This window comes from Deinococcus psychrotolerans (assembly GCF_003860465.1).
In the GTDB taxonomy this organism is placed as follows: domain Bacteria; phylum Deinococcota; class Deinococci; order Deinococcales; family Deinococcaceae; genus Deinococcus; species Deinococcus psychrotolerans.
This window is the reverse complement of sequence record NZ_CP034184.1, coordinates 230,687-341,350: the sequence shown is the minus strand read 5'-3', so window position 1 is coordinate 341,350 and position 110,664 is coordinate 230,687. Positions and strand designations below refer to the sequence as shown.

Sequence of the window (110,664 nt, the reverse complement as noted above, 5' to 3'; positions counted from 1 at the left end):
AGCGCCCAGCACTTTCCTCGGCGGCAATGGCGACGACGACGATTTCGTGAACGCCGGGGCTGCCGGTAGGGGCGGCCTGCTCCACCACGCTCGCCACTTGCCGCAGAGCGATTTCGCGCAGCGCCATCAAGTTGGGTGAGGTAAAGAAATTGCCCAGCGCTTGATCCACTTTTTCGGGGCCGTAGACGTGACCAGCCTTCATCCGGGCGCGGAGATCGTGCGGCGTCAAATCGACCAGCACCAGTTCGGTGGCTTCACTCAGCACGGCGTCGGGAATCCGCTCGCGTACCCGCACGCCGGTCAGCCGGGCCACGGTATCGTTGAGCGATTCCAGATGCTGCACGTTGACGGTAGACAGCACGGTGATGCCCGCCGCCAGCAGCACTTCGACGTCTTGCCAGCGTTTCTGGCGCTCGCTGCCGGGGGCGTTGGTGTGGGCCAGCTCGTCGACCAGCACCACTTCGGGGCGGCGGGCCAGCAGACCCGGCACGTCCAGCTCGCTCAGTTCGGTGCCGCCGTGAAGGATCACCCGGCGGGGAAACAGCGGCAGCCCCTCGGCAGCGCGGATAGTCTCGGGGCGTCCGTGGGTTTCCACGATACCGATCAGGGCGTCCTCGCCCCTGCCCAGCCGCTCGCGCAGTTCGCTGAGGGCGCGGTAAGTCTTACCGACGCCCGCCGCCATGCCGATAAAGACCTTGTGGACGCCGCGCACAGGAGCGGCTGACCCGCCCGACTGACCGGGAAGGGTCAGCGGCTGTGGGGAGCGCTCAGAAGGAGACTCGGCATCCGGCACCGCCTTACCGCCCGGCTGTGGGGGCCGCCGCATCCAGCGCCAGATTGAGTTTCAGCACGTTGACGCCGGATTCGCCCAGCCCCAGCACGCCCTTCTCGGTGGCGGCACTGACCAGTTCGCGCACTTTTTCTTCACCCAAGTTACGGACCCGCGCCACCCGAGCCACCTGAATCGCAGCTCCGGCGGGGCTGATGTGTGGGTCCAGGCCGCTGCCCGAGGCCGTGACCAGATCAGCGGGGATTTGGGCAGCGCTCACGCCCTCACGTTTGGCAATTGCCGCCGAGTCGGCCTGTACCCGCGTCCGGAGCGCCGGGTTGCTGCTGGCCAAGTTACTGCCGCTGGCGCTGGTGGGGTCGTAGCCGTTGCCTGCCGCACTGGGCCGCCCAATGAAGTACTGATCGCCGCTGAAGGTCTGCCCAACTAGGGCGCTGCCGACCACCTTGCCGTTCACGGTGATCAGGCTGCCGTTGGCCTGCGCGGGAAAGATGGCCCCGGCGATCAGGGTAGTCACTGCCGGGTAGAGCAGCCCAGCCAGCAGAAAGGTCAGGATGGCGAAGCTGATCCAGGTGAGCGGGTTGCCGCCGCGCGAGTCGAGGTCTGGGGCGAGCTGGTCGGGTTCGGGGATGGGGGGAGTGGTCATCAGCAATAGTCCTTTGTTCAGCTCAGGTGCGCCAGAGTCAGCAGCACGTCGATGATTTTAATGCCGATAAACGGCAGTACGATGCCGCCCAAGCCGTAAATCAGCAGGTTGCGGCCCAACATGGCGTCGGCGCTGCCAGGGGTGTACTTGACGCCGCGCAGGGCCAGCGGGATCAGCGCCGGAATCACGAGCGCGTTGAAGATCACGGCGCTGAGGATGGCGCTGCGGCTGCTGGTGAGCTGCATCACGTTGAGCACGCCTAGGGCCGGGAAGGCCGCCACGAACAGGGCGGGCAGAATGGCGAAGTACTTGGCCACATCGTTGGCGATACTAAAAGTGGTGAGCGCCCCGCGCGTGATCAACAACTGCTTACCGATCTCGACGACTTCCAGCAGCTTAGTGGGATCGGAATCAAGGTCGACCATGTTGCCGGCTTCCTTGGCGGCCTGCGTGCCGGAGTTCATGGCCAGGCCCACGTCGGCTTGAGCCAGCGCCGGGGCGTCGTTGGTGCCGTCGCCCATCATAGCTACCAGTTTGCCGCTGCGCTGCTCATCTTTGATCATCTGGAGCTTGTCTTCGGGGGTGGCCTCGGCCAGAAAGCTGTCCACGCCCGCCTCGGCAGCAATCGCGGCGGCGGTCAGCGGATTGTCGCCGGTGATCATCACGGTCCGCAGGCCCATTCGGCGCAATTGATCGAAGCGTTCGCGGATACCGGGCTTGATGATGTCGGACAGCGCCACCACGCCCAGTACCTGGTTGCCCTGAATGACCGACAGCGGGGTTGCGCCGGAGCGGGCCACCTCGTCCACGCGGGCCTGCAACTCGGCTGGGGCGCTGCCGCCGCGTTCCTGGGCCAGCGAGGCGATGCGGCTGGACGCGCCCTTACGGATGCTGATCAGCCCATTACTGTCCTGAAAATCCACGCCGCTCATCCGGGTCTGGGCGGTGAACTCAATGAACTCAGCGCTCTCGGGAGCCTCGACGTCTACGCCGAGCTGCCGGGCCAACACCACGATGCTGCGGCCTTCCGGGGTGGGGTCAGCCAACGAGGAGAGCATGGCGGCGCGGGCCAGCGTCTTTTCATCCACGCCCGGCAGCGGCAGAAAGCGGGTCGCCTGCCTATCGCCGATGGTGATGGTGCCGGTCTTGTCGAGCAGCAGGATGTCCACGTCCCCGGCGACTTCCACTGCCTTGCCGCTCTTGGCGATCACGTTGGCTTGCAGTGCCCGGTCCATTCCTGCGATGCCGATGGCGGGCAGGAGGCCGCCGATCGTCGTGGGAATCAGACAGACCAGCAGCGCCACCAGCGTAGTAATGGAAACTGTCGTGCCGACGAAAGCGCTCAGGGCGGGCAGGGTCGCCACCACGAAGACGAACACCAGCGTCAAAGCGCTCAGCAACAGACTCAGGGCGATCTCGTTGGGGGTCTTCTGGCGGCTGGCCCCTTCCACCAGCGCGATCATCCGATCAAGAAAGCTCTCCCCGGGTTGAGAGGTGATTTCCACCACGATGCGGTCAGACAGCACCTTGGTGCCGCCGGTCACGCCGCTATGATCGGTTCCGGCCTCGCGGATGACTGGGGCGCTCTCGCCGGTGATGGCGCTCTCGTCCACCGTGGCGATACCCTCGACGATCTCGCCGTCGCCGGGAATGAACTCGCCGGTTTCCACTACCACCCGGTCGCCGCGCTTGAGGTCGGCGCTGCTGACCTGATTACCGCCGACCAAACGGGCGATAGTGCCCTCGCGGGCGGCCCGTAGCGAGGCGGCCTGGGCTTTGCCCCGCGCCTCGGCCAGCCCTTCGGCGAAGTTGGCGAACAGTACGGTGAGCAGCAGCAGCAGGGCCACTGCCAGCTCATAGCCGAACGTCTTGCCGGTGACGGCGTTGGCCACCGCGATGTAGAGGGTCAGGAAAGCCCCGAGTTCGACCACGAACATCACCGGATTGCGGATGACGCTGCGCGGATCGAGTTTGGTGAACGAGGCGGCGATGGCCGGACGCACGAACTCGGGAGCGAAGATGTTCCTGGGCCGGTTCTTGCTGGAGCTGTCGGGTGTGGGGCTGGAAGGCAAGACGGTCATTTCGTTCCTCTAGAAAGCTGAGCTTGTAAATCGTTCGGTAGAACGGGAGAGCTGGCCGTCGGTTTACGAGCAGCTGCCTGCCCCACCAGCTGCTCGCTGACGCCGCCCAGCACCAGAGCCGGGCCAAAGTTGAGCAGTTGCAGCAGCAGCATCACGGTCAGCAGGGTGGTGGCAAAGATCGGGGTGTCGACCCGCAGCGTGCCGCTGGTTTCGGGAGCGACCTTCTTGACGCTGAGCAGTCCGGCAATCGCCAGCGGCCCAAAGATCGGAAGGAAGCGGGCCAGAATCAGCTCGCAGGCTCCCGAAACGTTGTACCAGACGCTGTTTCCAGTGCCCAGTCCGGCGAAGGCCGAGCCGTTGTTGGCGTACATCGAGTTAAAGGCGTAGAGGACTTCAGATAAACCGTGAAAGCCGGGGTTGAGGTTAGCAGTGATACTTGGCACGCTCAGGCTGATAGCGGTCAGGCCCAAGATCAGCAGCGGCTGGAGCAAGATCACCAGTGCGGCGATTTTCATCTCGCGCACCTCGATCTTGCGCCCGAACAGCTCGGGGGTACGCCCCACCATCAGTCCGGCGATAAAGACGGTCAGCACCACGAACACGAACATATTGAGGAAGCCCACACCGATGCCGCCGTAGATGTCGTTCAGGAACATGTTGATCTGGGGAACGATGCCGCCCAGTGGGGTGAAGCTGTCGTGCATCCCGTTGACCGAGCCGTTGGAGGTGCTGGTGGTCAGCGACGACCACAGCGCGGTGGCGTCTGCGCCTAGGCGCACTTCCTTGCCTTCCAAATTGGGGCCGGAAGCGGCCAGCCCGGCGAGCGCCGTGTTGGGAGCACGCTCGGCCATGATCACGCTGAAGGTCAGCACAGCGGAGAGCAAGCTCATGACGCCTAGAACCATCACGCCGAAGCGCGGGCGGCGTAAGAAGGTGCCGAGCGCAAAGACCAGCGCCACTGGAATCAGGATCAGCGAGATGGTTTCGATCAGGTTGCTCAGCGGGGTGGGATTTTCCAGCGGCACCGTGCTGTTGGGGCCGTACCAGCCGCCGCCGTTGGTGCCGAGCTGCTTGATAGCTACCATCGCTGCCACCGGGCCGACCGGAATGGTCTGGGTGGTGATGGTCTGGGCCTTGTTGTCTACCGTGATGGTCTGAGACTGCACCAGTTGGGCCGTCTTCGCACCGCTGAAGGTGCTGGGCACGCCCTGAGAAGTCAGGAGCAGCGCCGAGATAAAGCAGAGCGGCACCAGCAGCCGGGTGGTGATGCGGGTGATGTCCACGTAGTAGTTGCCGAGGTTGCCGGGCTGGTTCTTGTCGCCGCCCATCAACCCGCGCAGCAGAGCGAACATCACGGCCCCACCCGCTGCGGGCGTCATGAACTGGAGGGCGGTGATGCCTACCGTCTGTGAGAGATAGCTCAGTTGCGACTGGCCCGAATAATTTTGCCAGTTGGTATTGGTGATGAAGCTGGCCGCTGTGTTGAGCGCCAGATACCAGGGCATGTTGGCGATCTTGTCAGGGTTGAGCGGCAGCCCGGCCTGCAAGGTGTAGATCAGGTACGCCACCAGCCCGACCACCAGGTTGGAAAACAGCATCGCGCGGGCGTAACCGCGCCAGTCCATGCCCTGCGCCTGGCCCTGCTTGTTGAGGCGCACACCCATCAGGCGGTAAAAAGCCCCCTCTATTGGGTTTAGGAAATCGAGGAAGGTGCGCTCGCCGCGCATGAAGCGGGAGATATAGAGGCCCATCGGCCAGGCCAGCAGAAAAACGAGAACGAATGTCAGGAAGATGTCCATAAAGATCCTTAGAGCCGGTCCAAGGCCAGAATGACTAGGCCACACAATAGAAAAAGGCCCAGCAGAATAGCCAGGCCCGCCATCACGGCCAGCATCAGAACTTGTCCGGGCGGATCAGCGAGTAGAGCAGGTAGCCGCACAGCAGCACCACCATCACGAGCAAGAAGACATTCATACCCGCCCACGCTAAGCTAGCGCCTCCCCGCTGACTATCCGTCTGATGGCCAGTCGGATTGGCCACTTGGCTAACCGCCGGATCGCTGATTTCAGGTAGCCTCAAAAGGAAATGAGAGAATCGCTGCGGCTTCTGTTTGTACCGCCTAAGCTGCCGTTACTAAGCGGAACGCTATGGGCGATGTGCCTAACGGCGCTAGCCCTGTTGCAGGGGGTGCTAGAAGAATTGCGCCCCGGCATAGAGGAGCGCCACTTGATCGTGGAGCGTGATTTGGAGGCTGTGAGGTTGTGGGGACGGGCCCACAACCTCAAACGCGCCGTGCAGAATCTGCTGGACAATGCGGTGAAACTTAGCCCGACTAGCAGCACCCTACACGTTTCGCTGGCCAAAGACGACGAGGCCAGCCTGAGTGTGCAGGACGAGGGGCCGGGCGTGTCGACGTTCCGTCAGCCGCAACTTTTTCAGCGCTTCTTGGGTGGCGGCGCGGGCAGCGGCACCGGGCTGGAACTCTATCTGACCCGCCGCATCGCCGAGGCCCAGGGCGGCCAGATCCGTTACACCCGCACCAGCAAGGACCGCAGCCCCTTCACGCTGATGATGCCCGTCGCTGGCGAGCCTGTTGCTGGAGGAAAGGGCCATGCCTGAGAGAGTGATCCGGATTCTGCTGGTGGAAGACCACGCCTTCACCCGAGACGGCCTGCGGGCCACCCTCAACTTGGAAGCCGATCTGCACGTGGTCACCGAGGCCCACAGCGGCGAGGAAGCCTTAGAGCGCCTGGCCCAGGTCGAAGTGGACGTGGCAGTGGTGGACATTGGCCTGCCCGGCATAGACGGCATCCAAACCGCCGCCGAGATCAAGCGCGGCTGGCCGGAGGTGCAAATCGTGATACTGACCGCCCACGACCTGCGCCAGGAGGTCTTTGCAGCCTTGGCGTCTGGGGCGGCGGCTTACTGTCTCAAGAGCGCCAAACCCGAACTGCTGCTGCTGGCGGTGCGGGCGGCGGCGGCGGGCAGTGCCTACCTCGACCCGCAGGTAGCCCATCACGTGTTGGGCGGCATGCGTGCGCCGGGCGCGGCCCCCGTGCTGCCCCCCCTTGAGCTGGAAGTGCTGCGCTTGATTGCTGATGGCCTGCCCAACAAGGAGATCGCTGCTCAGCTCGGGGTCGGCGTCAGTACCGTTAAACTGTGCGTGCAGAAGTTGCTGGTCAAGTTGCAGGCAGCAGACCGCACCCAGGCAGCGGTCAAGGCGCTTCGCCAAGGCTGGCTGTGAGGAAGCAGCTTTGCTGGAACAAGCCTGTTTCCGTCTCCAGCGCCTATTCTCCTGATCCGCCGTGCCGTCACTGATCTCAGTGTAATGGGGGTTGTTTGATGAAACTGTCACGAAATGTAAAGTAGCGTTTCCCTTGTTATGTATGCACTGCAAAGTAAGCGGCAATTGACTGTGGGAGTGCCAATGCCCCCACTCAAAAGCTGATTTTCGAGTCTCTTCCCAGCGTTCCAACGTGTTTCGCCCTCATCTGATCTCCCTCCACTCATCCTTGTGGGCCAAGTTGCATCGCCGCCCAAAGTTGCTTCGCATGCAGTTTAAGCAACTGCTCAAAGAGAAACACCATGTCCCCACTCAGCTCATCTTTGCGGATCAGTTGTCGCCACTCTTGGCCGTAGCGGAACAGCACCTGCGGCGACTGCGGCGTCGGCCAGGTGCGCAGTGTCGCTAGCGTCCGCACGCTCGCCTCGCCACTCGGGGCCACCAGCACCTTGAGCCGCAGCGGAGCCGTGATGATCGTCCGTTCCCCGTAGAGGATCTGGACTGGCTCGGCTCCCACGACGAGCAGTTGTGTTGCCTTAACTTCAATGCCGGTAAGTTAAGGGGTCGAGGCGGGGTGTTGACACTGTCAAGCTGAAGGATGAACCTTGGCACCGCACTGTTCACAACGGCCCGCGACCAGATGCTTGACCACCTCGACACCTTTGCCTCGAGCCTGACTGGTCGCTTGCCACACGATCTGGAGCACCTTGCCGATGACATTGCCTCGCTTGTGCTCTTTAGACGACGACCGCGCTCTTACACCGAGCCGTCAAAATCAAGATGACGCACTCCCCAAGGAAAGGACGTGCCAGCACGTCTTCGTCTTCTTGACGTACCGGCATTGAAGTTAAGGCAACACAACCACCCCAAGGCCTGTTCATACTTTGATGCTGTCATCCCCGCCAGCCTACAGCCCTACTTTCGCAGGAGGTCTCTGAGTAAAGCAGGCTGGGCCGCACACTAAATTGGTGCGGCCCAGTCCTGGTTGAATCAGCAAGTTTTCTGTTGATTCGTCAAGCAAAGGCAGCTCGTCACTGAATCGGCCCGGCAGCAGGCGGCGTCGGCTGAAGCCGGAACGAAACTCCCCGCGCCGAGGCCAGGCAGGTGAAGACTGGCAGACGCTCGCGGCCACCTGCCACCAAGTTGGCTGGCACGCTGGCCTTCCACACCTTCGAGCCGTCCTGACCAGTGCTGGCCCGCACGGTGCTGGGCAGCACTTTGAAACTGCCCTCCATGATTGGCAGGCCCAGCAGCTGGGAAGCCGCCGCGAACTGATGGGCTGAAAAAGCCGTCGTGCAGCGCTCCACCACGTTGGAGTTCTGGGCTTCCAATCGGTCAGCCGGAACCCGCCAGGCCAAACCGAGTAGACCACCCAACAGGATCAGCACGGCCAGGATCAGCCAGAATCTGGCAGAAAATGGCCCGCGCTGAGGTCGGTCAAAGGGCGAGGGGCGGCTGCTTAACATGGCTCAAGCCTGCGCCGCCGCCGCCCATTTGTGTACTGGCCAATTGGCTATCCGCTTAGTCAATGAGGCAAAGTTGCTTCTGGACAGTGAGACTGGTTTAAGGCCATGTCAGATTGCTGCCTGCCACCGCGTCCCCGCTTTGCCGCGCTCCACTTCGCGTCAGCCACCGCTGAGCCTCACCTTCCAATTTTCGCTGGAAGGTGAGGTGATTTTGCCCCGCGCCGATAAGGCAACATAACCGTTTTTTGTTGTCCAGGACAGACTCGGGCCGCACAGGGACGACACACCAACCCTTCGCCCACGGAAGCTAGAACAACGTTATGAACGAAATTATCCAGGCCGCCCTGGCCACCGCCGTCACCGCCGCCACTGAAGCCCTCGAAGCTGCTCAGCAAGACCGCTTGACCGAAGCCCGTCAGCTGCTGACCATCGTGGATGAACAGCTCGCCCTCGGCGAAGGTGGGAACGCCGCTGCCACCGCCCGCCGCAAGAAGATTCTGCGGCTCCAGACCGAAACGCAGGTGCTGCTGGATACCCAAGCGCCGGGCGAAACACCCAGCTCAAGTCCTCACGCCAGTCCGCACCTCCCCAGTGCCTCGGTGCGGACGCTTGGAGTCGGGTACGTATCGCGCTGGTGGCACTAGGCATTGACGCGGCAGAACGTGACGCGGTGGCCGCCAATCAGGAACAGGTTGCACAGGACGCTGCCGTGGCACGTGACCGCTACGCTATCAAAGTCGCCCAGCGCCTGGCACTGATCACCCGCGTCGAGGCGGCGCTGCGCGGTGAGGTGGAGGCCGCCAACGATGCTTGGGACAAGCTCTTCGATATTGTGACGGCCCTGCGAATCAGCGAACTGAACGCCCGACGCAAGGGAGCAGGGGAGACCGAGCAGGCTGAGAAGCTGGCCAACTACACGGCTGCCCGTGAGGACAGCCTGCGCATCCGGCAGTGGGCACGCGCGGTCGCCTTGATCTGAATCAAAGGAGGAGGGCTGCGACCAGCCTGTTTGCTGCAAATGGTTCTCCTGATCTGACCTGACCTCGCGCCCGATTCCTTTAACGTGATTCCGCAAAGCTGCAATTCCCCTGAACGCCAAAGCAACTGAATACCTCACCTGCCAGGAACACCACCTCAATCTGTTGGAAACCCGCGTGAAAGATCTGGTCAGCCTCGGCGTCAGGGTAGATCACGTCATATGCCCAGACTGGCCGTGTGCAGCATGCTTTGACCCATACAACACTTTTTACGCCTCAGCTTTCAATGCTCAACAGGACGGCAGGGAGAGCCTGGACGTCGCGCCACAAGTCAGTGGGGGCACGTTTCATGTCTCGGTACGCTTTCAGGATGTGGATACCGAGCGTGGGTTCGACGTGGTGGTCACACCCCTCCCGAGCGAGTACCGCAGCGCTGAGCAGCTCGGACAGGAGGTGGCGGAGGGGGTGAAGCGTGAACGGATGTATGGCCAGCTTCCGGCGACACATGAGCAGGGCGGCTTCCGCCGGATCGTCGTGTGACGCCGCTTTCAGGCGCTCAAGCGAGGGACCCCAGCAGTTGAATGACGAGCGTTAGAACAGAAAGGTCGTCCTTAGTATTCGGATCACTCACTTGATCGCCCGCCTGGCTTCAATCACCCACTCAGCTCGGCTGAACGAAAAGCCGGATTGCACCGGAAGCGATGTAGGATTTCCCGTCCGGTGCCGTGTTGACCTCGTCGACAACATACAGCAGGCCGTCTTCGCGGATACTGCGCGGGAAGCGCATGTTCCAGTCGGGATGGTAGCCGTCCTGAACGACGCGGGCACGCAGTTTGCTGCCCTCCTTGACGCATTGCAGCAAGACGCCGTCTTTCACAGAGTCGGTGGTGTCCAGATCAGCAGCTGTCTTGGCCGCTTTGGTCGCGGCCACTGCGCGTGCGCCGCCGCCACTGGACCGGCTGCTGCCCGAGTGCTGGGTCAGCGGATCGGCTTCCCCGTCGCGCACGATGCGGCGCACCGCGCCATCAACCCGGTAAAAACTGCCGTCTGCGCTGTGAACCAGATTATCCACGGCGTAGTGTGCGCCCTCAGCCCGCAGCGCACGGGGAAACTGCACATTCATGTCTGGATCAAAGCCGTCAGACACCGCTTTGATTCTCAGCTTGCCGCCGCTGCGGACACACACCAGTTCCACGCTCTGATCAAGCTGCTGAACCACCGGCAAATTGAAGACGGCAGTGTCCAGAGCCACCCCGCGCCCCAGCAGATCCTGGCGGCCCCGGCCCCGCCCCTGAAACGACTGGTCACGCAGTTCCTTGCGCGAGGCGTTGTCCAGCCGACGCGCCGAGATGCGTGAGGCGTAGTGCTCGAGCTGCTCGAGCTCCTCGGCAATCTCAAAGTGTTCATTGAGTCCAGCGGCGCTGAGTTGCCCGGCCAGGTCCCGCAGCGCGGACACGGCCTCGGCGGCCTGGCCCTTGTCGGCCAATTCCACCGCTTGCTCCTTAGCGCGGGCAATCCGGAGCCGTGCCAGATCAAGCGTGACGCTGAGGTCGCTCACCACATGTTCGGCCCCCAGGGGCGCAGCCGTGGCCTGGACATTCCACTCACCAAGCAGTGTTTCCAGATTGCCGTCATGGACGACCTCGGCGCGGTAGCTGACCCTGAGCAGCGAATGCAGGCCAGCCGTGAGTGCAGGCAAGGTCAGTTGTAAACCCAGCAGCTTATCCTCATCCTCGTAGATGTCGCCCAGCTCCAGCGTCCAGGCGGATCCAGGGGCAGTCTGGCGGCGGTGCAGGCTCAGGACATCACGGATCTCGACGCCAGCGGCAGGCTCGAGCGTGAGTGTCAGGTTCTGCGCCGCCACCGCTTTGAGCGTCTGCAACTCGATGCCGAAGACCTCGGCGGCGTCGTCAATGGACTGAATGAAGTAAAAATTCCCGCCAGCAGCGCGGGCCATCCCGATCAGCAGATCCTCGTTGAAGCCCTGTCCAAAGCCCAGCGCGGTGGTGCTGATACCCGCCTCAGCCTTTTGCGCTGCCGTTCTGGTCAGCACCTTGATGTCCGTGACGCCGACATTGGCCTGCCCGTCAGTGAGCAGCAGCACGCGGTTGACCATGTCCGGTGCGCGGCCCTGCTCGACGAGTTCGATGCCCCGCAGCCAGCCGCCCGACAGATTGGTGAGGCCACCCGCACGGATACGGTCAAGCTGGCCCTTGAGCCTGGCCTTATCGGTGACGTGGGTCGGGGCAATCAGTGTTTCTACCGTGTCGTCGTAGATCACCACGCTGAGTAGGTCGTGTTCATCGAGGTCGTCCACTACACGCTTGGCGGCCAGGATGGCCTGTTTCAGTTGCTGACCGGCCATACTGCCGCTGCGGTCGATGACCAGTGAGAGATTGAGCGGACGGCGGCGCTGGGCGGATGGCGGCAGCCGGAAACGCAACAGCAGATCGGCGGAACTGGCGAGGCCATCGACAAGGGCGGCGGGAGAGAAAGCGGACTGGACCTGCATGCTGGGCTGGCTCATCAGAACTCCTGGGGCGACCATGAAAAGGAACTCAGGACCATAAAACAGGGCCATGAGATGAAGTGGTGGTGAAATGCAGTGTTGCGGCTGACGGCGGCGGGTGTCAAGCTTCGCGCAGCGGTCGGTAATCGGTGACGTTCAGGTTGGCGGTCCAGGCCACGGCCTCGGCGCAGGTGCGCACAAAGGGCGGAACCCGCAGGGTGTAGCGCCCCCCGGTCGACGGACAGCGCACCAGTACGGCGACTAGCGGTTCATCATCCTCGAAGGGCACCTGCACCAGCTGCCGTTCACCGCCCGCATCACGGTCGCGGTCGAGCACCAGCCCGCCGACGTCCGCGAGGAACTTCTCGACGCCTAGTCGGTCCAGCAGAATGCGGCGGCGCTGCACGTTGCGGGTCAGCAGCACCTCACGTCCGGTCAGGGCCTCGGGCTGTAACACGAAGCGGGCGTCGACCGGCACGCCGCTCCAGCGCAGACCTGCTCTGAGGCCAGGCGGAAGTGACGCGAGCGAAGTGCCCGCCAGTTCGAGCGTCTGGATCACATGGAGTGCGGCGCCCAGATGCAGCAGCGAGGAGCAGCCGCTCAGATCAAGCGTGTTGACGCTGATCTGCCCCTCCAACTGGGTCAGGGCGCGGCAACCGGCGAAGCTCAGCCGACTGGCCCGCAGTTCTGCCTGCACCCGCTTCAGGCCGCTGCCACTGAAATCGGCCCGCTCACGCACGCTGATCCGGCCATCCAGTTCGGTGAGCGCGGGCGTGCGCCGGGCACTCAGGCGATCACACTGAAGGTCTTGCGGCAGCGCACTGAGCTGCGGGCAGTCATCCAGGATCAGGGCGCTGCACCGCAGCCAGAGGGGCAGTTCGCGCAGCCACGCCGCGCCGCTGAGGTCAAGCGGGCCAGTGACATGCAGGGCGTCCGGGGCCGTTCGGTGTTTGAGAAGGCGCACGGCCTCGGCGGGTGTGACTTGCACGGGCGGTGAACCGCCAACAGGAAGCGCCGCACGCTCTTGTGCTGGGCGGGCAGACGGTTGAAACCGCCCTGCTCCCTGAATGCGGAACACTAGTCCAGTACCGTTCGGACGCTTCCGGGAATGTATTCGCGCTGCTGCCAGACCCGGTACCATCCCTGGGGCAGATCGATGGGCGCGTGTTCCTCGTGAATGAGCGTGGCCTGTGCGCTCTGAACATGCAGGTACTGATCCGGCCCGGAGGAAGCGTACAGGACAGCGGAGTCCGGCGCACTGAGGCGGTGCGAATGCCCGGTCACCTCGCCCAGGGCCAGGGTCAGATGACCGGTGGGACGCAGTGAGCGGGTATTCGGAAGCTGCACTGCTTGAAGGAAAACGTCGCCGTGTCGGTAGAGGGGCTGGGACATATGAACTCCTTGTCTGGAAAAGAAATCAAACGCTCTATTACGTTATAAGCGTAACGGAGCGAGCCGGGTCTGTCAAGGCTGGCGTGGTGCTTCGGCTCAGTTACATGCGGCGGGAGCGCACTCCTTGAAGCGGCGGAGGCCTGAGTAGTTGTCACCTGAAGCGGTCCTTCCTCAAAGTTGGAGGATTGTCGTTGCGCAACCTGCGTCAATTCGCGCGGGCCGGTCTCCTGGCAGCCGCAGGGGCGCGGAGCCGAGCAGGCAGATTGTGGTCAGGGAAGCCCCATCCTCCGGGAGAGGCCAGGAACCGAGTTGCCAAGCGCTGGTACAACAGTTAGGTCAGCCCGAACGGTGCGTGCTGGGAGAGCTGCCGCGCTGAGCAAAGCTGAAGAAACGCCCCGAGGAGCATCTGGACGCCTATGCTGCTCGCTGATCCGCATCAGGTGAAAGAGGACTTCCCTCTGTTCTGCTCCATATACTCCTCGCTATGCAGATCAACCCCAGCAACCCCAGCACATCAAGCTCTTTGGGAACTGGGAATCAGTGGCAGCTGGGTGACACGCATGAGCTATAAGCCTCAACGGCTGGCCGCCCTGGCGCTGCTGCTCTTCGCTGTGGGTCTGGGTGTCTTTCTTCTGCTGACTCCACACATTCCAGCTCCAGCCTTTGACAGCCCCGAAGTGACGTTTACGCGTGGCATGATCGCCCACCACACCCAGGCCATCACAATGGCGATGCTGATCCGGCAGCGCAGCACCGACCGCACCATCCGCTCGGCAGCGCTCGACATTCAGCTCTCGCAGGAAGAGCAGATTCGCCAGATGCGCGGCTTTCTGAGACTCTGGAAGCAGCCTGATACCTTCGTGGTGTCCGCCGATCACGCCCGAATGATGGGCATGGCCTCGGGCGCCGAGTTGCAGTCGCTCAAGACCCTGTCCGTGCCTCGGGCCGAGGTCGAGTTCCTGCGACTGATGACCCGCCACCATCAGGGGGCGCTGCAAATGATTCCGCCTGCCCTAGAGCCGGGGGTGCTGCCCCAGGTGCGTCACCTGGCCCGTCAGATGCAGGTCGTTCAGGGCGGCGAGATCCGATTTATGACCTCGCTACTGCGGGCACGTGGGGCAAAGGTGTTACCGTTTCCAGAAATGAACATGCCGGGGATGGAGCACTGAAGGAAGGGCTGAAATGGTTTTTTGCTGCGTTTCTCAGTCTTCCAGGGCTGCCGCAGGCAAAGCGGGCGGCAAGACCAGTGCCGACAGCGCCAGCCCGCCCAGTCCAGTCATGACTGCCACGCCCAGCCACAGCTCTAGGCTCAGGTTGCTCAGGCCCAGCCGCACTGCGCCGCCCAGGTAAGGCACCCACACCGCTAACGGCAGCAGGAACGCAAACGCCCGGAAGGCCCAGACACGCTTCGGTGAGGGTTGCAACAGCACGCATAGCACGTCCGCCAGCAGGCCGCAGACCAATGCCACGCCGGGCACGCGCCAGTCGCCGGGAGCAAGCATCAGGGCCATCGCGGTATTGGTGAGGGTATACATCACGGTGATTGCGCCAAACGGCAGCCCAAAGCGGCGCAGCAGCAGCAACACCGGCGCGGCCAGCATCAGAGCGGTCAGCAGTACGGCGCTGAGTTCGCCGCGCGTCTGAACCCAGCCCAGCCCCTGCGGCACGCTCAGCAGGCCCCACATGTACATGTGGATAAAAGCGGTGATCGCCAGCACCGAAGTGGCCGACAGCACCGCCACCCAGCGCAAAACACGCGGCGCACGGCGGGGAGTGGGGGACTGCCAGGCAGCGTTCAGCGGCGAGGCCAGGATCAGCGAGCCGCCCGCGAACAGCAGCAGGTGGGTGGGCGAGAGCAGCGCCTCGATGCCTACCTCAATCCCGAAGACCGTATGCCAGGTCAAATCGCCGATCCCTCCCACACCGAACAGCGGCACGCCAATGGCCGCCAGGCTGTAGCCGTCGGGAAAGGCGGCCAGACCGCGCCGACCCATCTTCCAGCCCCGTGAGGCCAGGTACAGACACCAACCTGCCACTGCCACGAAGCCGCTGTAGAAGACCGCGTGCCAGGGCGTGAAAACGGTTTCCAGCGACTCGCCGAGGTGGTTGTGCGCCCAGCCGTCGAGAAAGAGACCGCCCAGCAGCCACCAGGCCAGCACGATGGTGATCAGGTGCTGCGCGGTGGTGGCGCGGTAAGCCGCAGACGCCGTTGGGGCGACTTGAAGGGACTGGGGCGCGGTGGTCATGGAAAGAGTTTAGTGGATGCTGGCTGGTCTGGCCTGTGCGCCCGGCAGGCAAATGACAGCCAGCGCGTTGGGCGTTGCTTGACGCTGGCGCTCCATACAGAATGGGGATACCTCGCCCTGCTCGTCAAAGTTTCCTGGCCTGCGGCCCCTGGAATTTGGAAGGTCGTTCTCACGCCTCAAATCACCCCTCTCCTTGTGAGCTACATCTCAGCATTTTATGTTGGAGACCTAACTAAGGAACTGATTCGAAGAGGAACTGACGCTTTGCCGTCACAGCGATGTTCTCGTGAGACGTGTTGACCACCTGCTCACTTGAAGAGCACTAACTTGGCGCAGCAGGTTTACTGGGATTTACTTTTGACCCGTTTCTTCTTTGCCCGCTCGGTTAGTTGTACGGCCAGCACCTCAGCCAGTTCCAGCACCCGTTTGGGATCGAGCACGCCCTTGAACGAAATCACCTGCTCACCGAAGGAATCCAGCTTGATCCCCGCTTTCTCCAGGTTCAGCCGCTCGCTGGCCGCTTGGTCAGGTAATCAGGCCGCCAGTAGCCCACGATCTCCAGCAGCACGCTGCGCCCGTCTTCGTGCAGTAAGCGGAAATCTGGAATGATCACGCCGCCGGGAATCGGCACCAGATCCACCTCACGTTCCAGTGTCCAAGGTGACTTGAGTTTGGCAAAGCGGTCAGCAAAGCCCGACTCCAGAGCTGAATCGAACTCTTTAGGCGGCGGGTAGTGGCTGACGTAACCGTCCTCGCTGGTGAGCTGAAACGACCACTCGGTATCGGTGGGATCCACCCAGGCCAAGTCTTTACGGGGTTTGAGAGCGGCAGATAAATCCCACTCGGTCACGTGAAGCAGCGCCGGTAGAAACTTAGCCAGGCTCAGCCCGTAGCGGGTCGTGCCGCCGAACAAAGACGTCGGGCCGTCGAGGGTCAGGGTGAAGCCGTAATCCGAATCTCCTTCCACTGTGACCATCATGCCGAAGAACTTGACGTAGGAGATCAACTGCCGGTACCTGGCTGGTTCGTTGCGGCGGGCGGTGATGATCAGGCTGTAAGCACGGTAGAGGAGACCCTTCGCCTGTGCCAGGTTGTAGCGGTCGAGCAGCATCTGAGGGTCAGGGGGTTCGAAGCTCATGATCCTGCAACGCACTGAGCCGCATAGCCGCATCTCAAGACTTACCTCCTTCACACCCTCCATGTATTGGTCAGCTAGATCTATCCCGGCCTGATTTTCAAATATTTTCGTGCCGACGCACTGGCAACGATAAGACGTGGCAGGTCAGAAAAGTGCAGCGAACACTCCTCGGTACTGAAGGAGGTCTGGGCGCAACACCTGAATATTCAGACACCCTATTTACCGAACATAGGACGCACCGTTGATGTCCAAAGTTGCGCCCGTCATGTGCGGCACCATACCTGAAGCCAAGAAGACCACCGTGTTGGCGACGTCTTCTGGTGGCGCGGCCTGCCCCATAGGCAATTCCCGGCGCAATTCCTCTGCGTGCTCTGCCAGATACGCTTCGGCCATCTCAGTTTTGACCCAGCCGGGTGCGACCGAATACGCCAGGACACCCTGGCCAGCAAAGCCCCGCGCAATCGATTTGGTCAGGGTGATGACGGCTCCTTTGGAGGCGGCGTAGTGCATTGCGTCAGGGTTGTCGCCCCGAAAGGCTGACCGGCTGGCGATGTTGATGATGATCCCGCCGCCGTGCTCGCCGTAATGTAGGAGAGCGGCGCGGCAGCTCTCCGCGACGCTAAGCAGGTTGACGTGCAGAGTTTCAGCCCAAACCTCAGACCACTTGTCCAGCGGCGCATCGATGTTTAGTGGGGGCGCGATCCCGGCATTATTCACCAGTACATCCACCCGACCTTTCCAGGCCACGGCTTCTTGGAAGAGCCGGGTTGCCTCACCCACACGGGCTAGATCTCCATGCACGGGATGCATCCGGTCTGGGCCGAAGGTCTCCAGTAGCATCTCAGTGCCCTGACCGGTACGTCCAAAATGGGCCACCACCGATGCACCCGCTTCGAGGAGGATTCTGGTCGTTACTGCTCCAATACCACGGGACGCGCCCGTCACGAACACCACTTTGCCAGCCAAGGTTGTCATCTTTAATCAGTGAAGCATGCCTGGGCAGTGTTTGTCACTCAAATTATCTCGATCAATTCACTCGGAGGCAGTGCCCTCAGAAGGAATAAGAATGGGACTGAGCTGCAGCGCCAGCTCTGCTGCTTGGTCTGGAAAGGCTTGGCCCTGGCGTTCTTGGCGGGGGCGTGTACAAGGGACGCAACAAGACCCTAGGCACCATTCAGGTTGGTGACCTGCGGCAGCGTGTGGAGAAGGGCGAGTCGAAAGCCAGCCTCAACAGGGATTTTGGCATCGGCCGGGAGACGGTCTATCCGTACCTCAACGCTGCCGCCCGAACACAAACGTTAGGGCCAGTGATGTTTGCTTGTATCACTGACCCTCAATCCAGTCCACCTCGAGCGCGAACTGTTCGGCGCGGCTGTTGGCGATCATGAACCCGAAGAAAACGACATTGCTGGGATCAAGCGCGGGTTCTGCCAGTCGCTGACCGAAACGGGTGGGCCGCAGAGAAGCGAGTGGAATAGTCACAATGGTCCATTGTCCAGCAACCGTGTCAAATTCGGCGCGGTACGTCACGCCGTTGCGGGCGTTGGTCCCGAGCTGGAACAGATACCGCTTTCCGTCGCCCTTGACCCGTAGTCTCAAGGCCGAGAATCCACTCAGGTCAAACCGGCCCGGACTGGACCGAACGCCTGCAAATCCGCCGTTGTTTTCCAAACGCACCTGACCCGTGAACTCAAGAACCCCGTCTTTAATCTGCACCTGGCTGCTGGAGACTCCGCCCATCACGGTGTCGTTTAGGACGGACCAGGACGGCGTGTTGGCGTTAAAGTCCAGTATGGGAGCGGAGAGGGCCATGCTTGAACATAGCGCGGCAGCCAGAGCAAGACCTTTCATGGTTCAAGCGTAGTGGAGCGTGACTTGTTCAATCATAGGTGGGCGGACATTCAGAAAGGATCAACGGCCAGACCACTTCTTTCTGATCAGCCGCTGAGCTGGCCACAGCGTGAAGGAGCATCCATGCCAGGACGCAATCACAGCCGTGAATTCAAGCTTCAGGTCGTCAACCAAGTCAATTTCGGGCGGCAAACGACTGCTCAATCTGGTCGGAAACATAGTTGGTGCCCAGCCTGATCCAACGTTGGCGCGAAAAGGTTGAGGCGTGTGGAGAAGCCGCCTTCACCGATGGCGTTGCCACAGATCTCAGCACCAAGCTGCGGATTGCTGAGCCGGAGCGGTATTGCGGCCAGCTTGCTTTGGATTCAAAAAATCACTAGCAACGTAGCGCTTGGACGAAAGCAGCCTACGCGCCGCCTGAGGATGTCAGCGGTATCAAATCAGTTGAAGAACCGTAAAACTGGGTCAACTCCAGTATTTGCTCAGCTCACTTCCTTCCGGCGGGTGCCTCAAGCAGTCTCACCATCGTGGTGTAGCCGAGCTGATGGGCATGTTGAAGCGGTGTCACGCCGTTCTTGTCGCCCAAGCTGCGGTCTGCGCCGTGCGGAAGGAGTTCGCGCACGATTTCGGTGTGGGTGGAACCACCGTCGCCCAAAATCACGGCTTCCAGCAAGGCCGTCCAGCCCAGATTGTTGACATGGTTCACATTGATCTTGGTGGTGGCCAGCAACTCGTGCACGTACGGCAGGTGGCCCCGGTCGGCAGCGGGGATCAGGGCGATGCCGCCGTAGCGGTTGGTGCGGGTCAGATCGGGCTTGGCCCTGAGCACCTCACGCAGCATGGCCACGCTACCCGTCTCGCCCGTGATGAGCAGGACATTGTTGCGCTATGATTTGATCAGTACTCAGCGGCACCGTCGGTTCCCTGTCAGTGGACGCTCGGCCTTTACACTGAAGTGATGGACGATAAAGCGCAACCCGAACAGGTGGGTGATCAGCCTTCTAAGAGCGTTGCCCGGACGCTGATTACTCAGACGATGCTGCGCGACCGTGGTTGGAACGAGAAGATGGCCCGCGAGTTGCTCGGCAAACCTGACGAGCAGCCGCCGCCGGCGTATCACCTTCAGCGCGCTCCATTACGGCTGTACCTGCTTGAGCGCGTCGAAGCCGCAGAACGAACGGCAGACTTTGCCCAAATGCAGGCTCGGCGGCAAAGGCACCAGGCGGCGAGTGGCCAGATCATGCCGGAACTTGCCGTGCCCGCGCCAAGTCAAGTCATGCAAGAGGTCGAAGCGTTCACCACCCATCTTCAGCGTCTCACGCTGCCGGAACTCATCGAACGAGCCTGCGAACACCACAGTGTCTGGGCAATGGCGCAGAAGCGCCCGGTCAAGCCAGTCAGGGTAGACAGCCCAGCAAACGATCTCGACCGAGTGAGCGTCCATTACCTCCTTTCCAGCCAGCAGACGCCTGAATATCAAGATTTGCACGCGCGTCTTGTGCAACTCCCGGAGACCCGGGAAGCCCGGCAGCGACTCAAGGAGCGGGTCTATCAGGCCATTGCTCAGCGCTACCCGCATCTGGCGCTGGAATGTGAACAACAGAATGGACGTTCCCTGACGCTGCAGGCTCCCAGCAACAGGAAAGCGGTCTCGAATCGATCTTCTTGAAATAAATCTCAGCGCCGCTGAAGGTGCTTTGGAGGGATGAGAGAGGCGGCGTCTGCGCCGAAATGTCCACTCAGCCGCCATGCGCACCACCGACGTCGCGCAAGCAGCCCCGCAAGCAGCGCCGTCCCTCGTCTGGCTGTGGCTGCGACCATAGCCCCCACCCAGGCTGACCGAGAGATTCTGTCCCTGCACGCGTGACCCCTATTACAGGTCGGCTTTGATGTTGAAAACGCAGTGGGCGTGGTAGCGCTGACTGGGCAAGACCATCATGTTATCCCTGGTGTTGTTGGTGGAGTCGCCATCACGGTGATGGACGATCTCACCGAGTTCCAGCGGAGGTTCAAGGTATAAGGACGCGAGCTGACGGTGGTAGAGCAGTTTGCGCCCAGCCTTCTGTCTCAGACCTGCAGAAACTGTTCGCGCTCCACCTTCCTCTCCCCCGGTGCTGGCCTAGGTGCGCTGGCCGCCCTGATGACCCACGCGCGGCTAGTTGTAACCCGCGAGGAAGACCCCGAGACTGCACAGGCCGCAAAAGACCATCTAAGCTAGACGCCCGTTAGCCGGTACGGCGACCAATTGCCGTGCAGGTTCGTCCCAGCATTGCATTTAGAGGTGTGCCGCCGCCGCGCGGATCACTGCCACGCTGCGCTCAAGCGCTTCTTGCTCTGGCGCGTCCAGTTTGGGCATCAAGGTCTCCAGCACTCCCGCGCCGCCCACCACTCTGGGCAAGCTGTAGGCCACGTCGCCGGATGCCGCAGCGCTCACCGTCAGAACGCTGCGGCGGTCACGCAACACCGCCTCGGTAATCCGCGCCAGCGCCGCGCCGATGCCGTAATAGGTCGCCTGCTTGCCTCCAATGATCTTCGCCGCCGCGCCGCGCACCGCCGCGTCGATCTCCGAGCGGAACACGTCATCAAAGAGGATGCCGCGTCCCTCCAGAAATTCTCCGAGGGGTTGTCCGGCCACACTCACGCCCGACCAAGCCAGCACTTCCGAGTCACCGTGCTCACCGATGACGTAGCCGTGAACGTTCTGCGGATCTAGCCTTGATCGCCCAGCCAGCAGACTGCGGAAGCGGGCGCTGTCGAGCACCGTGCCCGAGCCGATCACTGGCTGCGCGGACGAGTGGGCGAGCAGCCGGGCCGTCAGGGTCGTCAGGACGTCCACCGGATTGGTCGCCACCAGCAAGACAGCGTCCGGAGCGGCCCGCGCCACCTGCGGCACCACCTCGCGGAACACGGCGGCGTTACGGGCCAACAGATCGAGCCGTGACTCGCCCGGTTTTTGGTTGACGCCCGCTGCCAGCACCACCACACGGGCACCGCTGAGCTGTTCGTAGCCGCCGCTCGACACCCGGACGGCGTGCGACATCGGCGCGGCGTGGGCGATGTCAGCGGCCTCAGCCTCGGCGCGCTGTTCGTTCTTGTCCACCATCACCAGCTCTGAGCAGCTGCCGCGCAGCACCATTGCAAAGGCCGCTGTCGCTCCGACGAGTCCTGCACCAACCACACCGACCTTCACGGGCGTTCCCTGTTCATTTCATCAACCTGACACACCTGTCCTCTAGGAACAAGGCCGCTTTCTGGCAACGGTCTCGTCATGATCCTGCTTGATAGGGCCGCTTACAACGGTTCGGTCTGCCTGAATCTTAAATCTCCTCAGCTCCCTGCATAGTCCCCGAGGTGACGCCAAGTTGGGCGGCGCGACTGAAATTTGTGAAAATGAGCAGCATCAGAAAAGTATGCTTGCGTTTCCAGTTGTTCCCGAAACGTGGAGGTTGCACAGCAACTCCGGCAGGTGCTTAAAGGCCTGCTGAGTCTCAAGCTCGAGCACGACGCTGAAGAGCCAGTACAGCTCATGATGGGCTGAGAAGGAGAGATCTTCTCAGCCCATCACCTGCCCGAACAGGCGGCGCTTGACCAATTCCACCAGGCCCAGGTAGGTCAACGTAGCTCCAATCAGGAAGACGAAATACAGAGGTGGCAGCGGCACGAAGCCCAGCAGTCCCGAGAGAGGAGTGAACGGCAGCAGCGCCCCGACCAGCACCACCAGGGTGGCCGCCAGCGCCAGAGGACGGCTGGGCCTCGATTTCAGCGGGTTGCCGAAGGTGCGAATCACGAAGATCACCAGCGTCTGGGTCGCCAGCGACTCGATAAACCAGCCGGTATGAAACTCAGCTTCGCGGGCATGAAAAATCCGCAGCAGCACGTAAAAGGTCAGGAAGTCGTAAACCGAGCTGATGGGCCCGATCCAGAACATGAAGCGCCGGATCAGACCGATATCCCAGTGGTGCGGCTTCTGGATGAAAGCGTCGTCCACATTGTCACTGGGAATGGTGATCTGCGCCAGGTCATACAGGAAATTGTTGACCAGAATCTGCGTCGGCAGCATCGGCAAAAACGGCAGGAAGACCGAGGCCCCAGCCATGCTGAACATGTTGCCGAAGTTGGAACTGGTGCCCATCAGCAGGTACTTCATGACGTTGCCGTAGGCCCGGCGGCCTTCCAGAATGCCGCTGAGCAGCACCCGCAGTCCCGGCTCCAGCAAGATGATGTCGGCGGCGTCTCTGGCGATGTCAGTGGCCCCGGCCACGCTGACGCCCACGTCGGCGGTGTGCAGGCTGGGCGCGTCGTTGATCCCGTCACCCATGTACCCGACCACGTGCTTGCGGGCCTTGAGCGCCAAGATGATGCGGTTTTTCTGGGCCGGGGCCACGCGGGCAAACACCGTGTTGGCCTCGGCGACCTGAAGCAGCGCGGTGTCGGTCATGGCCGCCAGTTCGCTGCCCAGCACCACCCGGCCCACGTCCAGCCCCACCGCCTCACAGACGTGCCGGGCGACCAGTTCGTTGTCGCCGGTCAGAATCTTGACGGCCACGCCTTTGGCCCGCAGTTCGTCCAGCACCTCACGGGCGTCGGGCAGCGGCGGGTCGAGAAAGGTCACGAAGCCCACCAGGGTCAGATCATGCTCGTCGCTGGCCTGGTAGGCGGGCTGCTGATCTGCTTCCAGGATGTCCCGCCGCGCCACCGCGATGACCCGCAAGCCCTGGGCGGAGAAGCCCTGATAGACCACCGAGATACGGGCCTGGGCGGCGGCGTCCAGCGGCAGCGCACCTGCATTCTGTTCATCCTCACTGCTGTGCTCACCCTCACCACTGTGTTCATAAGTGGTACAGACCGCCAGCACGCTCTCCGGTGCCCCCTTGGTCAGCATCAGGTGGCCGCTTTCGCCTGCCTTGGTGACCACCACCGAAGCCCGCCGCCGCTCAAAATCGAACGGCATTTCGTCCTGCTTGCGGTACAGCTGCACGTCCGGGTGATCGGCGTTCAAAATAGCCTGATCCAGCGGATCGGCTCCCTTGATACCGGAAACAGTGGTGTCGAGGATGGCGGTGTTGAGCGGATTGGTGATGCCGGTCTCGAACAAGCTGTTGAGGTAAGCGAGCATAAAGACGCGCTCGGAAGGCGCGCCCGCCGGGTTCAGGCGGCCCGCCAGCGTCATCACGCCGCCGGTCAGCGTGCCGGTCTTGTCGCTGCACAGCGTATCCATCTGCCCGAAGTTCTGGATGCTCGACAAGTTCTTGACGATCACCTTTTTCTTCGCCATGCGGCTCGCCCCATTTGACAGTGTGATGGTGGTGATCATCGGCAGAAACTCCGGCGTCAGGCCCACCGCCAGCGCCACGGCGAACAGCAGCGACTGGAGCGGGTCGCGTTTATGGAGCGTATTGACCGCGAACACGAACAGCGTCAGAAACAGCACGATCTGCACGATGAACAAGCTGAACGACTTCATGCCGCGCTCGAACTCGGTCTCCGGGGCGCGGCGGGCCAAGCTGGTCACGATGCCGCCGAAGGTGGTGCGTGCGCCAGTGGCGCTCACCAGCGCCTCGGCCCGACCACTGACCACGCTCGACCCCATGAACACCAGATTGCTGGCGTCGGCTGGATTTTCTGGAGTGGAGTTGTCCAGCGCCGCTGAACTGCTCAGACTGGCCGTCTTCTCCACCGGCATCGATTCACCGGTCAGGGCCGATTGCTGGACGTGCAAGTCAGCGGCCGTCAGGAGCTGCGCGTCGGCGGGAACCAGCATGCCTGCTGTCAGGCGAATCAGGTCGCCCGGCACCAGCGCTGACCTTGGCAGTTCGCTCCAGACGCCGTCCCGTTTGGCCGTGGCCGTGGGCGCGACTTGAGAGCGCAGCGACTCGGCGGCCACCTGCGAGCGCCGGGTCTGGTAGAAGTCCAGCCCGATGCTGCCCAGCACGATCACAATGATGATGGCGGCGTTGAGCCAGTCGCCCGAGACGCCCGAAATGACCGCCGCGATCAGCAAAATGGCGATCAGCGGCTGAACGAAGTAAGCCAGGAGCTGGAAGATCAGCGGTTTTGGTTTCGAGGTCGAAATCTCGTTCGGGCCAATCTGGGCCAGGAGTTCAGCCGCCGCCTGACTGCTGAGGCCGGGACTTTTGGTAAAAAGGGTCACACCAGCTTCCTTGGCAACTGCGTCAGCCGTCATGTCCCTCCAGACCTTTCGTCCTGTTGATCATTGCGCTTTGATTCGTCGTGCTTCCCACCATGCCCCGGCTCTGCTGATGACCAGAATCCAGCCGGAGCCCAGAAGGCCGCCATGTCAACCACCCGCCCGATATACAGCGACGCCGCAACCGTAGCTCATCAGCGTCGTCTCCATGCAGCGACTCTGATGCGCGGATGTTACGAGACCGTTACTAAGCTGGACTGCTTTTCCCGGCGCGGTGGTGGGCAGCTTGGAAGCCGGGGCGAACCGTGACTGTACATGTTTACCCACAGGTTTCACCCACTGAACAGCGTGGTCTTGGTCAAAACCATATCTAACACCAGTCAGTGCGCACTATCCTAGGTTCAGAACGGCGTGGAAACCGCTGTGCACGTTCTCTTCTACTCATTAAGGGGACGCTATGCCTACACTCAAGATCGTGACGTTCGGACACACCCGTGTCACCATAGATGGTCAGGACATCGTCTGGCACGCTTCCAGCGCCCGCGACCTGTTCTTCTACCTGCTCTCGTTTCCAGACGGACGCAGCCAGCGTGACGTGGCTCAGGCCCTGTGGCCTGACGAAGAAAACGAAAACGCAGCCAGCAGCAACCGCTTCCGGGTCGCGCTTCACCGGGTGCGCACAGCGTTGGGAAAGACCGAGTCGGTTTTCAAGGATTACGAGCGCTACCGGTTGAGTCCAGAGGTGCTGGCCACCAGTGACGTGTTTGCCATGCAGGTCGCGCTGCATGAAGCTCAGCTTGCTGGCACTGGCCTTCCTTCCGGAACCCAGGCCACCCGCGAAGCTCTCCAGCGGGCCGCAGACCTCTACGGCGGCGAGTACCTGACCGAGGTGCGCACCGACTGGGCAGACACCGTCCGTGAGGAATACAAGGCCAGCTATGTGCGGGCCACCCTGGAGCTGTCGATGCTGCACTGCGAGGCCGCTGAATGCGAATTGGCGATCCGGCATCTGGCGCAGGCGCTGCGGGCCGACCCGCTGATCGGCGAGAACTACCATCAGGACTTGATGGCCTGCCTGGCGAGCGTCGAGAGCAAGTACGCCGCCGTCGAGCACTACCGGCGCTTCATCAAGTATCTGCGCAGCGACCTTGCCGACACGCCGATGCTGGAAACGACCGCGCTGGCCGAGCGCCTCAAGGAAAGCGATTTCACCTGCCCCCACCAGATCGGGAGCCACGCCCCCTGCGCCCGGCACCTGGCCCAGCGGGCGGTCGGGGCCACGCTGCTCAGCTTCGAGCCGGACGGCAGTGAGGTGCATGATTCACTGGAACGCGCCCAGCTGGGACTCAAGCTGGCCGACGCCCTTCAGCCCGCTGGAACACTCGACGAAGTGGCGCACCTGACCCTTGAGGCTTTGGGCGCGGCGCTGAAGCTGGAGTCACTGTTCATCTTCCTGGTGGACTTCGGCGTGCTGCGGATCAACAGGGTCTGGGGCGAAATCCCCCCTGAACTTCATCCGCTTCTGGAACTCGGCGCTCTGCCGCTGGACGCCGTTGCGCTTTGCCGTCAGGTCGTGCAGACCGGTGAAGCGCAGTACGCCGAGAATATCTCGCTCCTTCTGACCGCCGAACCTGAAACGAAGCCAACTGCCGCAGGTGCGGTGCCGATCGTCGGCCAGTCCGGCACGCTGGAGGCGGTGCTGGCCGTCTCGCGTCCGCCACACGTGGGAACCTGGACGGTGCATGAGCAAGCACTTCTTACGCAGGCCGCCCGAACACTGGGCTTTACCCTCAGACAAGACGCGCTGTACATCGGCGTGCCCAATTCAGGCCGCCGCGAAAGTCTTCCGGTAACGGGACGGTAAGGCGCGTAGACCAAGCTGGTGACAGAGAACCGAGGAGGTCACGCCTGTGTTGCGCCAGATGCTTGTTGCGGTGGATTTCAGTGTGTGGAGTCGCGATGCGGCCCAGCATGCCTGTGATGTGGCGCGTGCCACCGGCGGGAGCTGAGACGATGCTTTAGTGCAGACAGCAGCACCCGGAGTAGACATAGCCCTGCGCTGGACTGCTGAGAGGGGACAGCAACTTGGGTCAGGCGAAACCGGACGTTCCAGATTTTCTCTTGGCAAAGCCGAGCAGGACAATCCTGAAATCACCTCTGTTTCTAGCAGAACCTCAAGTTTTACTCTTTTTCGTAAGAGAAATTTTTGAGTAGCAGGGTCATTTAGGTTTATTTTTGAAATGCTGCCGTTTCTTAAATATTAACACAGAAATTTATTTTTTGGTCTCCAATTTGATCAGGCATCTTTACGATAAATAAGGTAGAATGATTTCAGCGGGAAGCATGTCTCCTCTAACAACAAGAGCATAAAATGGGTGTTTCCTGCCAGAGGAAGTGTGATGATTTATGCAAGCCAAACCCGCATCGACCATTGCTCCAGACGCCCCAGCTCCGTTGAGTCCAGCCAAGAAGCTGGCCCTGTCCGTCTGGGCTGACGATGGAGGCCCTGTCCTTCCAAGGCCCGGCAGCGAGATCGTGTTTTCCATCGCGCAATTACCGGAATGGTTTGCAAGGGCCACTTCGGAGCAGCGTACAGAACGGGTGACCGAATCAGAGCGCCGCCGACTGAGCTGACCCTCACCGATCTGGACTGAGCGACCAATAAATCTGACCGCGACGCCCCTCTGGGCTCTCGGCGTCAGACGCCCTACCTCAAACACCCAACAACACAGGAGAACCTATTATGTTCAATCTCGCTACCGTTAAGCACCTGCAAGGCTTGAGCGCCCGGCCCAGCATCACTATCACGCTTCCCACCTACCGCACCTCGCCAGACAACCAGAAAGACCCGATTCGCCTCAAGAATCTGGTGACGGAGACCACGAACCGCCTGGAAGCCGAGTACGGCAAGCGCGAGACGCTGAAGCTCAGAGAACAGATTCAAGAGTTGGCCGACAGCGTGAACCACGAGCACAACCTGGACGGGCTGGCCCTGTTTGTCAGCGCCGCCTATCAGGAGGTCTTCAAGCTGCCTTACCGTTTGCCGGAACGCGTGGTGCTGGACGACACCTTCCTGACCCGTGATCTGGTCTTCGCCATGAACCGCACGCCGCAGTACCTGGCGCTGATGCTCACGGAAAAACCCACCCGGCTGTATCTGGGGCGAGGCCCTGATCTGCACGAGGTTCGGGATTACGGCTTCCCACGTGAATACAATGGCCCCGGCACCGGCGTGACTGTTCAGATGGGCATCGGGGCCTCGCCCAGCCGCGAGATCGAGCGGGCGCTGGAAGAGTTCATGCGGCAGGTAGACACCGGCCTGCGCGGGGCGGTGCAGGCGCTGCCCTTCCCGGTGGTGCTGGTGGGCGTGTCCGAGAACCTGGGGATGTTCAAACGGGTCAGCCGTAACACGGAGCTGATCGTCACGGATGTCGAGGGCGGCCATGATCACCTGAGTGCCCATGATCTGGGCGAACTCATCTGGCCCCAGATGCAGGCGGCTCTGCGCGAACGCCGCCAGGGCATCTTCGAGCAGATTGAGCAGGCCAGCGGCCACAACCGGACGGTCTCGGATCTGGATGAAGCCTGGCAAGCCGCGCTGGACGGAAAGGTGGACACCATGGTGGTCGAGCAAAACCTGCACTTCCCCGCGCAGATCAGCGAGGATGGCCGCCGCCTGACCCGGCTGCCCAGCGGTGGAGATGGCCCGGACGACGCCGCCGACGCCGTGGACGAGATGATCGAACACGTCATGCAACGCGGCGGGCGGGCGGTCTTCGTGGACGACGGCGAGCTGGCGGCAACTGGCGGCATGGTGATGCTCACCCGCTACTGAGAGAGAACAGAAGGAGCGTGGGAACCGCATGTTTCACACTCCCCTCGTCGCTTGTGCGTTGTCTCACCTCACTGCACCAAGGAGGAAAACATGAAAAAACAGAGCAAAGCACGCGCCCCAGTGGTCACGCTGACTGCGGGCACCCTGAACGGCAAGCGCACCCTCAACCTCCACCTCAAAGAAAAATGGGGGCGCGGCAAACGGGCACAAGTCCGCGTCGAACGCCTGAACACCAAGGAGCAGGCCATCGACCTGCTCGTCGAACGCGCCAAGGATTGGAGTGATCAAGACCTCAGGACCATCAGAGGCAAGGCCTTCAAACTGATGTGGAACGCTCCCTGGCCGTTGAACGAGAAGTGGCTGTCCGGGAACGGGGGCGATCACCGCGCGTAATTCCTGATCCGTCCAGGTCAACTCGCCAACCATCCATCTCAGAAAAAAGCCGATGCAGAGGCCGGTGTCCAACGGTCTATGCATTCAAGGAGTTCCCCGTGTTTGACCATATCCTTGTCCCCATTGACGGCAGTCCACTCAGCGCACTCGCCCTGCCGGTGGCCGCCGAAATGGCGCGTTGCCACCACAGTACCTTGACCGTGCTGTACGTCGTGCTCCCGCTCCCCATGATTTACGGCGATTCGGCTTTTGCCCCCAGCAATCTGGGGGCCAGTGCACGCGCCAAGGCTCAAGGTGAGCGCCTGCTGGAAGACGCCCACATCGCGATGGGTTCCCCTAACATCCGCCTGCTGTGTCTGGAGGACGGCGATTCAGACATCGCTCAGGCGATTGCCGATGTGGCCGAGCAGCAACAATGCTCGCTGGTGGTGATGGGCACCCGCGGTCGCAGCGAGCCGCAGCATTCCGTTCTGGACAGTGTCGCCGAGGAAGTGATGTGTCTGGTCGAGATGCCCGTGCTGCTGATCCGCGCCCCAAAAACCGCCCCCTCCCAGTCAAGCGAGACTGAGGAATCGCAGCGGGCGGCCATGCTGGAAGTCAGCGCATAACGGCTCAGTCCCTTCAGCCATCCACCCCCGGCCTACTCCAGGAGAACCGACCATGCCCCATATCGTTAGCGCACGCTCCGACAGCCACGCCGACGCCATGCAGGCCGTCTGGATCCTTTACCGTGCGGGCCTGCCACTCCGAGACATTGCCATGGTGTCCCTGAGTTTGCAGCCGCAACCCACCCTTTCGCGTCACCCACTGAGCCCCTCACCGCGCGCGGACGCCGCACCCTTCGACGCCCAGACCTGGTGGGAAGGCTTCCTCGAAGCGGTGCTGTCTCGGTGCCTCACCCCAGAGACGTTGCAGGCCTACACCGCCGTGATCCGCTCCGGCACCTCTCTGATACTTGTTCACGGCACGGCAGAATTGGCGAGGACGGCCAGGCAAGTACTTGAACAGAGTGGTGCCCGCAACATAGAGGTGCGGGTGTCAGCAGACGTTGACGGCTGCGTCACACCTGCTTCCTTCCCAGTACCGGTTTCTCCTCCGGCGGGCGGACTGGAAATGTTCTCATCATGAACCGATTGATCTTCACTACCCTCCAGAATTGCTGGAGCAGCTGACGCACGTGCAGCCCGGATTTTTCAGCCTGGAGCACCGCAGTAGACCTTGGAATCTCGAAATATCTGGGCCGGTGAACACGGTCTAAGCGGCAAGACGATCACCACTCTCGCTTACAGCGCATCCTCGAGGCAGACCCGTCGTTCCCTGAGGCCGCGAATCTTCTGTCATTGCTTAAGGACTAATCTGTCGTATGCTTCCTCTCTTCCAGCCCGGCAGTGTGCACCCGTTCGACTGGGTAGAAGACGTCATCTTCATCCTCGACGCCCATGAACGCTTGACCTTCGTGAACGCCTTCGCCCTGAACGCTTGGGAAAAGGAATCTCACGAATTGCTCGGGCGGGGCTATCAGGACGCCCTTCCGACGAAAGCCCAACCTGAAGTCATGGCCGCTTTCAGGCACGTTCTGTCGACTCAGCAGCGGACGGAACTGGAAGTGTTGGGTGATCGCCATCAGGGATGGATCGGTCTGATCATCTACCCAAATCAGGGCGGTCTGATCGTACACGTCCGGCCACTTCCCAGAAGCACCGGAACGACCACGCATACCGACTTCGACGCGCTGACCGGCTGCCTCACGCGAATTGCCTTCGTGCGAGCGCAACGCACCCTGATCTTCCCGCACGTTCTGGCCATCCTCGACCTGAACTTGCTGAAGAGCGTCAACACCCTGCGCGGACACAGCGGCGGAGACGCTCACATCCGTACCGTCGCCTTCGCCCTGCGAGAAGCGTTGCCTGCGGAAGCCTTGATTTGCCGGTGGGGCGGAGATGAGTTCGTGATCCTCATGCCCGGCCATGATCAAACGGCGCTCCAGGAGCTGCTGGATGAGACGAACAGTGCGTTGCCGGGTCCGATACCGGACATCCTGGCGTTCACCGTCGGTCTGACCATCTGGGAAGCCGATACGGCTTACGAGCGTGCGTTCGCTATCGCTGACGAACAACTCCAACTCCGCAAAGAACTACTCCGGGAAGCCGTCCCAGGCCAGCGCGAAGCCGACTCCTTCGTGACGTTCTCTCAGGAACTCGAGGCCCTTCAGGATCCTGGAGACCTGATTCAGCACAGCCTGAACCGACTGCTGAACCTGCTCAACTTCGATCAGGCCGCCTACGCCATCATCGATGGCGACGAAGCCTTCTTCTCCCATCAGGCCCTCCGCGAGGGTGTTCCGGCTCCACAACCGGCCCTGAATGTCCGGGTACCTCTCGCCGAGACTGGACTGGTCGATACGGTGCACCGCACGCGGACGACGGCGTGGAGTACCGATTACCCGAGCATTTTGGACAGCATGCCGAGTGTGATCGCGCAGGGTGTCAAGAGTGGCCTCGTCACACCGGTCTTCAGTCATGGGCAGGTAGTCGCCGCCATCATCCTGCGCACCGTGAACCGCTGGCAGACCATCACGCCGCAGATGCGAAAGATCGTGGAACTCACCGCGCTACGCCTAGAGCATGCTCTCGAACTGCGCCGCGCGGTGAGTGAAGTCCGCTCGATTCTGGAAGCGGGCATGCTGACGCTCGGCCTCGTCCTCGAAACCAGGGACTTCGGGAACAGTGGCCACACTCACCGCGCCGCCATGATGGCGGCGCGGCTCGGCGAACATCTCGGTCTGAACACCACTGATCTCCACTACCTGCGCAAGGGGGCCTACCTGCATGACCTGGGAAAACTCTACGTTCCGGACGAGCTGCTCAGAAAACCCGGACGCCTGACCCAGGAGGAGTGGGCCGTCATGCAGAGCCACGTCGTCCAGGGGCACGACCTGGCTACCCGGATCGCTGGACTCTCTGCACAAACACTGGACGTCATCCGCTCGCACCATGAGCGCTGGGACGGCAGCGGTTACCCGGATGGCCTCACTGGAACAGACATTCCGCTGAATGCGCGGATCTTCGCGGTCTGCGATGTGTACGACGCCCTAATCAGCGAACGGCCTTACAAGGACGCTTGGAGTCACGAGAGCACTGTTTTAGAGATCGAACGGCAGTCTGGTCAGCATTTTGATCCGGACGTCGTTCGTGCCTTTCTGAGCCTGATGGAGGAGAACGAATAGCATTCCAGTCCCTGAATGGGAATTCTGGGGGATGACAACGCTGGGTTGTGTTGCCTCAACCGGATTGGGGTAGGCTGCCCACCGTGACCGAAGGAACGCCCTACCCCCACCGCTTCCCGATGACTATCATCCAGCAGGCCGTGTGGCTGTATCACCGCTTTCCCCTGGTCTACAGGGACGTTCAGGAATTGCTGCATCAGCGCAGCATTGAGGTCAGTATCGTCGTGAACGGACGCCCTTGAGGACGCCACTCCTCCATGAAACCCTCCGCGAATGGTGCATTAAATTCGGACCTCTCTTCGCGGAAGACCTGCGCTACCGGGAACCCCGCCGGGGTTCCCGATGGTACCTGCATGAGGTCTGTACAAGCGTTGATGGTGTTCGCCACTGGCTCTGAGAGCGGTGGACGAGAACGGCTTCGTGCTTGACATTCTTCTTCAGAGACACCGGGATACTGAAGCTGCGAAGACCTTCCTGACCAGCCTCCTGGGTGAATATGACGGGCAGTCGCAGTAGCGTGTAGCCCAGTCCCAGCTCACACCCGAACTGCCCATGGACACTCGCCGCCTCGACTGGCTGGTTCAGGGATCCCGGCCACACCAGACCCAGAACCTTGAGGATCTAACGGCGGCTCGGGTTCGGTGAAGAACGGTTCACGGGGTCATGGCGACCTGTTCCGGAAGCCCTTCCTCTACCGGTGCCTGGGCAGGGCTGTCACGGGTCACGATCACCTTCACATGGGTCGCCAGGGCGGCCAGGGCACCCACGGCAGCCAGCGCAGGAACCGAGAGGGCCACCAGCCCGCCCGCCACCGCGCCGAGGGTCAGCGAAATACTAATCAGCTCATCGCCGTGTTCATTCAGCACTGTCACGCGGCGGGCATTGCCTTCCTTCATCAATTCATGAAGCTGCCCGACGAGATCTGCGCCGCTCATCTGGAGCTCTTCCACAAAGGTGGAGTCTGTAGGGATGGCCGCAGCCTCTGAGACCGTCGTCTTGTTCTGAACGTTCATGACACCTTCCTCCCGAGCAGTTGTCCGCTCAATATTCTTGACAACTACAAGCCTAGAAGAAGGCCATTACCACTGAATTACCGTTCTGATGCGCCCTGAATTCTCCTAAAAGCTGCCGGGCCATGATTGCTGCGTCAAGTGAAGGGGCACGGACAAACCGGAGACACCGCCGGTATGGGACGCCTTCACTTCATCACCCGGTCCAGAAAATGCGTCAGGGTCTGAACCAATTCGGTGTTGAGTGGCAACTCCGGCTGGGCGTAGGTCGCCAAGTTCTCAGGCAGCGCGGCGGGCGCGTCCACCAGAATATGGTTCATGCCCGCGATGACGCTCAGCTGGGCCTTCGGCTGGGCCGCTGCCAGGTTCTGGGCGTCCTGCACCGAAACCTGCACGTCCCGGTCGCCCTGCACGATCAGCGCAGGCACGTTCAGGCGACTCAGCATAGCTGGAGGGTCAAGTCTCATCCAGGAGATCATGTAGGGCTGCACGCTGGGCCGGAACAAGCCCATCAGCTCCGGGCTGACGGCGGCTACCGTTTGACCTGCCCGCAGCGAGACCATAATCCGTTCAGCTTCCTGAAGCAGCAGAACCGGGGTCGCGGTGTTCGCGTGAAGCTGACGGGTAACAAGACTAAAGACGTTCTCTCCGGCCCCAGCCAGGCTCACGTAAGCGCCCACCGGCGTGTCGAGGGCAGCTCCCAAACCGATCAGGGCCCCCTCGCTGTGGCCAATGACGCCCACCTGCGCCAGATCGGTCCGTTCATCCAGCCAGCGGAGCCAGGCTTCAGCATCCTGAATGTAGGTGCCAAAGGTCAGAACATCTTCTCGCGGATCGCTGACGGTGCTCTCACCGATTAAGCGCTTGTCCGGGCGCAGGACGGCGTATCCAGCTCCTGCAAGTGCCCGGGCCAGCTTACGGTAGACGTTGCTGTGGACACCGATTGGACTGTTGCCGTCGCGGTCGGTTGGGCCACTGCCTGCCAGGATCATCAGCACCGGCGGACAGCCCACGCTGTCCGGGATGGTCAGGGTCGCGTGCAATTCTGCGCCGGGCACGCTCAGTGAGACCTCTTCGCTCCTGGCCTGGACTGTGCCCAGACATCGCGCCACAGTGGGTGTCAAACAACGAGTCGTCATAAATCTCTCCCCTTGGATCGAAAAAATGTTCTGCAAAGTGTGATGCATGTCTGGCTCCTCATCTTCACCAGCCGCACCCGATGGCCTGCGTTCACGCCACGGCCTCCCCCTCCCCATGCTCGAGATGCTCCCAGACCCCGCCCGCCCATTCGTGGATGGCTTCCCAGTCGCGCTAGTCGCCCTTCACGGCTTTGACCAGCATTCGTTCGAGAAGGGGCAGCCTGGACGCGTCGAGTCTGCCCGCGAACAGCCCGATCTCCAGTGGTTCGAGGATCGCCCGCACCGGGTTCAGATACGCCAGGACTTCACGGTGATGCTCGGCCGTATCTTCGCGGAGGGTGGCGCAGAAGAAGTAGATCAGACGAGGCAACTGCTCAAGTTCAGTTGTGTGCCGCTTGATAAACTCGGCGGCCTCCGGCAACCACTTCAGGGCGTGAATAGCGCTACCCACCAACACGGCACGACTTGAGGGCGGTGACGTCTTGAACCGGATGCATGTCCACCCGCGCACTATGTTCCTGAAGGGCTGTTGCGATAGCTTCAGCGACTTCTTCGGTGCTCACGGTATGAGAGGCGTAGGCGACCAGAATGGGTTGATCGGGCATGATGAACACGCCTCGGATTGAAGCTGGGGTCATCGAGAGTCAACGCGCTTCGGGGAAGCTACCATCGTCAGAAACTTCGGGCCTACAGCCACCAACAGGGTCAGCCCGAGCAGCATCAGGCCCATGACCTTCGGGTCGTAATGGGAACTGCTCACGGGAAAAGCATCAATGCTGGTGTTGATGGCGGCGTGGAACAGGATGGAGGTCAGGACGCTGCGCCCAGCGTGGTTGTAAATCCAAACCATGATGATACGAAACATCACTGTGGCCAGACCCTGCCAGAGAATCCAATCCGTTGAGCGTCCAGTGACATGGTAAGGGATGACGTGCCACAGCCACCACAGCGTGCCCAGGCCCACACTGGCCACCAGACAACCGTACCGGTGTTGCAGTGGGTCGAGCGCGTAACCCGTCCAGCCCAGCTCCTCGCTTATTGCCCCAAAAAAGTACACGGCAAAGCTGAACACCAGCGTGAGTGACCAAACAGCCTGCGGCAAGGACGGATCAAGCAGTAGCTGCACAGCGTAAGAGAACAGCATAGCGGCAGGCATGATGCCCACGGAAAGCAGCAGCCAGGTTTTGTTCGGGATAACTCGGTAATCGAACACTCGACCCAGCAAGCGCCGTACACCTGCCTGACCTTCGTAACGGTAGGTCAAACTGATGGCAACACCCGCCGGACAAAAAATCATCAGGGTACTGATGGGTAAGCCAAAAGGGATCAAGCGCTTGAGTTGCGGTGCGAGGATTCCGAGGGCATAGAAGGGAAGCGAGGCGGCAAAGACCCAGCCGAAGTACCTCGATGGTGATTGGAGAAAGGCGCAGTGGACTTGGAGGGGGTGGCTGGTCATGGCGGCTCCAATTCACTTGAGCTGTACAGCAACTCGGTTAGGGTATTTATCAGGGGAGCGTCCGTCGCCAGGCGCAAGCAGGCTGCGAAGCCCAAGAGATAAATCAGACCAGGTAGGGCGAGGATGATCCCTGCGCCCCAGTGAAGGAAACTTTTCATGTCATAGCCCCTTGGCCCGCACAGACTGGCGCACGTCCGTGTTCAGGCCGATGCTCTCGGTGGTGAAGACGGCCCAGGGTCGACCGTCATCAGCCCAGGCAGCAGTGCCGACACTGGGCAGCGTGATCCCGCCGAAGCTGGCCCAGCGGAGAAGCCCGTTTGACCACAGCGTCTTGTGCGTGTCCGTTTCGCCCTTGAACCGCATCGACTCCAGCAGCGTCGGGAGACCCGTGGTGGGATCAAAACGCACCACAAAGGTTTCATGCGCCTGTTCGAACGGGACGACCAGCAGTGCAGTGGCGTCGTTCACGGCCTGCCAGCGCACCCTTGGGTCGGTCAGAAACACGGCGGGCATCGAGGTGGTCTCGGCCCACAGGCCCAAGTTGGCTGCCTGCGCGGTCTGGGGATTGCCCTCGCTCTTTTGCCAGGGCAGTTCAATGCGGCTCACTCCGTCCAGGTACGATTCGTTGACGCGCAGAATCGGCAGGCCGAACCAGGTGGCCTCAATGTAGTGGCGGTAGTTGCGGCCCGCCTCGTGAATGAAGCGGAAGCGGGCAGGCAGGGTGGGGCCGCCGGGAATGGGGCGGATGGCGGCCCGGCCCGTGATGATGGCCGAGGTGATCACCGGAATGCACTCGCCGTAGGTCAGGCGGTAAAACCGCTCAACCGGTGCAGGCAGATTGGGTAGCAGTGGGATGGACGATGGTGTCGCCGCCGTCCCTGGAATGGCTGGGAATGGCGCGGGGGTGACCTGAAGACCCAGCCAGCCCAGGATCAGCAGGCCTGCCAGGCTGGCAACGCTCCACAAGCTAGCGCGTTGCCAGCGCTCCCAGTGCCGGTTTACAGAAGGCAAAGACGGTTCTGCGAGGCGCGGGGGTGAAGCGGGCGTGCCGTGTCGGGATCTTGTGTTCATCGGTTCTCCAGGGCAGCAGTAGGAGCGCCGAGCATTCTGACTGGCCTGCCAGACTGTCCTTGCCAGCTCACCAGCAGGGCTGCCGCCACCGTGAGCAGGGTGATCAGGATGTAAGGCCGCAGCGTGCCTCCGGCGGTGGGGAGAACACGCAAGGGGCCAGCCAAGGTGTTGACCACGCCGTGCAACAACACGACCAGCAGCAGACTGCCTCCAGTGCGCCGATAGACCCAGGCCAGCAGCACGCTGAAGGCCACGGTCTGAAGCACGAACCAGACGAGGGGCAGTTGCGCCTGTGGTGTCCCCGGCAGCAGGAACAGCGGCAGGTGCCAGGCGGCCCAGACCAGCCCGAGAAGCACAGCGGCAGCGGTTGAATTCAGTTTTAGGTCGAGCCGGGGCAGGGCGTAGCCGCGCCAGCCCAGCTCCTCACCCAGAGGGCCGCCGATCAAGAGCACGGCCAGGAAGTTCACGGCCACCAGCGGCCAGCGTTCGGGCGAGGCAAAGGACGGTGCAGTGCCGCCCAGCAGTACGTCCAGCCCCACTGCCGTCAGCATCAGCGCGGCAGGAATCAGCAGCACGGCGGCGTACCAGCGGGCGGGGAGCCGCCAGCGTGTGAGTCCACACAGCAGCGCCGCCGCGCCGCCGCTGCGGGCTGCCAGCGCCAGCGCCACGAAGCTGGGTACAGCCGTTCCTAGCGCTAGCAGCAGGGTACTCTGCACTGTGCCGATCACTGGGCCGATCAGGTGGTGGCCAGCCAGCAGCATCGGTAGCCAGAGCAGCCACGTCAGCGCGAAGGTGAGGACGAAAAATCTTCCGACCCCGCTGGGAAGGTGCGGCCGACTCATGCGGCGGCCACCTTCACGCCTGGGCTTTGCCGGTGCAGCATCAGGTACAGACCGTAGGACATGAACGCGAACGTAACGCCGATGCCAGCAGGGGCATTCCAGGCAGGTGAAGTCCCCTCCTTACCGAGAAAGCTGGTGAAATCGATCAGGGCGTGAATGAGCACCAGCGGCCAGATCAGCCCTGTCCTGAGCACGGTGGCAGCGAAGCAAAAGCCAATGGCCAGGGCATAGCTGACCTGAATCAGAATCTCCGCGCCGCTTTTGCCCGAGAGCAGGTTCAGCGTATGCGACAACCCGAACAGCACCGACGACACAACGGCGGCTGTCCAGAACCCCCTGGTCTTCAGGGCACTCAGCATCAGCCCCCGGAAGAAGGCCTCCTCAGCGAAACCGATCAGGAGAGCCGAGATCAGCAGTTGTGAGGTCAGCACCCACCCCTTGAACTCGGTGCCTGCGGCGAGACTGAAGCCGATTGGCAAGAGCAGAGGGACGAACCATAGCAGATCGCGTGGCCGGACAGGCAGCCTGAATCCGGCGGTGCGCCACCACCCCAGCCGGGTCAGCAATCCGGCGGCCAGCACGATCAGCATCACATTGGCAACGATACTGACGAACTCGCCGGGCAGCTCAGCGAAGTGGGCGATGGTGCCGGTCAGCCCATACACCACGATCACAGCGAGTTCCAGCAGCGTCACGAACCAGACTGGATGGCGCTTAGCAAATCCAGGCCACCTCACCGGGGCCGCCCTGAAAGGAGCAGGTCTGGACGGAGCGCGAAATACTGCCGCACGCCCGGCAGACAGGCCAGCATCACGATCAGCGCGCCGAGGGTGCCGTAGACCACTTGCAGCCCATCAACGCCGCGCACCATCAGTATCTGCGTGACGATCCAGATGATCTGCCCCAGACCCAGGGCTACGGCGGCACTCCAGGCCCAGTACTCACCTGTAGAGTGGGTCAGCGCAGTGCCCAGTGGCCAGGCCGGACGCATCCACAGTGCCAGCACGGTGAGGAGTGAGCCGACGCCGAACACCGTCCCCAGGATCTGACCAGGAATCAGGAAGTCGCTGAACGGGGAATATCGGAGGACGGTCAGCGGAATGTGCAGCCACTCACCGGATGGACTGCCCACCAGCACAACGCCGCCAAACAGTGCACTGACACCGAGGAAGACGAGGCAGCCAATAAGCCAGCGCAGACCAGTTGGGCGGGGAGGTTGAGCCGTGTGGGGTGGTGCAGGCGGGGAGGGTTGACGGCGGTACATCTCCACCACCGCACCCACCACCACGCCAGCACCGGCACCGTACATCATTCCAGCCACGAGGTCGCCGAGCAAAGTCCCGGCCACCACGCCCACGCCAGCCCCGATACTGATGAAAAATCCCACCCCGAAAGCGGAACGGTTATTTGTTTTGGCTTTTATGGTCTTAAGGCGGGTCATGCTGTCCTCCTTGAGAGATGCGCCTTCACTGATGTCCTCGCCGCCACGAGCGCACACCGCCCCTCACGGGCTTGCATACGTCTGGGGCAGCACTGTTTCACGCATCAGCACGCCGAATTTCTCGAATTGCTCGAAGGCCACCGAGTGAGCGGCGTTCTCGAAGGGCACCAGAGTCTTGATGGGGGCCCGGAGCGCCGCGAACCATTCCAGTGTCAGGTCGCGCCGGGCCGACAGTTCGCTGGTGCCGTCAAGAATGTAGACCGGCACCTCCAGCGTTCTGGCGTCCCTCCGGAAATCGATGTTCTGGATCTGCGGGTACATCACCGTGAACGTGTCCATCAAGCCGCGCAGCACGTCAAATCTTTCGATCAGGTTGTACTCGCTGCCAAACACACCGTAGGGGCCGATGCCAGACGTGGCTCCCAGCTTCCGGTACGCCGCCGAGGGCGTGTACGGCTTGTACAGCGCGTCGTACTGGCCCAGGGCGAAGACATTGGCGTAAGGTAGGTCGGCGTACGGCGGCTGGCCGTAGCTGCGCATCTTCGCGGCGAGGCCGGGGTTGCCTGTGTGCGCCGAAAGATCGAGCACATCTTTATAGATGCGGCGGTCGGTTTCACGTACGCTGACCATCTGGCCGCTGCCGATGAAGGCGTAAAACAGCTCGGGTGCCTTCTGCACGGCCAGCACGCCTAGGAGGCTGCCCCAGGATTCGCCGACCAGATAAATCTTCTGCTCGTCGAAACGCGCACGCAAGGAGTTGGTGAGTTCGATGGTATCGCTGACCGCCTGCGCGGGCGTCAAAGTGGAGGTCGGGTCGATGGCGGGGTAGGATTTGCCCGCCCCGCGCTGATCCCAGTCCACGATCACGAAATCGCGCGACAGGTCGTTCAGCACCACGCGGGTATACGGCAGGCCACTCATGCCAGGGCCACCATTGAGGTAGAGCAGCACCGGCTTCTCGGTACTGTACCCACGAATCATGATGGTCTGGTCATGCCCACCGAGCCGCACGGTGGTCAGTTCGGCGACGCTACCGGGCAAGGGCTGGCCGTCTGCGCCGAGGATGGGCGGTGTGCGGGCCGGAAGCGCGATCTGCACGGTAAGGGCGACCAGCACAGAGACAATCAGGCCAGGGACGATCCAGCGGGGTCTGGCTCCTGGCCGCGTTGTGATATTCCTTCTGGCAAGGAACACGCCCAGGGAGGCCCCGAGTACCATCGGCAGCAGAACGACCAGCCCATACAGCCCGCGTCCCAGCAAGAAGGCCAGCACCCCGTAGATCTCGGTCAGGCGGATGGCCCCGGCGGTCGGCCCCAGCAGGCCAGGGCGGGCCAGCTCTAAAGCCAAGACGTGAACGAGTGGTGTGATGAGCAGCGACCAGCGGGAGCGCGTGACGACCCCCGCCAGCAGCCCGATACTGAGGCCAGCAGCCAGCAGGGCGAGGGCCTGAAGTTGGGTGGTCGGCCCACGTGGAAGCACCAGTGCGGACAGCAGTCCAGAAAGGGCGGCCATACCTAGGGTGAGGCCCAGACGACGGGCGTCGAGATAGGGGGCCGTCCGTTTCAGGATGGAGAGCGGGGCAGGTCTGGAGCCGGATGATGCCATGAGAGACCTCAAAAGTTGTGTAGGGTGCTCAGAATGGACTATGGCGGGCGCACTTACACGGGTTATTCGCCACCAGATTTTTCTTTGCCCTTACGATGTTGGCTATCCAGGCCCGCACCAATCGCAGCCCCGACACTCATTCCCAAGGCAACACCGATTGCGATATTTCCTAATGCCACACCGATCGCAGCCCCGAACGTCACTCCAATGGCGATACCGAGGCTTGAATTGCTGTCTTTGCGTGAATATTTAGTTGATTTCTGTTCCATTTTGTATTCCCTCCAGAATTTGGTGTTTCGTAGCGAACAACGATTAAGAACCTTGCTGATCTTATTGTGAACTGCTGTAACAGAGCTGAAGTCTCTCTATTCTCATGACAATGTCGCTTTGTCAACACTGGCTCTGCCCTAGTGATCTGAAGATCAAGTCCGAAATACTTAGAAACGTGCCTACCGGCAGGCCGAGCGCGAACACCTCAGCAGCTCTACGCGTGAGAGGCCGAAGACGCCCAGAGAACAGAAGACGAGGCTCACGGCAGGCATTACCGGGTGGAATAAAGGGCCTAGTCAGAGATCAGGTCGCCTGCGGCACGCTGATTTGGGGGACGACCGGGCGGCGGGGTGGGCCGCGCAGGGTCAGCCACAGCGCTCCGAGGCTCAACAGGAGCGCGGCCAAGGTCGCTAGAGCACCCAGAACGGGAATCTGGAGGACGAGCGCCAAAAGTAGGGCACCGATCAGGACCGTAGCGACCGGAGCCATGTTTACTTTTGGCCGGAGCGCATGAACGATCCAGGTGCCGATCAGGTAGGCCGCGAAGCCCTGTGCGCCCAGCAGCGCCAGCCACGCGACCAGGGTCGCGCCGCCCAGCAGCACAGGCATTCCGACGAAGGCCAGCGGCAGGCCGAGACCGCCGAGGCGCAGCAGCATCAACGCGCCAGCCAGCAGACCGAGCGCCAGCACACCCAGCAATGCGGCGATAGGCAGACCCACAAAGGCCACAGCGCCGTACCCGAGACTGGCAGCGGGCGCAGCTCGCAATTTCTCCCAGACGCCCAGCAGCCGGGGGCGGGCCAGCCAGAGGAGCAGCAGACCAACCAGCGCGATGCCGACAAAGGCGCTCAGGAAGCTGGCGAAAGGATTGGGACGGGGCTGAATGTTTACGCCATTGATGGAGGCATACGTCACCTGTCCACCCACCACTCCGGCGGACAGGGCCGCCTGGCCGGAGTCGGAACGCTGAAGGGTCAGGTCGCCCGCGATCCGCCCGCCCTGAGTAAACCGCAGGCCAGGGTCGCTGAACGTTGTCCAGTTGTTCCCGGTCGGGACAGCAGTGTCTCCAACCGCCATTTTGGCGTTTCCGCCGATCACGCCGCCAATCTCGATGCCGTTGGCCCCCACGTAGGCATTGCGGGTCACCCGGCCGTCTAATTGAGCCTGAGAGCTGCCCACGGCCACGTCGCGTCCGATAACGACGCCAGGGGCCACCACAACTTCTGAACCGGCGGCCAGCAGATCGCGCCCAATGTTGGCCCCATTCTGCACGCGGATCACAGAACCGGCGACGCGGGCCGTCTGGGAGACCTTGCCGCTCAGAATCAGCGTCTCGCCCGATGCCCAGAGGTTGCCGCGCACGTCGCCGTTGATGGTCACCGTGCGCCCCCCCACGAACAAATCACCGTTGACGGTGCCGTCGATCTGTACATCATTGCCAGCAACATACAGATCGTCCTGAATGATTTCAGACTTGGCCACGGTCACGCTGTCGCCGGTTCGCCAGTCGATGGCCGAAGCCATGCCGCCGAGGGTCAGGGCGATGAGTAGGGTGCTGGCGTTTCTGAAAAGGTGATTGTCGGTCTTCATGATGAACCTCCCGGTCGTTCTGAGACGCGCTGAGGTGTCAATGGGCAGCGTGTCCTCTGTTGAATGCTGACCGTATTCTGTTTCCAGAGCGTTACGGCTGGGGTGAGGAAGAGGGGGCATCAACGGTTCAGTTGCTCGACGTTGACTGCGCCGAGACCCACTTCGATGTACAGATCGACCCGGTTCGCGCTCTGTGCATAACCCAGCGAAATGGAGGTGTCGCCGTCACGCAAGAATCGCCCTTCACCTTTGCCGTCCCCAGACCGCTGCTGACGCGCACACGCGCCTTCATGCCCCTTGGGACGGTGACATTCAGCTGGCCGACGCCACTCTTGATCACGGCGGAGACGAGTCCGGTGGCGGGCAGCCGTAGATTGGCGCGTCCGACTCCTCCCTAGAATCTCAGTTCAGTGACCTTCAAGTTGGCCAGATCGAGTGTCGATGCTCCGGCTCCCATATTGACCTTCAGCACCAGCGGCACGTCTGGCGAGAGCGTCACGAGCCAGTGCGCGTCGTCCTGGCCGAGATTGCCGAAGAGCGAGTTGTTCGGCCTGATCTGCCGCGCAGTCAACTGCACCACCTGGGTGTCGCCGCGCTCCACTGTGCGGCGCTCCAGCCGCTCGTTGCGGGTCAGACCCAGGCTGCCCTCGATCAGCGTGCTGCCGCTGCCCGGCCCGACGTCCAGCTGCCCAACGGAAGGAGACAGCTCAATCTCGGCGCGGGCCGCCGTGAGGGGCTGACTGAGGGTTTCGGTGGTCGAGGTGCCGGTGACGGCAGGCCGCAGGACGTACCACCCTCCGGCTGCCAGTAGCGTCGCGGTCACCAGCCCGAGGGTCAGTGGGCGGCCCCAGGAGTACGGGCGCGTAATGAGGGCCACGCCGATCACGATCATGACCAGCGGCGTGCCCCAGTTGTCGAGGCCAATCAGGTCAAAGAGAGACAGTGCGCCGATGACGATCAGGACGTAGGCCCAGCGGCTGACTTTGGGTTGGGGTTTGGGGGTCACGGGCGGGTTGGTGGTCTGGGGAGAGGGACGTTCAGCTGCACTCATACGCTTTTCTCGTGACGCTCGGGGAGAAAAAAGGGTTCAGGGTGGAAACGGGGATTGAACAGATTTCAAGGAAGGGCGATGTCGCCAACTTCCGCTGACAGACGGCTTCTGGAGTCTCCTTAAGCTGGTTACACGGTTGGAACTGGTCGGCCGGTTTCCATCTTCAGCTCAGGAAACGAACTGTATTCTGTCCAGGAGCCCTCATACAGGCGTACACGGGGGTAGTCCAGCAGGTGCTTGAGGATCAAATACAGAATCGACGCCTCGCGACTGGTGCCGCAATACACGACGATGTTCTGATCTTTCCTCACTCCTTTCAGGGCAAGTAAAGCTTTGATCTCTTCCAATGGCCGCAGCTGATGCAAGTTCGCGCCTTCAACCAAAGAATGCCAGTCCACGTTCAGGGCACCGGGGAGATGTCCGTTCCGCATCCAGGTACTCTCCACGCCCAGGTAAGCACCTTCGGGCCGGGCGTCAACGAAGGTCGCCCTCTTCGTGGCGAGCTGATCCTTCAACTCCTCAAGAGAAATGCTCATCGCATCCGGTTCGGGCCGCACGGTGAGCTGAGCAGCACCATATATGGGGTACTGCTGCGATACACGCTGAGTGTTGCGGTACGCGGTCCAGCCACCATCAAGCAGACTTACATCGGTGTGCCCGATCAGATTGAGGGCGTACATGATCATGGTGGCCCCAATCACGCCCTCACCCTGGCTGTAGACGACGACGTGGTGATCATCGGTGACGCCCGCAAGTGCAAAAAGATGACACAGAGATTCAGGGTTCAGGTATTGTGCGGGCACGCCATTTTTGGGCGCACGCAAGCTGAAATCCGAGAGATGCACAGCGTTCGGCACGTGACCCGGAAGATACTGCATCACGTCACTCCGTACATCCAAGACACGGAGATTTTCATCGTTCAGGTGCGCGGAAAGCCATGTGGAATTTACCAGTTTCATAATGTCTCCTTAAAATTGGGGGCGCTAGTCAACGTCATGGAATGTCGGTTGAAAAGCAGCTTGTCTGGTGACAATCAGCGACCAAGAAGAGGGTTTGACGAATTGAGGGATTTCTGGGCAAGCGGCGAGACCCCGAAAGTTGAGGGTCTGGGCCAGGATCAGCCGCACCACTTTGGGCACGCACCAGCGTCGCAAGTAGCGGGTCGGCAGCTTAGGTCAGACGGCGTCCCGGCCAAGAAACGGGGCGTGCAGCAAGGGAGCGATCAGGCAGACGTTGAAGCTCCCGGCCAGAAGCGGCACGGCACCCACCGCCATCACCACGGCATTGCCGAGCGAGTAGCCCCGGCCGATCAGGGCCAACCCGACCGCCGCACGGAGCAGACGGCCAGTTGGCGTGGCCATAAAGTGAGCAAATTTCATAGCATTCTCCTCATGTTGAGAAATGTTTCTCGTCAGGGCGCGGTAACGAATGAGCAGAGGAGTGGCACTCTTTTATGCAGGGAAATCTGTCCCAATCGCGACCGGAACTTGTCTGGCTCAACGTCCTGACCCTAGATCAGACCTGTTACGCGAGCATTACTAGTCCACCGGAAACGCGCCGGTTATGTTGCCTTGACTGGCCGGGTTTGCAGCTTCACCGTGTGGCGCTCAGGCCCAGCGTGTAGCCACGCGCCTCGGTCCGGACGACTTCCAGGCCGAGCTTGCCGCGCAGGTGATGAACGCAGACCTTGACCACGCCGAGGTCACTGGCGCGGCCTGCCCACACCAAATCGAGCAGTTCCTCCGGAGAATAGACGCGGCCGGGTGTGCGGGCCAGCCGCTCGAGCAGGTCATATTCCCGTGATCCCAGCACGACACGCTGGCCTCGCCACTGCACCTGCCGGGTCACGAGGTCGAGTTGCAAAGGGCCGTAGCTCAGAGCGTCGGTCTTGGTTTCGCTGACCCGGCGCAGCAAGGCCCGCACCCGCGACAGCAGCTCGGAGAGGTGAAAGGGCTTGGTCAGGTAGTCGTCGCCGCCGAGGTCCAGGCCTTCGAGCCGGTCTACTAAGGTGTCGCGGGCCGTCAAAAAAAGCACAGCCGATTGCGAACCGGCGCTTCTCATCTCGCGGGCCAGGGTGAAGCCCCCGGACTCGTCCTCGGGCAGGCGGACATCAAGGATCGCCAGGTCTGGCTCGAAGTTCTGGAGAACCATACGGGCCTGGGTAAGATCGGCGGCTTCCTGCACCTCATACCCCTGGGCGGCCAGGGCGCGGCGCACCGGCAGCGCAATGGCCGCCTCGTCTTCGACCAGCAGAATCCTCATGTGTTCAGGCGCACGCGGTTCGGTCGCGCCTTCAGGGACAGACAAGCACCGAGCGGAGTGACAACGGGAGCTGGGGACATGGTGTGAAGCTACCCGGACGCGATTACCGGGCGATTACGGGCCACATAACCTGGAGATAACCAGTGCCCGGTACCTTGCATTCAGCAGTTTACTTTCAGCGGTTCAAGCGAAAACCCCATCACCCCATCTCTTCCCAGGAGAAGCCATGCCCAAGCAGCCGAAGAAATTTAATGCTGTCCGCGCCACCCGCCTTTCCCTCCTGATGGCCCTCAGTCTGACGGTGGGCCTCGGCACCGCTATCTACTCACCCCTGGCCCACATCAGGCCCACCAAGGCAGGGGAGCAGCAGACTGCCCAGGCCCAAGCTGACCCTATATCGGCCCGGCTGCCTGAATTGGTGCCAGCTCCGCAGATCTGGGAGGCCGCTACACAGGACGCCCCTGTCAGTGTCGTGGCCTCGCCGCGCCAGTCGGTCAGCCAGGACCCGGCCTCAGAAAAACCCGAACGTCTCCGGTCAACACATGAGGATGAATCGGAGGGATCCGACGAGGAAGGGCGGACCGAAGACACCTCTGCTGTCCGTCTGGTACGGGCCGTCCAACGCGTTCCGGAGCCATCAGCGATCGCGGCGCACCAGTCGGCGACAACGCCGCGTCTCACCCCACAGGCAGCGCCCGCTTTGAGTGCTCAACCGGCAGCGCCCCTCGTCCGCCAGGCTATCCCCAGGATCGTCCGCAGACCGGCCGCCCCGGTGATCGCGACCACCTCTGCCAGCTGAATTACCTGCCGCCCGCCAGTTCAGTTTCCGTTTTGCTCGCCACCGTTTCCAGGGAGATTCCATGAATCCAAGCCGCCTCACTTCACTCGTTGTGCTCACGGTCGTCGCGTTTATGCATTACCGGGATATTCCCGGCAAGCTCGGGGAAACGCCGTACCTGGGTTGGATGTACATCCTGCTCGTTGCGGGATGTGCCGCCGCTGGAGCTTGGCTGCTGAGTACCCACTGGCGGCAGGGGTACGCACTGGGCACCCTGATCTCGCTGGGAGCGATTATCGGCTTCGTGCTGACCCGGACCACCGGTCTACCGAACGCCACCGGCGACATCGGCAACTGGGGCGAGCCGGCTGGAATCATCTCGCTTGTGGCGGAGGCCGCCTTCGTGGCACTGTCCGTCACACAGTTGCGAATGCGTCCTCAGCTGATCTCTGCCTGAGAATCCAGCCGGCAGGTGTCGGACCGCCCCTGGTGCCGATCGCCCGGCACTCCTTCCAAAGTGTTGCTCCGTTCAGTATCAATCGTTCCGGAGGTACCCATGACCAAGCCCAACGTTCAAAGTGCGCGGGAGTTCTCTCTGGGCGCTCCGTCAGCCCAGACCCGCTCCCCTCTTCCTGCCGCCACCCTTTCCAATGCCGTCAGCGCAAACCGCTGGAACTCGCTGCTGGCACTAGCCCTGGGGACGCTTCTACTGGGCGGTTTCGTTCTCAGTGCCCTGCACCTGACCCCCGGCCCGCTCGCCTGGTCGCTGCTGAGGGCCACTGGGATCGTCGCCTACTTGGCGCTAGCGGTCACAGTGACCTTCGGAGCCCTGCTCGGCAGCCGCTCCGCTCCGGCCTGGCTGGCCCGCGCCCAGCAGTACGGCTGGCACGGACTGCTCAGCGGTTTCGCACTGATCATGGGAGGAGCGCACGGGCTGTTTTTGATGGTGGACGGCAAGTACGCTCAGCCTCTGCGCGGCGTGCTGCTGCCCGGAGCGTCAAGTTTCGCGCCGCTCGCTGTCGGACTGGGCACCCTCGGCCTGTATGGGCTGGCCCTGGTGTACCTCTCGACCAGATGGCGAAAGCGGCTGAGCCTCAAAGTCTGGCGGGCCCTTCACCTGGCAGCGTATCCAGCTTTCGGCATGCTGACGCTTCACGGCGTACTGACTGGCAGCGATCACCTGGGTCTACTGTACGGCACGGCACTCACCTGCGCTCTCTTCACTTTCGGGCTGCGCCTGACCGAGGAGGCAAGCAGGCGCGGCGGCTCCCCGGTGCCTGGCAGGAGGTGAGCCGGACACTTTCGCTGCACGCGCTCGGCAGTCAGATCGTAATTCAGGGCGAAGGGGCCGAGGCGGCGGCGTGCCAGATCGAACAGGCTGAAGCGCTGCTCACCCGCTTCCAGGCTTCGCCACTCACCGAACTGAATGCCCGGGGCGTCCTCCGGGCCCCACCCAGCATTTTGGTTGAGGCAATCGGCCACGCTCTTTCGGTGGCCCGGCAGACCGCCGGACTGGTGACTCCAGCGGTGCTGACAGCGCTGGAGGTGGCCGGGTACGCGCAGACACTCGGTGAGCGCCGCGGCACGGCGGCCACCGTGCTGGATACCTCGGAAGTGGTTTGCACCTCAGAGATGATCCGCCTACCCGCCGGTCTGCGGCTCGATCTGGGCGGAACGGCGAAGTCCTGGATCGCCGAACGCGCGTTTACCCGGATATCTGGAGACGGCTTCATCAATGCGGGCGGCGACCTGATCACCCGGCAATCTGCGGCTTTTGCCGTGGATATCGCGCACCCGCTTGGTGGCACGCCGCTGTATCTGGACTGTCCAGCGGGAACATGGGGCGTGGCCACTTCCAGCACACTCAAACGGGCGTGGGAGGGCGGCCATCACCTTATCGACCCACGCACGGCACGCCCGCTCGAATCGGATCTGATTCAGGTCACGGTGATCGGGAACTGCCCGACCGACGCGGAGGTGCTCACCAAACTGGCGTTCCTTGACACCGAGATGCTTGACGAGCTTCAGGGGAACGCTCAAGTGTACGCCTACGACCGGGCAGGGCAGTTCTGGATCAGGAGCGGCAAAGTCTGGCAGAAGATGGAAACCTGAACGGTTCAATGCCGGTAAGTTAAGGGGTCAAAGCGGGGTGTTGACGCTGTCAAGCTCAAGGATGAACCTTGGCACCGCACTGTTCACAACGGCCCGCGACCAGATGCTTGACCACTTCGACACCTTTGCCTCGAGCCTGACTGGTCGCTTGCCATACGATCTGGAGCACCTTGCCGATGACATTGCCTCGCTTGTGCTCTTTAGACGACGACCGCGCTCTTACCCCGAGCCGTCAAAATCAAGATGACTCACTCCCCAAGGAAAGGACATGCCAGCACGCCTTCGTCTCCTTAACGTACCGGCATTGCGTTTAACCCTTTACATTTAACCCGGTCGTAACCCCAAACGCGCATGCTGAACAGGTGAACAGACATGCCAGGTGTTGCCGGAGATCAGGGTGCTGATCTTGCTGGTAGAAGATGAGGAGGCGATTGCCTTGCCGCTGCGGCGAGCACTGGCCGCGCAAGGTTACACGGTAAACTACGCCGCTGATCTGACCCACGCGCGGGCCGCTGTGCTGACCCTGGAACCCGATCTGGCGGTGCTGGATGTGCAGCTCCCCGAAGACGAGGCCGGCGGGTTTGTGCTGGCCCGTGAGATGCGGGCAGCGGGCTACCGGGGCAGTCTGCTGTTTCTGACGGCCCGCGACAGCCTGGATGATCGCCTGGAGGGGCTGGATCTCGGTGGCGACGATTACCTGACCAAGCCGTTTCATCTCTCCGAACTGCTTTCGCGGGTTCGGGCGCTGCTGCGGCGGGTCAGCGAGGCCAAGACCGATCTGCTGAGCTACGGCCCGTTGTCGCTCGATTTGGTGACGCACCGAGTCGAATGGGAGGGCCGCACCGTGATGCTCAGCTTGCGGGAATACGACGTGCTGGAACGTCTGGCCCGCGCACCCGGACGCGTCTTCTCGGCAGAGGAACTGATGGATGTGGTCTGGGGTGAGCGGGCCAGCGACCCCGGCGTGGTCAAAGTCTGTGTTCATCATCTGCGGGCCAAACTCAGTCCCGAGGTGATCCAGACGGTTCAGCGCGGCTATCAACTGGGCCTGGCGAATCTGGAGCGCCGACCATGAAGCTGGGCGTCCGACTGGCGCTGCTGATCGCCCTGATTGTCACGGGAGCGCTGTTGGCTCAGGGCTTTTTCGGTTTCCTGACCTTCCGCCAGACTGCCAATGCGGCCCTGCGCAACGACCTGAGTACCTACCTTGCCGCGCTGGCCCATGATCGCAAGGAAGGGGACACCCCGACCTACCTGCCCAACGAGAACGGTATCCGCGCCCGCTTGATCCGGCGTGAAAAGGTGATTCAGGAATACGGCGGTCCCTTTCCCCAGACCGCCACCCAGCACGGCGACGACGACAAGCACAGCGACGAGTGGTTGACCCAGCAACTCGCGGTGCCAGATCTGGGAGCAGGGACGCTCTTACAGGCCAGTATTCCGCTGCGGTCTTACCATCAGGGCTTGGCCGCTTATCTGGCCACCGTCACGCTGTCGGTGGTGGTGATGTCGCTGCTGGGTGTGGCGGCGGCGCTGCTGGTGAGCCGGAGCATGGTGCGGCCCATCAGTGATCTCTCGCGGGCCGCCGAACGGGTGGCGCAATCCGGGCAACTGGATGAACGGGTGGACGCGCCACAAGGTCAAGTCGAAATCGCCCGACTGGCCCGCAGCTTCAACACCATGCTCCAGCGGCTTTCAGCCTTTCGGCAGCGTGAAACAGAATTCGTGCGCCACGCCTCCCACGAGTTCCGCACGCCACTTGCGGCGCTGCGGGCGCAGGTGGACGCCAACGCCCAAGGCTGGATCAGTGACGCCGAACTAATCGCCACGGTCGACCAGCAAGTCGAGCGGCTCACCGCCCTGACGGGAGCGCTGCTGCTGCTCTCCCGCGAGAACAGTGCCGAGCATGAAATCTTCGACCTGGGCGAGATCAGCGGCGCACTGGCCCAGCAACACGGCGCAGCGTACTGCGGCCCGGCCCACCTGCCATTTTCCGGAAGTCAGGCGTTGATCAGTCAGGTTCTGATCAATCTATTGATCAACGTCAATAAATACGCGCCCGGAGCGGCAGCCACCGTAGGCTTAGCCGCTGCCGATCAGCAGATCGTTTTGTCGGTCAGCGACGCGGGCCCCGGTGTGCCACCGGACGCGCTGCCCCGCTTGATGGAGGCGTTTTACCGTGTGCCCGGCACCCGTGAGGGCGGGAGTGGTCTGGGCCTGGCCATCGTGCAGCGCGTCGCGGAGGTTCACGGCGGTACGGTGCGACTGGCGTCCAATTCACGTCAAGGCTTAACGGTGCAGTTGCACTTGCCCAACATTCAGGCCAACATCAAAGGCAACGCAAAACCGCCGAATTGATGGTTCGGTTGTGTTGCCTTAACTTCAATGCCAGTAAGTTAAGAAGCGATCGGGGCACTGGCACGCACTTTTCTTGGATAGCGGGTCATCTTGATTTTGACAGCGCGTGGGTACGAGAGAGATCGTCTTGCAGGAAGCACGAGCAACGCGAAGTCACTGGTCAGTTGTTCCAGATACTGTGGTAAACGACCTACGCTCACCACCCACGCGCTGAGCCACAACGTCCGAATCAGCAGCAGGCTGGTCCGGTACGAAATTCTTAAGGGGCTCACCTCCAGGTGATCGGCCACCCGGGCCATTTCCAGACGCACCAGGTTGTACACCACAGCCAGCGCGCACAGTTCCTGCCGAATGCGGTCTGGTGTCTGGGAGCGCAACGCCTCCAATCGCTCCAGAGTATGCGTATGGAGCTCGTCAAATCCAGTTTCGAGTTCCCAGCGCTGGTGGTAGAGCTCAATGATTTCAGCCGCTGGGTAGCGCTCGGCGTCCAACATCGACGTCAGCAGCCACTGTGGCTTGAAGCCCGGAAACTGGTAGCAGATGACGCGGATCCGCATGCTACGTGGCAGCGTGGGGTCAGACCTGCGCGCAGGTCTGCGAAAAGGAACTTCAGCGATAACCTCATTCGGTCCCAGGATTTCCAACACCGTCCACACCAGGTTGCTTTTGGCTCCTACGAGCCAGCGGCACTCTTCGCCCCGCTGCTGATGGTGGTAAAACCGTCCGTCGTCTATGAGCCCTTGGTCAACCATCAACACGCAGTGGTCAGGCAGCTGTTCATCGAAGCCGCTGGAGAGCGATTCCTCGCTCTCCGTGTATGCGCCGACCTTCAGATCCAGCAGGAAATGCGACCCGAGCGCCATCAGGCCGACAACCCGGGCTTGCAGATAGGCGCTCTCACGGTGTGCACCACTCGAAGGCAGAGTGAAATGCGCGCGATTCTCGTCACTGTCCGGGACCCGGATCATCGTGCCATCAATGCCGAGTACCGCCAGGGGTTCTGGCAAGTTGTTGGCGTAGGGTGAAGCCATGCTGACCGATCAGAAGCTTCCAGGGTACCGATTCCCGCTTTCGGTTATGGGTCATGCCGTCTGGCTTTACCACCGTTATGCCTTGAGTTACCGGGACGTCGATGAGTTGCTGTTCGAGCGAGGCATTGAAGTGTCCTGCGAATCCATCCGCACCTGGTGCATCAATTTCAGCGATGAGTTCGCACAAAACTTGCGCCACCGGGAACCCCGGCGGGGTTCCCGGTGGCATCTGGACGAAATGCACGTGGTTATATGCGGTGTCGCCCACTGGCTGTGGAGAGCGGTCAACGAACACGGAGTTGTGCTCGACGTGTTCCTACAGCGGCACCGCGACACCTCGGCGACGACGTCATTCTTCCAACGTTTGCTGGGTGAATATCACGTCCCAGAAACAGTCTGCACTGACAAGCTGGCAAGTTATGGGGCGGCCATCCGCGAGCTTCCGACGCTGGATGACGTCGATCACCAGCAGGTGATCTCGTCCGCTCGCTGCAATAACCTTATTGAACAATCTCATCGGCGCACACGACGTCAAGAACGGGCCCAACTGGGTTTCCGGCAGGTCAGGCGAACCCAAGGATTTCTCGACCTGCACGCCAGAATTACCAACCTTCACGGCTCTACCCGCTCGACTATCCCCGCTAACGACCGACGATTTTTCCTGAGAACTGCGCTGCGAAGCTGGAGGGCCGTCGTACAACAGGTGGCCTGAACTTCAGGCTACCTGCTACCATTGCTCCTCGATTACGCCCTGCCAGCAACAACTTGCCAGAACCTCGCTGACTGCCGACGGTGTGGGCAATTTCGTTTTCTGGCCAGCCCCCTGCACGTGACCGCTCCTCACGCATCGTGCTGGCATCGCGCGAGATGATCATGATGGGCTGGTACAGCCCGCTTTGAGCAACACCAGCAGTCGTTCCAGCATCCACCGTCAGGCAAGCGTGGAAGCGGGCGTCCACGCGGCACGCTTCGGAGCTGATATAGCCTCCCAACGACATGCCAAATACGCCCAGACGGGCAGTGTCAAGGTGTCCGGCCAGCCGGGTGTCGTGCTGGTCAAGCAATTCAAGCTGACTCAAGGAAAATTGCAGGTCCTTGACGAGAAACGGAATGATGCCGCCGGGCAGCGCAACACCGTTCATGACGGGTGACTGCCCCGCCGCGTGGGAGAGGGCCAGGGGCATGTACCGCTCGAAGGTGGGCTGATCGGCCAACATGGGAATGACCCGTCCATCCGGGAAGACAGTGGCCGCCGCCGTCCCCGGCTGATCGAGGCCCACCACCACGTAGCCGTGCGAAACGAGATTCTCGATCCAGAATAGGCTGGCATCCCGAAAACCGCCAAAGCCGGTGGGATTGAGCAGGATGGGGAAGCGCCCACGTACGGGCAGCGCGTCGGCCACCGCGTGGGTGCGGGCATGGGCCATCGTGGTCACCAGGAAAGCCGGAACGTGAAAGCGGGCGGCCCAGACCTCGGCGGCCTCGGGATGAACAAGGTAAGGTACGGTCTGGGCATCTCGAGCGACTTCTGCGGGATACCAGACTTGAACCATCAATTCGCGCCGATCGTGCAGATTGGCGGTGAAAGGTTCGGGACGCGAAATGTCCACCCAGTGGTACGTGTGCGTTCCGATCTGATAGGGGCCGGTCGGCTGGGGGAAGCGCGGCACTGGAAACGCGACCATCACGAAGACCAAAACCGCCAGCGTCACCATCCCCATCAGAATCGCCGTAGCACGGGTGAATCGCCACATCAGAATGCCTCCCCCTCCAAACCTTCTACCTACACGTAAGGGTTACTCTAAAATTACAAAAGAAATTCTTGCCGTCGTAAGTCAATGCCCGCTTCTGAAGCGCCACCGGAGTTGCTCTGCTCTATGAAGGCGAATTGATACCAAACAATAGGTTGGGGCTGCCGTTGTACAGTTCAGCCGTCAACGATCCCAGTCTGAGTGGCGAATCCTTCCCGGTCCCATCCTTCGCCGCCCGAGGCACCCACGGTGCAGTGCCACGACGCGCTATAGCTTGGGAACATCTGTGTAAAACGGGTTTCAGCTCAGCTCAACCGCTTCAGAGCCATCCTCACCAACACATTCGGGAACGAGTTTTGAGTAATAAGCCCCCTGTGCACAGGCCAGACACAACGTTTCGTCTCCGCAGGTCACCTGACGGTCATTGATGATTTCCTCAGTACACCGCTGACAAGCTACACGTCGGCCAGGAGCACTGATCAACGCCTGAAGGTCCACGGTCAACCGAACCGGGAAAGCCATCAAGAGGTGTTCATCCGGCAACGTCTGATACGCCGCCAGGTACGCCGGATAGCGCTTTTGTCCAGCTGGACGGTCAGCCTGTACCCGTGCGCGAAGTCCGGTCTGCGGCGCGACCCGCACCCCACGCCCAGTTCTGGAATCGACGAACGTGACGGCGACCTTGCCGTAATCCATCAGGCGCAGGGTTCGGTGCCCTAGCCAGCATCCACTGGCGACGGCGACGCCATCTGCGAAACAGCCATCGGTTTCGACGAATGCCAGCACCCGTTTGTCTATCTGGGGAAACTCCAAGCCCAGGATTTTCTCGGCCAATAGACTGCTACGAACACCCAGCACCTGCCGGGGACACAGGTGCCGATGGAGCGCCACACTCTGGGCCAAAAGCTGTTGCAACCGCTCAGTCATACACGATGCTCCTCATCCGTGGCTCGCCCCTGATCCAGAAAAATGTCAAGTCGGCACGATTCCAGCCCCGTCTCACCGCCGAGCAAGACTGGCTTGCCTCGCCTGATTCTAGGGGTGTAAGACGAGAAAAACGTCGTAACGCTCTGGTAATACGGGAGAGGAACGATGCCCAGTGAAGCGCGGCCCACTTGTGGGTCATCTTTCGCAGCACACCGTCAGGTTTCTCGGGTCAGCCTGAAGATGGTCCTATCTGCCCAAAGCGAAGAACAATCCCCACACGCTCGACGAGGTGATGTATGCGTTTATCTTTGTTGATGCTCCTCCTGATTGGAGCCAATGTCGCCGTGGCCCAGACCAAGCCCCTCACGGCAGCCCCAGCTAACCCCGCGACCAAGGTGGCGTCCGCCGCTCCAGGTGGTCAGGCCGCCACGCTGTATACCGGTGACGTGACGCCTTTGCTGGCAACGGCTGGGGGAAAAAGCGTCGGCGACATTTCGCCGGGAACACCGGTCAATGTCATGGGGACGTCCGGCAAGTTCTCGCAGGTCACGGTGCAGGGCTGGTCCACCCAGAAGGGACCGTCGCAGGTTTACAGCGCTGTGGGTCAGCGGATCAATATGGTGAGCCTGAGCGACGCGAAAACTGCGTCCCGAACCGTCGGAAAAACGACCACAGATGACTACAAGGCGGTCTGGGAAAACGTGACGGTCACCGGCTGGGTGACCAGCACCAGTCTGATGAACGATCAGAAGACCATCTGGTCTCATGCCAGCGCGTTGTACTCCAAGAGTTGTAGTGCCTGCCATGCGGCACACCAGCCGACCGATCACACCGCAAATGAGTGGATCGGTGTACTGAAGGGGATGACTCCGCGCACCAGCCTGACCAAAGATCAGGTGGCGCTGATCTTGAAATACCTGCAAACCAGCGCCAAGAAGTAAACCCACACCAAGAAATGAACGATCTGAAGTCAACACTTTTTAATCCAGCTCAAAAGGGGTTCCTATGTCGGATTCCAAACTCAGTCGGCGCGATTTCGTCAAACTCTCGGCGGTGACGGGCGGCGGGGCGGCGCTCAGCACCAGTAGCCTTCAGCGGATTGCTCCCTTCGCCAGGCAGAATTACACCCGGCTTACGGCCAACCACTGGGGAGTCTTCACCGCAGAGGTCAAGAATGGCAAGTTTGTCCGGGCAGTGCCTTTTGCCCGTGACGTTCAGCCCTCTGCGATGCTTCAGGCCATGCCGGGACGAGCTTACTCGGAAACCCGTGTGCGTTACCCCATGGTGCGCGCGAGCTTCCTGAAAAACGGACACAAGGCGGACCGCAGTTTGCGGGGTAAAGAAAAGTTCGTACGGGTGAGCTGGGACCAGGCGCTCGACCTGGTTGCCAGTGAAATCAAGCGGGTCAAAGCAGGGACCGGCAACAAGAGCATCTTTACGGGCAGTTACGGCTGGCATGACACCGGAGCCATCAACAATCCCCGCACGCTCCTCACCCGCATGATGAAGAAATACGGCGGGTCTGTGGGCGGTCTGGGTGATTACAGCACAGCGGCCTCACAAGTCATCATGCCGCACGTGCTGGGGACGCTGGAAGTCTACGAGCAGCAAACATCCTGGGACAGTATTCTGGCGAATACCAAGCTGGTCGTCTTGTGGGGCGCGGATCTGCTGAAGACCAACCAGATCGGCTGGGCTCCTGCCGACCACTACGCTTACGAGGGGGTCAGCCGTCTCCGCAAATCAGGGATCGAAGTGATCTGCATCAACCCGCTGAGGACAGAAACGGCCAAGACGCTGAAAGCAGAGTGGGTGGCCGTACGGCCTCAAACCGACGTTGCGCTCATGCTGGGGATGGCCCACACCCTTTACCAGCAAGGGAAATACAGCAAAGACTTTATCGAGAACTACACGGTCGGCTTTGACCAGTTTCTCGGGTATCTCACGGGCAAGACGGATGGCGTCCCCAAAAATGCCGAGTGGGCCGCCAAAATCACGGACATCCCAGCGAAAAAGATTACGGAACTCGCGCTGAAAATGGCAGACAAGCGCACCATGTTGATGAGTGGGTGGGCGGTTCAGCGTGCCCAGCACGGCGAGCAGGTTCACTGGATGCTCGTGACGCTCGCCTCGATGATCGGGCAGATCGGGTTGCCAGGCGGCGGGTTCGGCCTGAGCTACCACTACGACAACGGAGGCAGTCTGACTGCCAAAGCGCCAGCCCTGTCTGGCATCTCGTCGGGCGAACTGGTTGGAGCGGCGTGGCCCGCTCAGGACACCAAAAATATTCCAGTGGCACGCGCCGCAGAGATGCTGCTCAATCCTGGCGCAACATTCAACTACAACGGCAAAGCCTACACGTACCCAGATATCCACCTGGTCTACTGGGCGGGCGGCAACCCTATGCACCACCATTATGATCGCAACCGTGTCGTCAAAGCCTGGCGCAGCAAACCAGAGACGATCATCATTCAAGACCCGTTCTGGACGGCGACCGCCAAAATGGCCGACATCGTTCTCCCCGCCTCCACCACGTTTGAGCGCGAGGACATCACTCAGGTGGGAAGTTATTCGCAGAAGATGATCCTTGTCATGCAAAAAGTCATCGACCCGCTCTACGAATCGAAATCGGACTACTGGATCTTCAGCGAAATCTCCAAACGCCTGGGCTTCGGAAAAGAGTTCACTGAGGGGCGGAGTGAAGCGCAGTGGGTTGAATTTCTTTACAACGACGCGAAGAAGCAGGCGGACGCTCAGAAGATTCCCATGCCGCCCTTTGATGAGTTCAGCAAGAAAGGGTATGTGGAGTTTGCGCCGGAGGCGGACGCAAAGAACTTCGTGCGTTTTGCGGACTTTCGGAAGGATCCGGAAGCCAATCCATTGGGGACGCCTTCAGGAAAGATCGAAATCTATTCGCAGACCATCGAGGGCTTCCATTACGCCAGTTGCCCGCCCCATCCTACCTGGATGGAACCTGCCGAATGGCTGGGGGCCGCCAAAGCCGAGCAGTATCCGCTGCAATTGCTGTCCCCCCATCCAGCTCACCGCCTGCACTCGCAACTGGACAACACGGCTTTCCGGCAGACTTACGAAGTTGCGGGCCGGGAACCCATCACCCTTCATCCAGCGGACGCTTCGGCCAGAGGGATCAAGAGCGGAGACGTTGTGCGGGTCTTTAATGACCGTGGTCAGGCTCTTGCGGGCGCGGTAGTGAGTGACGAGGTGCGCCGGGGAGCGGTGGTGTTTCACGAGGGGGGCTGGTACGACCCTGCCGATCACTCCGACAATCCGCTGTGCAAACACGGGGATGTCAACACGCTGACTCTGGATATAGGCACCTCCGATCTGGCTCAGGGGGGGAGTGCCAATACTGCGCTGGTGCAACTTGAACGCTACAAGGGCACTCCGCCAGCGGTGACCGCGTTCAATAACCCTGTTTAAAGCTGACGCGTCCCGATCCCTCGGCCCTACGTCAGAGTTGATATTTTGGCTCACTTAAGCGGAGTGTCGCAGTTGGCATACCGGAGTGTCGGCAGCAAGGAGATCCGCATCTGAGCCTAAAGCAGAGCTAACCCCGTCAGGTTGCGCGTGACATTCCTATCAAAGCTATGCCCGCTGGTCATTTCGCTTCACCCACGAAGAATGGTTACGGAGAAAATGTCTCAGTAACTGGCGGTATGAACTTCCCTTTGAATCTTACCGCCGTGATGAGCCACTGAGGAATTTACTATGAAACTCGTCATTTTTGGAGCGAATGGCCCCACCGGGCGCTTGCTCACCCGACAGGCTCTCGACCGTGGCTTTCAGGTACGTGCACTCACCCGCAATGTTCAAACCTTTCCTCTGAAAAATGTCAATCTAGAGGTTAGATATTGCGATGTCTTTGATCCCGCCGAAGTAGAGCAAAGCGTCGCTGGAGGGACAGCCGTCATCTCTACTTTGGGTGTGCCGTATTCCAAGCAGCGAATCACGGTGTACTCTGCGGGTACTCAGCACATCATCAATAGCATGCATGAGCAAGGTCTAGAGCGCCTGATCTGTGTGTCCTCGGAACTGACTCATTATCAGACACATCCCGAAATGGGGTTTTTCAATAATCATGTCGTCGCGCCGTTCCTGCGAAATTACTTGGGTAAAACCCTTTATGACGATATGGGCCGTATGGAACTGGCGGTGAGTGTCAGCGGACTGAACTGGACGATCATGCGCCCGGCTGCGCTCTTCGATACCGACAAGATGTCCCTCTACCAAACAGCAGAGCAGTGGATCGCCGGAAACTTCACCTCACGTGTGGATCTTGCAGCGTGCATGCTGAATCAACTCGGCACAGACGCTTTCAGCCACAAGGTGCTTGCAGTCGCCACGGACGAAGACGTGCCCAGCACTTGGGACGTTATCCGCAAAGAGGCTTTTAAGAAAAGTCAGTGACTCTACAACGACATTTACATCAATGAGGTGGTCAGATGACCGCTCAAACCAAAACTGCCGAGCGCCGCAAGGGAACCTAGCGGCAGGCCGTCCTTGATGTGCTGGGCGAGCGCCGTGGTCTCGTGCATAGGCGTGTCCCCGACCTCCGCACGCAGGTAGCGCACATACCGCCGGTAGTGCTCGATGGCGGCGTACCGGTCAGCCCTGAGGGCCAAGCGGATCATGAGTTGCTGATGATACTGTTCGCTGATCAGCGGATCGCGCTTCAGCGCCGTGGCGAGGGCGTCTGTGGCGGCCTCAGGGTGGCCACTTTCATCGAGCAGTCTGGACAGCTTGATGCCGGCCCGCGCCGCCTCTGCGCACAACTCTATTCGGAATTGCTGTGCCCATTCGCCGCGCTACAGCGGCAGATAATCACCGCTGTAGTGGGAGAGGGCACGTTCGTACCCGCTGAGCCGCTGCTGAGCCGTCGCGCTGCGCTGGGCACACGCCAAGCTCTCAGTGAACTGGAACGTGTCAGCGCATTCGAGTACCGCCTGCGCCAGCCGGTAGCGGCGCTGGTCGGTCACCACGCTGCCCGGATGCCCCAAAGAGACGCGCAGCCGGCACACCGCCACGCGCAGGCAGTTCATAGAGTCGTGGCCATGTTCCGGATTCCAAAGGGCCTGCAAGATCGTGGCGTACGGCTGGCCGTTCGGATGACACAGTAAGTAGAACAGCAGCGTCCGTGCCGAGTCGGCTTACCAGATGGGTTCTAGGCCGTCCACGAGGATGGTCGCTTGGCCGAGGGTACGGATCGTGAGGTGGCTCATGAAGGACGACTCAGTACCGCAGTACACCGGCCAGGCCGCCCATCTGGGTGTCCAGCCGCTGGGCGCGGGCAGCCGTCAGGAAGCGGACATGCACGCCGTAGCGCTCGCGCAGCAGGGGCAGCACCTCCCGCAGGTTCCGTTCGCTCACGCCGCCGCCGGTCAGCGGTGAAACGCCCGAGGCCGGAGCCTGCGCATAGACCTGCCCAGAGGTGTCCTGCCAGACGCGTTGCGCCGAGCCGTCGCCAGAGACCAGCAATTGTGCCACCCGGCCTTCCTGCACCGCCTCAAGGGTGGAAGCGCCGCCGTGTACACCACTTTCCAGCGCCTCGTCAAGCACAGCCGTTTCCAGATGATCCTCCATGACCAGCAGGGCCGTCTGCGCGGCGGTGAACAGCTCGGCGGCGGTGGCGTCGCCGGGAGTGGCAAACTCGCCGGCAATGGTGCCCCGTAAGTCCGGGCCAAGCTCCGCGCGGAACTCGGCGCGGCCAAGGACAGAGCCGCCGATCAGCAGTTGCTCGAAGGCTCCCACCTGATACAGGCGCTGCACTTGGGCCATCAGGGCGTGGTGAAAGCGGCCACCCTGCTGAGCGCTCTGGTGCTGAACCGGCGCGTTTCTCGGGGATTGCTCGGCAACCGACTGGAGCGAGTGGGCCTCCGGCGTTGGAACAACATGAATGCGAAACGTATCGGTGGTGCCCAGGACATTTTCCAGCCGGTAGAGTTCGGTGATCTCGCCCAAGTGAACGCTCAGCAGCCGGCCCCATTCGTCGTCAATCACGGCCAAGAGGACGCGGGCGCTGGATTCGAGGGCGAAGTGCAGCGGCTCTAAGTCTGGAGTGCCGTAGCGGCTGGTTTCATCGAGTTGGAGCTGGGTGTCCACCGTTTGCCGCTGAACATGCCCGTGCTCGTCCCATAGAAAGGACAAGCGAGTGCGGGTGCGCCGCTGGGCATCGTCGAGGTCGTTCATCACGGCGGCGGCGAGCGCGGCGGGCGCGGCCACGGCGTCGAGCAGATGCTGAGTGCGTATGTGCAAACTGCCGTCCTGATTGAGGGCGCTGCCCGGATTGACGTCGAGCACGATCGACAGCACGTTCTGCGCCGGTAGGGCTGGCTCCAGCAGCGTGAGGGTGGCGTTGCCTAACTGGGCGTGGTGGGTCGTGGGCGGCGTGGGCATGAGGTCTCCTTTAAGGTGGTGCAGGTGTAACGGAACGGGTAAGTGCCCGCTCTAACGGCGTTTGCTGATACACCATCAAGCTGAACCGCTGCAGAAAAGGGCTGACTCAGCCGACCCTAGTAAAGTCAGACTCAGTAGCCGGGCCAGCTCATGCTGGGATAGCCGTAATGCAGGTAATAAGCCTTCCAGAACGCCGCGTCGTGCCAGTTGCTCAGGACAGGGTCGTAGAGTGGGGCCGACTTGACGGTGTCCAGCGTTTGACCGAGTTGCACGGTCAGCGGCGCTAGGCTGGTGATGTCTTCCACCGGAACAAGGAAAGTCCGTTCGCCAAGCCCCAGGAACCCGCCCGCACTGACCTGCAAAAAGCGGACATTATGATCTTGACGGTCAATGAACAGGGCGCTGACGTGCCCGATGTTCTTGCCAGCCAAGTCAATCACTGTGTGGTGACGCAAATCCTGAGTCGGATCGAGGAGAGTGAGGTCGGTGTCGCCGAGTTTGACGAGGGCGACGTGATCTGCCGCAGGGCGGGGCGCGGCGGTGATTCTGGTTGTGCTCACGTCTGGAGTCACGGCCGTGGTCATGCTGAGTCCTCATGGCGCGTGGCCGTTGAGTCAGCGGGCTGGGTATACGCGCAGGGCAGTTCCTGAACAGCCAGATCAAAGGCCGCGCCGAAGCTGACTTGTTGGCTGACCATCACGAGTTGTTCGTCACCTTTGTACCAGGCAAAGCCGGTGAGATCTACCCGCCTCGCTTCCAGGCCGTTTTGCTGAATGATGCGCGCCAGCGCCAGTTGCGCCGGGCTGAGATCGTTGATCCAAGCGGGAGCCGCGTTCGTAAAAGTCTGGGTCATGGGTACCACTCCTCCTTGGGGGCGCTGCGGCCAGGGCAAACGGCGTGAACCGGTACGGGAGCGGGCGGGGAAGGGCGAGTCTGCCGCTGTAAGATCAGCAGCGCTGTTACCACACCCAGCACCAGCAATCCACCGGACACGGACATCAGCCTTCCTGGTGACGCGGCCCGGCGCAGGGCGGGCCGTCTTCAATTGCTGTCATACGAGCGGGGACGTTCATCCGGCGGGCCAGGCTTTGAGTTCTGCCTTGGTCAGCCAACCTGTCTTGGCAGTGGACGGCGATCTGGACAGGTGGACTTGGCGGCCAACAATGCCGTCGACCCAGCTTCTGGGAATATAGCGGCGCTTCCCGTCCGGGGCGTCGCGGCGGCGCAGCTTGATGAAGTTCTTTTTCAAACCCGCGACCCGCCCGAGGTATATGGCCTCGTTGCCGTCTCCGGCCTGTACGAGCATGCCGTCCTTGATGTGACCTGACTTGTTGTGACTGAGTGAGTTCATGTTGATGCCTCCAGCGTTCACTTGAGGGTTTTGAGGTAGGCCTGAAGCGCTTTGATCTGCGCCGTGGTGGGCGCTTTTTTAGGTGAGCTGGCAAAGCCCACTTTGCCGAAGGTAGGCATGGGGGCCTTGAACGCCTTGCCGTGGTCGTTTATCCCTTTGAGGAGGGAGCGGCTGAACAGGGCAGACGACCAGGTGGCCGAGTCGCTGAGCGCCGGGCCGATACCGCCCTGGCCTTTGGCTCCGTGACACACGGCGCAGTTGGCTGTGTAAATGACTGCGCCACCTGACAGATTTGAAACGGCGAGGGCCGGACTCAGCGTCAGCAATACGAGCAGAGTTTTGAGAACGAACCGGTTCATGCCCATCACCTTTCCAGCCCGCTCGCCGGAGGGAACTTCACAGCCGTGAATGCTGGAATTTCGCTGGAGCCGTCAGCTTCTGCTGGTCGCACCACGATGTCGCAGGCTCCACTGTCTTCAAGCACCCGCTGGGCGCTCCTGATGTGCTCTGCCGTGCCGTGCGCCAGCATCAGGTACGCACCAGACCGGATCACGCCCAAATAAGCCCGCAGGCTCTGCGAATCGAGGGGCCGCGACAGCAGCGCTTCGAAAAAGCCCGCCCACCAGAGTTGAGCGTCGAAGGGTTGGGTGTTCGGATGCAGCGTGTAGGAGATGGGGACTGCACTCGGCTGCATATTCAGGGATACCAGGGCGATGTCGTTGAGAGGCAGGCCCGCAGCGTGAACTCCCCAGACACTCTGCATGGCGTCGTTGTGGTTTTCGTACCTTCCGCTAACGATCTGTGGCATATTCGGCTCTCCTGAAGCGGGCCGTCGCCCATCCGGCTCTCTGTCCGGGTGCGGTGAGGTGATGAATGGTGCTGGTAGGTATGGGGATGCGGCGGCATACAGTTTCCCTAAATGGGTGAAAAGTGGCGCATCTGATGCCCTGGTCTGCCGAGGCGGGCCAGATGTCACCGCCACATCTGTACGGTAAGCTGCACTGTGAAGGACTGCGTCATGTCTAACCCTGACGTTGCCGCGACCATGGTGCGCCGCTGTACAGGCCTGAAGTCGCTCGCTGCGCGGCTGGCACGGGATAAAGCCCACCAGCACTGGCCAGGTTTGAAGCCGTTCAGCCGGGAAGGGGTGAAGGATGGGCGGTGTGGCCAAGCTCTGGGTGGGCGATGACTGGCGGTTCAGTTTGCCCACCCAGGCGGTGTCCATTAGGGGAAGAGTGAACAGTGACCACGGCAATCAAGACGCTACACCCGCTGAATACGGATCTCAGCGCTGACCCGGGGCGCTGTCCAGCACGTCACGTCAATGAGCGCTGGCTTAGCCTGAGCGGACTGCGTGGGGCGGTGGGGTCGGCAAGGTGGCCGTGCCGAAGGTCAGCGCCGCGACGCAGCAGCGCGGCGACCTACAGCTCATCAAGTCTTTTGCCAGCTTTGAACATCTGCTGACGCTCACCGACGATCAGTCTGTCCATGATTTGAGCGACCAGACTGTGCATTCAGGCTGAGCGCCGCCACGCTGGCCCTGTCCGTTGGCGCTCCCCTCGATAACGCTCCGGTTGGCGAACGCGGCCTTTCTTTATGGTTGCCGCCGCCTCGTCGTCACCCGTCCGGTATTCCCCCAGCAGCGCGGCGTGAGGTCTGGAGCGCCGCGCCGCGTCCCTATTCCTGCCTGCGGGCAGTTATGACGAAGCCTGAGGGCCAGGGTCGTCGGAGCGTTTTCCACCAACGCCGACGTTGACGACGAACGCTCCGGAGCCTCCCAGACCTACCGTACTGATAAGCCAAGATTACTTCGGAGCGCACCCCAGTTCTTCGGCCTCCCTCTTAGAGAGGGATTTTTCGATGTCAGGCTTTGCGGGTCAACCGCAAGGCATTCGGGCACGCTCACGGTAAGGAGGAGCAGATGATGCATGACCAGCAGCTTCTAGAACAAGTGAGAGCCGAACTTGGGTTCATGCTGAGCCTTAACCGTGCACAGATCGGCATCATGACCGCCGGCACATGCTCACGTTGGCGGGTACAGTGAACACCTCCGCACAGAGGCAGGGGGCCGCTTGGGCAACCCAGCGCGTCAACGGCGTGCATGGTGTCGCCAACGAATGGATCACCAGGCCAGCCCCGCTGCACCAGCAAAGCGGCACTCGTACCGCGCTAGCCGCGCCGGGTAGCTTCCTCTGGCACCAGATCAAGGCCCTGAACACCGCCGAAATCGAGGTGGAGCAAAGCTGGATGACTCCGAGCGGCCAGATCCACTTCTGGGCGCAGCGGGAACGAGCGGTCGATGCAGCCCGGAGCGCTGTGGGCGCGGCCGAAGTTAATCACCACGCCAAAGTGGCTGCCCCCGCGTGGTTCGCCCTGTGATTTCGCTGTTCACCGCCGCAAGGAGCTGGAACATGACCATCATCAATGACGGACAACTGCAAAGCGACGTGATGGACGAACTTCTCTTCGAGCCGAGCCTCGACGCGGGCCAGATCGCGGTCAGCGTTAAGGGCGGCATCGTGACCCTGGCGGGAAGCGTGGCGAACTATCCCGAGAAGTGGGCCGCCGAGACTGCCGTCAAGCGGGTGAGGGGAGTGCAGGGGGTGGCCGAGAAATTGACCGTTCACTTCAGGAATGATCCCCAGCACAGCGACGCGGAGATCGCCAGAGCGGCCCGCCAGGCGCTGGAGTGGAGCGCGGCCCTGCCGGATCAGGATATTCAGCTGCGGGTCGAGAACGGCTGGATCACCCTCGAGGGTGTGGTTGAGTGGCAGGTTCAGCGCCAGCGTGCCCATGACCTCGTGGCGAATCTGCTGGGGGTCAGAGGCGTCAATACTCTGCTCACCCTGAGGCCTCAGGTCACGTCCACAGGCATCCATACCCGGATCGAGGCGGCCTTCAAACGCAGCAGCGAACTGGACGCGGGCCGGGTGCAGGTCGAGGTTGTTGATGGAAACGTCACGCTGCGCGGTGAGCTGCCCAACTGGACGGAGATCAACGCGGCGGGCCTGGCAGCGTGGAATGCGGCGGGCGTCATCACCGTCGACAACCAGATCCGCATCGAAGCGTAAGTCGCCCCGAACGCTTCACCGCGCCGTTTCTTGATCCGCTTTCCTCTGCCAGCGCCCGGTCGGGTGGCCGCTGACAGCCTGATCACAGGAGTTCTGATGACCCAGCATGACGATGACAGCCAGAACCTGCTCGAGAAACTCGGCGACACCAACCTCACTCTCAGCAACCCCAGCGACGATATCCGCAGCCACAAAGTCGTGGACGCCAACGGTGAAGCGCTCGGCCACGTCAGCGCCCTGTTTACCGATAAAAAAAACCGCAAAGTGCGCTTCTTACAGGTCGGTGCTGGAGGGTTTCTGGGCATGGGTGAGCGGGAATTTCTGGTGCCCATCGAAGACTTGAGCAGCACGTCGCGTGCCGAAGTCCGCATCAATCACAGCCGTGACCATGTGGTTGCCGCGCCGCACTTTGATCCCAAACTGACCACGAACTACACCCATGATTTCTTTTACCCGTATTACGGTTACTACGGCATTTCTCCGTACTGGGGCCGCATGTACTGAACAGGTATTCGATCCAGTCTAGGCCACTCGGGTACCGCCTGGACTGCGTCCGTCATACCAATCACCAAAATTCCAGATGCACTTTCAGAAAAACGCTGAAAGCGCCTCCTCCATTTCTGTGATTGGTATTTTTCACGACACACTCCGTTCGGAGAATTGAGCTTTTTAGAAGCTCAATTCTCGGTGATTGGTATCAGGAGCAGATATGAGACTCTCAAGTAAAGTGGCTGTTATTACAGGTGGGGGTAGCGGCATCGGCAAGGCCACGGCCCTGAAGTTTGCGCGCGAAGGTGCCCGCATCGTCGTGTTCGAGCTAAACGAAGAGCATGGGCGTCTGGTGGTGGATGAGATCATCTCCCAGGGACAGGAAGCGATGTTCATCCGGACTGACGTATCGGTGTTTGAGGACGTGCAGGCGGCGGTGACGCTGGCCGCCGAGACGTATGGCCGCCTTGACATCATGTTCAACAATGCGGGCATCGGGATCAATAAGCCTCTACTCGACCACGAACCCGCCGACTTCGACCGCGTGGTGAAGGTCAACCAGTACGGCGTGTTCTACGGGATCCTAGCTGCCGGACGGAAATTGAATCTCAGGCCAGAACGCTTCTGAGCCGCTGCGCCGCCGCACTCAGCCTGTACCCAGTCTGGGAACGGCACGACTGGGTCATGCCGGAACCCAAGTGGGCGCTGCATGTTTACGGTGGGCACTTCCTGAACCTGGGACGAGTGGCGCGTCAGCTGGGCGGCGTGCGGCATCAAGGAAGGAACGGCTACTTGCACGTCCCCAGCGGGCTGGCCTTCGCGGCCCATCAGGCTGCGCACGGCCAGGTGACCCTGGTACTGGGAGGCCTTAACTCCAGTGACGGCGACGGTCAACTGCACAGCCTGCTCGCCGAGGCACAACAACTGGGTGCCGGGCTGCTGAACGTGGTGGGAGGCGTACCCAGGCTCTACCGCTGGGCAGACCGGCTCACCCTGCTGCTGCACCACGAACTGTCGCAGAAGGGCCGCTGACCCTGACCGGGCATTCGCTCGGAGGCGGGCTGGCTCAGTACGCTGGACTGATGAACAATCTGCCAGTTCTGGCCTTCAGCCCTACCGCCCTGGGCCGTGACGTGCTGGAGGAAACCGGACGACTGGCCGATTCAGCAGCCATCATCCAGCTGATTCGCAGTTACTCGCTGGCCGGTGATCCCATTCCTTCCCTTGGAACCGGTCGGTTGCATGCTGCCGTGGTCGGTGAACATCTGTGGCTGCCACCGGCACCAGGGGTACCTCCGGTACGGTACGCCACCAACCACGGCCAGATCTATTCGCATCTGGCCGCCCATCTCCAGGCCCGGTGGCCCGACTTGCCCAACGCCACCCCAGGCTTCTGAAGCCTCATCGTTACCCACAAATTAGGGTGAGGGGGCAGGGGGGCACCAGGTAAGATCAAGCAATCGCATCCAACCTCTCCACAACGTCTGCCAACCTGGTTCTCCGTCACTCTTACGTGCCAGAAACCCTCCTAAATTTGCTACAGCACGCCAAAAGACACGTAAGGTTAGGGATGTTGCAGGTTGATGAAGTCGATAGGCGACTACTCGGCAGAGTGGTTCAGGGATCAACTGGCGAGCCAGTTGATCCCCATCTTCACGTGAAGCATTCCGGAGCCACAATAAACGCACAGCGACGATGGCGAGGAAGCCCAGCAACCTGTGAAGACGCTTCCCAGAACGGAGTTGCCGGGCTTCCATTCGGCAGCCTGATTTGAGGCATTTGTGATATTCCTCGATGTTCCAGCGTAACGAATACCAGGAGAGGCGCTCCAGAGCAGCTTCCACCGTGAGGCACGGAAGCGTGCTGACCAGAAGCCACTCCACGGCATCGCCCGAAGTTGCGAGGTCAAAGGCACGAACGCACCATACCCGTTGAGCGGGGAACCCCCGCTCAGGGCCATTTCTGGGCGCACACAGTTGGCAGGTGTCAAAGGCGATACCGAGCTGAACAGGCGTGACGACGTGGGTTTTGGGGTCTCGATACTTCAGCAGTGTGGTCGTGACCGGTGGTTTTGCCCGCATCCACTCCATAAGACGCTGTGAACCTTCATTGGTTTCAACGCAGCGGTTTTGGGCCACCCGCATGACCACTTGCCACTGGAGGCTCCGTGCGATCCGTAGGTAACTGAACACGTCACTGCCACGATCCCCCACACTGATCCAAGTACAACCAGGGGGCACACCGCCGATCGCCTGTACAGTATCAGCCCAGACATCGTATTCCGTATGTCGTCCTGCACGTTCTGTACGGGTTTCATGTCCTTTGTGTCGCTCTGTCCTCGTCCAGACATGCTGCCACGCTAGGCCGAGGACGCTGGCTCCACTGGATGTCGGTGTGACTGCAAGCGCTGAATGCATCAGAAATCCGCGCCCGCGTGTGTCACCGATATGACCCAAACCAGTCGTGGCGACGTGTGGGCTGAAATCGAGCTCAGTTGTGTCCTGAATGAAGAGGACGGGCAGCGCAGACTGCGCTGCCCGTCGGGTATGTTGCCAGTGAACGGCTGATAGCAATTCATGACTCAAGCGCTCTTCGTCAAGCAGTCGATAGGCCGCTTTGACATCGCTCCAGCAACCACATTGCTGCGGCAGGGAGCCCTCTGGAAACCGTGCCAGTGCCGCCCCTAAGCTGACAGCTCGCTTTGTTCGCCGTCTATCCCCAAGGTCGAGAGAACTCCATTGCTCCTCCGCCCATTGCCGGGCATCCAACCAATTGGTGTCCATTCTTCAGTTTGCGCCACTTGTGGGTAACGATGAGGCTTCTGAAGCCTGGGGTGGCTCAGGCTCTATGCTGCGAGCTACCGCGCCCGCAGGGCATTGAGAATCACCATCACATCGACGGCCTCCTGCGCCAGCGCGCCGATCACCGGCGGAATCAGGCCGAAGGCGGCAAAACCCATCAGGCCGAAACTCAGGCCCAGGCCGACGAAGATGCTCTGCCGAGCGATACGCAGCATCCGCTGGCCCACCTCCACGGCATCAGCCACCCGGGTGATGTCGTCGACCAGCAGCACGATGTCGGCGGCCTCAGCAGAGATGCCGGTGCCGTGCGCCCCCATCGCCACCCCCACGGTGGCCGTCGCCAGCGCTGGGGCATCGTTGATGCCGTCGCCGACCATCACCACTGACGCGAACTGGGCCTTGAGTGCCCGGATGGCCTCGACCTTGCCTTCAGGCAGCAGCCCAGCCTCGAAGCTGTCCAGGCCCGCCTGCTGCGATACCCCGCTGGCATGTTCGGCCCGGTCGCCGGTTAGCATCACGGTACGCTTCACCCCCAGCTGTCTCAGGCGGTTCATCAGTCCGGGTACCCCGGGGCGGAGTTGATCGCTGAAGGTGACGGCCCCCGCGTAGTGGCCGTCCAGCGCCACGTAGCTCGCCAGATGTGAGGTGCTCCCAAAAACCGATCCGGGTCAGGATGGAGTCTCCGGCGGGCGGCGAGTTGAGGCAAACTGCGCTGCGAATGCTCCTGGAGCGAGATTTCCCAGTGCCGAGTGCGGCCTGATGTCATTATAGTCGATCCTCCACTTCTCAATCTTCTCAGCGGCGTCATCCAACGACAGAAACCAGTGGGTATTCAGGCACTCGTCCCGGAAACTGCCATTAAATGATTCGATGTATCCGTTGTCTTGAGGGCGTCCTGGACGGGAAAAATCAAGGGTGACTTGGCGCTGATACGCCCACAGGTCTAGCGCTTTGCTGATGAACTCACTCCCATTGTCGACTCGGATCTTGCCAGGGGCCCCACGGCCCCTGGCGGCCTCGGTCACCACTTCGACCACCCGCTCGGCTTTGATACTTTGATCGACGTGGATTGCCAGGCACTCCCGTGTGAAAATGTCGATCAAGGTCAGGGATCGAAAGCGTTTACCATTAAATAGTGCGTCTGAGACGAAATCCATCGCCCAGACCTGGTTGGCCTGGATAGGTTCTTCTCGCGTCGCGCGATGCGCGGCACATACCCGGCGTCGAGGTCGCTTCATCCGCAGATTGAGCCCAGCTTGTTTGTAGAGCCGGTAAATTCGTTTGTGATTGATCTTCCAGCCTTCACGGGCCATCAAGACATGAATACGCCGGTAGCCATATCGTACCCGCGTCTGGGAGATCTCGGTCATCCGCTTCAGGATGACTGGCTCCTGAGTGTCCACCAGCGGTTGATACCGCTGGACGGAACGCCACACCTTGAGCACCCGACACGCTCGCCGCTCGCTGATCCGATACGCCCGCCGCAGATGAGTGACTAAAACGCGCTGCTGGACGGGCTTTAGAGCTTTTTTGCAATCACATCTTGGAGCATGGCTTTGTCCAGACTCAGGTCGGCGACCAACGCTTTGAGCTTGCGGTTCTCCTCTTCGAGCTGCTTCAGACGGCGTAACTCACTCAGACCCAGACCGCTATACTTCTTTTTCCAGTTGAAGAACGTCGATTCAGCGACGCCCATTTTCCGACAGACTTCACCGATAGTAACACCGGTTTCTACTTGTTTGAGCGCGAAGCTGATCTGTTCATCGGTGAACTTTTTTCCCTTCATGCTGACCTCCGGGGACGTCGTCCCTCAGTGTGCCAGATACTCCATTCTCATATGGCTCGGTTTTCCGGGAGCACGTCAGATGATCCGTTTGAAGTGCGTCCGGGGGCAGGGGCTGGCCGGTGATCCCGGCGATAAACGCTGGCGATCCGATGGCTACTTCGCGCCCCGCGATCTCGGCCTGCACGCCTCCACCCGCCACCTCGCGGACATGTTGTGGCAATGCCCCCTGATCAGCGCTGGCTTTGAATGCGGCAGCCGTGAGCGCCTGGGCCAGAGGATGAGACGACAGTTGCTCGGCGTGGCCAGCCAGCTGCAGCAACTCCGGGCCAGACTGGCCGCCGAACGGCACCACCTGCTCCACGCTGGGCGAGCCGAAGGTCAGGGTGCCGGTCTTGTCGAAGACCATCGCCTGAACCCGCCCGATCTGCTCGATGGCCGCCCCACCCTTGACGATGATGCCGAAGCTGGCCGCCCGGTTGATGCCGCTAATCACCGCCACCGGCACCGCCAGAATCAGCGGACAGGGGGTCGCGACCACCAGGACCGCGAGCACCGTGTCGGCCTGCCCGGTGATCAGCCAGCCGAGGCCCGCCGTGAGCAGAGTGACCGGCGTGAACCACACGGCGTAGCGGTCGGCCAGACGTTGCAGCGGCGGCTTGTCCTGCTGGGCCTGCTGGACCAGCGCTACGATCTGCGCGTACTTGCTGTTGGCGCTGAGTTGCGTCGCCCGCAACTCGAAGGCGTCGCCGGTGTTGACGCTGCCGCTGAGCAGCGCCGCCCCCTGCATTTTGGGAGCGCTGACAGCCTCGCCGGTCAAGGCGGCCTCGTCGATCTCGGCCTGAGCGGCGAGCAGGACGCCGTCAACGGGGATCAGGTCGCCGGGGCGCACCACCAGCATGTCGCCGATGTGCACCTCCTCGACCCCGATGTCCTCGATTCCTGACGCTGTTTTTCGGTGGGCGTGGCGGGGTGCGCGGGCCAGCAGCTTTTCCAGTGACGACGAGGCGCGGCGCAGGCTGTACTTCTCGAGCGCCTCGCCGCCGGACTGCATAATCACGATGATCAGTCCAGCGAAAGACTGGCCCATGACCACAGCCACCACGATGGCCAGCATGGCGACCACGTCGGTGGCGAAATTGCCGTGCAGCATGCCCCGAACCGTCCGGTACACCACAGGCGTGCCGCCCAGCACCAGCGTGCCCAGCCAGATTAAATTGGCAATGTCAGGCTGGCCGAAACCGAACCGGAGGATGGCCCCGGTCAGCAGACCGAGCAGCGCAAATAGCAGCACCCAGTTTTGCCGGGCCGCCGTCCAGATCCACGACGTTCCTGAACCTTCCAGCAAGGGGCCGGGAACTTTCGCAGGTGGCCCAGTTTCAGGTGGCTCAGTTTCGGGCGTTTCGGTCACTTCCTCAATCACTCCGGTATTGAAATAATGGATGAAGTGGGCCTGAGCGCCGAGAAACGCGGCGACGAGCGGCGGGTAAGCGGGACTGTGCCTGGGCAAGCGCACCGCGAGAACTAAGCGCCCGGCAGCCAGATACTCCGCGTAGAGCTGAGCGTCGGTGTGTTCCTCCATCAGGTCTTCCGTCCAGCGCACGAAGCGCCCCAGCAGGCCATGCTGGACACCGTCGGCGTCCAGCCAGCACTCGCCCGCTTCGCCGGCCAGCACTGTCACGTCTTGGTCGGGAATGCCGAGCGCCACCACGACGCGCAGCGCCTGCTCAAGCGCCTGCGGCGTGTCAATCACCCCGACGAGCTGCTGGTCAGGGTAAAACGAGAAGGTTCTGTTGTTTGTATGGGTCATCTGTATTCCTTAAACCAGTCGCCAAAAATTTCCCTCATCAGTTGCACTCGTGGTGAGCGATCACGAGTGCAAGAGAGGGACGCCAGATGATTTGAACCGCGTCATCCTTGCCACCACACTTCTGGTGATTGGTCTAAACTTGACGAGGGAAAATCAGCATCAGGCGTTTCAGACTGGACGACTGGTCACAGCTGATTCGGAAGATCAGGCCGTCCCGGCCCCGTTTCGTCACAAAGCCAGTGAAGGTTACACCACTGAAGTCACCAGCCCTTGGAGCATTTGTCAAAAAAGAAGCTTTTTTTGACCGACCAACGGGAGCGAAATAGAGAGAGCGTTTGGGAGGATGGATGCCTGAGCGTGCTTTTTGCTCAGGCATCTATTCGGACAAATGCTCTAAACGGCGGTTGACTTGAATTGGACGGCGTCACTCGCTAGAAAGGCCACGATCTCGGTAAATGACGTCGCAGGGCACAACGGCCACCACCCGGATGCCGGTCATTACACCTTCTTGGTTGAAGTGTCGGAAACGGGAGCGTCCGTGCGCTTGGAAGCGACGGCTTCACTGAGACTGCGGGTTGCTGAAGTCATGGCGTCCAACAGCTTGACCTCGGCAGCTTCGACCGAGTCATGGACGCTGCCGTCCACTTTCGAACGTGTGGCTTCCAGTTTTGTTCCAGCTTCGTGCAGCTTGGCTTTGATGGCACCCTGCTCGCTCTCGGCCCGCAGCTTGAGTGTCCCGCCGAGTTTGACAGCCTTGGTCTGAAGCTTTTCCAGCTCGGCCTTGAAATTTGCTTTGCTGTCACCGCCGAGTGCCACGATATTGCGGTGGAGTTCTTGCGTTTCGCTGCGGAGTGCATCTAGACTTTGTTCTGACTGTGTCATGATTGATCTCCTTGCTCAGATCGTGCATCGGTACTGAGCCACCGCGTTCTTGCAGCCCCCACTGGACTGGGTGCAGCTTCAGTACATGCCGCCGCCCCAGTAAGGAGTAATGCCGTAGTAGCCGTAATACGGGTAAAAGAAATTGCGGTCGTATTTCGTGGTCAGCTTAGGGTCAAAGTGCGGCGCGGCGATGACCTGGTCACGGTTGTGGCTGATGTGGACTTCGGAATGCGACGTGCTGCTCACGTCTTCGATGGGCACGAAAAATTCCCGCTCACCGATGCCCAGGAAGCCCCCGGCACCCACCTGCAAGAAGCGAATCTTGCGCTCACTCTTGTCGATGAACAGAGCGCTGACGTGACCGATATCCTGGCCGTTGGCGTCTACCACCTTGCGGCCACGGATATCCTCGCCAGGATCGCTGAGCATGAGGTTGGTGTCGCCGAGTTTTTCAAGCAGGTCTTGGCTGTCATCGCGTTGCTGTGTCATGGCTGTTCCTTTGTGCTGAGATCAAAGCGTGGTGGGTGTGGGGGCGTAACCGGCCAATCGCTCGGGGTACGCTGTTAGCGGGTGTGCTCCAGTCCCTGAGCGGCCTCGAACAGAAACCAGGTGCGGCGTTCGGTTTCGTCGATGATGACTTCCAGCAGGCTGGCGGTGGCGAAGTCACGGCTGGCGTCACAGACCTCGTGGGCAGCGCGCTGGTTTTTGGCGAGCGCCCCGTTGTCGTTCATCAGCTCAGTCAACATGTCGAGCGGCGTCACGAACTCAGTGTTGTTGTCCTGCACGGTCTGGAGCTGTGAAATGTGCCCGATGCTGCGTAGAGTGGTGCCTCCCAGCTTACGCACGCGCTCTGCCAGCGGATCAGTGCTGCCCAGCAGCTGCTCTGCTTGCTCGTCAAACATCAGGTGGTAGTCACGGAAATGGCTACCCGACAGATGCCAGTGGAAGTTCTTGGTTTTCAGGTAGACCGCGAAGGCGTCCGCGATCAGGGGATTGACGGCGCTGATGACGGCCTGCGCCTGCTCCAAGTTCAGGTCGGTGGGGGTCTTGAGGGCCGCTGGAACAAAATCGGCTTCGGGAAGAGCTTTAGTGGCAACAGTCATGGTGAACTCCTGTGGTCGTGAGACTCTGAAGGTGGTCTGGAGTAAATCAGGCCGTCTTGGGAAGCAGCTCGGTTCTCGCGGATACGTCCACGCTCACCGCCCCGCGCCGCTCAAGAACCTGACGAACGGTATGTGAATGCGCTTCGTCGGCATGCACCAGCACCAGAAAATGGCCTGCCCGGACGACGCTCTCGTACTTGATGGCTCTGTCACGCGACAGCCCGAACCCCAGCAGCGCACCGATCAGCACGCCACTGGCCGAACCGACCGCTACGCCTTCGACCAGGCCCAGAAAACTGGCGGCGAGCGACCCAGCGACGACCAGTGGGCCGACCCCGGGAATCCATAGAAAGGCTGCACCCGCGAGAACGCCGAATAATCCGCCCCACCACGCACCGACCCCGGCTCCGCTCTTAGCCACGTCTCCGGGCGTGATAAAGCCCTGAACCTGCTCGGTGGTCTGCAAATTCTGCGCCACGATCGACACGTCCTTGAGAGGGACGCCTGCCTCACCCAGCGCACGAATTGCCGTTTCTGCCAGGTCGTGGGTTTTGAAATCTCCGCTGACAATTTGATCCATGATTCTCCTGTACTGCGGGCCTGAACGCCTACCCAATGAAACAAAAGTGTTAAAGTTCTGCCCAAGAATGGACTACGGCCTCTTTGCGTATTCTCTGGAATCAGCGCAAAACCGTGTCAGAACCTGATTACAGCCCAATATGAATCTGGTTGTTGACCGTAGTGACGCCGGCGGCATTCCAAGCGGCCAGTCCTGCGGCGTCAATCTCGGTCCAGTTGGGAAGCGTGCCGCGCAAAGTAATCTTGCTGCCTTCGATCTCGACCTGAACCGACTCAAGGTCACTGCTGCGCTTGAAGGCCGCCTCGATGTTGGAGCGCACATCAGCGGAGGCGACCCGGGGCGTCAAGGTGATCAGGTTGCTGACGCCCTTGACACCGAGCAGGTGGGCGACCACGGTGTAGGCGTTCTGGCGCTGAAACTGCCAGTCGACCGTTCCTTCAAGCGTGACCCAGCCATCCTCGACCCGGATCTGGACACTCTTCTCCGGAACGTTAGCGCTCCATTCGAGGGTGCGGCGAGCGGCCCCGGCAATATCTTCATCGCTGTACCGGGTGCCAGGCCTGAAATTGAAATTGACGGTCAGTTCTTCGGCCACGCCTTTCACACCGAGTACCCGCTTGACCGCGCGTTCAGCGGCCCACTTCTCCGGAAAATTGGCCACGCTCCCCGACAGGGTCACGATTCCGTTCTTGACCGTCGCGGTGATCTGAGCCGCGTCCAGGCTCGGCTCGAACAGCAGCTCGGCCAGCACGTTTTCTTGCAAGACGATGTCGTTGATAGTGATCATGCGATCTCTCCTCGAAGTGGTGAAGAGCGGAAGTCAGTTGCCTGACCATGTGGGCGCAGCAGTCTTGATGTAGTTCCGTCCCCGGTAACGCCCACGCTGCTCTAGGCCGCGTTCGCCGCCTGTTCACGCTCGGCCCGAGAACACGTCTGAGTATTCAGCGTCACCATGAGCCGTCACGCCGATCTGCACCGAATTTGACCCTGTGCGAACCCGAGTCCTGCCATCCCCTGCTTTCTGAAGGAATGGACTGTAATGAGGCTGGCCTTCGTCACTCAGATTTGCGCGGGGTATCGAGGACTAAACGTTTCTTGATCCGGGCGGCCCGGCGGCTTGCCCCCAGCTGTCCGGATGTAGAGAATGCCGTTCAGTCCAAAACGGTGACGTTGTCGTTGACGTTCAGCACGCCGGGTGCGGCCCAAGCTGCATTCTCAATCACGTCTCTTTCCATGTATGAGCGTACATTGCCCGTCAGCGTGACGGTATCGCCCTTGACGTTCACCGTGATGTTGCTGGCGTCCACGTAAGCGCTGCGAACCAGGGCAGATTGAATGCGTCCCTGCACGTCGTCGCTGGTGGGTTTGCTCACCAACGTGATCAGGTTGGTGAAGTTCTTCGCGCCACTGAGAAAGCGCACGCTGTTGTACGCCGCATTGCGCTGATACTGCCACTCGACCTGGCCCGAGAGCGTCAGCCAGCCATCACTGACGCTCGCCACAACTCCCATCGGCACGTCATCGTTCCAGTCAAGCGCTGTTTGCGCGGCGTCTTGAATGTCGGCGTCGCCCCGGCTCTAGACAGGAATCACTCTGAGGTCTTCCGCCATTACAGCTGTGACGCCCTTGATGCTCCAGGCGTCGTCGATTGCCGCGAACTTGGCGGCGAAATTCGTGACGCTGCTCAGGAGGGTGACCTTCCCACTGTGAACTTCAACAGTGATATTACCCTCGTCCACACTGGGATCATCAAGGATTTGGGCCTGAACATCATCGTATACGTGCTGGTTACTTCTGGTCATGGTCTCTCCCTGGTGCTCACGACTTGGATACGTGAATCGCCATGTGGTGCGGTAAAACTGAAAGGCGGCGCTAGCGCATACCAACCTCCACCTAACGCTAGAAAATTTGGCCCAGGTGATCCGGGGTGCCGCTGCGGGCTGTGACATCCAGTCGGCGCTCATTCACAGTAGGTCTGGGCGGTACAGAGGCGTCATCACCAACGTGGGCCTTATCGTCACGTTGTCGTGCCTTTCGCGGGTTGGTTGCTTAGCTTATTTGTGCGGTCACGGTACCTATGTAGGTTCGCAAGAGGCCTACAGGGCGGGCCGGATAGCTGTACTAACACCAGCGACTGGCCGGGCCTGAACCCCGCTCCTGACCCCACATCGTCTTGACTGGATGAAGGTTGTTCATGCTTGCCAACCTCGGGCTTGGCGAGTGGGCACTCTTGCTGGTCAAGGATGACCTGCCCTTCTTCCCAGCCAGCCGTGGTGAGCCAGAAATCCAGCAAGAGTCAGCCACGCCAAGGCCGTCAGAGCCGTCCTCCAAGGCTGATGCGGGTTATGTTCGTTTCGTGTGCAGATCGCAACGGAACTGATTTTCCCACTCCACAGAAGCAATCTGTCCTTATTCCTTCTCCCACTGTCTTGGGTAGAGTGGACGCCCTTGAAGACGCCTGCCCGCTGCCCGAATTTCCAAGTGTCCTCAACAACTTTAGATTGGAGTCCGTATGATTGATGACACTTCAAGGTCGCCAACACAATGGTTAGCGACACGGGGATGGCCGTATTTGAAGTTAATCTGTTCCTAACGCTCATCGCTGATGAGACCTTCAGGACAAAGACGTAAACGCGCCGCCCCGGGAAGAATGCATGAACAAACGCCACATCCAAAACAAAAACAAAGAGAGCAGCGTATCTATCGCCGCGCTCGTCCGGGCGCTTCCTCAGGCGGCCATGGTGACCGATGGACAGGGCCGCGCCTCTCACGTCAACGCGCACTGGGCACAGTCCACCGGCCTGAACATCTCCCAGTCGTTTGGGCTGGGCTGGCTGGAAGCTGTTCACCCGAATGACCGGGAAGCGGCCAGCGCGATGTGGGGCCGCACTGCGCCCAATAGACAACCTGTTGAGGCGGAGTACAGGACGCGCTGGAACGGCGACACTGACTGCGTCTGTGTGTGGTATCACGCGCCGCTGCTGGAGGGCAGTACACGGCTTTGGCTCTGTACGGTTGCTCAGCGGCCTGCACTTCTCCTCAGGGAGATGCAGCGTGAACCCGAATTGGGCAGCACACTCCTCGAAACCACGAACTTGGAGCAACCCACAGCTATGGAGTTGGAACGGGAACGGATACTGGAGCAACTGGCGTTGGAACAGGCCGATTTGAGAACGGTTCTGGATCAGCTTCCGCTGGGACTTCTGGTGGTCTCGGCAGACACCCGGCGTATCCGGCTGGTCAACCCGCAGACCGAGCAGATTTTCGGCGTGTCTCTGACGGTTGGGATGACGTTGGGGCGCATTGAGGCACTGAGGTATTCTCGTGACGAAATCACAGCGCCAGCTGATTTTTCGCTGCACCGGGCGCTGGCAGGCGTGCGCGTCGAGGGGGAAGAAACTGAAATTGGCCGCCCGGATGGCAGCCGCGCCACCATCCGCTCCAACGCGGTGCCCATTTATGACCGGCAGGGAGAGCTGGTCGCGGCAGTCCTCAGCACCGAGGACTTGAGCGCTCAGCGCCGGGCCGAGGCCGAAGAGGAGCGGCTGAGCGGCTCGCTCCAACGCGCCAGAGAAGCCCTGACTCTGCACGGCGGTCGCCCAGTGACCCCAGAGCGGTTCCTGAAGCTGATGGGCGAACTTTATGAGCAGCTTGGCCAGCCGCAACTGGAAGGTCGCTTGATTGCCCTGCTGCTGCTGCGGGCCGAGCCAGTATCGGTGGGCGAGGTGGCGAGTATGTTGAGCGTCAGTAAAGTGGCGATATCCAAGGTCAGCAACGCCATGTTGGAACGCGGCGATCTGCAGATCATCAAGTCGTTTTCCAGCCGTGAGCATCTGCTGACCCTGACCGATCACAACTACATCCGCGACCTGAGCGTGCGCCGGGTGGCGAGCTGGGCGATTTCGATTCTGTGTGACTCGCTGCTGGAAACCAACCACCTCGATCCGGCCATCACCGAGCAGATCCGCAATCACTTGGAAACACATACTCGGGTCGCGGTGGCATTGGAGCAGGTGCTGTCTCCTATTGAGCGCCGTCAAGCCAAGGCGCTGGCCGATCACCTGCGTGAGAACTGGGACGCCGTGTCCCCAAAAAGCGAGAAGTCGTAATAACGGCCTAAAAGCTGTGTACACCGGAACGGGAAAGCCGCTCACGTCGTCGGTCAAGCCCAAGCGCCTCAATCCGCGCGGCGATCGGGAGCGTGACGGGTTCGGCGATCGGGCTGTGATGGCTTCCAGTCCCATCCCTCACACCCTGCTGAAGTGACGCTGATCGCCAATCCGGCGGTTGATCATGCCGTCCAGCCTTCATGAATAGTGGCGGTGAAGCCCGGCCAATCTTGGTCGGCCACCAGCCACGGTTCTGGCAAGTTGTTGCCGACAGGTGTAATCGAGGAGCAACGGTAGCAGGTGGCCTGAAGTTCAGGCCACCTGCTGCACAACGGCCTTCCAGCTTCGTAGCGTGGCGCTCAGGGAAATCGGTCATTGGCAGGGATGGTTGAGCGGGCAGGGCCGTGAAGGTTAGCAATTCTGGCGTGTAGGTCGAAAAAACCTTGCGCCCGTTTGACCTGCCGGAATCCCAGTTGGCTCTGTTCCTGACGTCGTGTAGGACGATGAGAGGTTGTGTTGCCTTAACTTCAATGCCAGTAAGTTAAGAAGGGAGCGGGGCACTGGCACGCACTTTTCTTGGATAGCAGATCATCTTGATTTTGACAGCCCTCGGGTACGAGCGAAGTCGTTTCACCGGAAGCACCAGCAACGCGATGTCACTAGCAAGTTGTTCCAGATACTTCGGCAGACGACCCGCAGCCACCACCCATGCGCTGAGCCACAACGTCCGGATCAGCAGCAAACTGGTCCGGTACGAAATTCGCAAAGGACTGACCTCCAGCTGACCGGCCACCCGGGCCATTTCCAGACGCACCAGGTTGTACACCACAGCCAGCGCGCACAGTTCCTGCCGAATGCGGTCTGGTGTCTGGGAGCGCAACGCCTCCAATCGCTCCAGAGTATGCGTATGGAGCTCGTCAAATCCAGTTTCGAGTTCCCAGCGCTGGTGGTAGAGCTCAATGATTTCAGCCGCTGGGTAGCGCTCGGCGTCCAACATCGACGTCAGCAGCCACTGTGGCTTAAAGCCCGGAAACTGGTAGCAGATGACGCGGATCTGCATGCTACGTGGCAGCGTGGGGTCAGACCTGCGCGCAGGTCTGCGAAAAGGAACTTCAGCGATAACCTCATTCGGTCCCAGGATTTCCAACACCGTCCACACCAGGTTGCTTTTGGCTCCTACGAGCCAGCGGCACTCTTCGCCCCGCTGCTGATGGTAGTAAAACCGTCCGTCGTCTATGAGCCCTTGGTCAACCATCAACACGCAGTGGTCAGGCAGCTGTTCATCGAAGCCGCTGGAGAGCGATTCCTCGCTCTCCGTGTATGCGCCGACCTTCAGATCCAGCAGGAAATGCGACCCGAGCGCCATCAGGCCGACAACCCGGGCTTGCAGATAGGCGCTCTCACGGTGTGCACCACTCGAAGGCAGAGTGAAATGCGCGCGATTCTCGTCACTGTCCGGGACCCGGATCATCGTGCCATCAATGCCGAGTACCGCCAGGCCCCGCCAACGGTTGGCGTCAAGCTGCTCGCGACCATGACGAGTGACAACGGCATCGAACAGGTGTTTGAAGGGAGCGATTCCCAGTCGGTCGCGGGCCTATACCAGGCCCACCGAACTGGTGGTCGTCTTCCCGGTGTGATCAGGGAGGACTAGATGCAACTGGTCGCATACCGCCTGAATCGAGCGGTCGCGCAGGAGCGCCATGCCGAGCATCAGCCACACGGCGTGTTCCGCGGGGAGCTTCCGGCGTCGAACCGAAGCGGTTCCCGTCGCTTCGAGGGCTTGCGTCACCAACGCGGCGTCGAGGCTCTTTGCAAAGGTGTCGAGGTGGTTGAGTGGCTGATCGCGAGCCGTGGTCAGTAGTGCGGTACCAGGGTTCATCCTTCATCTTGACACTTTCACCGGTCTGCCCGAACCCCTTAACTTACTGGCATTGAAGTTGAGGCAACACAACCGCTGATACTCACGAGCGGTTCACCGCCCTTGTACCAGGCGAAGCCGGTGAGGGCGACTGGCCTGCCTTTCAGGCCGTTTTGCTGGATGACGCGGGCCAGGGTCAGTTGCGCCGGGCTGAGGTCGTTGATCCAGGCGGGAGCCGCATTTGTGAACGTCTGGGTTGTGGTCATTGGTTACTCCTTGAGGATGCTTCGGTTTGGGCAGGCAGCGTGAACGGGCACGGGCACAAGGTCAGCGCCGGTTTAGTCGGGCCTGCCGCTTCAGGGTGAGGAATTCCGTGGCCGTACTCAGCACCCAGAGCAGTCCACCTGAAAAGGACATCAACCTTCCTGTGGACGCGGTGGGAGTTGTCTCTGGTTGAGCCCTACCATGGTGTCGGGATCGTCACCACAGCCGCCCTCGTTCACCCAGCGGTCCAGGGCGATGACCCCGGGCGGAATCACCGAGATGACCGGCTTCAGCGCGGTTGGTTGATGCTGTCCGCCACGGTTCAGCTCGGCGGCGGATAAGCCGTGCCCGGTCATGGTCGTGCTTGCGGGCGTGTCGGTCTGTCGGCTGGCCAGGCTTTCAGCTCGGCTTTGGTCAGCCAGCCTGTTAGAGCGGTGGACGGCGTTCTGGACAGATGCACCTGGCGGTTCGCGACGCCGTCGACCCAGCTTCTGGGGATGTAACGGCGTTTCCCATCTGGAGCGTCACGGCGGCGCAGTTTGATGAAGTTCTTTTTCAGACCCGCGATCCGTCCGAGGCACACGGCCTCGTCACCATTTCCGGCCTGCACGATCATGCCGCACTTGATGTGACCTACTGGGTTCATATCAGACCTCCGGGGTTCACTTGATGGTCTTCAGTGAGGCTTGCAGGATCTGCCTCTGCCCTTCGATAGGTGCTGTGTGTGAAAGGCTGAACAGGATATACGGTTACAGGGAAGTGAGGTCTCTCCTACTGGCCGAGTCGTTCAGCGTCAGGCCGGTACCGCCCTGGCCCTTGACGCCGTGATCACACCGGCAGTGTGGGCCTCGTAACTGACCGAACCGCCTGGCGTGCCGGTCATACCCTTGTCTCCTGAGAACCGTTCACCGCGTTCCAGGCGTTCCGTTCAGGTGCTTGGATCAGCAGTACCGGCACGCTAACTTGCCGCATGACCGATTCGGCGACGCTGCCCATGAACAGATGGGCCAGTCCGCTGCGCCCGTGCGTGCTCATGACCACCAGCTTGGCCCCGCACCGATCGACCTCCTGCGCGATGACTCTTTCAGTCTTGAGATCCTGCTGTTCACGCCAGACGACCTCGGTGCCGGGGTAGTCCAGCGTTCGCCGGGCCGCCTCGAGAATGCGTTTGCCCTCAGCCAGCAGCAAGTCCTGTTCTTCAGAGGAATGGGAGGGGTAAGCAACCCCCTCGACCTGAGGAAGAAAGCGCGGCACGACGTAAAGCAGGGTCAGTTTGCTGTGGTATTTGCAGGCGAGGTCGGCAGCGACGGGCAGGGCCAGGTGGCTCAGTGGACTTCCGTCGGTGGTTACCAGGATATGACCGAACATAGACGTCTCCTTTGTGGCGTACCCTCAGGGTGGCCCTGGGCTGTTACCGGGCCGTTACGGGTGCTGGAGCTGGGTTGCGTTCTGAATCTGCACATCGCTGGTCTGCGCTTCCTATCCGCACACCCCGCCAGCCATGTCCTGAATGCACCACCTGATCCAGTGGTGAGCACCGCGCAGACTCCCCACGATCAGGTTGGTGTCCCCACAGGGCCACTGCCATCAGGAGCAGGATTCAGGGCTACCGCCAGAACTTGGCCTTCCTGTTCCCCTGATCAACGTACTCTCAGCAAGTGACTGAAGCGTTACGGTGCGCTGACCTTCTTGCCAGCCTGGTTTCAGGAGTCGCGCGTATTCGGAAGGACTCCGTCTCCGCCAAGATATTGTCCCAACGATTGCTCACCGGCCTGTTCGAGCGGTACGGCACCACCTGAACGGGGGTGTGTGCGCCCAGCAACACCTGCTCCACGACTCGCCCGAGCCTCCTTCCGCTGGGGTTCCCCTGACCGTGCAGGCCGATCACGATCAGTTCTGCGCCCAGTCGATTGGCCACCTCCAGGATGGCCAGCGCGACCCCGTCTTTACCCCTGACATCGCCCGCCGGGCCGTTTACTCCAGGCTGATGTCCGTTGAGTTCGCTTCTGGCGGGAACGATCAGGCAGCTCGGCGGACGGCGGCTTAGCAAGCTGAGCTCCCGCAGGAGGGTCTGCGCCGCTTCCAAATCTAGAGGCCCCGATTCATGCGCTTCGAGCACATGGAGCAGCGTGACCTTCCCGCCGGTGGCACGCGCCACATCACAGGCATGCTGGGCCGCATCGCGACTCCACACACTGAAATCCACCGCAACAAGCATCTGGCGCAACACAGGCGTGACCTCCTCGGTTCTCTGTCACCAGCTTGGTCTACGCGCCTTACCGTCCCGTTACCGGAAGACTTTCGCGGCGGCCTGAATTGGGCACGCCGATGTACAGCGCGTCTTGTCTGAGGGTAAAGCCCAGTGTTCGGGCGGCCTGCGTAAGAAGTGCTTGCTCATGCACCGTCCAGGTTCCCACGTGTGGCGGACGCGAGACGGCCAGCACCGCCTCCAGCGTGCCGGACTGGCCGACGATCGGCACCGCACCTGCGGCAGTTGGCTTCGTTTCAGGTTCGGCGGTCAGAAGGAGCGAGATATTCTCGGCGTACTGCGCTTCACCGGTCTGCACGAACCTGACGGCAAAGCGCGACGGCGTCCAGCGGCAGAGCGCCGAGTTCCAGAAGCGGATGAAGTTCAGGGGGGATTTCACCGCCGCACCGGAAAAAGCAGTTGACAGGGGCTATCCGCTCCCGAGTAGCTGGAAACCGAAGCGTACCGACCACAGTGCATCCATGCCGGAAACGCATCGGTAATGCGGCCGGACAACACTCAGGTTCGGATGATACGTACACCGCTCACCTTCCAAGACAGCAGAGCGCTGGACAGCAAGATTAACGGCGAGGCTGCGCATTTCACCGCCTATTCACCTCGGGACATGATCTGCAATGGCGTGGGTGGTTCCAATACGATTGCCAGCGATAGACGAACCAGCAGAGCGGCTCCGAACGGTGGCGCGGCTCACCCGGCGCGTCCACCGCTCTCCTGGGGCCCGTCTTCCGGCTGCTCTCCCAGCACTTTATCGACCATCAGCGTCTGATCCACTCTCTGAAGGTCAATTATGACCGTCGCCCGCGACGTCACCGTCAATCCTCGCGGGCGACGGTAAGGTGGAATTCAGCACTGGCCAGACGACATCCGCGTCCACACGCTTTTACTGGTCACTCCAACGTAGGCGGGCAAATTATGACGGCTCCCTGCACAAGCGTAGCGAATGAGGAGCGTAGGTTCGGAGACAGGGCTTACCGGCTTACAGCGTGAACCAGAGCTTTTTAGGCAGGAGGTACACTATGAAACTTCGTCACATTTGGATCAGTGGCCTCACGCTCGCCGTCCTCGGTCTTCCCACCGGCACGGCTCAGAACGTCAAGAAGACCTACAGCGCCGAGCGTTTTGACAGCGCTATTCAGGTGGAACGGGGCGGCTCGCTGCTCATCACGGAAACCACCACCTTTAATTTCGCGGGCGGCCCGTTTACCTTCGTTTTCCGCGAATTGCCGCTGGGCAAAACGGACGGTCTCTCGGTGCTGAGTGCCAGCGTGGACGGCCTGGTGTACCCCATCGGCAACCAGCCGGGACAGGTGGAAATCAGCGGCAGCGATCCCAGGCGCGTTACCTGGCACCTTGAGCCACTGAGTAACGCTACCCGCACCCTCAAACTGACTTACCGGGCCAGCGGCGTGGTGCGCCGGAAAGACGGCAGTGACGCCTTGATCTGGCAACCACTGCCCGACGAATACGCCTATCCCATCGCTGAGAGCCGAACCACTTTCAGTTTTCCAGCAGCGGCCACTCTCGTGGCTGCACCGGTGGTACAGCGCGGCACGGCGACCATTCAGCAAGCCCCCAACCAGGTCACGTATACCGCTCAGAACTTACAGCCGAACGCACTGTTGATTGTCGAACTGCCGTTCAGGGAAGGCAGCCTGATCGCCGGGCCGCCCCAATGGCAGATTGACCAGGAGCGCAACGCCGAGCGCCTGCCTTACTGGATCGGCGCGGCCATCCTGCTGCTAATCGGGGGACTGGCGTGGATGTGGACTTACCAGCGGCGGCACAGTGCCGTGAGCGTGAGCGTCTCGGGAAGCGTGACCACGCCGCCCAGCGCCTTGCCGCCCGCTCTGGCCGGGGCACTGGTGAGTGGGGGAACGCTCAACTGGAACCATCTCCAGGGCACGCTCTACCGTCTGGCCGAGCGTGGTGTGCTGGTTATTGAGCAGCAATCTGACGTAGACAAGGGCAGCAAGCCTGAGTTTGCCATCCGTCTCCTTGACCAGAAAGCCGAACTGGCACCGCACGAACGGGGGCTGATAGACATGTTGTTTGCGGGCGAAAGTAGCGCACAGTCTGCGCTCAAACAGCCATCGGTCAAGCTCTCGCAGGTCAGCCAGAAAACACAGGGGCGTGGCTGGAAGCTGTTCACGGTGCCGCTTCAAAGCGAACTGGGCCGGGCCGGATTCATCAGCGAGGAGCGGCAGAGCGAGCGAAACACGCTGATCTACCTCAGCATCGCGCTGCTGGTGCTGGGTGCACTCGGTATGCTGCTGACGGCCATCTGGGGCGGGCCACTCGGCTACGCCCCCTTCACGGTGGCCATTGCCGTGGTGGTGCTGGGCCTGGCGGGGTCGTTGCTGGGCCTGAGTATGAAGTCGCTATCGGACAACGGGGCTCACAGCGCTGCGAGTTGGCAAGCCTTCCGCGATCACCTGAAGGCCGTGACCAGAGGGGATGCATCGCTGGGTAACCCGGCGGCATTTGAGCGGCTGTTGCCCTACGCTGCCACCTTCGGACTGGCCCACCCCTGGATCAAACAGGCTGGGCAATCCGGCGCGGCGCGGCTCCCCGCCTACTTCAAACTGCTGCCCTCCACGCCGGACAATTCTGGCTGGGCACTGTTCATGATCATGCAGGTGGCGGTCAGCAGCACTGGAAGTGGCTCGTCCGGGACTGGTGGTGCGGGCGCAGGCGCAGGGGGCGGCGGTTCCAGCGGGGCTGGGTAAACCTGATTTCGGCCTGATGTGAGGAACGCAACCAAATCCTGCGTTAACAGTACTGTCAATCTGGTCTTTACAGTCTGGATGGCAATTCTCGACAGTTCCTTCTAAAGCTTTTCAGAACCAACTGACCCCAAATATTTGATTGCCACAAGACCTTCCGCGTTAGTCGACGGTGTATTACGATTACCGGGTCTGGCGAATCTGGGGTATTTGGGAGCGTGTCCACACGGTGCTGCGGGAAGATGGCCCAGATGGATTTGATGCGCGAGGTTGCTGAACGGAATCGGCCTGCCCATCCTTAACTTCTGCTGAACTCAGGGAGCGTCGCTTGTCCACCACCATTGGTCGTCTTTGATGTTCCTTCTCAATAATCACCTGGCCCACGTCGGGCCAGCCCTATTTTCGGAGAACCTATGCCGCCCACAACCCTCTGCCCGCCCGCCGAAGATGCGCTTCAACTGATCCAGAGTAGCCGCTCTGGTGGCCTCCAGTTGGGGTCTGGTAAGCGCTTTCCCTGCGTGCCGACAAACGTCAGTAGCATTCGACTGAACTCCGCTTCGAGGGCGACTTCGCTGGGGGTTGCTTCCCCGCAGTTCCCTGAGTGGCCGGACAGACATGACTGACCGTGGTACTCCGAGGGTGGCCAGCAGGCCTGAACAGCAGCTTGTTGATCCCTCCCGCCTGACCACCAGACAGGTGGGCCAGGCACAGCACGTCGACCCGGCACAGGGTCTCAGTGATGCTGAGGCGCTGATTCGGCTGGCTCGGCTCGGCCCCAACGAGTTGGAGGCCGAGCCGCCCATTCCCGCGTGGCGGCGCGTCTTGGCGCAGTTCCAGGACGCGCTGGTGATCCTGCTGCTGGTCGCCACAGCCATCTCGGTCGGTGTATGGCTGTACGAGCGCGGCACCGCCTTGCCCTACGAGGCGCTGGCGATCTTCGCCATCGTGCTGATCAACGCTGTGCTGGGCTACGTGCAGGAGGCGCGGGCCGAGCAGGCAGTGGCGGCCCTGCGCACCATGTCGGCGGCGAACGCGCGGGTGCTGCGCAGCGGTGAGCTCCGCTCGGTGCCCGCCCGCGAGGTGGTGCCCGGCGACGTGCTGTCGCTGGAGGAGGGCGACACGCTGCCCGCCGACGCCCGACTGACGCAGGCGGTGGCCCTGCGGACGCTGGAAGCGGCGCTGACGGGTGAGAGTCTGCCCACAGAGAAGGACACCCAGCCACTGGAAGAGGCCGTGAGCGCGCTAGGCGACCGTCACAACATGGTGTTCTCAGGCACCGCCGTGAGTAGCGGGAGAGGCCGGGCTATCGTGACTGCCACGGGCATGGACACTGAAATAGGACGAATCGCCGGATTGCTGAAACGCACCGCAGCCGAAGCGACTCCACTGCAACAGGAGCTCGACCGTACCGGCCGGACGCTGGGATTGGGCGTGCTGGTGATCGCCGTGGTGATGATCGTGACCATAGGGCTGGTTGACGGTGTGCGCGACTTCTCCAGCTTCTTGGACGTGCTGATCCTGAGCGTGGCGCTGGCTGTCGCGGCAGTGCCCGAGGGCCTGCCCGCCATCACCTCGGTGGTGCTGGCCCTCGGCACCCAGCGCATGGCCAAGCACCACGCCATCGTGCGTCGCCTGCCAGCCGTCGAGACCCTCGGGTCGGCCAGTGTGATTGCCTCGGACAAGACCGGCACGCTGACCCGCAACGAAATGACGGTTCGGGTGGTCGTGACGGCCAGCGGCGTGACCGACCTCTCCGGCAGCGGCTATGGGCCGAAAGGCGACCTGAGCACCACTGGGAGGCCACTGGGCCGGGGCTTCCAGCGCGAGGAAGTGGAGCGGGTACTGGTCGGGGCCGCCCTCGCCAACAACGCGGCGGTGCAGCAGCAAGGCGGACGCTGGAGTATTCAGGGTGACCCCACTGAGGGGGCCCTGATCGTGGCGGCGCACAAGGCGGGCTTCACCTCGGAGAGGCTCCAGGCCCGCTTCGTCCGGGTGGCCGAGGTGCCCTTCTCCTCCGAGCGTAAACGGATGAGCACCGTGCATACGGACGCCAGACAGCCCGGCAAGCTGACCCTGTTCAGCAAAGGAGCGCCCAACGTGCTGCTGGAGCGCTGCACAGCCGAACTGATCGGCACTAGAGCACACCCACTGAGTGAAAAGCGCCGCGCGGCCATCCGCGCCGCAAACGAGGCACTGGCGGCCCAGGCACTGCGGACGCTCGGCGTGGCGACCCGCACGCTGCCGGGGACCGCCCTTCACAGCAAGGCCACCGAAGCCCTGGAGAGCGAACTGGTGTTCCTTGGCCTGATCGGCATGATCGACCCGCCGCGCACCGAAGCCAGAGACGCTGTGGCCCGGGCACGCCAGGCTGGCATCCGCCCAATGATGATCACCGGCGACCATCCCAGCACGGCGGTGGCCATCGCTACCGAACTGGGTATCGTGCAGGCAGGCGCGCAGGCCATGACCGGCGCGGAACTCTCGCAGCTATCCGATCTCGAGTTGGAACGGGTAGTACAGGAGATCAGCGTCTACGCGCGGGTCGATCCTGAGCACAAACTGCGGATTGTGCAGGCCCTGCAACGCGGCGGGGAGGTTGTGGCCATGACCGGTGACGGCGTCAACGACGCGCCCGCCCTTCGGGCAGCTGATATCGGCGTGGCCATGGGAATCACCGGTACCGACGTGTCCAAGGAAGCCGCCGACATGGTGCTGACCGACGATAACTTCGCCACCATCGTTGCGGCGATCGAGGAGGGACGCGGCATCTTTGACAACATCCAGAAATTCCTGCGCTATCTGCTGTCATCGAACCTGGGCGAGGTCATGACCATGTTCTTCGGCGTGGTCTTCGCCTCCCTCCTCGGGCTGGTGGGCGGGCCGGGTGAGGTCGCGCTGCCACTGCTGGCGACCCAGCTCCTCTGGATCAACTTGGTGACCGACGGTGCCCCCGCTCTGGCGCTGGGCCTCGGTCACGCCGACCCTGACGTGATGACTCGCCCGCCACGCCCCAAAGCCCAGGGGGTGATCACCCCCGAGATGTGGCGCGGCATCGTCTTTGTTGGCCTCATCGTTGCGGTGGGCACCTTGGGCGTGCTTGACGCCTCGCTGCCTGGCGGGTTGATCACGGGCACAGGTACGCTTACCTTTGCCCGCACCATGGCCTTCACCACCCTGATGCTCTTCCAGCTCTTCAACGTCTTCAATGCCCGCTCGGACACCCGCAGCGCCTTTCATGGCCTGTTCCGCAACCGCTGGCTGTGGGGCGCGGTGGCGCTCTCGTTGGGGCTGCACGCGCTGGTCCTGTATCTTCACCCGCTGCAACAAGCCTTCGGGACGACCGCCCTAGGCTGGAACGATTGGCTGGTGTGCACAGCCGTGGCCTCATCGGTGCTGTGGCTGCGTGAACTGACCAAACTCGTCAAGCGCAGCCGGACGCGGGGAGTGCTCTCCGTTCGTCAGCAAGGGTGAGAAGGATGCGTTCAGACATCTCTTCTCACCCTTGCTGATGCCCGAGTTCCGACTACTGCGCGGTGTACCCGCCGTCCACGACGACCTCGGATCCTGTCATGAAAGACGCGTCGTCGGAGGCCAGGAAGGCGATTACGGCGGCGACCTCCTCGCTGCGGCCCAAGCGGCCAATCGGGTGCAGGGCAACGAGTCCGGCGAGCACCTGATCGTGCTGCCCTGACCGGTCGGCATAGTCTTGCACCAGCGGCGTATCGATGAAACCCGGATGCACCGAGTTCACCCGGATCCCCAGTTTCGCTACCTGGAGGGCAGTCGCCTTGGTCAGCAGCCGTACCGCCCCCTTGCTGGCGTGGTAGGCCGCCGCGTCCGCCGACCCGACCAGGCCGTAAATGCTGGAGATGTTCACGATCGCGCCGCCGCCGGTCGCCTTCATGAGGCGCAGGGCCTCGCGCGTACACAGGAAGACCCCGTCGAGGTTCACGGCCAGCAGCGCACGCCAGTCGGCCAGGGCGATGTCTTCGATAGGGCCGCTCGGCCCACTTGTACCCGCGTTGTTCACCAGTACGTCGATGCGCCCGTGGTGGGTCTCAATCTGCGCGAAGACGTCGCGCACGGCAGCCTCGTCCGCAACGTCGCAGGCGTAGGCTTGCGCAAATCCGCCCACCCCCATGAACTGATCGGCGGCCGCCTGCGCTTCCTCGTATTTGAGGTCCAAGATCATGACGGCTCCGCCCTCGGCCGCCATCCGGCGCGCGGTGGCCTCACCGATGCCCTTTGCACCGCCAGTCACGACACAAACCTTGTCCTTGAAACGGGTCATACGCGTCCTCCTGCTCCGTCTGGAGCTGTTGAAACTGCGGGATGTGATTTCAACCGTCAATGCCCCAAGTTACTCAGGGTGTCCGTGATGACCACCACTTCCGGTAGGGTGGTGTGTTCCGAAACGGTGATGGTGTAGCCGTGCGTGCATGGCGTCTTTCACGAGCATAGTGGCCCTCCGTGCTGCCAGCCTGTGCCCGCGCCATTACTGCCGCGTTACGGGTCAGGACAGACGGTCATCGGCGTCATTTCCAGAGCACCACCGGCGGTGCCTCGACCAGCGTTTTGAGCAGATCCTTGACAGTCACGACCCCGACCAGCCGGTCCTGAGCGTCGATCACCGGTAAGCCGCGCACGTCATGTTGCAGCATCAGGAAAGCGGCCCGCTCAATGGGCATGTCGGGCCGGATCTGCTCGGTGGTGGGCACTGCGTACTCGCTGACCTGAGCATCCGGAGGTGCCGTGCCCAGGCGCAGATCGGAGGCCAGTAATAATCCCAGCAGCCGCTGACCGTCCACGACCGGCAAGCAGCGCAGGCCACTGGACTCCATCAGAAGCAGCGCCGGGCCAAGCGGCGTCTGCGCTTCTACCGAAATGATGGCGGTACTCATCTGTTCACGAACGCGCATGAGGAACTCCTTCCGGGTGGCGTCCGAACCCACTCAAGCTGAGAGGACTGTCCAGCGCGACCCATCTGAGAGCAATGTCGGGCGGCGGGCTTACCAAGCCATTACCGCTGCCGGAATGGGCTGGAAATTTCTCCGCATCTTCAGACGCAGAAGGTTCACTCAATAGGCGCAGATTGACCTGCTGAGTGAGGTGGCGGTTCCAGCCAGTCACAGCGTGGTGCTGGAATCCACAGTAGATTCGAGAACCGATCCCTGATGGTGTGCCAGCGGTAGGGAGGTTGATCCGATTGGGTGCGTTCGATTCACTCAGTCAGGCAAGGTAAGTCGGTAGCCACGCTTCTGTCGGCGTTTCTGCACCCTGAATCAAGCTCAGCAGGTGGTCGGGTGTCAGGCCAAGGCCGCTGATCCTCAGGGTGCACCGCCCCGCTACGACGTGGGTCATACCCGTTGATAGTCTCAGTTCCAGCACGCTTTCCGGTGGCGAATATTTCCTTGTCCCACTTGACCACAGGCTGGGCAGGCGAGGTTGAGGCAGCAGGAACTGTCGAGCGAAGGTAAAAGCGTTCGTCCGGAGATCCGCCTTGAACGCCCCTGATGTCAGGCATATAGGTTGTGATTCCAGCCCACTCCCGCATCTCATAAAGCAGAGATGACCCTGCTTATCGGACGCGTCCATCCTGGATGGACTGGTCTGAGTCATTCAAGCCAGTCTCTACAATAGTTGCAGCCTGATGAAGACTCTCTTGCCGTACCTGCTCAAAAACCGCTGGGGATATCTGCTGCTGATCATCTTGATGATCGGGCAGGCCCTCACCAGCGCCTTGCAACCCCGTTTTCTCGGGCAAGCCATCGACGCTCTGAACACCCACCAAGCCGCCCAGGCGAAAATCCAGATTGCTTGGTTCCTGGCGCTCAGCGTGACCAGCATGCTGCTCGCGCTGCTGGTCACGCATCTCGCGTCCCGCCAGGCGTGGCGAGCCGTCAACCAGTTGCGCCGCGATCAACTGCGGCACTTTTTCCTCATGCATCACCAGCATCAGCAGCACCATCACGCCGACTTGATGGAAACGCTGGACACCGACCCGAACCAGCTCGTTCAGGTTTTCGGTACGCAGTTCCCCAACCTGATCATGCAGACCGCCACCGTCGTCTTTCTCGCTGCCCAGCTCATCACGCAAGCGCCCCTGCCGGGGCTGCTGTTCACCGGACTCACCGCCGCGCTGCTGGCCTCGTTCTCCGTCAGCCCCAAACGGCTCTCGCGGGCCTGGCAGGACGTCCGCCACAACGAAGCGCAAGTTCGCGCGGCGACATTCGACGTGCTGAATCTGCGTGACGCCCTGCGGATACTCGGAACTCCCCGGCCCGCAAGCGCACTCCTCAGCCGGGTGCGGCGCGTCCGGCAGACCCTCACGAACGCGCACGTGAAAGCCATCAGCCTGAACAACCTGAAATTCGTGCTCAGTGATGTGCTGCTCCTCACCGGGACACTCGCAATCGTGCTGATGCTGCTCTCCGCTTACCGGCAACAAGCGGTCACGGTGGGCGTGATCGTCATGTTTCTGCGATCCATTGTCCAGATGCGCGATCCAGTGGCGATCATTGCGGGAGAAAGTGCGGACCTACATGCCCTTCAGGCAAGTCTCCAGCGCATCTCAGCTCACTTTGCCAAAACGGTCGGCGTGGAAACAGCAGACGCAGACACCGGGCCGACCGGGAAGCAGGAAGTACGGGCAGATGCAGGCCAACTCGACATCCAAAGTCTCCAGTACCACCTCGCGGACCGCCCGCTGCTGCAAAGCATCAACCTGAGCGCCTCACCCGGTCAGCACATCTTGATCGTGGGACCCAGTGGAAGCGGGAAAACCACGCTGAGCCGCTTGATCGACGGCACCCTGCGTCCCCATTCCGGCGCGGTGCTGCTGGGCGGCCAACGCGCGGAGCACCTGAACCCGTGGGAGCGCCGCAAGCAGCTGTGGGTGGCGAGTCAACAGCAGCCCCTCATTCACGATTCGCTGCGCGAAAACTTGCGTCTGTACGATACGGACGTGAGTGACGCAGACATCCAGGCAGCCATCAAGAGCGCTGAACTCCAGGGTTGGATGGCGGCGCTGAATGTCGATCTGGAGAGCGTTCTGACGCCGGAGCGCTTCTCTGCCGGGCAACGTCAGATCATCACCCTGCTCAGCGCCCTGATTGCCGCCAGACCCATCACGCTGCTCGATGAACCCAGCGCCCACCTCACGCTCAGCGATCAGACGCTGGTCAACCAGATCATCCGGGCGTTGAAGCGCCGCAGCACCGTCATTCACATCACCCACACTCCAGGCGATCAGGTCGACGTCGACCAGATCATTGATCTGGGGCGTTCGCAACCGACGGCGCTGACGGCGGCAAGATGAACGTGCTTTTGGCCTTGTGGCGGCAGCGCCAACCCAAAACGGGCCGCCGGTACGTCCTGTCGGCCCTCGGGTACGCCCTGATGCTCGGCTTGCCGGTCTTGGCCGCCCAGCAACTCGGGCACCTCATCGACGCCCTGACGCAAACGGCCAACGCTCCGCAGATCCTGATACTCCTGCTGGCGTTCATTGGCGCTGAGATGCTCGCCAATTTCAGTCGTCTCCTGTGGATTCGTGAGCTGAGCAGCTTCGATCGGCCCCTGGCTGACCGGTTGCGCTTGATCTTCCTGCACCGCGTGATCTGGCAGCCTGAGCCTGACCGCCTGGAGAACACCAGCGTATTTAATGCCCACCAGCAAGACACCACCCGCCTCACCCACCTGCTTCTGGAGACCTACAGAGTCGTGATCAGCGTCGCCGTCGCCGCTTCGGCGCTGACCCTGATGGTGCGGGTCAGCGTTCCGTACACCCTGGCCTGCCTGATCCCGGCGGCGCTGGTTCCCCCGCTGCTCAGCCGGATACGCCGCAGCCTGGTGGACGTCACGCACCAGAGCCGTCAGACAGCCGACACCCTGAGTTCCCAACTCCAGTCCGCTGTGCAGCTCGCCCCGCAACTGGCGTTCACGCCTGCTCAGGCCGCGCTGCTCGAGCGCTACAGCCAAGCGCTGACTTCACACAGCAACCACACCGTCAAAACGGCGCTGCTGCAAAGCGCCGTCGAGGAACTCGCCTACCGTGCAGGCACGGTGCTGCGCGCTGGGCTGCTGCTGCTGACCGCACCGGCGATCCTGCGCGGGGAGTTCACCATCGGGCAGTACCTGATCTTCAGCGCCTACCTCGAGTGGCTGATGAATTTCCCGAACATCCTGACCGCCGCGCAGGCGAGCTGGCAGCAGGCCCAGCAGGCGGCCGTTCGCCTGAGCGCCACGCTGGGCCTTGCGGAGAAGAACGCTCTCCAGTCGGTGGTGGCACTCAACAACGCAGCATCCTACGCACAGAACACGGCGGCGTCCAGTCCCACCTTGACCCTGCACAACGTCACCGTAGCCAACGGACCCTTCAAGAACTTCAGCGCCGCCGTACCGGCCCAGGGCTTCACGGTCATCACCGGCCCAAGTGGAAGTGGGAAGACCACCCTGCTGAAGATACTGGCCGGGGAAGCGGGTTTCACCGGCGAGCTGCAACCTGCCCTGCACACGGCCTTGCTGCATCAGCAGCCGACGTTCCTGGTCGGGACGGTACGTGACAACCTGACGCTGACCCTCGACCTGCCTGAAGCGGACATACAAGCCGCATGGGATGTCTCTGGGCTTCAGGACGACGGCTTGACCCTGGACAGCACCCAGACGGCCCAGCAACTTTCCGGCGGTCAGCAGCAGCGCCTGGCACTCGCCCGAACGCTGCTGCACGGCCCCCTGACCCTCTTGCTGGACAGCCCGACGAGCGCGCTGGATGCCCGCACGGAACACCACGTTGTCCAGGCGCTGATTCGCTCGGGGCGCAATATCGTCGCCGCCACGAACAGGCTGATGCTGCTGGAGCAGGCGGACGCGGTCGTTTACCTTGAAGCCGGGCAGGTGCTCGCCACCGGCACGCACGCGGGCATGATGCAGAGCCACGCCCGGTACCGCCGGCATGTCCAGCAGGAAACCGAGGTCTGAAGCGGGTTCGCCACCAAACCCTTTCTGTCCAGCGTTCACATTCGTCATGTCGAAGTCCGTTTCTTCAGATGGGTTTGAGCTGCTGGCTGCGACATGCGGTCGGGCTTGATCTGACAAGGCCCCTGAATCTCGACTGAATTTCGCGCGCGGGTGATCAATCTGAAGAGCCGCCCTGTGTTCGGTTCGGCGAAATGGCGTTGCAAAGCAACTGAACCATGACGAGGTGGTAGGCTCGCGGCAACTTCATCTTGGGTATAAAGACCCTCAAACGCCCATCTGTGAACTCATTTGAGTTCACAGAACGCTCAACTCTTGGTGGCGAAATCTGACCAACTTGCGTCCGCCGATGCGGCACTCGACGCGGGCGGCGGCTAGCCCCTCACGGGTCATCTCGTGCGCGGACTCGGCAAAGGCTCTGATCATCTGAAGCATCCGCCCGGCTGGGGTGGTGGTGTCGGTGCCGATCTGCTCGGGCCGACCTCCAGCGTCTTCAAACGGTTCAGCAGGTTCTTGAGGCTGCGGCTGAGTGTGTCCAGTTTCCAGACCACCAGCACGTCTCCTGAGCGCAGGGTGTCAATCAGGGCGGCTCCGGACGGTTCCAGCGGCGGGGTCCTGACCGAGGTGCTTGCTGACGCGGGCGTAGCCGATAAGCATGTGGAGTACCTCTACGCGTAAAGGTGTCGCCTTTGAAAAAGATGTGGCAACAGGTTTGAACAATGTAATGGAGGATACTAGAGCATACTGGTAGGGATGTTGCAGAAACGAGTGTTTTCTCAAGCGAGTTGAGCAACTTTTGGATCACTGGTCCGTTTATGTAGGTCAACCCAGCAGTCCGGAGGACCTATGGATCAACACTCTGCGTCAATCCCCGACCTCAACCTCCTGAGCCAAGCCCTGACGGCCAACGTCAATCCCTTTATTATCACCGATGCCCAGCAGCTGGACATGCCCATCGTGTACGTCAATCCGGCTTTCGAGCAGCTGAGCGGCTACCGAGCAGCCGAGATCATCGGGCGTAACTGCCGCTTCATGCAGGGCCAGGACCGTGATCAGGGGGCTCGGCGTGAGATCCGAGACGCCCTGGCGCAAGGTCAGAGCACCACCACGGTACTGCGCAACTACCGCAAAGACGGCACGCTGTTCTATAACGAGCTGACCCTCAGTCCTCTCCGGGACGTGGCGGGCATCCTCACGCACTTCGTGGGCTTTCAGAACGACGTCACCTCGCGTGAGGAAGCGCTGCGGGGCGAAGCGCAGGCCCGTGAGCAACTGAGCGCCACTCTGAACCGCATGACCGACGGCTTCCTGTCTTTTGATAAGGATTGGAAGTTGATTTACATCAATAAAGCCGCCGCGAGGATCGCGGGTCGACAACCCGAGGACTTTGCCGGTCTTGACCCTTTTGCCACCTTTTCCGAACACAGAGACGCTGCGCTCAGCTTGGCTGTCTTGCAAGCGGTGGAGACGGGCACCACCCAGAGCGCAGTCAGTTATCTGCCAGCGTTCGAACGGTGGATCGAGCTGACGGCCTATCCGGGTGACGACGGGATGTCGATGTTTCTGCGCGACGTCACCGAGAGCCGAGAAGCGCAGCGTGAGCTTCAGGTCAGCGAAGAGCGCTTTGCCAAAGTCTTCCAGACCAGTCCCATCTCCATCTTCATCATCCGGAGCAAGGACGGGACTTTTGTTGACGTCAATGAGGAGTTTTTGCGTCAGATCGGCTACCGAAGGGAAGACATCATCGGCAATCAATCGCAGAACCTCATTTCCCTGGTTGATCCAGCAGACCGTGACGAAACCTGGGACACCTTGAACCGGCCCCAGCCAATAGAGAGCCGGGAAATCCTTTTTTATAACAAGGCGGGAGAGGCCGTACACGGCGTCCTGACCATCGTGCCGACAGAGGTGGCCGGAGAAACCTGCACCATCTGTTTCATGCGCGACGTCACCGAGGAGAAGCGGGCCCAGCACCGTCTTGAAGCCAGCGAGGCGCGTTTCCGCGCCACCGTAATAGAGTTGCAGCGCACCCTCGACTTATCCCTCGATATGATCGTCACCGTTGGGGCAGACGACCACCTCATATTCGTCAGGGTGAGCGCCGCTTCCAGTCGTATCCTGGGATATGCGCCTGAGGAGATGGTTGGCCGCTCCGCCTTCGATTTCGTTCATCCCGACGACGCTGCCATGACCAGCGTTGAGGGCCAGCACATCAGTTCAGGTCAGGCCACGACGACCTTTCAAAACCGCTACCTCCATAAAGATGGCAGCGTGGTCTGGCTGGAATGGTCGGCGGTGGTGGTGCCGGAGGAGAGATTGCTGTACGGTGTGGCCCGCGACATCACCCAGCGCCAGTCTGCCGAGGAAGATCAGGCGTTCCTGGTGGCCATCGTGCACGCCAGTCACAATGCCATCATCGGGTTGTCTCTTGACGGCATCGTCCGCTCCTGGAATCCCGGTGCCGAGGAACTCTACGGCTACACGTCAGCCGAGGTAATCGGTCAGCCGATCACCTTCTTGATCCCCGCCGAGTTTCAGATCCTGGAAATGAAGCTGATCGAACGGGCCAGGCGTGGCGAGCGGGATCCACCGTTTGAAGCCTGGCGGATCACCAAGAGTGGGAAGCAGATCCAGGTCGTGGTAACCATCTCGCCCGTCCTGAACGCGGCTGCTCAGGTGGTCGGCTTCTCGAAGATCACCCGCGATATCACTTCCCTGCGCGAGGCCGAGCACGAGGTTCAGACCCTCAACGAAAATCTCAGGGATCAACTGCGTCACGTCACCGGCTTGCAGGAGATCGACCGCTCCATCGCCGCCAGCGCGGGTCTCGACGTCACGCTCGGCCTCATCCTGGACAACATCATGCAGCGGCTTAACGCCGACGCGGTGACGGTTCTGCTGCTCGATCAGCACACCCTCACGCTTGAATATGCGGCGGCCAGGGGCTTTACCACTGCACTCCACGACCTGACGTTGCAGCTCGGCGAAGGTCTGGGCGGTCAGGTCGCGGTGAACCGGCAGCCGATGCTCATCCCCGATCTCCGCACCGTTACCCTCTCGCCGACCTGGTGGGCCATGCTTCAAAAGGAGCGGATCATGGCCTACTACGGTGCGCCGATCATCTCCAAAGGCAAGGTCTTGGGCGTTATCGAGGTGCTGCACCGCAAACCCTTCGATCCGTCGGCTGCCTGGCTGGAAACCTTCGGAATCCTCGATAATCAAGCGGCCATTGCTGTGGACAGCAGCTGGCTCTTCACGGAACTGGAGCGCAAGAACTTGGAGCTGCGGCTGGCCTACGACGAGACCATCGAAGGCTGGGCGCGGGCGCTGGATCTGCGCGATCACGAAACCGAGGGGCATTCTAGGCGGGTGACCGAGATGACCGTGGCGCTGTGTCAGCATTTGAGCGTTCCACCCGAGAAACTCGTGGACGTGCGCCGCGGCGCTTTGCTTCACGACATCGGCAAGATGGGCGTTCCGGACGCGGTGCTGCTCAAGCCCGGCAAGCTCACCGACGACGAGTGGGTCATGATGAGAAAGCATCCTGGGTACGCGGTGGACCTGCTCTCGCCGATTGAATATCTGCGCCCGGCACTGGACATCCCGCAGTATCACCACGAGAAGTGGGACGGCAGCGGCTACCCGCTGGGCTTGAAAGGGGAGGCCATCCCCAGGGCTGCCAGGGTATTCGCGGTGGTGGACGTCTACGACGCCCTGACCAGCAACCGCCCCTACCGAAAGGCTTGGACCAGGGAGCGAGCCCTCGAACACATCCAAAACGGTGCAGGCACCCACTTCGATCCGGCAGTGGTGATGATCTTCATGCAGATGCTGCATCAGAGTGCAACGTGAGCCCCCGCCGGCCTTCGGGCAAGGCCTCCTCTGGTAAGGCCCAAGAGCTGATTCAGATTAGGGCGCAGCTGCGGGCAGCAAAGGAACGCGCGGATGACGCGGAGTACCTGGCCAACCTCACTGCCGAACTCGGTATCGTCGGAGACTCGCGCGTCATCGGTGAGCATGTGGCCGGACGCCTTCAGCAGCTTACCCAGGCCGACCAGATCTGTATCAGCTTCGGAACGGTTCTCCGGGGCGTCCAGGTGGTGGTTTTGCAAGGCGACGGTTCGCTCCAGTTCGAGGTGTTGCGCCACCAGCGCTTTGAGCGTGCCGAGGGCGGCGTCTTCTGGGAACGCATCGAATCGGGAAAGCCACTGTTCGTCGATGACTATCCATGCAGCCTGATGGCGTTGCCGTTCATGGTGCAGGCGGGCCTGAGCGCCGTAGCGCATCTACCGTTTGGGCGGCTGGTCGGAGAGGTCGGGATTCTGACCGCGTTCCGCTTTGGTGTGGCGAGACCCTGGACGTCCAGGGAACGGACGCTTCTGGACGCTACAGCCGGAACGCTGGGCCACGCCCTCCAGCGGTCCCAGAACTTTCTGGAACTCGACCAAGCCGTGGGTTTCTTAAAGGCCCTCATCGAGGTGACCCGGCTTACCGCAGCGCCGATGAGTCTGTACGAGACGGCCCGGCGGGCCGCCGAGAGCATGGCTGGTCCGGCGCAGCTTGACCTCGCTGTCCTGGCCCAGGTGGAGGGTGAGTTCGTGAGCCATGAGGTGCAGTTCAGAAGCGCTGCAGTGTCTGGGAAACTCGTTCGCCTCTTGGAACAGGGACTCCCCAGGTCGCAGAGCCTAGTCTGGCGAAGTCTTCAGCAAAACGAGGTGCTGTTTATCGACCGCGATCACGACAGCCCCCTATCCACCGAGGTATTGGTGAACGAAGGTGTGCGGGCGCTGGCGTTCGTTCCGCTGACAGTGGGCGATCCGGCCAGGGGTCTGGCGCTGATCATTGCCCGGGTCGGGAATGCCATGCCATGGTCGGAAAATGACCGGGACCTCTTCCTGACGGTGGCACACAGCGTCCAGTTGTCGCATGAGCGTCAGCAATCCATGCAGAGCCTGCGTGAAGACGCCCTGACCGATCCGCTCACCCGACTCGGGAACCGGCGCGCTTTGGAAGCTGCCCTGCTCCTGGGCCTAGCGGAGGCCCGCAAAACCAATTCGGGGTTGAGCCTGATCTCGCTGGACCTCGACGGGCTCAAGGCAGTGAACGACCATGAGGGGCATGACCGGGGTGACGCGCTACTGACCGGGTTCGCCACGTCACTGCGGCTCGCCTTCCGTGGCGAGGACGCCCTGTTCCGAGTCGGCGGTGACGAGTTCATGGTGCTCGTGAAACATCCAGCTCCGGCAGGCACGGCGGTCAGTGGCTCGCTGGCCCGCGTCGAGGCTGCGTTAGAGCGACTCAGAAGTAGTGGGTTCGGCCAGGCCGATGTCAGTGCTGGGATCGCCACGTTCCCAGACGACCGTAACGAGGCCAAGGGTCTTCTGCGTCTCAGCGATCAACGGATGTACCTCCAGAAGCAGGAGCACCAAGCCTCCCTCAGGGCGTAGCGCGTGTTCTTCTGGACGCCCTGAGGAAGTGCGAATATGGTCGAGGTTGTGGGAGGGTTTGCTGGCACTGCGTCTGGATACGGCTTGTCATACAGACCGCTTGGCCACGTACAAGGGCGTCGTATTTGGTGCGTCGAAGTCTGTCGCGCAGCCGCAGACAGGGCAATTCGGAAACGTTCGTCTGGCTTTCCATCTACCGTTACAGCGCATCATTTTCCTGAGTCCACGACCATCCGCTTTATGATATTCACTTAAGACGATTGGACTCTAAATCCTGAGCGGACTCACATTATCGATCGGGCTCTCGTTTCACCAATGCGGGCGACCAAAAGTCACACTATCTTGTCGCACTGACGAGATCTTCCTCTTTAAGGGTGGAGGAAAGCGGTGCTCAGGTTATCCTTCAGTCACTTCAGGCTGCTCCCGCACTGGCCTTTGAGTCAGTGCGGAACACCACGGTACGGCTCAGGGATGCCCTGATTCCTGATTGCCAGTCGGCTCAATCTGAAAGTTCACGGCTCGTCCCATCAAGCCCAGAAACGCACGGACAACGTCCGGATCAAAGTGGTGACCAGACTGCCGTTCGATCTCCAAGACGGCGGCCTCGTGACTCCAAGCCGCCTTGTATGGCCGTTGGCTGATCAAGGCGTCGTACACGTCACAGACTGCGAAGATCCGCGCACTCAGGGGAATGTCTGTTCCAGCAAGACTATCTGGGTAACCGCTGCCGTCCCAACGCTCATGGTGAGAGCGGATGACACCCAACGTTTCCGCAGAGAGTCCGGCGATCCGGGCGGCCAGGTCGTGTCCCTGGACAACGTGGCTCTGCATGGTCGTCCATTCTTCCGGCGTGAGCTTGCCGGGTTTCCTCAGGATCTGATCTGGGACGCAGAGTTTCCCGAGGTCGTGCAGGTAGGCTCCTTGTCGCAGGTGGTGGAGGTCGGTGGTGTTCAAGTCGAGCTGCTCGCCGAGCTGCGCCGCCATCATGGCGGCGCGGTGGGTGTGGCCACTGGTCTCGAAATCCCTGGCTTCGAGAACGAGGCCGAGCGTCAGCATGCCCGCCTCTAGGGTCGAGCGGACTTCACCGACCGCGCGGCGCAGTTCGAGAGCGTGCTCCAGGCGCAGCGCGGTGAGTTCCATGATCTTGCGCATCTGCGGCGTGATGGTCTGCCAGCGGTTCACGGCACGCAGGACGATGACAGCAGCGACCTGTCCATGACTGAAGACAGGCGTGACGACGGCACTCTTGACGCCTTGTACAACCATAATCGCCATGTTGTCCGAGGTGCTCGGGTAGTCGGTGCTCCACGCCGTCGTCCGTGTGCGCTGGGCCGTGTCGATCAGGCCAGCCTCGGTGAGGGGCACCCGGACATTCAGGGCCGGTTGTGGAGCCGGAACGCCCTCGCGGAGAGCCTGCTGGGAGAAGAATACTTCGTTGCCATCGATGATGGCGTAGGCGGCCTGATCGAAGTTGAGCACGCTCAGCAGTCGGTTCAGGGCGTGCTGAATCAGGTCGCCAGGGTCATGAAGGGCCTCGAGTTCCTGAGAGAACGTCACGAAGGAGTCGGCTTCGCGCTGGCCTGGAGTGACTTCCTTGAGCCGCTCTTTCCGGAGTTGCATGTGTTCGTCAGCGATAGCGAACGCACGCTCATAAACTGTCTCGGCTTCCCAAAGGGCTATGCCGATGGTGAACGCCAGGATGTTCGGCATCGGACCCGGCAACGCACTGTTCGTCTCATCCAGCAGCTTCTGGAGCGCTGCCTAGTCATGGCCAGGCGTGAGGATCACGAACTCGTCTCCGCCCCACCGGCAGATCAAGGCCCCCGCAGGCAACGCTTCCCTTAATGCGTGTGCGACGGTACGGATGTGAGCGTCTCCGCCGCTGTGTCCGCGAAGGGTATTGACGCTTTTCAGCAGATTCAGGTCGAGGATGGCCAGAACGTGCGGGAAGATCAGGGTACGCTGCGCCTGCACGAAGGCGCTGCGCGTGAGGCAGCCGGTCAGCGCATCGAAGTCGGTATGAGTGTTACTTCCGGTGCTTCTGGGAAGTGGCCGGACATGCACGGTCAGACCGCCCTGATCCGGGTAGATGATCAGGTAGATCCATCCCTGGTGGCGATCACCGAACTGGAGTGAACCCAAAGCGCAGGACCAGCAGGCAAGTCACTTCTAGGCTGGATGATAGCGGGCGGCGAACTCGGCAGGTGGGACGTAGCCGAGACTGGAATGCAGGCGTTCTTGGTTGTAAAGCTTACCGATGAAGTGGTTCACATGGCGCTGTGCATCGTCCAGATCAGCATAATCTTGAAGATCAACCTCCTCTGTTTTGAGAGTTTTGTAGAAACTTTCCATGCGAGCGTTGTCGTAGGGATTGCCTCTTCTGGACATACTTGGCGTGATACCCATCGCCCGCAGGCGGGCGATATAGAGCCGGCTGGCATATTGGACACCTTGATCAGAGTGATGAAGGAGTCCAGGTGCTGGATTGCGAGCAGCAAGCGCGTTATTCAGCGCGGCCAGTGATAGGTCGGCGTCGATAAACTTTGACATTGACCAGCCCACGATCTCACGCGTGAAACTGTCCAGCACGCATGCCAAGTAGACGAAACCCTGCTTCACCCTCACATACGTCAGATCAGCTTGCCAGACCTGATCTGGTTGGGTTGGAATCACTTGTGGGAGCAGATTGGGGAAGCGTTTCTCGCTGTGAGTGGAATCGGTGGTGCGCTGGTAACGCCGCTTGGGTCGACACAATAAGCGATGTTCCCGCATGACCCGCAGAACGCGTTTGTGATTGATGGACTGCCCGCTGCGTGCCAGTTCGCGAGTGACCCGCCGATACCCATAGCCGTTCCACTTCAGCACCACTGCTTCAATGTCAGTAGCGAGTCGTTGATCTTGGTCGATGACTGCGCGGTTTCGTTGACGGAGGTACCACGACCGACTGACCGCATGCAGCTCACACAGGCGACGCACCGACACCGTGGGATGCGCGTGTCGCGCATCCGAGATCATTTGGTGCCTTTGTTCAAGCGGTACGTCGCCAGCGATTTTTTCAAGATGGTGTTTTCTAAGGCAAGTTGGCCGCAATACCGCTCCAGCTCAGCAATCCGCAGCTCGGCGCTGCGATCTGTGGCCACGCCGTCGGTGAAGGCGGCTTCTCCGCGCGCCTCGACCTCTTTGCGCCAACGGTGGATCAGGCTGGGCACTAAACCATGTTCCCGGCTGAGTTGAGCGGTCGTTCGCTGGCTTGAATTGATTTGGTTGACGACCTGAAGCTTGAATTCACGGCTGTGATTGCGTCCTGGCATGAATGCTCCTTCGCGCTGTGATCAGCCTAACGGCTGGTCGGGGCAAAGTGGCTTGGCCGTTGGTCCTCTCTAGGGGGTTCATTCCAGAACACTTCCAGTTCGGTACGCTGTTGAGTCGACAGAACATGCCTGAAAGCGGCCATGACTTCAGGCTGGGCTTTCGTCGGGAGGGCGTCCTGGTAGATCCGCCCGAGCAACTCGTGAGGTTCTTTTCCCCAGGCGTTCAGGGCGAAGGCGTTCACGAAGGTCAAGCGTTCATGGGCGTCGAGGATGAAGATGACGTCTTCCACCCGGTCGAACGGGTGCACGCTGGCGTGCGGGAAGAGGGGAAGCATACGACAGGGTAGTCCTCAAGCTATGACAGAAGATTCACGGCCTCAAGGAACGACGGGTCTGCCTCAAGGATGGGCTGGAGTGACGTGCTCCTGGCGCGACTTTCTGACGGTTCCGCTTTACGACTATGCAGAGAGAGGAGGCAAATGTTTCGCCTCTTCAAGTACGTCATGTTTGAAGCTTTGTCAATGAAGTGGGATGCTAGGTTTTGAGAAAAGAATCCGAGTCGCAAGCAGGAACGAGGCTGGCGAGATCAATTCAGTTGAATTGGTCTTGCGAGATTATCGACAAACAAAGATCAACTGTATGCTCAAATCGAATCTGGATGAGTCCGTTTAAATGTAAGAAAAATATAAAGCAATATCCAATAGGGTGCCTTATGATTCCCACCCGTGGTACAGATCCCACCGGCTCCACGGAGGTCGCCCTTTCCACTGATGAACAGTTACGGCTGGCTGCCCTCCACCGCTTTGCCGTCCTCGACACGCCCCCGGAGCCGCAGTTCGACCATCTGGTGGAGCTGGCCGTCCGCGTCTTCGACATGCCCATGGCGCTAGTCAGTTTCGTTGATGAGGATCGGCAGTGGTTCAAGGCCAATTACGGCTTTCCAACGTTCGAGGGGCCGCGTAGCGAGTCGTTCTGTTCAGTCGCCATTGCACAGGATGGCGTGATGATCATTCCCGACGCCACCCAGCACGAGCAATTTCGCACGTATCCCAACGTGCTCGGCGAGCCACACATCCGGTCTTACGCGGGTGCGCCCCTGATCACGCCTGATGGGCACAAGCTCGGCACCTTCTGCGTCATCGGAACGCAACCTCGGGAGTTTAGCGAGAAAGAACAAGAGATCCTCGCGTCCTTCGCACAGATGGCGATGGCCGAGCTGAAGTTGCGCCAGGCCCTGCATAAGCTGAGCCACGTGGCAATGAACGACGCGCTCACGGGTCTCCCGAACCGGGTGCAGTTCCGACAGCAACTCACTGAAGCTTGCAGGCGTGCCGACGTCTCCGGGGAGAAGGTGGTGGTGGGCCTCCTGGATCTCGACCGCTTCAAGCTGATCAACGATACCTTCGGGCATGCTGAGGGGGACCGTCTTCTCAAGGACATCGCGCGCCGCTTGAAAGAAGCCACGGCGACCAGCGACGTGGTGGCCCGGATGAGCGGAGACGAGTTCGTGCTGCTGCTCGCTGATGTTCGCTCGGTCGCGGACATCGCTCTGGTGACCAAGCGCTTGGAAGACAGTTTCGCGGTTCCGTTCCTGCTGGGAGGTCAGGAGGTGTTCGTCCACTGGAGTCTGGGCTTGAGCGTGTATCCGGACGACGCAAAGGAACTGGACGCCCTGCTGGGCCATGCGGACGCGGCCATGTACCGGGTCAAGCGGGCTGGGGGAGGCCACGCGGCCTTTCAGCGGCAAGAGGATCAGCGGACCACCCTTCAGGTGGAGCGCCTGACCGCGCTGCACCGGGCACTCGAACAAGATGAGTTGCGGCTGTACTTTCAGCCGATCGTGCAGGCCGGGAGTCAGGCTGTGGTGGCGCATGAGGCGCTTCTGCGCTGGATCAGGCCTTCCGGAATCGTCAGCCCGCTGGATTTCATCCCACTGGCCGAGACCTCTGGGCTGATCGTACCGATCGGCCGCTGGGTGCTGCGGCAGGCAGTCAATGCTGTAAAAACAGGGCAGCTTCAGAAGGTCTCGGTGAATATCAGTGCCCTGGAGATCCGGCAACTGGACTTCATGGAGCATCTGCGGTGGATTCTGATGGAGAGCAGTGTCGAGCCCCAGCGAGTCCTGCTGGAACTCACGGAGAGCAGCCTGCTGGAACCACGCTTCGCCGCCGTCTTAAAGGAGATCAACGCGCTGGGGGTGCAAACAGCCCTCGACGATTTCGGGAACGGCTACAGCAGCTTGGCGGCGTTGACGAATCTGCCGGTGCAGGTGGTGAAGATCGACCGGAGCTTCACTGCGCCGATCGGCGTGGACACGCCTGCTGGGAAGAGGGCGCTGGAGGTGGTTCGCGGGATCGTGACGCTCGTCAGCGCCCTTGGACTTCCGACCGTGGCGGAGGGTATCGAGACACCTGAGCAGGCGGATCTCCTGCTGAAGGTGGGATGCACTTACTTCCAGGGCTACCTGTTCGGACGCCCGGAGCCACTTTCTTGAGAGGCTGAGCTGTCCAGTCCATCGCCCACCCTCTCCACCGACGTTTGCAGCATGGTCGAGTGATGCCTGAAGGAATGTTCATGACTTCATTGTCCCCTGTTTTGCCTCACAGGACCCTGGAAACGCTGCTTGTCAGTGAAATCGCAAGAGTTTCGTGGATGGTGAGTTTAACCTGATCCAGTAAAATGTCAACCTGAGGTATACCCCAGGTTGATAGATCAAAAGTGGCGGAAATGTGTCGGTTTAGGGTCTAATAACCGATTGTTTGTCGCTTTCCAAATCAAGTTTTAGACTCTATTCTGACAGTATGATCGGCAAACGTCTCGGCTACGTCCGCATCTCTTCACTCGACCAGAACACTGAACGCCAGCTCGAAGGGATGACCTCGACAAGATCTTCATGGACAAGGCCAGTGGCAAAGACGCCAAACGTCCCCAGCTGATCGAACTCCTCGATTACGCCCGTGACGGCGACGTCATTCTCGTCCACAGCATGGATCGGCTTGCCCGCAACCTCGATGATCTGCGCCGCATTGTCCAGGCTTTGACGGACAAGGGCGCACGGGTGGAGTTCCTCAAAGAAGGGCTGAATTTTACTGGTGAGGATTCGGCCATGAGCCAACTGTTGCTCAACGTGATGGGTGCGTTCGCCGAGTTCGAGCGCTCACTCATCCGAGAGCGGCAGCGTGAAGGGGTTACCCTTGCAAAAAAGAAGAGGGTCTACAAAGGCCGCAAGAAAATACTCAGTGTTGAGCAAGTTGAGCAACTCAAAGAACGTATTCAGGCTGGCGAACGCAAGGCAGCGCTGGCCCGCGAGTTGAATATCAGTCGGGAGACCCTGTACACCGACCTGAAGTAGAGCTGTTGAGGGGTGAGATTCCGGGTCGATTCTTGCCTCCTTTCCATCTCAGCCCATGTTTCCCGCACTGAAACTGACCTGCGCAGCTCCGATCAGACGCTCAGCGACGCACTCTCAGCTGACTGACGGTGTGACCTGCCTGACTTCCACCCGGTTGCGGCCCGCATTCTTGGCGGCGTAGAGTGCGTCGTCAGCGACACGCAGCACATCCTGTGCAGAAAGGGTGGTCGGTTCCAGCCGGGCGACAGCGGCTCTCAGGGCTTAACTTGGCGAAGGCTCGTTTTTAGCCAACCCGGATGAAAAGATGATTTTTACCGTCTAGGCCGTATATCGTTGATGATGACTCAAGCAGCATGCTGTGCGAAAATCTTTTGCCATTGTTCTGAATTTCGCAATATAGATTTGCAACTCAAAAATACTGATTTCTCCAAAATACCTTCTGGGACGCAAAAACCTTCGTTTCTGCAACGGCTCGCCGTAACGCTTCAGAAACCACTCATGCGAGTTGGCCAAAATTTCGGCCTTCGCTAGGTCAAGCCCTATTACACCGTCAATCGATTAGGGTAGAGTTTCTGCCTTTCACGATTTCGAAGGCACGGGCTGTTCCTGCGTTTCTGCCTCCAGCACCTGTCTATTGGATGATCCTATGGGCCAGACCCATGCGCAATCTTCCATAGGTGGTGTGGAAAGAAGGGGTGGTCGGAAACCGCGTTCCCAACCACCCTTTAATACCTGCGCTGTGAACTGCTCTAGTGCTGGCTCAGACGTTGACGCCGAAGTTATGTGCCATCGGGGCCAGGCCGCCTGCGTAGCCCTGACCCATGGCGCGAAATTTCCAGTCACTGCCACTGCGGTAGATCTCGCCGAAGACCACGGCGGTTTCGGTACTGTAGTCCTCGCTTAGGTCATAGCGGGCGATCTCCGCGCCGCCATCCTTATTCATCACGCGGATAAATGCTCCACCCACCTGACCAAAGCTCTGACCACGCGTGTCGGCCTCGTCGATGGTCACGGTAATAGCCACCTTGTCTACCTCAGCGGGCACCTTGCTCAGGTCGATATCGATGGTTTCGTCGTCGCCCTCACCATCGCCGGTACGGTTGTTACCGTTGTGAACCACACTGCCATCCGAAGACACTTTGTTGTTGTAGAAAATGAAGTCGCCGTCGGCGCGTATCTTGCCGTCTGCTTTCAGGGTAAAGGCGCTGGCGTCCAAATCAAATTCCTTGCCGTCGGTGGCGCGGGGATCCCAGCCCAGGCCCACAGTGATGGCCGTCAGGCCGGGGGCCTCTTTGCTCAGGGAAACGTTACCGCCTTTGTTCAGTGATACTGCCATGTTGATGCCTCCTTGAAGGGGGATGAACGGTTAAAAGCTGCTGGAATCTCCAGAGTCTGGCCGGCGGGGGGGAGCTGTTAAGACAATCTGTCACTCCTCCCCAAAGTTCAGTCCACGAAATCTGCTGGATCGAGCTTGAGGGCCTGCGCGATCTCGCGCACCACGCCCATTTCTTTCTCGTCGAATTCGCCGTCGGAATTGGCGATCACCACGGCTAATTGCACCACTGCGCGGGCTTGATCGGACTTGCCAGCCACCTGACCGATCACCTGCATCAGTCCGATCTTGCCAAAGTCGAAATCGGCAGTGATCTGGTCACAGTAGCGGTCATACTTGTCGCGCAGATCGGAGACGTTGAACGTCCTCAGCTCGTCGCTGGTAGTGATGAACTGCGCGGTGCGGCTGCGTTCGGTCTGGTCGATCTTGCCGTCCGCCGCGCCGATCAGCGCGCAGGCCGCCATCGTGGCGTCCGCGAAGGCGCTGTCGTTAAAGCGGCTCCAAGTATCTTGTGCTTCCTTGCTCGCCTGCAAACCCATTGTCTTAAGTCGATTTAGAAAGCTCATACTGTGTTCCATCCCGAATGTGAAGCCGAGAAAGGCGAAAATCTGAGGTCAGCAAAGTGCTGAGCTGACGCCTGAAGCTATCAGGATTGGGCTTCAGACCTCTTGAAATCGTTCTCATGAAAGTAGCAGATTGACGGAGTGGAGGAAGTCGGATTGCTAATGTTTTAAAGATTCCGCCCCATTGCCTTTGCCGCGCATGATGCGCTGAGGCGTGCGGTCAGCGCATCATGCGCCGGGTGTCGACCCTGAACCATCGCAGTGGGTCACGTCTTTCCGTAAAACACTGCATAATTGCAACTCATGAGTCAAAGGCGTCTGACTGTCCTCAGTCGGCACTCAGAACCACGTTCTCACTTTCGGAGACGCTGACCTCGTCAGGCCGGACCTCCGTTTCAGGCAGGTTGCGCTTGACCTCGCGCAGGGCGGAGTGAATGATACCCAGCGCCACGCTCATGGTCAGCATGCTGGAAAAACCGAAGCTGACCAGCGGCAGCGGCACGCCCGTGACCGGGAAAATCCCGGCGGCCACGGCCAGATTCGCCATTGCCTGCCCCACGATCATGAACATCGCCCCGGTCGCTAGGATACTGGCCCCGTGAACCTCCGGCGTCATGGGCTGGATGCGCGCGGCCAGTCGCGAGGTCTGCAGAGCCACCGAGACAATCATCCAATAGCTAAACAGTAATGTAACCACGCCCAGCAACCCACTGGTGAAGCCCACCGAGGCAACCACCATGTCGGTGTGAGCAGCGAAATACTCGTAGCGTCTGCCGTCCGGTCCCTGGCCCCACCAGCCGCCCCAGGCCAGGTCTCGGTGCGCCAAACCGATCTGATCCAGGCCCACTGCCCGCTCCTCGCCCCGCGCTTGGTGGCCCTGCCAGCGGGCCAGGATGTACGGATTCTTCTCTAGATACACCGAGAACACGGGCAGAGCCATCAGGCTCAGTGCTAGCAGGAAGCCGGTGATGCTGCTGATCCTCACCCCGGCGGCGTACATGAGGATGATGCCCAGCCCGAACATCAGGACGCTGCTGCCCAGATCCGGTTCCAGAAAGATCAGCGCCGTGGTAGTCACGATCATGACCGTGGCGCTGAGCAGCTTGTTCTGCACACCCCGGCGCGAGAAGAATGATGCCAGCATCATGACCAGCCCCAGCTTAGCCAGCTCGGAAGGCTGAAAGCGCAAGGGGCCGCCGAAGTCCAGCCAACGTTTGGTGGCCTCGCTTTCCTGCGTCCCCTTGCCGATGAACAGCACCAGCACCAGCAGCAGCAGCGTGAACGCCCAGAACGGCGGTCCCAACTTCAGGAAGACCTGAGGCCGCAGCCGCGCCACCAGAAGGGTGATGCCCAATGCCAGCGCAGTTTTCCATCCATGTTCTATCAGCAGATCAGGGCGCGCGGCAGCAATGCCCAGCAGTCCCAGCGTCATCAGCAACACCTGCGCAATGATCAGTTGAACACTCACGCCTTCACCTCTGCCGCACCTATGAGCGCTAGCAC

Annotated in this window: 118 protein-coding genes and 4 pseudogenes (2 of these 122 only partly in view); 43 read left to right on the top strand and 79 right to left on the bottom strand. The window is 61.1% G+C overall.

Features of this window, described 5'->3' with window-relative positions; all coding sequences use genetic code 11:
• The 5 genes from EHF33_RS15330 to kdpF form a co-directional block, all read right to left on the bottom strand.
• Positions 1-826 carry the 5' portion of a sensor histidine kinase KdpD gene (locus EHF33_RS15330; RefSeq protein WP_124873730.1) on the bottom strand. The gene continues 332 nt to the left of window position 1, outside the view, so only the first 826 of its 1,158 coding nucleotides appear in the window; its start codon is at positions 824-826; the stop codon falls past the left edge of the window.
• Complete coding sequence (kdpC, locus tag EHF33_RS15325) at positions 798-1,433, bottom strand: potassium-transporting ATPase subunit KdpC (protein ID WP_124873728.1); 636 nt, start codon at positions 1,431-1,433, stop codon at positions 798-800. Before kdpC ends, EHF33_RS15330 begins: the two co-directional genes overlap by 29 nt.
• Before the next feature lie 17 nt (positions 1,434-1,450).
• Complete coding sequence (gene kdpB, locus EHF33_RS15320; protein WP_124873726.1) at positions 1,451-3,514, bottom strand: potassium-transporting ATPase subunit KdpB; 2,064 nt, start codon at positions 3,512-3,514, stop codon at positions 1,451-1,453.
• Entirely contained in the window at positions 3,511-5,313 is a 1,803-nt protein-coding gene (gene kdpA, locus EHF33_RS15315; RefSeq protein ID WP_124873724.1) for a potassium-transporting ATPase subunit KdpA, read from the bottom strand. Before kdpA ends, kdpB begins: the two co-directional genes overlap by 4 nt.
• A 94-nt stretch (positions 5,314-5,407) precedes the next feature.
• A complete protein-coding gene (gene kdpF / locus EHF33_RS21345) occupies positions 5,408-5,593 on the bottom strand; it encodes a K(+)-transporting ATPase subunit F (protein WP_206431634.1) in 186 nt (61 codons plus the stop codon).
• A gap of 108 nt (positions 5,594-5,701) precedes the next feature.
• On the opposite strand from kdpF, the gene EHF33_RS15305 reads away from it, so the two are divergent.
• Both EHF33_RS15305 and EHF33_RS15300 read left to right on the top strand, forming a co-directional pair.
• On the top strand, positions 5,702-6,133 hold the full coding sequence (locus EHF33_RS15305; RefSeq protein WP_164473553.1) for a sensor histidine kinase: 432 nt from the start codon (positions 5,702-5,704) through the stop codon (positions 6,131-6,133).
• On the top strand, positions 6,126-6,758 hold the full coding sequence (locus EHF33_RS15300; RefSeq protein ID WP_124873720.1) for a response regulator transcription factor: 633 nt from the start codon (positions 6,126-6,128) through the stop codon (positions 6,756-6,758). Before EHF33_RS15305 ends, EHF33_RS15300 begins: the two co-directional genes overlap by 8 nt.
• A 262-nt stretch (positions 6,759-7,020) precedes the next feature.
• Here EHF33_RS15300 and EHF33_RS15295 read toward each other — a convergent pair whose 3' ends face one another.
• The gene (locus tag EHF33_RS15295; protein ID WP_124873718.1) at positions 7,021-7,314 is read right to left on the bottom strand and encodes a hypothetical protein; all 294 of its coding nucleotides are present in this window, start codon (positions 7,312-7,314) and stop codon (positions 7,021-7,023) included.
• Between the two features lie 514 nt (positions 7,315-7,828).
• Positions 7,829-8,263 (bottom strand): hypothetical protein, encoded by a 435-nt coding sequence (locus EHF33_RS15290; RefSeq protein ID WP_124873716.1) that lies wholly within the window; start codon positions 8,261-8,263, stop codon positions 7,829-7,831.
• Positions 8,264-8,583: 320 nt separating this feature from the next.
• Here EHF33_RS15290 and EHF33_RS15285 point away from each other — a divergent pair, with 320 nt between their 5' ends.
• From EHF33_RS15285 to EHF33_RS15275, 3 genes are all read left to right on the top strand, one after another.
• Positions 8,584-8,907, top strand: a complete 324-nt coding sequence (locus EHF33_RS15285) for a hypothetical protein (protein WP_124873714.1) — start codon at positions 8,584-8,586, stop codon at positions 8,905-8,907.
• Positions 8,898-9,242, top strand: coding sequence for a hypothetical protein (locus EHF33_RS15280; RefSeq protein WP_124873712.1), 345 nt, complete (start codon positions 8,898-8,900; stop codon positions 9,240-9,242). Before EHF33_RS15285 ends, EHF33_RS15280 begins: the two co-directional genes overlap by 10 nt.
• A 175-nt stretch (positions 9,243-9,417) precedes the next feature.
• A complete protein-coding gene (locus EHF33_RS15275) occupies positions 9,418-9,780 on the top strand; it encodes a hypothetical protein (RefSeq protein ID WP_124873710.1) in 363 nt (120 codons plus the stop codon).
• Positions 9,781-9,901: 121 nt separating this feature from the next.
• On the opposite strand, the gene EHF33_RS15270 is transcribed toward EHF33_RS15275, so the two are convergent.
• The 3 genes from EHF33_RS15270 to EHF33_RS15260 form a co-directional block, all read right to left on the bottom strand.
• Positions 9,902-11,767: a vWA domain-containing protein gene (locus EHF33_RS15270; RefSeq protein WP_241191338.1), complete on the bottom strand. Its 1,866-nt coding sequence runs from the start codon at positions 11,765-11,767 to the stop codon at positions 9,902-9,904.
• Positions 11,768-11,870: 103 nt separating this feature from the next.
• Complete coding sequence (locus EHF33_RS15265) at positions 11,871-12,737, bottom strand: DUF6745 domain-containing protein (protein WP_124873708.1); 867 nt, start codon at positions 12,735-12,737, stop codon at positions 11,871-11,873.
• Positions 12,738-12,826: 89 nt separating this feature from the next.
• Positions 12,827-13,141: a hypothetical protein gene (locus EHF33_RS15260; protein ID WP_124873706.1), complete on the bottom strand. Its 315-nt coding sequence runs from the start codon at positions 13,139-13,141 to the stop codon at positions 12,827-12,829.
• Positions 13,142-13,701: 560 nt separating this feature from the next.
• Between EHF33_RS15260 and EHF33_RS15255 the strand changes: the two genes are divergently transcribed.
• Complete coding sequence (locus EHF33_RS15255) at positions 13,702-14,310, top strand: DUF305 domain-containing protein (RefSeq protein WP_124873704.1); 609 nt, start codon at positions 13,702-13,704, stop codon at positions 14,308-14,310.
• Between the two features lie 33 nt (positions 14,311-14,343).
• Here the strand turns inward: EHF33_RS15255 and EHF33_RS15250 are convergent, their stop codons facing one another.
• The 3 genes and pseudogenes from EHF33_RS15250 to EHF33_RS15240 all read right to left on the bottom strand — a co-directional run bounded on the left by EHF33_RS15250 (position 14,344) and on the right by EHF33_RS15240 (position 17,500).
• The gene (locus EHF33_RS15250; RefSeq protein WP_124873702.1) at positions 14,344-15,387 is read right to left on the bottom strand and encodes a hypothetical protein; all 1,044 of its coding nucleotides are present in this window, start codon (positions 15,385-15,387) and stop codon (positions 14,344-14,346) included.
• Positions 15,388-15,728: 341 nt separating this feature from the next.
• Positions 15,729-16,528: pseudogene (locus tag EHF33_RS15245) on the bottom strand (DUF790 family protein); the annotation flags it as partial.
• 216 nt (positions 16,529-16,744) lie between these two features.
• Complete coding sequence (locus tag EHF33_RS15240; RefSeq protein ID WP_124873700.1) at positions 16,745-17,500, bottom strand: SDR family NAD(P)-dependent oxidoreductase; 756 nt, start codon at positions 17,498-17,500, stop codon at positions 16,745-16,747.
• Positions 17,501-17,664: 164 nt separating this feature from the next.
• Between EHF33_RS15240 and EHF33_RS21785 the strand changes: the two genes are divergently transcribed.
• Positions 17,665-17,913 (top strand): hypothetical protein, encoded by a 249-nt coding sequence (locus EHF33_RS21785; protein ID WP_338135039.1) that lies wholly within the window; start codon positions 17,665-17,667, stop codon positions 17,911-17,913.
• Here the strand turns inward: EHF33_RS21785 and EHF33_RS15230 are convergent.
• Together EHF33_RS15230 and EHF33_RS15225 are read right to left on the bottom strand one after the other, a co-directional pair.
• On the bottom strand, positions 17,849-18,376 hold the full coding sequence (locus EHF33_RS15230) for a CIA30 family protein (protein ID WP_124873698.1): 528 nt from the start codon (positions 18,374-18,376) through the stop codon (positions 17,849-17,851). The genes EHF33_RS21785 and EHF33_RS15230 overlap by 65 nt on opposite strands.
• Positions 18,377-18,863: 487 nt before the next feature.
• The gene (locus EHF33_RS15225) at positions 18,864-19,217 is read right to left on the bottom strand and encodes an ankyrin repeat domain-containing protein (RefSeq protein ID WP_124874080.1); all 354 of its coding nucleotides are present in this window, start codon (positions 19,215-19,217) and stop codon (positions 18,864-18,866) included.
• Between the two features lie 117 nt (positions 19,218-19,334).
• Between EHF33_RS15225 and EHF33_RS15220 the strand changes: the two genes are divergently transcribed.
• On the top strand, positions 19,335-20,045 hold the full coding sequence (locus EHF33_RS15220; protein WP_124873696.1) for a hypothetical protein: 711 nt from the start codon (positions 19,335-19,337) through the stop codon (positions 20,043-20,045).
• Positions 20,046-20,249: 204 nt separating this feature from the next.
• On the opposite strand, the gene EHF33_RS21955 is transcribed toward EHF33_RS15220, so the two are convergent.
• The 3 genes from EHF33_RS21955 to mgtA all read right to left on the bottom strand — a co-directional run bounded on the left by EHF33_RS21955 (position 20,250) and on the right by mgtA (position 24,560).
• Positions 20,250-20,378: an HNH endonuclease gene (locus EHF33_RS21955; protein WP_420889974.1), complete on the bottom strand. Its 129-nt coding sequence runs from the start codon at positions 20,376-20,378 to the stop codon at positions 20,250-20,252.
• A 273-nt stretch (positions 20,379-20,651) separates the two neighbouring features.
• Positions 20,652-21,566 carry an L-lactate dehydrogenase gene (locus tag EHF33_RS15210; RefSeq protein ID WP_124873694.1) on the bottom strand — a complete coding sequence of 305 codons (915 nt, stop codon included), beginning with the start codon at positions 21,564-21,566 and terminating at the stop codon, positions 20,652-20,654.
• A gap of 363 nt (positions 21,567-21,929) precedes the next feature.
• Positions 21,930-24,560, bottom strand: a complete 2,631-nt coding sequence (gene mgtA / locus EHF33_RS15205; RefSeq protein WP_124873692.1) for a magnesium-translocating P-type ATPase — start codon at positions 24,558-24,560, stop codon at positions 21,930-21,932.
• A 421-nt stretch (positions 24,561-24,981) separates the two neighbouring features.
• Here mgtA and EHF33_RS15200 point away from each other — a divergent pair, with 421 nt between their 5' ends.
• From EHF33_RS15200 to EHF33_RS21540, 7 genes and pseudogenes are all read left to right on the top strand, one after another.
• Positions 24,982-26,388, top strand: a complete 1,407-nt coding sequence (locus tag EHF33_RS15200) for a BTAD domain-containing putative transcriptional regulator (protein WP_124873690.1) — start codon at positions 24,982-24,984, stop codon at positions 26,386-26,388.
• Between the two features lie 879 nt (positions 26,389-27,267).
• The gene (locus EHF33_RS15195) at positions 27,268-28,359 is read left to right on the top strand and encodes an AOC03_06830 family ribosome hibernation factor (RefSeq protein ID WP_124873688.1); all 1,092 of its coding nucleotides are present in this window, start codon (positions 27,268-27,270) and stop codon (positions 28,357-28,359) included.
• 90 nt (positions 28,360-28,449) lie between these two features.
• A complete protein-coding gene (locus EHF33_RS15190; protein WP_124873686.1) occupies positions 28,450-28,752 on the top strand; it encodes a hypothetical protein in 303 nt (100 codons plus the stop codon).
• A 98-nt stretch (positions 28,753-28,850) separates the two neighbouring features.
• Positions 28,851-29,360, top strand: a complete 510-nt coding sequence (locus EHF33_RS15185; RefSeq protein ID WP_164473552.1) for a universal stress protein — start codon at positions 28,851-28,853, stop codon at positions 29,358-29,360.
• Between the two features lie 52 nt (positions 29,361-29,412).
• Positions 29,413-29,880, top strand: coding sequence for a DUF3105 domain-containing protein (locus EHF33_RS15180; RefSeq protein ID WP_124873682.1), 468 nt, complete (start codon positions 29,413-29,415; stop codon positions 29,878-29,880).
• A gap of 235 nt (positions 29,881-30,115) precedes the next feature.
• Positions 30,116-31,978, top strand: a complete 1,863-nt coding sequence (locus EHF33_RS15175; RefSeq protein WP_124873680.1) for an HD domain-containing phosphohydrolase — start codon at positions 30,116-30,118, stop codon at positions 31,976-31,978.
• Positions 31,979-32,061: 83 nt separating this feature from the next.
• Positions 32,062-32,479 (top strand): annotated as a pseudogene (locus tag EHF33_RS21540) (IS6 family transposase); the annotation flags it as partial.
• Positions 32,480-32,631: 152 nt separating this feature from the next.
• Here the strand turns inward: EHF33_RS21540 and EHF33_RS15165 are convergent.
• From EHF33_RS15165 to EHF33_RS15095, 16 genes are all read right to left on the bottom strand, one after another.
• The gene (locus tag EHF33_RS15165) at positions 32,632-32,991 is read right to left on the bottom strand and encodes a DUF4342 domain-containing protein (RefSeq protein ID WP_124873678.1); all 360 of its coding nucleotides are present in this window, start codon (positions 32,989-32,991) and stop codon (positions 32,632-32,634) included.
• A gap of 185 nt (positions 32,992-33,176) precedes the next feature.
• Positions 33,177-34,046 carry an alpha/beta hydrolase gene (locus EHF33_RS15160; protein ID WP_241191337.1) on the bottom strand — a complete coding sequence of 290 codons (870 nt, stop codon included), beginning with the start codon at positions 34,044-34,046 and terminating at the stop codon, positions 33,177-33,179.
• Between the two features lie 253 nt (positions 34,047-34,299).
• Positions 34,300-34,584 (bottom strand): flavodoxin domain-containing protein, encoded by a 285-nt coding sequence (locus EHF33_RS15155; RefSeq protein WP_164473549.1) that lies wholly within the window; start codon positions 34,582-34,584, stop codon positions 34,300-34,302.
• On the bottom strand, positions 34,571-34,732 hold the full coding sequence (locus EHF33_RS21175; RefSeq protein WP_164473548.1) for an NADPH-dependent FMN reductase family protein: 162 nt from the start codon (positions 34,730-34,732) through the stop codon (positions 34,571-34,573). Before EHF33_RS21175 ends, EHF33_RS15155 begins: the two co-directional genes overlap by 14 nt.
• Before the next feature lie 29 nt (positions 34,733-34,761).
• Positions 34,762-35,583 carry a CPBP family intramembrane glutamic endopeptidase gene (locus EHF33_RS15150; protein WP_124873672.1) on the bottom strand — a complete coding sequence of 274 codons (822 nt, stop codon included), beginning with the start codon at positions 35,581-35,583 and terminating at the stop codon, positions 34,762-34,764.
• A gap of 159 nt (positions 35,584-35,742) precedes the next feature.
• Positions 35,743-36,654: a DUF6544 family protein gene (locus EHF33_RS15145; protein ID WP_206431633.1), complete on the bottom strand. Its 912-nt coding sequence runs from the start codon at positions 36,652-36,654 to the stop codon at positions 35,743-35,745.
• Positions 36,651-37,496: a CPBP family intramembrane glutamic endopeptidase gene (locus tag EHF33_RS15140; protein ID WP_124873670.1), complete on the bottom strand. Its 846-nt coding sequence runs from the start codon at positions 37,494-37,496 to the stop codon at positions 36,651-36,653. Before EHF33_RS15140 ends, EHF33_RS15145 begins: the two co-directional genes overlap by 4 nt.
• A complete protein-coding gene (locus tag EHF33_RS15135; protein ID WP_124873668.1) occupies positions 37,493-38,233 on the bottom strand; it encodes a CPBP family intramembrane glutamic endopeptidase in 741 nt (246 codons plus the stop codon). The genes EHF33_RS15140 and EHF33_RS15135 overlap by 4 nt, the downstream gene beginning before the upstream one ends.
• Entirely contained in the window at positions 38,230-38,937 is a 708-nt protein-coding gene (locus EHF33_RS15130) for a hypothetical protein (protein ID WP_124873666.1), read from the bottom strand. Before EHF33_RS15130 ends, EHF33_RS15135 begins: the two co-directional genes overlap by 4 nt.
• A gap of 63 nt (positions 38,938-39,000) precedes the next feature.
• Positions 39,001-40,542 (bottom strand): alpha/beta fold hydrolase, encoded by a 1,542-nt coding sequence (locus tag EHF33_RS15125; RefSeq protein WP_124873664.1) that lies wholly within the window; start codon positions 40,540-40,542, stop codon positions 39,001-39,003.
• A gap of 62 nt (positions 40,543-40,604) precedes the next feature.
• The gene (locus EHF33_RS15120) at positions 40,605-40,811 is read right to left on the bottom strand and encodes a glycine zipper domain-containing protein (RefSeq protein ID WP_124873662.1); all 207 of its coding nucleotides are present in this window, start codon (positions 40,809-40,811) and stop codon (positions 40,605-40,607) included.
• A gap of 304 nt (positions 40,812-41,115) precedes the next feature.
• Positions 41,116-42,402 (bottom strand): bactofilin family protein, encoded by a 1,287-nt coding sequence (locus EHF33_RS15115; RefSeq protein WP_124873660.1) that lies wholly within the window; start codon positions 42,400-42,402, stop codon positions 41,116-41,118.
• A gap of 394 nt (positions 42,403-42,796) precedes the next feature.
• On the bottom strand, positions 42,797-43,453 hold the full coding sequence (locus tag EHF33_RS15110; RefSeq protein WP_124873658.1) for a toast rack family protein: 657 nt from the start codon (positions 43,451-43,453) through the stop codon (positions 42,797-42,799).
• A 128-nt stretch (positions 43,454-43,581) separates the two neighbouring features.
• Entirely contained in the window at positions 43,582-44,412 is an 831-nt protein-coding gene (locus EHF33_RS15105) for a sulfurtransferase (RefSeq protein WP_124873656.1), read from the bottom strand.
• Positions 44,413-44,628: 216 nt separating this feature from the next.
• Positions 44,629-44,832, bottom strand: a complete 204-nt coding sequence (locus EHF33_RS15100) for a YgaP-like transmembrane domain (RefSeq protein WP_124873654.1) — start codon at positions 44,830-44,832, stop codon at positions 44,629-44,631.
• 214 nt (positions 44,833-45,046) lie between these two features.
• A complete protein-coding gene (locus EHF33_RS15095; RefSeq protein WP_241191336.1) occupies positions 45,047-45,760 on the bottom strand; it encodes a response regulator transcription factor in 714 nt (237 codons plus the stop codon).
• Between the two features lie 181 nt (positions 45,761-45,941).
• On the opposite strand from EHF33_RS15095, the gene EHF33_RS15090 reads away from it, so the two are divergent.
• The 6 genes from EHF33_RS15090 to EHF33_RS15065 all read left to right on the top strand — a co-directional run bounded on the left by EHF33_RS15090 (position 45,942) and on the right by EHF33_RS15065 (position 50,963).
• Positions 45,942-46,514, top strand: a complete 573-nt coding sequence (locus tag EHF33_RS15090; protein ID WP_124873652.1) for a hypothetical protein — start codon at positions 45,942-45,944, stop codon at positions 46,512-46,514.
• A 61-nt stretch (positions 46,515-46,575) separates the two neighbouring features.
• Entirely contained in the window at positions 46,576-46,950 is a 375-nt protein-coding gene (locus tag EHF33_RS15085) for a hypothetical protein (protein ID WP_124873650.1), read from the top strand.
• Between the two features lie 99 nt (positions 46,951-47,049).
• A complete protein-coding gene (locus EHF33_RS15080; protein ID WP_124873648.1) occupies positions 47,050-47,784 on the top strand; it encodes a ferric reductase-like transmembrane domain-containing protein in 735 nt (244 codons plus the stop codon).
• Positions 47,781-48,605 carry an FAD:protein FMN transferase gene (locus EHF33_RS15075; RefSeq protein WP_241191335.1) on the top strand — a complete coding sequence of 275 codons (825 nt, stop codon included), beginning with the start codon at positions 47,781-47,783 and terminating at the stop codon, positions 48,603-48,605. The genes EHF33_RS15080 and EHF33_RS15075 overlap by 4 nt, the downstream gene beginning before the upstream one ends.
• Positions 48,606-48,984: 379 nt before the next feature.
• Positions 48,985-49,680, top strand: a complete 696-nt coding sequence (locus EHF33_RS15070) for a response regulator transcription factor (RefSeq protein WP_241191334.1) — start codon at positions 48,985-48,987, stop codon at positions 49,678-49,680.
• The gene (locus EHF33_RS15065) at positions 49,677-50,963 is read left to right on the top strand and encodes a sensor histidine kinase (protein ID WP_124873646.1); all 1,287 of its coding nucleotides are present in this window, start codon (positions 49,677-49,679) and stop codon (positions 50,961-50,963) included. The genes EHF33_RS15070 and EHF33_RS15065 overlap by 4 nt, the downstream gene beginning before the upstream one ends.
• Before the next feature lie 38 nt (positions 50,964-51,001).
• On the opposite strand, the gene EHF33_RS15060 is transcribed toward EHF33_RS15065, so the two are convergent.
• Positions 51,002-51,994, bottom strand: coding sequence for an IS4 family transposase (locus tag EHF33_RS15060; RefSeq protein WP_124873644.1), 993 nt, complete (start codon positions 51,992-51,994; stop codon positions 51,002-51,004).
• On the opposite strand from EHF33_RS15060, the gene EHF33_RS15055 reads away from it, so the two are divergent.
• Positions 51,993-52,706 (top strand): IS6 family transposase, encoded by a 714-nt coding sequence (locus tag EHF33_RS15055; protein WP_420889964.1) that lies wholly within the window; start codon positions 51,993-51,995, stop codon positions 52,704-52,706. The genes EHF33_RS15060 and EHF33_RS15055 overlap by 2 nt on opposite strands.
• On the opposite strand, the gene EHF33_RS15050 is transcribed toward EHF33_RS15055, so the two are convergent.
• A complete protein-coding gene (locus tag EHF33_RS15050; protein ID WP_124873642.1) occupies positions 52,636-53,748 on the bottom strand; it encodes an alpha/beta hydrolase family protein in 1,113 nt (370 codons plus the stop codon). The genes EHF33_RS15055 and EHF33_RS15050 overlap by 71 nt on opposite strands.
• A gap of 297 nt (positions 53,749-54,045) precedes the next feature.
• A complete protein-coding gene (locus EHF33_RS15045; RefSeq protein ID WP_124873640.1) occupies positions 54,046-54,672 on the bottom strand; it encodes an FmdE family protein in 627 nt (208 codons plus the stop codon).
• Between the two features lie 314 nt (positions 54,673-54,986).
• Here EHF33_RS15045 and EHF33_RS15040 point away from each other — a divergent pair, with 314 nt between their 5' ends.
• The 3 genes from EHF33_RS15040 to EHF33_RS15030 all read left to right on the top strand — a co-directional run bounded on the left by EHF33_RS15040 (position 54,987) and on the right by EHF33_RS15030 (position 59,100).
• On the top strand, positions 54,987-55,613 hold the full coding sequence (locus tag EHF33_RS15040) for a hypothetical protein (RefSeq protein ID WP_164473547.1): 627 nt from the start codon (positions 54,987-54,989) through the stop codon (positions 55,611-55,613).
• A 64-nt stretch (positions 55,614-55,677) separates the two neighbouring features.
• Positions 55,678-58,113, top strand: coding sequence for a trimethylamine-N-oxide reductase TorA (torA, locus tag EHF33_RS15035; RefSeq protein WP_124873636.1), 2,436 nt, complete (start codon positions 55,678-55,680; stop codon positions 58,111-58,113).
• Between the two features lie 288 nt (positions 58,114-58,401).
• A complete protein-coding gene (locus EHF33_RS15030) occupies positions 58,402-59,100 on the top strand; it encodes an NAD(P)-dependent oxidoreductase (RefSeq protein WP_124873634.1) in 699 nt (232 codons plus the stop codon).
• Between the two features lie 14 nt (positions 59,101-59,114).
• Here the strand turns inward: EHF33_RS15030 and EHF33_RS15025 are convergent.
• The 8 genes and pseudogenes from EHF33_RS15025 to EHF33_RS14990 all read right to left on the bottom strand — a co-directional run.
• A pseudogene (locus EHF33_RS15025) lies at positions 59,115-59,483 on the bottom strand (bacterial transcriptional activator domain-containing protein); the annotation flags it as partial.
• A 15-nt stretch (positions 59,484-59,498) separates the two neighbouring features.
• Positions 59,499-59,732, bottom strand: a complete 234-nt coding sequence (locus EHF33_RS15020) for a hypothetical protein (RefSeq protein ID WP_124873630.1) — start codon at positions 59,730-59,732, stop codon at positions 59,499-59,501.
• Positions 59,733-59,922: 190 nt separating this feature from the next.
• Positions 59,923-61,086, bottom strand: a complete 1,164-nt coding sequence (locus tag EHF33_RS15015) for a baeRF10 domain-containing protein (RefSeq protein ID WP_124873628.1) — start codon at positions 61,084-61,086, stop codon at positions 59,923-59,925.
• A 131-nt stretch (positions 61,087-61,217) separates the two neighbouring features.
• Complete coding sequence (locus tag EHF33_RS15010) at positions 61,218-61,670, bottom strand: PRC-barrel domain-containing protein (protein WP_124873626.1); 453 nt, start codon at positions 61,668-61,670, stop codon at positions 61,218-61,220.
• Entirely contained in the window at positions 61,667-61,939 is a 273-nt protein-coding gene (locus EHF33_RS15005) for a hypothetical protein (protein WP_124873624.1), read from the bottom strand. The genes EHF33_RS15010 and EHF33_RS15005 overlap by 4 nt, the downstream gene beginning before the upstream one ends.
• A 216-nt stretch (positions 61,940-62,155) precedes the next feature.
• Entirely contained in the window at positions 62,156-62,437 is a 282-nt protein-coding gene (locus EHF33_RS15000; RefSeq protein ID WP_124873622.1) for a DUF2171 domain-containing protein, read from the bottom strand.
• A gap of 17 nt (positions 62,438-62,454) precedes the next feature.
• Positions 62,455-62,796 carry a c-type cytochrome gene (locus tag EHF33_RS14995; protein WP_164473545.1) on the bottom strand — a complete coding sequence of 114 codons (342 nt, stop codon included), beginning with the start codon at positions 62,794-62,796 and terminating at the stop codon, positions 62,455-62,457.
• Between the two features lie 5 nt (positions 62,797-62,801).
• The gene (locus EHF33_RS14990) at positions 62,802-63,245 is read right to left on the bottom strand and encodes a hypothetical protein (protein WP_124873618.1); all 444 of its coding nucleotides are present in this window, start codon (positions 63,243-63,245) and stop codon (positions 62,802-62,804) included.
• A gap of 574 nt (positions 63,246-63,819) precedes the next feature.
• Here EHF33_RS14990 and EHF33_RS21170 point away from each other — a divergent pair.
• On the top strand, positions 63,820-63,960 hold the full coding sequence (locus tag EHF33_RS21170; RefSeq protein ID WP_164473544.1) for a hypothetical protein: 141 nt from the start codon (positions 63,820-63,822) through the stop codon (positions 63,958-63,960).
• Between the two features lie 496 nt (positions 63,961-64,456).
• Positions 64,457-64,543 (top strand): annotated as a pseudogene (locus EHF33_RS21950) (hypothetical protein); the annotation flags it as partial.
• 63 nt (positions 64,544-64,606) lie between these two features.
• Here the strand turns inward: EHF33_RS21950 and EHF33_RS21535 are convergent.
• Entirely contained in the window at positions 64,607-64,777 is a 171-nt protein-coding gene (locus tag EHF33_RS21535; RefSeq protein ID WP_241191333.1) for a hypothetical protein, read from the bottom strand.
• 71 nt (positions 64,778-64,848) lie between these two features.
• Here EHF33_RS21535 and EHF33_RS14980 point away from each other — a divergent pair, with 71 nt between their 5' ends.
• The 5 genes from EHF33_RS14980 (at position 64,849) to EHF33_RS14960 (ending at position 67,394) form a co-directional block, all read left to right on the top strand.
• Positions 64,849-65,508 carry a BON domain-containing protein gene (locus EHF33_RS14980; RefSeq protein WP_124873614.1) on the top strand — a complete coding sequence of 220 codons (660 nt, stop codon included), beginning with the start codon at positions 64,849-64,851 and terminating at the stop codon, positions 65,506-65,508.
• A gap of 96 nt (positions 65,509-65,604) precedes the next feature.
• A complete protein-coding gene (locus tag EHF33_RS14975; RefSeq protein WP_124873612.1) occupies positions 65,605-66,012 on the top strand; it encodes a PRC-barrel domain-containing protein in 408 nt (135 codons plus the stop codon).
• Positions 66,013-66,217: 205 nt separating this feature from the next.
• On the top strand, positions 66,218-66,625 hold the full coding sequence (locus EHF33_RS14970; protein WP_124873610.1) for an SDR family NAD(P)-dependent oxidoreductase: 408 nt from the start codon (positions 66,218-66,220) through the stop codon (positions 66,623-66,625).
• 56 nt (positions 66,626-66,681) lie between these two features.
• The gene (locus EHF33_RS14965; RefSeq protein ID WP_124873608.1) at positions 66,682-67,029 is read left to right on the top strand and encodes a hypothetical protein; all 348 of its coding nucleotides are present in this window, start codon (positions 66,682-66,684) and stop codon (positions 67,027-67,029) included.
• Positions 66,972-67,394, top strand: coding sequence for a Tle-like phospholipase domain-containing protein (locus tag EHF33_RS14960; protein ID WP_478210379.1), 423 nt, complete (start codon positions 66,972-66,974; stop codon positions 67,392-67,394). The genes EHF33_RS14965 and EHF33_RS14960 overlap by 58 nt, the downstream gene beginning before the upstream one ends.
• 21 nt (positions 67,395-67,415) lie before the next feature.
• Here the strand turns inward: EHF33_RS14960 and EHF33_RS21945 are convergent, their stop codons facing one another.
• The 11 genes from EHF33_RS21945 to EHF33_RS21165 form a co-directional block, all read right to left on the bottom strand.
• Positions 67,416-68,780: an IS4 family transposase gene (locus tag EHF33_RS21945; protein ID WP_124873284.1), complete on the bottom strand. Its 1,365-nt coding sequence runs from the start codon at positions 68,778-68,780 to the stop codon at positions 67,416-67,418.
• A gap of 74 nt (positions 68,781-68,854) precedes the next feature.
• Positions 68,855-69,424, bottom strand: a complete 570-nt coding sequence (locus tag EHF33_RS14950) for an HAD-IC family P-type ATPase (protein ID WP_164473542.1) — start codon at positions 69,422-69,424, stop codon at positions 68,855-68,857.
• A 42-nt stretch (positions 69,425-69,466) separates the two neighbouring features.
• Positions 69,467-70,584 (bottom strand): IS3 family transposase gene (locus EHF33_RS14945; RefSeq protein WP_124873238.1). Its coding sequence is split into 2 segments (ribosomal slippage): positions 69,467-70,332 and positions 70,332-70,584, totalling 1,119 coding nucleotides; the frame shifts between segments, so codons are not numbered across the junction.
• Positions 70,559-72,391 carry an HAD-IC family P-type ATPase gene (locus EHF33_RS14940; protein ID WP_124873602.1) on the bottom strand — a complete coding sequence of 611 codons (1,833 nt, stop codon included), beginning with the start codon at positions 72,389-72,391 and terminating at the stop codon, positions 70,559-70,561. The genes EHF33_RS14945 and EHF33_RS14940 overlap by 26 nt, the downstream gene beginning before the upstream one ends.
• Positions 72,392-72,889: 498 nt before the next feature.
• Complete coding sequence (locus EHF33_RS14935) at positions 72,890-73,273, bottom strand: hypothetical protein (RefSeq protein WP_124873600.1); 384 nt, start codon at positions 73,271-73,273, stop codon at positions 72,890-72,892.
• A gap of 78 nt (positions 73,274-73,351) precedes the next feature.
• Positions 73,352-73,762 carry a PRC-barrel domain-containing protein gene (locus EHF33_RS14930; RefSeq protein ID WP_124873598.1) on the bottom strand — a complete coding sequence of 137 codons (411 nt, stop codon included), beginning with the start codon at positions 73,760-73,762 and terminating at the stop codon, positions 73,352-73,354.
• A gap of 74 nt (positions 73,763-73,836) precedes the next feature.
• Entirely contained in the window at positions 73,837-74,376 is a 540-nt protein-coding gene (locus EHF33_RS14925) for a Dps family protein (RefSeq protein ID WP_124873596.1), read from the bottom strand.
• Positions 74,377-74,422: 46 nt separating this feature from the next.
• Positions 74,423-74,956: a general stress protein gene (locus tag EHF33_RS14920; RefSeq protein ID WP_124873594.1), complete on the bottom strand. Its 534-nt coding sequence runs from the start codon at positions 74,954-74,956 to the stop codon at positions 74,423-74,425.
• A gap of 127 nt (positions 74,957-75,083) precedes the next feature.
• A complete protein-coding gene (locus tag EHF33_RS14915) occupies positions 75,084-75,743 on the bottom strand; it encodes a BON domain-containing protein (protein ID WP_124873592.1) in 660 nt (219 codons plus the stop codon).
• A 364-nt stretch (positions 75,744-76,107) separates the two neighbouring features.
• Positions 76,108-76,515 (bottom strand): BON domain-containing protein, encoded by a 408-nt coding sequence (locus EHF33_RS14910; RefSeq protein WP_277425554.1) that lies wholly within the window; start codon positions 76,513-76,515, stop codon positions 76,108-76,110.
• 18 nt (positions 76,516-76,533) lie between these two features.
• A complete protein-coding gene (locus EHF33_RS21165; protein WP_164473541.1) occupies positions 76,534-76,758 on the bottom strand; it encodes a BON domain-containing protein in 225 nt (74 codons plus the stop codon).
• An 852-nt stretch (positions 76,759-77,610) separates the two neighbouring features.
• On the opposite strand from EHF33_RS21165, the gene EHF33_RS14900 reads away from it, so the two are divergent.
• Positions 77,611-79,065 carry a PAS domain-containing protein gene (locus tag EHF33_RS14900; RefSeq protein WP_124873586.1) on the top strand — a complete coding sequence of 485 codons (1,455 nt, stop codon included), beginning with the start codon at positions 77,611-77,613 and terminating at the stop codon, positions 79,063-79,065.
• A 541-nt stretch (positions 79,066-79,606) separates the two neighbouring features.
• Here EHF33_RS14900 and EHF33_RS14895 read toward each other — a convergent pair.
• The 8 genes from EHF33_RS14895 to EHF33_RS14860 form a co-directional block, all read right to left on the bottom strand.
• Positions 79,607-80,650, bottom strand: a complete 1,044-nt coding sequence (locus EHF33_RS14895; RefSeq protein ID WP_124873585.1) for an IS4 family transposase — start codon at positions 80,648-80,650, stop codon at positions 79,607-79,609.
• A 12-nt stretch (positions 80,651-80,662) separates the two neighbouring features.
• On the bottom strand, positions 80,663-80,947 hold the full coding sequence (locus EHF33_RS21940; RefSeq protein ID WP_124873584.1) for a transposase domain-containing protein: 285 nt from the start codon (positions 80,945-80,947) through the stop codon (positions 80,663-80,665).
• A 38-nt stretch (positions 80,948-80,985) separates the two neighbouring features.
• Positions 80,986-81,192 carry a hypothetical protein gene (locus tag EHF33_RS14885; protein ID WP_124873583.1) on the bottom strand — a complete coding sequence of 69 codons (207 nt, stop codon included), beginning with the start codon at positions 81,190-81,192 and terminating at the stop codon, positions 80,986-80,988.
• A 150-nt stretch (positions 81,193-81,342) separates the two neighbouring features.
• Positions 81,343-81,546: a hypothetical protein gene (locus EHF33_RS14880; RefSeq protein WP_124873582.1), complete on the bottom strand. Its 204-nt coding sequence runs from the start codon at positions 81,544-81,546 to the stop codon at positions 81,343-81,345.
• Positions 81,543-81,836, bottom strand: a complete 294-nt coding sequence (locus tag EHF33_RS14875) for a DUF2171 domain-containing protein (RefSeq protein ID WP_124873580.1) — start codon at positions 81,834-81,836, stop codon at positions 81,543-81,545. The genes EHF33_RS14880 and EHF33_RS14875 overlap by 4 nt, the downstream gene beginning before the upstream one ends.
• Positions 81,837-82,069: 233 nt before the next feature.
• Positions 82,070-82,558, bottom strand: coding sequence for a universal stress protein (locus EHF33_RS14870; RefSeq protein ID WP_124873578.1), 489 nt, complete (start codon positions 82,556-82,558; stop codon positions 82,070-82,072).
• A gap of 283 nt (positions 82,559-82,841) precedes the next feature.
• Positions 82,842-83,408: a universal stress protein gene (locus tag EHF33_RS14865; RefSeq protein WP_277425553.1), complete on the bottom strand. Its 567-nt coding sequence runs from the start codon at positions 83,406-83,408 to the stop codon at positions 82,842-82,844.
• Between the two features lie 58 nt (positions 83,409-83,466).
• A complete protein-coding gene (locus EHF33_RS14860) occupies positions 83,467-83,838 on the bottom strand; it encodes a hypothetical protein (protein WP_124873574.1) in 372 nt (123 codons plus the stop codon).
• Positions 83,839-84,475: 637 nt separating this feature from the next.
• Here EHF33_RS14860 and EHF33_RS14855 point away from each other — a divergent pair.
• A complete protein-coding gene (locus tag EHF33_RS14855) occupies positions 84,476-86,185 on the top strand; it encodes a DUF2207 domain-containing protein (protein ID WP_124873572.1) in 1,710 nt (569 codons plus the stop codon).
• A gap of 612 nt (positions 86,186-86,797) precedes the next feature.
• Positions 86,798-89,653, top strand: a complete 2,856-nt coding sequence (locus tag EHF33_RS14850) for a cation-translocating P-type ATPase (protein ID WP_124873570.1) — start codon at positions 86,798-86,800, stop codon at positions 89,651-89,653.
• A gap of 52 nt (positions 89,654-89,705) precedes the next feature.
• Here the strand turns inward: EHF33_RS14850 and EHF33_RS14845 are convergent, their stop codons facing one another.
• From EHF33_RS14845 to EHF33_RS21780, 3 genes are all read right to left on the bottom strand, one after another.
• Positions 89,706-90,473, bottom strand: coding sequence for an SDR family NAD(P)-dependent oxidoreductase (locus tag EHF33_RS14845; RefSeq protein ID WP_124873568.1), 768 nt, complete (start codon positions 90,471-90,473; stop codon positions 89,706-89,708).
• Positions 90,474-90,717: 244 nt separating this feature from the next.
• The gene (locus EHF33_RS14840; protein ID WP_124873566.1) at positions 90,718-91,101 is read right to left on the bottom strand and encodes a CBS domain-containing protein; all 384 of its coding nucleotides are present in this window, start codon (positions 91,099-91,101) and stop codon (positions 90,718-90,720) included.
• A gap of 310 nt (positions 91,102-91,411) precedes the next feature.
• On the bottom strand, positions 91,412-91,543 hold the full coding sequence (locus EHF33_RS21780) for a hypothetical protein (protein ID WP_277425544.1): 132 nt from the start codon (positions 91,541-91,543) through the stop codon (positions 91,412-91,414).
• A gap of 289 nt (positions 91,544-91,832) precedes the next feature.
• Here EHF33_RS21780 and EHF33_RS14835 point away from each other — a divergent pair, with 289 nt between their 5' ends.
• Positions 91,833-93,500, top strand: a complete 1,668-nt coding sequence (locus EHF33_RS14835) for an ATP-binding cassette domain-containing protein (protein WP_124873564.1) — start codon at positions 91,833-91,835, stop codon at positions 93,498-93,500.
• Positions 93,497-95,158, top strand: a complete 1,662-nt coding sequence (locus tag EHF33_RS14830) for an ATP-binding cassette domain-containing protein (RefSeq protein ID WP_124873562.1) — start codon at positions 93,497-93,499, stop codon at positions 95,156-95,158. The genes EHF33_RS14835 and EHF33_RS14830 overlap by 4 nt, the downstream gene beginning before the upstream one ends.
• Before the next feature lie 294 nt (positions 95,159-95,452).
• Here EHF33_RS14830 and EHF33_RS21775 read toward each other — a convergent pair whose 3' ends face one another.
• Both EHF33_RS21775 and EHF33_RS21935 read right to left on the bottom strand, forming a co-directional pair.
• Positions 95,453-95,581, bottom strand: a complete 129-nt coding sequence (locus EHF33_RS21775; protein WP_277425543.1) for a hypothetical protein — start codon at positions 95,579-95,581, stop codon at positions 95,453-95,455.
• Complete coding sequence (locus EHF33_RS21935) at positions 95,578-95,706, bottom strand: hypothetical protein (protein ID WP_420889973.1); 129 nt, start codon at positions 95,704-95,706, stop codon at positions 95,578-95,580. Before EHF33_RS21935 ends, EHF33_RS21775 begins: the two co-directional genes overlap by 4 nt.
• On the opposite strand from EHF33_RS21935, the gene EHF33_RS21525 reads away from it, so the two are divergent.
• The 3 genes from EHF33_RS21525 (at position 95,687) to EHF33_RS14815 (ending at position 100,602) form a co-directional block, all read left to right on the top strand.
• Positions 95,687-95,833 carry a hypothetical protein gene (locus EHF33_RS21525; RefSeq protein ID WP_241191378.1) on the top strand — a complete coding sequence of 49 codons (147 nt, stop codon included), beginning with the start codon at positions 95,687-95,689 and terminating at the stop codon, positions 95,831-95,833. The genes EHF33_RS21935 and EHF33_RS21525 overlap by 20 nt on opposite strands.
• A 168-nt stretch (positions 95,834-96,001) precedes the next feature.
• On the top strand, positions 96,002-99,007 hold the full coding sequence (locus tag EHF33_RS14820; protein WP_124873560.1) for a PAS domain S-box protein: 3,006 nt from the start codon (positions 96,002-96,004) through the stop codon (positions 99,005-99,007).
• Positions 99,004-100,602 carry a GGDEF domain-containing protein gene (locus tag EHF33_RS14815; protein ID WP_124873558.1) on the top strand — a complete coding sequence of 533 codons (1,599 nt, stop codon included), beginning with the start codon at positions 99,004-99,006 and terminating at the stop codon, positions 100,600-100,602. The genes EHF33_RS14820 and EHF33_RS14815 overlap by 4 nt, the downstream gene beginning before the upstream one ends.
• Before the next feature lie 465 nt (positions 100,603-101,067).
• Here EHF33_RS14815 and EHF33_RS14810 read toward each other — a convergent pair whose 3' ends face one another.
• Both EHF33_RS14810 and EHF33_RS21930 read right to left on the bottom strand, forming a co-directional pair.
• Positions 101,068-102,222: an HD domain-containing phosphohydrolase gene (locus EHF33_RS14810; RefSeq protein ID WP_164473539.1), complete on the bottom strand. Its 1,155-nt coding sequence runs from the start codon at positions 102,220-102,222 to the stop codon at positions 101,068-101,070.
• Positions 102,223-102,363: 141 nt separating this feature from the next.
• Positions 102,364-102,525 (bottom strand): diguanylate cyclase domain-containing protein, encoded by a 162-nt coding sequence (locus EHF33_RS21930; protein ID WP_420889972.1) that lies wholly within the window; start codon positions 102,523-102,525, stop codon positions 102,364-102,366.
• On the opposite strand from EHF33_RS21930, the gene EHF33_RS21520 reads away from it, so the two are divergent.
• Positions 102,451-102,738, top strand: coding sequence for a hypothetical protein (locus EHF33_RS21520; RefSeq protein WP_241191377.1), 288 nt, complete (start codon positions 102,451-102,453; stop codon positions 102,736-102,738). The genes EHF33_RS21930 and EHF33_RS21520 overlap by 75 nt on opposite strands.
• A gap of 33 nt (positions 102,739-102,771) precedes the next feature.
• Here EHF33_RS21520 and EHF33_RS14800 read toward each other — a convergent pair whose 3' ends face one another.
• Genes EHF33_RS14800 through EHF33_RS14790 form a run of 3 tightly spaced genes read right to left on the bottom strand, consistent with a single transcriptional unit; the run spans position 102,772 to position 104,248 of the window.
• Complete coding sequence (locus tag EHF33_RS14800; protein ID WP_124867809.1) at positions 102,772-103,617, bottom strand: IS3 family transposase; 846 nt, start codon at positions 103,615-103,617, stop codon at positions 102,772-102,774.
• Complete coding sequence (locus EHF33_RS14795) at positions 103,614-103,913, bottom strand: transposase (protein WP_124867807.1); 300 nt, start codon at positions 103,911-103,913, stop codon at positions 103,614-103,616. The genes EHF33_RS14800 and EHF33_RS14795 overlap by 4 nt, the downstream gene beginning before the upstream one ends.
• Before the next feature lie 26 nt (positions 103,914-103,939).
• Complete coding sequence (locus EHF33_RS14790) at positions 103,940-104,248, bottom strand: PAS domain-containing protein (protein ID WP_124873552.1); 309 nt, start codon at positions 104,246-104,248, stop codon at positions 103,940-103,942.
• 377 nt (positions 104,249-104,625) lie between these two features.
• On the opposite strand from EHF33_RS14790, the gene EHF33_RS14785 reads away from it, so the two are divergent.
• Positions 104,626-106,407 (top strand): putative bifunctional diguanylate cyclase/phosphodiesterase, encoded by a 1,782-nt coding sequence (locus tag EHF33_RS14785; protein WP_124873550.1) that lies wholly within the window; start codon positions 104,626-104,628, stop codon positions 106,405-106,407.
• A gap of 399 nt (positions 106,408-106,806) precedes the next feature.
• Entirely contained in the window at positions 106,807-107,265 is a 459-nt protein-coding gene (locus EHF33_RS14780; protein WP_124873548.1) for a recombinase family protein, read from the top strand.
• Between the two features lie 760 nt (positions 107,266-108,025).
• Here the strand turns inward: EHF33_RS14780 and EHF33_RS14775 are convergent.
• From EHF33_RS14775 to EHF33_RS14760, 4 genes are all read right to left on the bottom strand, one after another.
• The gene (locus tag EHF33_RS14775) at positions 108,026-108,601 is read right to left on the bottom strand and encodes a TerD family protein (protein ID WP_124873546.1); all 576 of its coding nucleotides are present in this window, start codon (positions 108,599-108,601) and stop codon (positions 108,026-108,028) included.
• 107 nt (positions 108,602-108,708) lie between these two features.
• Positions 108,709-109,137: a tellurite resistance TerB family protein gene (locus EHF33_RS14770; protein WP_241191376.1), complete on the bottom strand. Its 429-nt coding sequence runs from the start codon at positions 109,135-109,137 to the stop codon at positions 108,709-108,711.
• A gap of 352 nt (positions 109,138-109,489) precedes the next feature.
• On the bottom strand, positions 109,490-110,629 hold the full coding sequence (locus EHF33_RS14765) for an FtsW/RodA/SpoVE family cell cycle protein (protein WP_124873542.1): 1,140 nt from the start codon (positions 110,627-110,629) through the stop codon (positions 109,490-109,492).
• Positions 110,626-110,664 carry the end of a DUF475 domain-containing protein gene (locus tag EHF33_RS14760; protein WP_241191375.1) on the bottom strand. The gene runs 240 nt beyond the window's last position, so only the last 39 of its 279 coding nucleotides appear in the window; its start codon lies beyond the right edge, outside the window; the stop codon is at positions 110,626-110,628. Before EHF33_RS14760 ends, EHF33_RS14765 begins: the two co-directional genes overlap by 4 nt.

What these genes read in the sequence shown, in the direction of transcription:
- EHF33_RS21940 (WP_124873584.1), bottom strand. Translation starts at nt 80,947, where the DNA reads ATGAACCCTGGTACCGCACTACTGACCACGGCTCGCGATCAGCCACTC.
- EHF33_RS14930 (WP_124873598.1), bottom strand. Translation starts at nt 73,762, where the DNA reads ATGACACAGCAACGCGATGACAGCCAAGACCTGCTTGAAAAACTCGGC.
- EHF33_RS15180 (WP_124873682.1), top strand. Translation starts at nt 29,413, where the DNA reads ATGCCCCATATCGTTAGCGCACGCTCCGACAGCCACGCCGACGCCATG.
- EHF33_RS15140 (WP_124873670.1), bottom strand. Translation starts at nt 37,496, where the DNA reads ATGAGTCGGCCGCACCTTCCCAGCGGGGTCGGAAGATTTTTCGTCCTC.
- EHF33_RS15030 (WP_124873634.1), top strand. Translation starts at nt 58,402, where the DNA reads ATGAAACTCGTCATTTTTGGAGCGAATGGCCCCACCGGGCGCTTGCTC.
- EHF33_RS15050 (WP_124873642.1), bottom strand. Translation starts at nt 53,748, where the DNA reads ATGTGGCGATTCACCCGTGCTACGGCGATTCTGATGGGGATGGTGACG.
- EHF33_RS15200 (WP_124873690.1), top strand. Translation starts at nt 24,982, where the DNA reads ATGCCTACACTCAAGATCGTGACGTTCGGACACACCCGTGTCACCATA.
- EHF33_RS15220 (WP_124873696.1), top strand. Translation starts at nt 19,335, where the DNA reads ATGGACGATAAAGCGCAACCCGAACAGGTGGGTGATCAGCCTTCTAAG.
- EHF33_RS15190 (WP_124873686.1), top strand. Translation starts at nt 28,450, where the DNA reads ATGAAAAAACAGAGCAAAGCACGCGCCCCAGTGGTCACGCTGACTGCG.
- EHF33_RS15145 (WP_206431633.1), bottom strand. Translation starts at nt 36,654, where the DNA reads ATGAACACAAGATCCCGACACGGCACGCCCGCTTCACCCCCGCGCCTC.
- EHF33_RS14940 (WP_124873602.1), bottom strand. Translation starts at nt 72,391, where the DNA reads ATGACCCATACAAACAACAGAACCTTCTCGTTTTACCCTGACCAGCAG.
- EHF33_RS15055 (WP_420889964.1), top strand. Translation starts at nt 51,993, where the DNA reads ATGCTGACCGATCAGAAGCTTCCAGGGTACCGATTCCCGCTTTCGGTT.
- mgtA (WP_124873692.1), bottom strand. Translation starts at nt 24,560, where the DNA reads ATGACGGCTGACGCAGTTGCCAAGGAAGCTGGTGTGACCCTTTTTACC.
- EHF33_RS14785 (WP_124873550.1), top strand. Translation starts at nt 104,626, where the DNA reads ATGATTCCCACCCGTGGTACAGATCCCACCGGCTCCACGGAGGTCGCC.
- EHF33_RS14820 (WP_124873560.1), top strand. Translation starts at nt 96,002, where the DNA reads ATGGATCAACACTCTGCGTCAATCCCCGACCTCAACCTCCTGAGCCAA.
- EHF33_RS15290 (WP_124873716.1), bottom strand. Translation starts at nt 8,263, where the DNA reads ATGTTAAGCAGCCGCCCCTCGCCCTTTGACCGACCTCAGCGCGGGCCA.
- EHF33_RS14835 (WP_124873564.1), top strand. Translation starts at nt 91,833, where the DNA reads ATGAAGACTCTCTTGCCGTACCTGCTCAAAAACCGCTGGGGATATCTG.
- EHF33_RS14870 (WP_124873578.1), bottom strand. Translation starts at nt 82,558, where the DNA reads ATGTTCGGTCATATCCTGGTAACCACCGACGGAAGTCCACTGAGCCAC.
- EHF33_RS14800 (WP_124867809.1), bottom strand. Translation starts at nt 103,617, where the DNA reads ATGATCTCGGATGCGCGACACGCGCATCCCACGGTGTCGGTGCGTCGC.
- EHF33_RS15000 (WP_124873622.1), bottom strand. Translation starts at nt 62,437, where the DNA reads ATGAACTCACTCAGTCACAACAAGTCAGGTCACATCAAGGACGGCATG.
- EHF33_RS15260 (WP_124873706.1), bottom strand. Translation starts at nt 13,141, where the DNA reads ATGTCCCAGCCCCTCTACCGACACGGCGACGTTTTCCTTCAAGCAGTG.
- EHF33_RS14990 (WP_124873618.1), bottom strand. Translation starts at nt 63,245, where the DNA reads ATGCCACAGATCGTTAGCGGAAGGTACGAAAACCACAACGACGCCATG.
- kdpA (WP_124873724.1), bottom strand. Translation starts at nt 5,313, where the DNA reads ATGGACATCTTCCTGACATTCGTTCTCGTTTTTCTGCTGGCCTGGCCG.
- EHF33_RS15175 (WP_124873680.1), top strand. Translation starts at nt 30,116, where the DNA reads ATGCTTCCTCTCTTCCAGCCCGGCAGTGTGCACCCGTTCGACTGGGTA.
- EHF33_RS15045 (WP_124873640.1), bottom strand. Translation starts at nt 54,672, where the DNA reads ATGACTGAGCGGTTGCAACAGCTTTTGGCCCAGAGTGTGGCGCTCCAT.
- EHF33_RS15240 (WP_124873700.1), bottom strand. Translation starts at nt 17,500, where the DNA reads ATGACAACCTTGGCTGGCAAAGTGGTGTTCGTGACGGGCGCGTCCCGT.
- EHF33_RS15085 (WP_124873650.1), top strand. Translation starts at nt 46,576, where the DNA reads ATGAATCCAAGCCGCCTCACTTCACTCGTTGTGCTCACGGTCGTCGCG.
- EHF33_RS15150 (WP_124873672.1), bottom strand. Translation starts at nt 35,583, where the DNA reads ATGACCAGCCACCCCCTCCAAGTCCACTGCGCCTTTCTCCAATCACCA.
- EHF33_RS14970 (WP_124873610.1), top strand. Translation starts at nt 66,218, where the DNA reads ATGAGACTCTCAAGTAAAGTGGCTGTTATTACAGGTGGGGGTAGCGGC.
- EHF33_RS15255 (WP_124873704.1), top strand. Translation starts at nt 13,702, where the DNA reads ATGAGCTATAAGCCTCAACGGCTGGCCGCCCTGGCGCTGCTGCTCTTC.
- EHF33_RS14865 (WP_277425553.1), bottom strand. Translation starts at nt 83,408, where the DNA reads ATGCTTGTTGCGGTGGATTTCAGTGTGTGGAGTCGCGATGCGGCCCAG.
- EHF33_RS14900 (WP_124873586.1), top strand. Translation starts at nt 77,611, where the DNA reads ATGAACAAACGCCACATCCAAAACAAAAACAAAGAGAGCAGCGTATCT.
- EHF33_RS15015 (WP_124873628.1), bottom strand. Translation starts at nt 61,086, where the DNA reads ATGCCCACGCCGCCCACGACCCACCACGCCCAGTTAGGCAACGCCACC.
- EHF33_RS14885 (WP_124873583.1), bottom strand. Translation starts at nt 81,192, where the DNA reads ATGACCACAACCCAGACGTTCACAAATGCGGCTCCCGCCTGGATCAAC.
- EHF33_RS15080 (WP_124873648.1), top strand. Translation starts at nt 47,050, where the DNA reads ATGACCAAGCCCAACGTTCAAAGTGCGCGGGAGTTCTCTCTGGGCGCT.
- EHF33_RS15065 (WP_124873646.1), top strand. Translation starts at nt 49,677, where the DNA reads ATGAAGCTGGGCGTCCGACTGGCGCTGCTGATCGCCCTGATTGTCACG.
- torA (WP_124873636.1), top strand. Translation starts at nt 55,678, where the DNA reads ATGTCGGATTCCAAACTCAGTCGGCGCGATTTCGTCAAACTCTCGGCG.
- EHF33_RS15115 (WP_124873660.1), bottom strand. Translation starts at nt 42,402, where the DNA reads ATGAAGACCGACAATCACCTTTTCAGAAACGCCAGCACCCTACTCATC.
- EHF33_RS21175 (WP_164473548.1), bottom strand. Translation starts at nt 34,732, where the DNA reads ATGCCCGATCAACCCATTCTGGTCGCCTACGCCTCTCATACCGTGAGC.
- EHF33_RS14780 (WP_124873548.1), top strand. Translation starts at nt 106,807, where the DNA reads ATGGACAAGGCCAGTGGCAAAGACGCCAAACGTCCCCAGCTGATCGAA.
- EHF33_RS15105 (WP_124873656.1), bottom strand. Translation starts at nt 44,412, where the DNA reads ATGAAACTGGTAAATTCCACATGGCTTTCCGCGCACCTGAACGATGAA.
- EHF33_RS14795 (WP_124867807.1), bottom strand. Translation starts at nt 103,913, where the DNA reads ATGCCAGGACGCAATCACAGCCGTGAATTCAAGCTTCAGGTCGTCAAC.
- EHF33_RS14880 (WP_124873582.1), bottom strand. Translation starts at nt 81,546, where the DNA reads ATGACCGGGCACGGCTTATCCGCCGCCGAGCTGAACCGTGGCGGACAG.
- EHF33_RS21945 (WP_124873284.1), bottom strand. Translation starts at nt 68,780, where the DNA reads ATGGACACCAATTGGTTGGATGCCCGGCAATGGGCGGAGGAGCAATGG.
- EHF33_RS15165 (WP_124873678.1), bottom strand. Translation starts at nt 32,991, where the DNA reads ATGAACGTTCAGAACAAGACGACGGTCTCAGAGGCTGCGGCCATCCCT.
- EHF33_RS15225 (WP_124874080.1), bottom strand. Translation starts at nt 19,217, where the DNA reads ATGCTGCGTGAGGTGCTCAGGGCCAAGCCCGATCTGACCCGCACCAAC.
- EHF33_RS14925 (WP_124873596.1), bottom strand. Translation starts at nt 74,376, where the DNA reads ATGACTGTTGCCACTAAAGCTCTTCCCGAAGCCGATTTTGTTCCAGCG.
- EHF33_RS21780 (WP_277425544.1), bottom strand. Translation starts at nt 91,543, where the DNA reads ATGACCCACGTCGTAGCGGGGCGGTGCACCCTGAGGATCAGCGGCCTT.
- EHF33_RS15125 (WP_124873664.1), bottom strand. Translation starts at nt 40,542, where the DNA reads ATGGCATCATCCGGCTCCAGACCTGCCCCGCTCTCCATCCTGAAACGG.
- EHF33_RS15195 (WP_124873688.1), top strand. Translation starts at nt 27,268, where the DNA reads ATGTTCAATCTCGCTACCGTTAAGCACCTGCAAGGCTTGAGCGCCCGG.
- EHF33_RS14980 (WP_124873614.1), top strand. Translation starts at nt 64,849, where the DNA reads ATGACCATCATCAATGACGGACAACTGCAAAGCGACGTGATGGACGAA.
- EHF33_RS15300 (WP_124873720.1), top strand. Translation starts at nt 6,126, where the DNA reads ATGCCTGAGAGAGTGATCCGGATTCTGCTGGTGGAAGACCACGCCTTC.
- EHF33_RS14995 (WP_164473545.1), bottom strand. Translation starts at nt 62,796, where the DNA reads ATGAACCGGTTCGTTCTCAAAACTCTGCTCGTATTGCTGACGCTGAGT.
- EHF33_RS15100 (WP_124873654.1), bottom strand. Translation starts at nt 44,832, where the DNA reads ATGAAATTTGCTCACTTTATGGCCACGCCAACTGGCCGTCTGCTCCGT.
- EHF33_RS15285 (WP_124873714.1), top strand. Translation starts at nt 8,584, where the DNA reads ATGAACGAAATTATCCAGGCCGCCCTGGCCACCGCCGTCACCGCCGCC.
- EHF33_RS15120 (WP_124873662.1), bottom strand. Translation starts at nt 40,811, where the DNA reads ATGGAACAGAAATCAACTAAATATTCACGCAAAGACAGCAATTCAAGC.
- EHF33_RS14935 (WP_124873600.1), bottom strand. Translation starts at nt 73,273, where the DNA reads ATGACACAGTCAGAACAAAGTCTAGATGCACTCCGCAGCGAAACGCAA.
- EHF33_RS15110 (WP_124873658.1), bottom strand. Translation starts at nt 43,453, where the DNA reads ATGAGTGCAGCTGAACGTCCCTCTCCCCAGACCACCAACCCGCCCGTG.
- EHF33_RS14855 (WP_124873572.1), top strand. Translation starts at nt 84,476, where the DNA reads ATGAAACTTCGTCACATTTGGATCAGTGGCCTCACGCTCGCCGTCCTC.
- EHF33_RS14770 (WP_241191376.1), bottom strand. Translation starts at nt 109,137, where the DNA reads ATGGGTTTGCAGGCGAGCAAGGAAGCACAAGATACTTGGAGCCGCTTT.
- EHF33_RS15270 (WP_241191338.1), bottom strand. Translation starts at nt 11,767, where the DNA reads ATGAGCCAGCCCAGCATGCAGGTCCAGTCCGCTTTCTCTCCCGCCGCC.
- EHF33_RS14975 (WP_124873612.1), top strand. Translation starts at nt 65,605, where the DNA reads ATGACCCAGCATGACGATGACAGCCAGAACCTGCTCGAGAAACTCGGC.
- kdpC (WP_124873728.1), bottom strand. Translation starts at nt 1,433, where the DNA reads ATGACCACTCCCCCCATCCCCGAACCCGACCAGCTCGCCCCAGACCTC.
- EHF33_RS14965 (WP_124873608.1), top strand. Translation starts at nt 66,682, where the DNA reads ATGCCGGAACCCAAGTGGGCGCTGCATGTTTACGGTGGGCACTTCCTG.
- EHF33_RS15250 (WP_124873702.1), bottom strand. Translation starts at nt 15,387, where the DNA reads ATGACCACCGCGCCCCAGTCCCTTCAAGTCGCCCCAACGGCGTCTGCG.
- EHF33_RS14830 (WP_124873562.1), top strand. Translation starts at nt 93,497, where the DNA reads ATGAACGTGCTTTTGGCCTTGTGGCGGCAGCGCCAACCCAAAACGGGC.
- EHF33_RS15090 (WP_124873652.1), top strand. Translation starts at nt 45,942, where the DNA reads ATGCCCAAGCAGCCGAAGAAATTTAATGCTGTCCGCGCCACCCGCCTT.
- EHF33_RS21775 (WP_277425543.1), bottom strand. Translation starts at nt 95,581, where the DNA reads ATGATCAGAGCCTTTGCCGAGTCCGCGCACGAGATGACCCGTGAGGGG.
- EHF33_RS14875 (WP_124873580.1), bottom strand. Translation starts at nt 81,836, where the DNA reads ATGAACCCAGTAGGTCACATCAAGTGCGGCATGATCGTGCAGGCCGGA.
- kdpB (WP_124873726.1), bottom strand. Translation starts at nt 3,514, where the DNA reads ATGACCGTCTTGCCTTCCAGCCCCACACCCGACAGCTCCAGCAAGAAC.
- EHF33_RS15020 (WP_124873630.1), bottom strand. Translation starts at nt 59,732, where the DNA reads ATGAACTGCCTGCGCGTGGCGGTGTGCCGGCTGCGCGTCTCTTTGGGG.
- EHF33_RS14845 (WP_124873568.1), bottom strand. Translation starts at nt 90,473, where the DNA reads ATGACCCGTTTCAAGGACAAGGTTTGTGTCGTGACTGGCGGTGCAAAG.
- EHF33_RS15060 (WP_124873644.1), bottom strand. Translation starts at nt 51,994, where the DNA reads ATGGCTTCACCCTACGCCAACAACTTGCCAGAACCCCTGGCGGTACTC.
- EHF33_RS21165 (WP_164473541.1), bottom strand. Translation starts at nt 76,758, where the DNA reads ATGACCAGAAGTAACCAGCACGTATACGATGATGTTCAGGCCCAAATC.
- EHF33_RS14915 (WP_124873592.1), bottom strand. Translation starts at nt 75,743, where the DNA reads ATGATCACTATCAACGACATCGTCTTGCAAGAAAACGTGCTGGCCGAG.
- EHF33_RS15040 (WP_164473547.1), top strand. Translation starts at nt 54,987, where the DNA reads ATGCTCCTCCTGATTGGAGCCAATGTCGCCGTGGCCCAGACCAAGCCC.
- EHF33_RS14810 (WP_164473539.1), bottom strand. Translation starts at nt 102,222, where the DNA reads ATGCAACTCCGGAAAGAGCGGCTCAAGGAAGTCACTCCAGGCCAGCGC.
- EHF33_RS14840 (WP_124873566.1), bottom strand. Translation starts at nt 91,101, where the DNA reads ATGCGCGTTCGTGAACAGATGAGTACCGCCATCATTTCGGTAGAAGCG.
- EHF33_RS15230 (WP_124873698.1), bottom strand. Translation starts at nt 18,376, where the DNA reads ATGAAAGGTCTTGCTCTGGCTGCCGCGCTATGTTCAAGCATGGCCCTC.
- EHF33_RS14850 (WP_124873570.1), top strand. Translation starts at nt 86,798, where the DNA reads ATGACTGACCGTGGTACTCCGAGGGTGGCCAGCAGGCCTGAACAGCAG.
- EHF33_RS14775 (WP_124873546.1), bottom strand. Translation starts at nt 108,601, where the DNA reads ATGGCAGTATCACTGAACAAAGGCGGTAACGTTTCCCTGAGCAAAGAG.
- EHF33_RS14920 (WP_124873594.1), bottom strand. Translation starts at nt 74,956, where the DNA reads ATGGATCAAATTGTCAGCGGAGATTTCAAAACCCACGACCTGGCAGAA.
- EHF33_RS15010 (WP_124873626.1), bottom strand. Translation starts at nt 61,670, where the DNA reads ATGACCACGGCCGTGACTCCAGACGTGAGCACAACCAGAATCACCGCC.
- EHF33_RS15130 (WP_124873666.1), bottom strand. Translation starts at nt 38,937, where the DNA reads ATGACCCGCCTTAAGACCATAAAAGCCAAAACAAATAACCGTTCCGCT.
- EHF33_RS14790 (WP_124873552.1), bottom strand. Translation starts at nt 104,248, where the DNA reads ATGCTTCCCCTCTTCCCGCACGCCAGCGTGCACCCGTTCGACCGGGTG.
- EHF33_RS15005 (WP_124873624.1), bottom strand. Translation starts at nt 61,939, where the DNA reads ATGACCCAGACTTTTACGAACGCGGCTCCCGCTTGGATCAACGATCTC.